This window comes from Marinobacterium sp. MBR-109 (genome assembly GCF_040547565.1).
In the GTDB taxonomy this organism is placed as follows: Bacteria; Pseudomonadota; Gammaproteobacteria; order Pseudomonadales; family Balneatricaceae; genus Marinobacterium.
In genome coordinates this window covers 1-115,343 of the sequence record NZ_JBEPPZ010000004.1, presented here as the reverse complement: position 1 = coordinate 115,343, position 115,343 = coordinate 1, and the positions used below count along the sequence as shown (strand labels likewise).

General features: G+C 54.9%; 103 protein-coding genes, 3 tRNA genes and 1 pseudogene (1 of these 107 running past the window's edge). 71 read left to right on the top strand and 36 right to left on the bottom strand.

The genetic code is table 11. The features are described 5' to 3' along the window. Window positions 1–1,497, bottom strand: the 5' portion of a protein-coding gene (locus ABIE60_RS07125; RefSeq protein WP_354468748.1) for a PHA/PHB synthase family protein. Its footprint begins 249 nt before the window's first position; 1,497 of the gene's 1,746 nt are visible here — the first part of the coding sequence; it begins with the start codon at window positions 1,495–1,497; the stop codon falls past the left edge of the window. A gap of 302 nt (window positions 1,498–1,799) precedes the next feature. On the opposite strand from ABIE60_RS07125, the gene ABIE60_RS07120 reads away from it, so the two are divergent. Further along, entirely contained in the window at window positions 1,800–2,051 is a 252-nt protein-coding gene (locus ABIE60_RS07120; protein WP_354468747.1) for a glutaredoxin family protein, read from the top strand. 7 nt (window positions 2,052–2,058) lie between these two features. Here the strand turns inward: ABIE60_RS07120 and ABIE60_RS07115 are convergent, their stop codons facing one another. Continuing rightward, on the bottom strand, window positions 2,059–3,996 hold the full coding sequence (locus ABIE60_RS07115) for a transglycosylase SLT domain-containing protein (protein ID WP_354468746.1): 1,938 nt from the start codon (window positions 3,994–3,996) through the stop codon (window positions 2,059–2,061). A 152-nt stretch (window positions 3,997–4,148) separates the two neighbouring features. Between ABIE60_RS07115 and ABIE60_RS07110 the strand changes: the two genes are divergently transcribed. Then, entirely contained in the window at window positions 4,149–6,026 is a 1,878-nt protein-coding gene (locus ABIE60_RS07110; protein WP_354468745.1) for an ATP-binding cassette domain-containing protein, read from the top strand. Here the strand turns inward: ABIE60_RS07110 and ABIE60_RS07105 are convergent. The 3 genes from ABIE60_RS07105 to pgi all read right to left on the bottom strand — a co-directional run bounded on the left by ABIE60_RS07105 (window position 6,023) and on the right by pgi (window position 9,421). Then, on the bottom strand, window positions 6,023–6,463 hold the full coding sequence (locus ABIE60_RS07105; protein WP_354468744.1) for a universal stress protein: 441 nt from the start codon (window positions 6,461–6,463) through the stop codon (window positions 6,023–6,025). The genes ABIE60_RS07110 and ABIE60_RS07105 overlap by 4 nt on opposite strands. Window positions 6,464–6,542: 79 nt before the next feature. Further along, the gene (locus ABIE60_RS07100) at window positions 6,543–7,790 is read right to left on the bottom strand and encodes a UDP binding domain-containing protein (protein ID WP_354468743.1); all 1,248 of its coding nucleotides are present in this window, start codon (window positions 7,788–7,790) and stop codon (window positions 6,543–6,545) included. Next, on the bottom strand, window positions 7,784–9,421 hold the full coding sequence (gene pgi / locus ABIE60_RS07095) for a glucose-6-phosphate isomerase (RefSeq protein WP_354468742.1): 1,638 nt from the start codon (window positions 9,419–9,421) through the stop codon (window positions 7,784–7,786). The genes ABIE60_RS07100 and pgi overlap by 7 nt, the downstream gene beginning before the upstream one ends. A gap of 193 nt (window positions 9,422–9,614) precedes the next feature. On the opposite strand from pgi, the gene ABIE60_RS07090 reads away from it, so the two are divergent. Beyond that, complete coding sequence (locus ABIE60_RS07090; RefSeq protein ID WP_354468741.1) at window positions 9,615–10,121, top strand: hypothetical protein; 507 nt, start codon at window positions 9,615–9,617, stop codon at window positions 10,119–10,121. Between the two features lie 42 nt (window positions 10,122–10,163). Here the strand turns inward: ABIE60_RS07090 and ABIE60_RS07085 are convergent, their stop codons facing one another. Continuing rightward, window positions 10,164–10,883 carry a DNA topoisomerase I gene (locus ABIE60_RS07085; protein ID WP_354468740.1) on the bottom strand — a complete coding sequence of 240 codons (720 nt, stop codon included), beginning with the start codon at window positions 10,881–10,883 and terminating at the stop codon, window positions 10,164–10,166. A gap of 176 nt (window positions 10,884–11,059) precedes the next feature. Between ABIE60_RS07085 and topA the strand changes: the two genes are divergently transcribed. Then, window positions 11,060–13,693 (top strand): type I DNA topoisomerase, encoded by a 2,634-nt coding sequence (topA, locus tag ABIE60_RS07080; RefSeq protein ID WP_354468739.1) that lies wholly within the window; start codon window positions 11,060–11,062, stop codon window positions 13,691–13,693. A gap of 43 nt (window positions 13,694–13,736) precedes the next feature. Further along, a complete protein-coding gene (locus ABIE60_RS07075; RefSeq protein ID WP_354468738.1) occupies window positions 13,737–14,264 on the top strand; it encodes a DUF6586 family protein in 528 nt (175 codons plus the stop codon). Here the strand turns inward: ABIE60_RS07075 and ABIE60_RS07070 are convergent, their stop codons facing one another. Together ABIE60_RS07070 and lexA are read right to left on the bottom strand one after the other, a co-directional pair. Continuing rightward, window positions 14,265–14,666 carry a SulA-like leucine-rich domain-containing protein gene (locus tag ABIE60_RS07070; RefSeq protein ID WP_354468737.1) on the bottom strand — a complete coding sequence of 134 codons (402 nt, stop codon included), beginning with the start codon at window positions 14,664–14,666 and terminating at the stop codon, window positions 14,265–14,267. It lies immediately after the preceding gene. Between the two features lie 15 nt (window positions 14,667–14,681). Continuing rightward, entirely contained in the window at window positions 14,682–15,290 is a 609-nt protein-coding gene (lexA, locus tag ABIE60_RS07065) for a transcriptional repressor LexA (protein WP_206834385.1), read from the bottom strand. Window positions 15,291–15,412: 122 nt separating this feature from the next. On the opposite strand from lexA, the gene dinG reads away from it, so the two are divergent. The 7 genes from dinG to ABIE60_RS07030 are packed head-to-tail and all read left to right on the top strand — an operon-like array spanning window position 15,413 to window position 22,521. After that, entirely contained in the window at window positions 15,413–17,524 is a 2,112-nt protein-coding gene (gene dinG / locus ABIE60_RS07060) for an ATP-dependent DNA helicase DinG (RefSeq protein WP_354468736.1), read from the top strand. A 20-nt stretch (window positions 17,525–17,544) separates the two neighbouring features. Beyond that, on the top strand, window positions 17,545–19,011 hold the full coding sequence (gene rhlB, locus ABIE60_RS07055) for an ATP-dependent RNA helicase RhlB (protein WP_354468735.1): 1,467 nt from the start codon (window positions 17,545–17,547) through the stop codon (window positions 19,009–19,011). A 14-nt stretch (window positions 19,012–19,025) separates the two neighbouring features. Next, entirely contained in the window at window positions 19,026–19,238 is a 213-nt protein-coding gene (locus ABIE60_RS07050; RefSeq protein ID WP_354468734.1) for a hypothetical protein, read from the top strand. Between the two features lie 45 nt (window positions 19,239–19,283). After that, window positions 19,284–20,315 (top strand): NAD(P)H-dependent glycerol-3-phosphate dehydrogenase, encoded by a 1,032-nt coding sequence (locus tag ABIE60_RS07045; protein WP_354468733.1) that lies wholly within the window; start codon window positions 19,284–19,286, stop codon window positions 20,313–20,315. After that, on the top strand, window positions 20,312–20,797 hold the full coding sequence (locus ABIE60_RS07040) for a SixA phosphatase family protein (protein ID WP_354468732.1): 486 nt from the start codon (window positions 20,312–20,314) through the stop codon (window positions 20,795–20,797). Before ABIE60_RS07045 ends, ABIE60_RS07040 begins: the two co-directional genes overlap by 4 nt. Continuing rightward, window positions 20,784–21,632 carry an alpha/beta fold hydrolase gene (locus ABIE60_RS07035; protein WP_354468731.1) on the top strand — a complete coding sequence of 283 codons (849 nt, stop codon included), beginning with the start codon at window positions 20,784–20,786 and terminating at the stop codon, window positions 21,630–21,632. Before ABIE60_RS07040 ends, ABIE60_RS07035 begins: the two co-directional genes overlap by 14 nt. Before the next feature lie 31 nt (window positions 21,633–21,663). Continuing rightward, on the top strand, window positions 21,664–22,521 hold the full coding sequence (locus tag ABIE60_RS07030; protein WP_354468730.1) for a DUF4892 domain-containing protein: 858 nt from the start codon (window positions 21,664–21,666) through the stop codon (window positions 22,519–22,521). A gap of 27 nt (window positions 22,522–22,548) precedes the next feature. Here the strand turns inward: ABIE60_RS07030 and folE are convergent, their stop codons facing one another. The 3 genes from folE to ABIE60_RS07015 form a co-directional block, all read right to left on the bottom strand. Next, a complete protein-coding gene (folE, locus tag ABIE60_RS07025; protein WP_354468729.1) occupies window positions 22,549–23,088 on the bottom strand; it encodes a GTP cyclohydrolase I FolE in 540 nt (179 codons plus the stop codon). Between the two features lie 99 nt (window positions 23,089–23,187). Next, complete coding sequence (locus ABIE60_RS07020; protein WP_354468728.1) at window positions 23,188–24,252, bottom strand: PilT/PilU family type 4a pilus ATPase; 1,065 nt, start codon at window positions 24,250–24,252, stop codon at window positions 23,188–23,190. Between the two features lie 122 nt (window positions 24,253–24,374). Then, window positions 24,375–24,950, bottom strand: a complete 576-nt coding sequence (locus ABIE60_RS07015) for a Smr/MutS family protein (protein ID WP_354468727.1) — start codon at window positions 24,948–24,950, stop codon at window positions 24,375–24,377. Between the two features lie 70 nt (window positions 24,951–25,020). Between ABIE60_RS07015 and prmB the strand changes: the two genes are divergently transcribed. The 7 genes from prmB to phaR all read left to right on the top strand — a co-directional run bounded on the left by prmB (window position 25,021) and on the right by phaR (window position 30,797). After that, window positions 25,021–25,938 (top strand): 50S ribosomal protein L3 N(5)-glutamine methyltransferase, encoded by a 918-nt coding sequence (gene prmB / locus ABIE60_RS07010; RefSeq protein ID WP_354468726.1) that lies wholly within the window; start codon window positions 25,021–25,023, stop codon window positions 25,936–25,938. A 49-nt stretch (window positions 25,939–25,987) separates the two neighbouring features. Continuing rightward, entirely contained in the window at window positions 25,988–27,079 is a 1,092-nt protein-coding gene (aroC, locus tag ABIE60_RS07005) for a chorismate synthase (RefSeq protein WP_354468725.1), read from the top strand. A 281-nt stretch (window positions 27,080–27,360) separates the two neighbouring features. Next, window positions 27,361–27,858 (top strand): adenosylmethionine decarboxylase, encoded by a 498-nt coding sequence (speD, locus tag ABIE60_RS07000; protein WP_354468724.1) that lies wholly within the window; start codon window positions 27,361–27,363, stop codon window positions 27,856–27,858. Then, the gene (gene speE, locus ABIE60_RS06995) at window positions 27,836–28,693 is read left to right on the top strand and encodes a polyamine aminopropyltransferase (RefSeq protein ID WP_354468723.1); all 858 of its coding nucleotides are present in this window, start codon (window positions 27,836–27,838) and stop codon (window positions 28,691–28,693) included. Before speD ends, speE begins: the two co-directional genes overlap by 23 nt. Before the next feature lie 63 nt (window positions 28,694–28,756). Next, window positions 28,757–29,911 carry an MFS transporter gene (locus ABIE60_RS06990; RefSeq protein ID WP_354468722.1) on the top strand — a complete coding sequence of 385 codons (1,155 nt, stop codon included), beginning with the start codon at window positions 28,757–28,759 and terminating at the stop codon, window positions 29,909–29,911. 66 nt (window positions 29,912–29,977) lie between these two features. Next, complete coding sequence (locus tag ABIE60_RS06985) at window positions 29,978–30,232, top strand: DUF6489 family protein (protein WP_354468721.1); 255 nt, start codon at window positions 29,978–29,980, stop codon at window positions 30,230–30,232. A gap of 43 nt (window positions 30,233–30,275) precedes the next feature. Continuing rightward, window positions 30,276–30,797 carry a polyhydroxyalkanoate synthesis repressor PhaR gene (gene phaR / locus ABIE60_RS06980; RefSeq protein ID WP_354468720.1) on the top strand — a complete coding sequence of 174 codons (522 nt, stop codon included), beginning with the start codon at window positions 30,276–30,278 and terminating at the stop codon, window positions 30,795–30,797. Here phaR and ABIE60_RS06975 read toward each other — a convergent pair. The 3 genes from ABIE60_RS06975 to ABIE60_RS06965 are packed head-to-tail and all read right to left on the bottom strand — an operon-like array spanning window position 30,794 to window position 33,688. Next, a complete protein-coding gene (locus tag ABIE60_RS06975) occupies window positions 30,794–31,876 on the bottom strand; it encodes an alpha/beta fold hydrolase (protein WP_354468719.1) in 1,083 nt (360 codons plus the stop codon). The two genes, phaR and ABIE60_RS06975, sit on opposite strands and share 4 nt — an antisense overlap. Further along, entirely contained in the window at window positions 31,857–32,759 is a 903-nt protein-coding gene (locus ABIE60_RS06970; protein ID WP_354468718.1) for a poly(R)-hydroxyalkanoic acid synthase subunit PhaE, read from the bottom strand. Before ABIE60_RS06970 ends, ABIE60_RS06975 begins: the two co-directional genes overlap by 20 nt. A 59-nt stretch (window positions 32,760–32,818) precedes the next feature. Continuing rightward, window positions 32,819–33,688, bottom strand: a complete 870-nt coding sequence (locus ABIE60_RS06965) for a LysR family transcriptional regulator (RefSeq protein WP_354468717.1) — start codon at window positions 33,686–33,688, stop codon at window positions 32,819–32,821. 156 nt (window positions 33,689–33,844) lie between these two features. Here ABIE60_RS06965 and leuC point away from each other — a divergent pair, with 156 nt between their 5' ends. The 15 genes from leuC (at window position 33,845) to ABIE60_RS06890 (ending at window position 51,028) form a co-directional block, all read left to right on the top strand. Continuing rightward, complete coding sequence (gene leuC, locus ABIE60_RS06960; protein WP_354468716.1) at window positions 33,845–35,263, top strand: 3-isopropylmalate dehydratase large subunit; 1,419 nt, start codon at window positions 33,845–33,847, stop codon at window positions 35,261–35,263. 14 nt (window positions 35,264–35,277) lie between these two features. Then, window positions 35,278–35,925, top strand: a complete 648-nt coding sequence (gene leuD, locus ABIE60_RS06955) for a 3-isopropylmalate dehydratase small subunit (protein ID WP_354468715.1) — start codon at window positions 35,278–35,280, stop codon at window positions 35,923–35,925. A gap of 30 nt (window positions 35,926–35,955) precedes the next feature. After that, a complete protein-coding gene (gene leuB, locus ABIE60_RS06950) occupies window positions 35,956–37,038 on the top strand; it encodes a 3-isopropylmalate dehydrogenase (protein WP_354468714.1) in 1,083 nt (360 codons plus the stop codon). A gap of 104 nt (window positions 37,039–37,142) precedes the next feature. Then, the gene (gene asd, locus ABIE60_RS06945; RefSeq protein WP_354468713.1) at window positions 37,143–38,258 is read left to right on the top strand and encodes an aspartate-semialdehyde dehydrogenase; all 1,116 of its coding nucleotides are present in this window, start codon (window positions 37,143–37,145) and stop codon (window positions 38,256–38,258) included. Window positions 38,259–38,381: 123 nt separating this feature from the next. Next, a complete protein-coding gene (locus tag ABIE60_RS06940; RefSeq protein ID WP_354468712.1) occupies window positions 38,382–39,386 on the top strand; it encodes an Asd/ArgC dimerization domain-containing protein in 1,005 nt (334 codons plus the stop codon). 133 nt (window positions 39,387–39,519) lie between these two features. Next, window positions 39,520–42,276 carry a FimV/HubP family polar landmark protein gene (locus tag ABIE60_RS06935; protein WP_354468711.1) on the top strand — a complete coding sequence of 919 codons (2,757 nt, stop codon included), beginning with the start codon at window positions 39,520–39,522 and terminating at the stop codon, window positions 42,274–42,276. A 12-nt stretch (window positions 42,277–42,288) separates the two neighbouring features. Further along, window positions 42,289–43,128, top strand: a complete 840-nt coding sequence (gene truA / locus ABIE60_RS06930) for a tRNA pseudouridine(38-40) synthase TruA (RefSeq protein ID WP_354468710.1) — start codon at window positions 42,289–42,291, stop codon at window positions 43,126–43,128. A 54-nt stretch (window positions 43,129–43,182) separates the two neighbouring features. Then, window positions 43,183–43,803, top strand: a complete 621-nt coding sequence (locus ABIE60_RS06925) for a phosphoribosylanthranilate isomerase (RefSeq protein WP_354468709.1) — start codon at window positions 43,183–43,185, stop codon at window positions 43,801–43,803. Window positions 43,804–43,894: 91 nt separating this feature from the next. Further along, a complete protein-coding gene (gene accD, locus ABIE60_RS06920; protein ID WP_354468708.1) occupies window positions 43,895–44,815 on the top strand; it encodes an acetyl-CoA carboxylase, carboxyltransferase subunit beta in 921 nt (306 codons plus the stop codon). Continuing rightward, on the top strand, window positions 44,805–46,067 hold the full coding sequence (folC, locus tag ABIE60_RS06915) for a bifunctional tetrahydrofolate synthase/dihydrofolate synthase (RefSeq protein WP_354468707.1): 1,263 nt from the start codon (window positions 44,805–44,807) through the stop codon (window positions 46,065–46,067). Before accD ends, folC begins: the two co-directional genes overlap by 11 nt. A gap of 5 nt (window positions 46,068–46,072) precedes the next feature. Beyond that, window positions 46,073–46,624: an SPOR domain-containing protein gene (locus tag ABIE60_RS06910; protein WP_354468706.1), complete on the top strand. Its 552-nt coding sequence runs from the start codon at window positions 46,073–46,075 to the stop codon at window positions 46,622–46,624. 67 nt (window positions 46,625–46,691) lie between these two features. After that, window positions 46,692–47,186, top strand: a complete 495-nt coding sequence (locus tag ABIE60_RS06905; protein ID WP_354468705.1) for a CvpA family protein — start codon at window positions 46,692–46,694, stop codon at window positions 47,184–47,186. Between the two features lie 50 nt (window positions 47,187–47,236). After that, window positions 47,237–48,760, top strand: coding sequence for an amidophosphoribosyltransferase (purF, locus tag ABIE60_RS06900; RefSeq protein ID WP_354468704.1), 1,524 nt, complete (start codon window positions 47,237–47,239; stop codon window positions 48,758–48,760). 9 nt (window positions 48,761–48,769) lie between these two features. Continuing rightward, the gene (locus tag ABIE60_RS06895; RefSeq protein ID WP_354468703.1) at window positions 48,770–49,993 is read left to right on the top strand and encodes an O-succinylhomoserine sulfhydrylase; all 1,224 of its coding nucleotides are present in this window, start codon (window positions 48,770–48,772) and stop codon (window positions 49,991–49,993) included. A gap of 54 nt (window positions 49,994–50,047) precedes the next feature. Then, window positions 50,048–51,028, top strand: coding sequence for a tRNA dihydrouridine synthase (locus ABIE60_RS06890; RefSeq protein ID WP_354468702.1), 981 nt, complete (start codon window positions 50,048–50,050; stop codon window positions 51,026–51,028). Here the strand turns inward: ABIE60_RS06890 and amrS are convergent. After that, window positions 50,987–52,075 carry an AmmeMemoRadiSam system radical SAM enzyme gene (amrS, locus tag ABIE60_RS06885; RefSeq protein WP_354468701.1) on the bottom strand — a complete coding sequence of 363 codons (1,089 nt, stop codon included), beginning with the start codon at window positions 52,073–52,075 and terminating at the stop codon, window positions 50,987–50,989. The two genes, ABIE60_RS06890 and amrS, sit on opposite strands and share 42 nt — an antisense overlap. Window positions 52,076–52,139: 64 nt before the next feature. Between amrS and amrB the strand changes: the two genes are divergently transcribed. Next, window positions 52,140–52,940: an AmmeMemoRadiSam system protein B gene (gene amrB / locus ABIE60_RS06880; RefSeq protein ID WP_354468700.1), complete on the top strand. Its 801-nt coding sequence runs from the start codon at window positions 52,140–52,142 to the stop codon at window positions 52,938–52,940. 10 nt (window positions 52,941–52,950) lie between these two features. Next, a complete protein-coding gene (gene amrA / locus ABIE60_RS06875; RefSeq protein WP_354468699.1) occupies window positions 52,951–53,526 on the top strand; it encodes an AmmeMemoRadiSam system protein A in 576 nt (191 codons plus the stop codon). On the opposite strand, the gene ABIE60_RS06870 is transcribed toward amrA, so the two are convergent. From ABIE60_RS06870 to ABIE60_RS06860, 3 genes are all read right to left on the bottom strand, one after another. Further along, a complete protein-coding gene (locus ABIE60_RS06870; RefSeq protein WP_091823064.1) occupies window positions 53,527–53,949 on the bottom strand; it encodes a DUF2185 domain-containing protein in 423 nt (140 codons plus the stop codon). It lies immediately after the preceding gene. Between the two features lie 166 nt (window positions 53,950–54,115). Beyond that, window positions 54,116–56,713, bottom strand: a complete 2,598-nt coding sequence (acnB, locus tag ABIE60_RS06865) for a bifunctional aconitate hydratase 2/2-methylisocitrate dehydratase (protein ID WP_354468900.1) — start codon at window positions 56,711–56,713, stop codon at window positions 54,116–54,118. 260 nt (window positions 56,714–56,973) lie between these two features. After that, window positions 56,974–57,204, bottom strand: coding sequence for a hypothetical protein (locus tag ABIE60_RS06860; RefSeq protein WP_354468698.1), 231 nt, complete (start codon window positions 57,202–57,204; stop codon window positions 56,974–56,976). Window positions 57,205–57,612: 408 nt separating this feature from the next. Here ABIE60_RS06860 and ABIE60_RS06855 point away from each other — a divergent pair, with 408 nt between their 5' ends. The 7 genes from ABIE60_RS06855 (at window position 57,613) to ABIE60_RS06825 (ending at window position 62,482) form a co-directional block, all read left to right on the top strand. Continuing rightward, window positions 57,613–58,083 carry a hypothetical protein gene (locus tag ABIE60_RS06855; protein WP_354468697.1) on the top strand — a complete coding sequence of 157 codons (471 nt, stop codon included), beginning with the start codon at window positions 57,613–57,615 and terminating at the stop codon, window positions 58,081–58,083. Between the two features lie 22 nt (window positions 58,084–58,105). Continuing rightward, window positions 58,106–59,377, top strand: coding sequence for a hypothetical protein (locus ABIE60_RS06850; protein ID WP_354468696.1), 1,272 nt, complete (start codon window positions 58,106–58,108; stop codon window positions 59,375–59,377). Between the two features lie 44 nt (window positions 59,378–59,421). After that, window positions 59,422–60,054, top strand: coding sequence for a hypothetical protein (locus ABIE60_RS06845; protein WP_354468695.1), 633 nt, complete (start codon window positions 59,422–59,424; stop codon window positions 60,052–60,054). A 64-nt stretch (window positions 60,055–60,118) separates the two neighbouring features. Then, window positions 60,119–60,481 carry a roadblock/LC7 domain-containing protein gene (locus ABIE60_RS06840; protein WP_354468694.1) on the top strand — a complete coding sequence of 121 codons (363 nt, stop codon included), beginning with the start codon at window positions 60,119–60,121 and terminating at the stop codon, window positions 60,479–60,481. 76 nt (window positions 60,482–60,557) lie between these two features. After that, complete coding sequence (locus tag ABIE60_RS06835; RefSeq protein ID WP_354468693.1) at window positions 60,558–61,019, top strand: PAS domain-containing protein; 462 nt, start codon at window positions 60,558–60,560, stop codon at window positions 61,017–61,019. 12 nt (window positions 61,020–61,031) lie between these two features. Beyond that, window positions 61,032–61,778, top strand: a complete 747-nt coding sequence (locus ABIE60_RS06830) for a phosphate/phosphite/phosphonate ABC transporter substrate-binding protein (RefSeq protein ID WP_354468692.1) — start codon at window positions 61,032–61,034, stop codon at window positions 61,776–61,778. A gap of 74 nt (window positions 61,779–61,852) precedes the next feature. Beyond that, the gene (locus ABIE60_RS06825; RefSeq protein ID WP_354468691.1) at window positions 61,853–62,482 is read left to right on the top strand and encodes a MiaE family protein; all 630 of its coding nucleotides are present in this window, start codon (window positions 61,853–61,855) and stop codon (window positions 62,480–62,482) included. Here the strand turns inward: ABIE60_RS06825 and ABIE60_RS06820 are convergent. Together ABIE60_RS06820 and ABIE60_RS06815 are read right to left on the bottom strand one after the other, a co-directional pair. Beyond that, window positions 62,466–63,227 (bottom strand): UDP-2,3-diacylglucosamine diphosphatase, encoded by a 762-nt coding sequence (locus tag ABIE60_RS06820; RefSeq protein ID WP_354468690.1) that lies wholly within the window; start codon window positions 63,225–63,227, stop codon window positions 62,466–62,468. The two genes, ABIE60_RS06825 and ABIE60_RS06820, sit on opposite strands and share 17 nt — an antisense overlap. Next, complete coding sequence (locus ABIE60_RS06815; RefSeq protein ID WP_354468689.1) at window positions 63,227–63,730, bottom strand: peptidylprolyl isomerase; 504 nt, start codon at window positions 63,728–63,730, stop codon at window positions 63,227–63,229. The genes ABIE60_RS06820 and ABIE60_RS06815 overlap by 1 nt, the downstream gene beginning before the upstream one ends. A gap of 188 nt (window positions 63,731–63,918) precedes the next feature. Here ABIE60_RS06815 and ABIE60_RS06810 point away from each other — a divergent pair, with 188 nt between their 5' ends. The 3 genes from ABIE60_RS06810 (at window position 63,919) to cysS (ending at window position 67,952) form a co-directional block, all read left to right on the top strand. Next, window positions 63,919–65,598: a glutamine--tRNA ligase/YqeY domain fusion protein gene (locus tag ABIE60_RS06810; RefSeq protein WP_354468688.1), complete on the top strand. Its 1,680-nt coding sequence runs from the start codon at window positions 63,919–63,921 to the stop codon at window positions 65,596–65,598. Between the two features lie 2 nt (window positions 65,599–65,600). Next, window positions 65,601–66,491: a hypothetical protein gene (locus ABIE60_RS06805; protein WP_354468687.1), complete on the top strand. Its 891-nt coding sequence runs from the start codon at window positions 65,601–65,603 to the stop codon at window positions 66,489–66,491. Between the two features lie 69 nt (window positions 66,492–66,560). Then, the gene (cysS, locus tag ABIE60_RS06800; RefSeq protein WP_354468686.1) at window positions 66,561–67,952 is read left to right on the top strand and encodes a cysteine--tRNA ligase; all 1,392 of its coding nucleotides are present in this window, start codon (window positions 66,561–66,563) and stop codon (window positions 67,950–67,952) included. 51 nt (window positions 67,953–68,003) lie between these two features. Here the strand turns inward: cysS and ABIE60_RS06795 are convergent, their stop codons facing one another. Together ABIE60_RS06795 and folD are read right to left on the bottom strand one after the other, a co-directional pair. Continuing rightward, window positions 68,004–69,890, bottom strand: coding sequence for a PAS domain S-box protein (locus tag ABIE60_RS06795; RefSeq protein WP_354468685.1), 1,887 nt, complete (start codon window positions 69,888–69,890; stop codon window positions 68,004–68,006). A gap of 106 nt (window positions 69,891–69,996) precedes the next feature. After that, window positions 69,997–70,851: a bifunctional methylenetetrahydrofolate dehydrogenase/methenyltetrahydrofolate cyclohydrolase FolD gene (folD, locus tag ABIE60_RS06790; protein WP_354468684.1), complete on the bottom strand. Its 855-nt coding sequence runs from the start codon at window positions 70,849–70,851 to the stop codon at window positions 69,997–69,999. Between the two features lie 230 nt (window positions 70,852–71,081). On the opposite strand from folD, the gene ABIE60_RS06785 reads away from it, so the two are divergent. From ABIE60_RS06785 to ABIE60_RS06770, 4 genes are all read left to right on the top strand, one after another. Beyond that, a tRNA-Arg gene (locus tag ABIE60_RS06785) sits at window positions 71,082–71,158 on the top strand. Between the two features lie 45 nt (window positions 71,159–71,203). Continuing rightward, a tRNA-His gene (locus tag ABIE60_RS06780) sits at window positions 71,204–71,279 on the top strand. 36 nt (window positions 71,280–71,315) lie between these two features. Further along, window positions 71,316–71,400 (top strand) — tRNA-Leu (locus ABIE60_RS06775). 161 nt (window positions 71,401–71,561) lie between these two features. After that, the gene (locus ABIE60_RS06770; protein ID WP_354468683.1) at window positions 71,562–72,785 is read left to right on the top strand and encodes a tyrosine-type recombinase/integrase; all 1,224 of its coding nucleotides are present in this window, start codon (window positions 71,562–71,564) and stop codon (window positions 72,783–72,785) included. Between the two features lie 490 nt (window positions 72,786–73,275). On the opposite strand, the gene ABIE60_RS06765 is transcribed toward ABIE60_RS06770, so the two are convergent. From ABIE60_RS06765 to ABIE60_RS06740, 6 genes are all read right to left on the bottom strand, one after another. Then, window positions 73,276–74,253 (bottom strand): LAGLIDADG family homing endonuclease, encoded by a 978-nt coding sequence (locus ABIE60_RS06765; protein ID WP_354468682.1) that lies wholly within the window; start codon window positions 74,251–74,253, stop codon window positions 73,276–73,278. Between the two features lie 241 nt (window positions 74,254–74,494). Next, window positions 74,495–76,366 (bottom strand): ATP-dependent DNA helicase, encoded by a 1,872-nt coding sequence (locus ABIE60_RS06760; protein ID WP_354468681.1) that lies wholly within the window; start codon window positions 76,364–76,366, stop codon window positions 74,495–74,497. Window positions 76,367–76,520: 154 nt separating this feature from the next. Then, complete coding sequence (gene umuC, locus ABIE60_RS06755) at window positions 76,521–77,795, bottom strand: translesion error-prone DNA polymerase V subunit UmuC (RefSeq protein WP_354468680.1); 1,275 nt, start codon at window positions 77,793–77,795, stop codon at window positions 76,521–76,523. 1 nt (window position 77,796) lies between these two features. Continuing rightward, window positions 77,797–78,246, bottom strand: a complete 450-nt coding sequence (locus ABIE60_RS06750) for a LexA family protein (RefSeq protein WP_354468679.1) — start codon at window positions 78,244–78,246, stop codon at window positions 77,797–77,799. Window positions 78,247–78,466: 220 nt separating this feature from the next. After that, window positions 78,467–80,752: an ATP-dependent DNA helicase gene (locus ABIE60_RS06745; protein WP_354468678.1), complete on the bottom strand. Its 2,286-nt coding sequence runs from the start codon at window positions 80,750–80,752 to the stop codon at window positions 78,467–78,469. Next, window positions 80,749–82,506: a VRR-NUC domain-containing protein gene (locus tag ABIE60_RS06740; RefSeq protein ID WP_354468677.1), complete on the bottom strand. Its 1,758-nt coding sequence runs from the start codon at window positions 82,504–82,506 to the stop codon at window positions 80,749–80,751. The genes ABIE60_RS06745 and ABIE60_RS06740 overlap by 4 nt, the downstream gene beginning before the upstream one ends. Before the next feature lie 331 nt (window positions 82,507–82,837). Here ABIE60_RS06740 and ABIE60_RS06735 point away from each other — a divergent pair, with 331 nt between their 5' ends. From ABIE60_RS06735 to ABIE60_RS06715, 5 genes are all read left to right on the top strand, one after another. After that, window positions 82,838–84,169 (top strand): DUF4236 domain-containing protein, encoded by a 1,332-nt coding sequence (locus tag ABIE60_RS06735; protein ID WP_354468676.1) that lies wholly within the window; start codon window positions 82,838–82,840, stop codon window positions 84,167–84,169. A gap of 70 nt (window positions 84,170–84,239) precedes the next feature. Continuing rightward, window positions 84,240–84,533, top strand: a complete 294-nt coding sequence (locus ABIE60_RS06730; RefSeq protein WP_354468675.1) for a hypothetical protein — start codon at window positions 84,240–84,242, stop codon at window positions 84,531–84,533. A 13-nt stretch (window positions 84,534–84,546) separates the two neighbouring features. Continuing rightward, a complete protein-coding gene (locus ABIE60_RS06725) occupies window positions 84,547–84,918 on the top strand; it encodes a hypothetical protein (RefSeq protein ID WP_354468674.1) in 372 nt (123 codons plus the stop codon). A gap of 83 nt (window positions 84,919–85,001) precedes the next feature. Then, window positions 85,002–85,961 carry a hypothetical protein gene (locus ABIE60_RS06720; RefSeq protein WP_354468673.1) on the top strand — a complete coding sequence of 320 codons (960 nt, stop codon included), beginning with the start codon at window positions 85,002–85,004 and terminating at the stop codon, window positions 85,959–85,961. 90 nt (window positions 85,962–86,051) lie between these two features. After that, complete coding sequence (locus tag ABIE60_RS06715) at window positions 86,052–86,882, top strand: hypothetical protein (protein ID WP_354468672.1); 831 nt, start codon at window positions 86,052–86,054, stop codon at window positions 86,880–86,882. A gap of 385 nt (window positions 86,883–87,267) precedes the next feature. Here ABIE60_RS06715 and fahA read toward each other — a convergent pair whose 3' ends face one another. Next, on the bottom strand, window positions 87,268–88,572 hold the full coding sequence (gene fahA, locus ABIE60_RS06710) for a fumarylacetoacetase (protein WP_354468671.1): 1,305 nt from the start codon (window positions 88,570–88,572) through the stop codon (window positions 87,268–87,270). Between the two features lie 3 nt (window positions 88,573–88,575). Beyond that, window positions 88,576–89,874 carry a homogentisate 1,2-dioxygenase gene (gene hmgA / locus ABIE60_RS06705; RefSeq protein ID WP_354468670.1) on the bottom strand — a complete coding sequence of 433 codons (1,299 nt, stop codon included), beginning with the start codon at window positions 89,872–89,874 and terminating at the stop codon, window positions 88,576–88,578. Window positions 89,875–90,033: 159 nt separating this feature from the next. On the opposite strand from hmgA, the gene ABIE60_RS06700 reads away from it, so the two are divergent. Then, window positions 90,034–90,837: an IclR family transcriptional regulator gene (locus ABIE60_RS06700; RefSeq protein WP_354468669.1), complete on the top strand. Its 804-nt coding sequence runs from the start codon at window positions 90,034–90,036 to the stop codon at window positions 90,835–90,837. Window positions 90,838–90,866: 29 nt separating this feature from the next. Here ABIE60_RS06700 and maiA read toward each other — a convergent pair whose 3' ends face one another. Then, on the bottom strand, window positions 90,867–91,505 hold the full coding sequence (gene maiA / locus ABIE60_RS06695) for a maleylacetoacetate isomerase (RefSeq protein ID WP_354468668.1): 639 nt from the start codon (window positions 91,503–91,505) through the stop codon (window positions 90,867–90,869). 252 nt (window positions 91,506–91,757) lie between these two features. On the opposite strand from maiA, the gene ABIE60_RS06690 reads away from it, so the two are divergent. Next, a complete protein-coding gene (locus ABIE60_RS06690) occupies window positions 91,758–94,121 on the top strand; it encodes a cytochrome P450/oxidoreductase (RefSeq protein ID WP_354468667.1) in 2,364 nt (787 codons plus the stop codon). A gap of 144 nt (window positions 94,122–94,265) precedes the next feature. Beyond that, on the top strand, window positions 94,266–95,306 hold the full coding sequence (locus ABIE60_RS06685) for a TRAP transporter substrate-binding protein (RefSeq protein ID WP_354468666.1): 1,041 nt from the start codon (window positions 94,266–94,268) through the stop codon (window positions 95,304–95,306). Window positions 95,307–95,348: 42 nt separating this feature from the next. Here ABIE60_RS06685 and ABIE60_RS06680 read toward each other — a convergent pair whose 3' ends face one another. The 3 genes from ABIE60_RS06680 to ABIE60_RS06670 all read right to left on the bottom strand — a co-directional run bounded on the left by ABIE60_RS06680 (window position 95,349) and on the right by ABIE60_RS06670 (window position 97,947). Then, window positions 95,349–96,026, bottom strand: coding sequence for an IclR family transcriptional regulator (locus ABIE60_RS06680; RefSeq protein WP_354468665.1), 678 nt, complete (start codon window positions 96,024–96,026; stop codon window positions 95,349–95,351). Window positions 96,027–96,283: 257 nt separating this feature from the next. Further along, the gene (locus ABIE60_RS06675) at window positions 96,284–97,045 is read right to left on the bottom strand and encodes an FkbM family methyltransferase (protein WP_354468664.1); all 762 of its coding nucleotides are present in this window, start codon (window positions 97,043–97,045) and stop codon (window positions 96,284–96,286) included. Between the two features lie 290 nt (window positions 97,046–97,335). After that, the gene (locus tag ABIE60_RS06670; protein ID WP_354468663.1) at window positions 97,336–97,947 is read right to left on the bottom strand and encodes a DUF1294 domain-containing protein; all 612 of its coding nucleotides are present in this window, start codon (window positions 97,945–97,947) and stop codon (window positions 97,336–97,338) included. Between the two features lie 239 nt (window positions 97,948–98,186). On the opposite strand from ABIE60_RS06670, the gene ABIE60_RS06665 reads away from it, so the two are divergent. Together ABIE60_RS06665 and ABIE60_RS06660 are read left to right on the top strand one after the other, a co-directional pair. After that, window positions 98,187–98,681, top strand: coding sequence for a hypothetical protein (locus ABIE60_RS06665; RefSeq protein WP_354468662.1), 495 nt, complete (start codon window positions 98,187–98,189; stop codon window positions 98,679–98,681). Then, complete coding sequence (locus ABIE60_RS06660; protein WP_354468661.1) at window positions 98,678–99,247, top strand: hypothetical protein; 570 nt, start codon at window positions 98,678–98,680, stop codon at window positions 99,245–99,247. Before ABIE60_RS06665 ends, ABIE60_RS06660 begins: the two co-directional genes overlap by 4 nt. A gap of 130 nt (window positions 99,248–99,377) precedes the next feature. On the opposite strand, the gene ABIE60_RS06655 is transcribed toward ABIE60_RS06660, so the two are convergent. Next, window positions 99,378–99,629: a TIGR03643 family protein gene (locus ABIE60_RS06655; RefSeq protein WP_354468660.1), complete on the bottom strand. Its 252-nt coding sequence runs from the start codon at window positions 99,627–99,629 to the stop codon at window positions 99,378–99,380. A 1,759-nt stretch (window positions 99,630–101,388) separates the two neighbouring features. On the opposite strand from ABIE60_RS06655, the gene ABIE60_RS06650 reads away from it, so the two are divergent. From ABIE60_RS06650 to ABIE60_RS06610, 9 genes are all read left to right on the top strand, one after another. Next, window positions 101,389–101,778, top strand: coding sequence for a DUF3750 domain-containing protein (locus ABIE60_RS06650; protein ID WP_354468659.1), 390 nt, complete (start codon window positions 101,389–101,391; stop codon window positions 101,776–101,778). Between the two features lie 168 nt (window positions 101,779–101,946). Further along, window positions 101,947–102,669: a UTRA domain-containing protein gene (locus ABIE60_RS06645; RefSeq protein WP_354468658.1), complete on the top strand. Its 723-nt coding sequence runs from the start codon at window positions 101,947–101,949 to the stop codon at window positions 102,667–102,669. Window positions 102,670–102,787: 118 nt separating this feature from the next. Continuing rightward, entirely contained in the window at window positions 102,788–104,020 is a 1,233-nt protein-coding gene (locus tag ABIE60_RS06640) for an NAD(P)/FAD-dependent oxidoreductase (protein ID WP_354468657.1), read from the top strand. Window positions 104,021–104,141: 121 nt separating this feature from the next. Beyond that, window positions 104,142–105,164 carry a putative 2-aminoethylphosphonate ABC transporter substrate-binding protein gene (locus ABIE60_RS06635; RefSeq protein WP_354468899.1) on the top strand — a complete coding sequence of 341 codons (1,023 nt, stop codon included), beginning with the start codon at window positions 104,142–104,144 and terminating at the stop codon, window positions 105,162–105,164. A 60-nt stretch (window positions 105,165–105,224) separates the two neighbouring features. Beyond that, window positions 105,225–106,394, top strand: a complete 1,170-nt coding sequence (locus ABIE60_RS06630; protein WP_354468656.1) for a putative 2-aminoethylphosphonate ABC transporter ATP-binding protein — start codon at window positions 105,225–105,227, stop codon at window positions 106,392–106,394. Then, window positions 106,394–108,088 (top strand): putative 2-aminoethylphosphonate ABC transporter permease subunit, encoded by a 1,695-nt coding sequence (locus ABIE60_RS06625; protein WP_354468655.1) that lies wholly within the window; start codon window positions 106,394–106,396, stop codon window positions 108,086–108,088. Before ABIE60_RS06630 ends, ABIE60_RS06625 begins: the two co-directional genes overlap by 1 nt. A gap of 90 nt (window positions 108,089–108,178) precedes the next feature. After that, a complete protein-coding gene (locus tag ABIE60_RS06620; RefSeq protein WP_354468654.1) occupies window positions 108,179–109,324 on the top strand; it encodes a 2-aminoethylphosphonate--pyruvate transaminase in 1,146 nt (381 codons plus the stop codon). A 28-nt stretch (window positions 109,325–109,352) separates the two neighbouring features. Continuing rightward, window positions 109,353–110,192, top strand: coding sequence for a phosphonoacetaldehyde hydrolase (gene phnX, locus ABIE60_RS06615; RefSeq protein WP_354468653.1), 840 nt, complete (start codon window positions 109,353–109,355; stop codon window positions 110,190–110,192). After that, window positions 110,189–111,073: an EamA family transporter gene (locus tag ABIE60_RS06610; RefSeq protein ID WP_354468652.1), complete on the top strand. Its 885-nt coding sequence runs from the start codon at window positions 110,189–110,191 to the stop codon at window positions 111,071–111,073. The genes phnX and ABIE60_RS06610 overlap by 4 nt, the downstream gene beginning before the upstream one ends. Before the next feature lie 1,583 nt (window positions 111,074–112,656). Here ABIE60_RS06610 and ABIE60_RS06605 read toward each other — a convergent pair. After that, complete coding sequence (locus ABIE60_RS06605; protein ID WP_354468651.1) at window positions 112,657–113,691, bottom strand: IS630 family transposase; 1,035 nt, start codon at window positions 113,689–113,691, stop codon at window positions 112,657–112,659. Window positions 113,692–113,768: 77 nt separating this feature from the next. Between ABIE60_RS06605 and ABIE60_RS06600 the strand changes: the two are divergent. Continuing rightward, window positions 113,769–113,990, top strand: a pseudogene (locus tag ABIE60_RS06600) (transposase); the annotation flags it as partial. 89 nt (window positions 113,991–114,079) lie between these two features. Next, complete coding sequence (locus tag ABIE60_RS06595) at window positions 114,080–115,117, top strand: IS110 family RNA-guided transposase (protein ID WP_354468650.1); 1,038 nt, start codon at window positions 114,080–114,082, stop codon at window positions 115,115–115,117. Window positions 115,118–115,343 lie beyond the last annotated feature (226 nt).

Below are 115,343 nucleotides of genomic sequence, written 5' to 3'. Positions count from 1 at the left end.
GTGCCCACTGGCACCCAGCACAAACTCCACTGTGCCGCCAAACAGATCCAGTGCCTTGAAGGTGCCTTTCCACGGCGCGATGTGATCTTCCATGGTCGACAGGAAATAGCAGGGAGTCTTGACCTTGCGCAGATCAATCGGCTCGCCGCATATGGTCAGACCGTCAGGCTCTACCAGCTTGTTTTCAAGGTACATGTTGTTGATGTAATAGGTGTACATCGCTGCCGGCAGGTTGGTCGGATCGCTGTTCCAATAGAGGATGTCGAACGGCGGTGGTGTCTGTCCCTTGAGGTAGTTGTTGACCACATAGGACCAGATCAGGTCATTGGAGCGCAGCATGTTGAAGGATGTGGCCAGCTCTCGACCGTGCAGAATGCCTTCATTGTTGACCTTGGATTCCAGCTGCTTGACCTGATATTGATCGATGTACACGCACAGATCGCCGGGGTTGCTGAAATCGATCAGCGTGGTGAGAAAGGTACAGCTGCCGACCGAGTTGTCCTTGCGGTTGGCCAGCACGGCGAGGGCAGAGGCCATCAGGGTACCGCCAACGCACCAGGATACGGCATTGACCTTTTCCTGACCGCTGATCGACTTGGTTACCTCAAGTGCTTTCAGGATGCCGTCACCCACGTAGTCGTCCCAGTTCAGGTCGCGCTGCTCTGCAGAAGGGTTGGTCCAGGAGATGAGGTAGACATCCTGTCCCTGCTCCAGGCAATAGCGGACAAACGAGTTGTCCTGCTGCAGATCCAGAATATAGAACTTGTTGATGCTTGGCGGCACGATCAGGGTCGGGCGTTCGTATACCTGTTCGGTCAGCGGCTTATAGTGGATCAGCTGAAAGATGTCATTCTGGAAAACAACAGCACCTTCAGTCGTTGCCAGGTTCTTGCCCAGTTCAAATGACGATTCGTCGGTCATTGAAATGCGGCCTTTTTCGATGTCACCGAGCAGATTTTTCAGGCCGTTAACCAAGCTTTCCCCTTTGGTTTCCAGCGCCTGCTGCAGCACTTCGGGGTTGGTGATGGCAAAATTGGTGGGTGAGAGTGCATCTACGTACTGGCGGGTGTAGAACTCAAGCTTCTGCTGCTCCTGCGGCGACAGTTTGGCGTTGTGGGCCATTTCCGTCAGCATGCGCGAAGTCAGTAGATAAGACTGTTTGATATAGTCGAACACCGGGTTCTTGGACCACTCTTCCGCCTTGAAGCGACGATCACCGGGCGGTGGCTCGGCAACCGGGTTGTCGCTGGTGTTACCCGTCAACAGGTTGCGCCAGAGGTTGAATTGCGCCTGCTGATAGTCCGCGATGGCACGGACCCATACAGTCGGATCTTCGAGAGAGCGGGTGGCCAGTTCGGTCCATGATTGCGTGAACTGACGCAGGATATCGTCACCGCCGGTCGCCGAGAACATTTCCAGCATTTTGCTGGTCTCGTGATTGACGTAGTTGATGAATTCCTGCGGGTCTGTTGCGATATTGCCTTGTTTATCCGTCATAACTGCCTGCTTTCAGTCTCTGTTGTCCGGTATGAACGCAGGCTCTTGGCCCTGAATGCGCTTCTGCCGGAAGCAACCTGTGGTTTTGGCTTGTAGCGGGATACTGCTTCGAGCATAGACCTGTGCCTAGGGCACTGACAAGCCCTTATAAAGTATTAGCTTCGCGGTTTGCTGTTGCAGCTGCATTACTGCGATGCAATATTTCTGATTTTGCCGCCGGGAGGGCGTGGTGGGCGTGAAGGTTGTGAGGCTATGGGTAATAATGCTGCAAGTGCTGAAAAAAAACAGGGTGAGGAATATTCATGTACCAGCTTGACCTGATGACCACCGAGGGTTGTCATCTGTGTGATGATGCCATTGCCATACTGCAGCAGGGGCTGGAGCCGGGTGAGGCTGAAGTGGATCTGGTTGATATTGTTTACGATGAAAACCTGATGGAGCGCTACGCAACCCGGATTCCTGTACTGGTTGACCGGGTCGGCGGAGGTGAGCTTGACTGGCCCTTCGATGGCGGGCGGCTGGCGCAGTTTCTGCAACACTGCGCTCAGCCATAGGGCCGGATCAGCCGTCGTTTTGTTGAAACAGCGCCAGCATGTTGAACTCGTCTGGGCTGAGCAGGGTAACGGGGCGCTCGGCCAGGCGCTCGTAAATGACTCTGAACGCCAGCACATTCTGTACATAGTTGCGGGTTTCGTCGAAGGGGATGGTTTCGATCCAGATGTCCAGCGGCAGCTCCCCCCGTGCATTCAGCCATTGGCTGACACGAGAGGGGCCTGCGTTATAAGCGGCAGAAGCATAGGCGAGGTTGCCGTTAAAGCGTTGAGCCATCTCACTGAGGTAAGCAGTGCCAAGGCGAATATTGGTGTCCGGCTCGGACAACAGGTTCAGGCTTGGCAGAGGGATGGCGTGGCGTTTGGCGGTGGCGCGCGCTGTCGCTGGCATCAGCTGCATCAGGCCCAGGGCGCCGGCATGGGAGCGTGCCTGCATCCAGAATGCACTTTCCTGGCGCGCAATGGCAACTGCCCAAGCCGGATCGATGGCGCGATTCTGGGCATGTTGTTCAAACAGTTCCGGCAGCGGGTTGGGAAAGCGCAGCTGCATGTCGTTCCAGCGCTGGCTGCTGATGGCGCCTCGAATGCCCTGATCATACCAGCCCCATTCTTGGGCCAGGTGGGCGGCCGTGTGTATCTGTTCGGGCTCCATGCGACTGATCGCCAGGTTCCACTCTGAACGGGCATCATAATAGCGCTCAAGCGCGAGCAGCTCACGAATACGAATAAAGGCAGGCTGCTGAGCCAGCTGCTGTTTTGCCTCTGTGTTCTGCATCAGGGGGGTGTGGTTAAGCTGGTAGGGCGTGCCCAGCATCTGAGCTGCCATAAAGCCATAAAAGGAGCGTTCGGTGGCAATATCACGCAGCAGTGCTTCTCGTCCGGGCTTGCCCTGTTGCTCCAGGGCGATCGCCGTCCAGTAACGCCAGCGGTCATTGCTTCTTTCCGATTCATCCAGCTTTTCCATCAGGGACAGAGCTTCGGCCCAGTCCTGTCTCACCAGCGCCAGTCGGATTCGCCAGCCGGACAGGTCGGCCAGTTTGTGTTCTGGGTCCAGCGAGGCCAGCAGTGAGTCGGCATCGGTCGGGAAGCGCTTTGCCATCAGTACGCCCAGGCGTTTGCTGATGGATTCGAACTGCTCGGCTGAAACCTGCAGCCGCTGGCGTTCACGTACCCAAAGCCGTATCGCCTGCTCAAGATCCTGTCGTGCCAGACGGTTGACGGTCAGGACCAGCAGCTGGTCGGCATTTGGCACCTGGGGGCTCAGCAATTGAGGCTCCTGTGTCAGTCTGCCGGGGTTGTCATACAGGCTTCGGGCCAGTTTTGCCTGCTGCTGCAATTCGCTTTCCGTAATGAAGCGAGCGGCATAGGTTGCCAGGCCCGGACGACCTTGCAGCAATGCCGCCAGGTGCCGGTTGAGTGCATCCTGTTGGCTGAAGTGGCTGGATTTTAACCACTTGCTGAAAACGGGGTCGCACTCATCGGGCTGAGAGTGCCCTGCGCTCCAGAGCGAACGCGCCGCTGCCCAGGCTTTCTGCTGCTGTTGAGAGTCCAGCAGGTAGCGTGCATGCAGGCACTGCAGTCGTGTGTCGGGGCGCTGGATCTGTTGCCACGCCTGATTGAAGGCTGACCAGTCTGCCTTTGCACCGCTGTTGCGTGCCCAGGCAAACAGCAGTCGTCCCGCCAAAGGGGTATCGGCATTGGCATCGACAAAGGCCTGCAGCTGGTCAGCTGAGGCCTCGTCGATGCGGCTGTTGAGCTGCTGGTATTCAAGGTAGGGATACAGCGAATATGTTTCCAGCGCGGAAATCTGCTCGTCGCTGAGGGGAGCTGTTTGCAGCAGTGCGGCTTTGAACTGCTCGCGCAGTTCATCATGGTGATTGTGCGCGTTGACCGTGCCGGCTTGCAGCAGCAGTGGTGCAAGCAATAACAAGGGCTTAAGCCTGAACATAATGATCTCCGTACACCCGTAACCAATCTGAATACTGTCGGCCAGTGTATCCTGCCCTTGAAACAAAAATCACCATTGTTGCGCTGTTTTCAACAGAGGCGCTGAATTCAGGTACACTATCGCGCTTGAATGTCTGCAAGGTACGGGTTTGTATGCCGCTGATTAAATTGGAAGGTGTGTCGGTCAGCTTCAGTGCTGCGCCGCTGATGGATGGCGTTGATTTTCAGATCGATCCGGGCGAACGCATTGCGCTGGTCGGCCTTAACGGGGCGGGAAAGTCGACCCTGATGAAGCTGGTATCCGGTGAAATTCATGCTGATCAGGGGGCGGTCTGGCGGGATCCGGCCATCCGCATTGCGCAGCTGTCCCAGATGCTGCCGGCGGCGGACGAGCGGACGGTGCATGATGTGGTGGCGTCAGGCCTTGCCGAGGTGGTTGAGCTGCGCCGTGCCTACGATACCCTTTCACACAACACGGATGCCGCTTCACTGAAGCAGCTTGAAGAGCTGCAGCATCAGCTGGAAGCCCGTGACGGCTGGCATCTTGAGCAGCAGGTACAGTCTGTGCTGGATCGGCTTGGGCTGCAGCCGGATACTCGCATGGCCGAGCTGTCCGGTGGCTGGCGTCGTCGTGCTGCACTGGGAGCGGCGCTGGTGCAGAAACCTGATCTGCTGTTGCTGGACGAGCCAACCAACCATCTGGACATCGAAACCATCGAATGGCTTGAGCAGATGATGCTCGACTTCCGGGGGGCGATTCTGTTTGTCTCGCATGACCGTGCGCTGGTGGAGAAGTTGGCAACACGAATCGTTGAGCTGGACAGGGGGGGTCTGACCAGTTTCCCGGGCAGCTACAGTCGTTATCTGGAGCTGAAGCAGCAGCTGCTGGATGAGGAAGCACGTCACAACGCCGAATTTGACAAGAAGCTGGCGCAGGAAGAGCGCTGGATTCGTCAGGGTATCAAGGCACGCCGTACCCGCAACGAGGGCAGGGTACGGGCACTGGAACAGCTGCGCCGCGAGCGTTCACAGCGACGCGAGCGTCAGGGCAGTGCAAGCTTTGGCCTTGAGGAGGCGCAGAAGTCGGGCAAGCTGGTCGCAGAGCTTGAACATGTCTCGATGAGTTATGCCGGCAAGTCGCTGTTGTGTGATTTTTCGCTCAAGGTTCAGCGTGGCGACCGTATTGGCCTGATCGGGCCTAATGGCAGTGGCAAAAGCACTCTGCTGAAGATCGTGCTCGGTCAGCTTGAACCGGAGTCCGGCGTGGTCAGACTCGGTACCAAGCTCGAGGTGGCCTATTTCGACCAGTTGCGGGGCCAGCTTGATCCTGAGAAGAGTGTGATCGACAACGTGTCAGGTGGGCGCGAGAGTATTGACGTCAACGGTCAGTCGCGCCACATCATCAGTTATCTGCAGGACTTTCTGTTCAGCCCCGAGCGTGCGCGGACCCCGGTCAAGGCGCTTTCCGGTGGTGAGTGCAACCGACTGCTGCTGGCGCGTCTGTTCAGTCAGCCGGCCAATGTGCTGGTACTGGACGAACCAACCAACGACCTTGATGTGGAAACGCTGGAGCTGCTGGAAGAGATTCTGCTCAACTTTGACGGCACCATCCTTCTGGTCAGTCATGATCGTCGCTTTCTCGACAATGTGGTCACCAGCTCGGTGGTTTTTGAAGGGCAGGGAGTGGTGCGTGAATACGTGGGTGGCTATGCCGACTGGCTGCGGCAGCGTCCACAGCCTGTTGCGGCGGCGAGGGCCGCGAAGCCAAAGCCAGCCGCTGTCGCGAAAAAGCCGGCGCCCAAAAAGCTGAGTTATAAGCTGCAGCGTGAACTGGACCTGTTGCCGCAGCAGATGGAAGCGGCAGAGGCTGAGCTGGAGCGGCTGCACGCCATCACTGCCGCGCCCGAGTTTTACGCCGGTGATCAGACCGAGATTGCCAACACGCTGGAGCTGCTGCAGCAGCATGAGCAGCAGCTCGAGGCGTTGATGGAGCGCTGGGTTGAGCTGGAGTCAATGCAGGAGGGGGATTAATCCTCCTCCTTCACTCGAATCGCCAGCACGTCGCACTTGGCGCCATGCAGGACGCCGTTGGCGGTCGAGCCAAGCAACAGAGCCAGTCCGTGACGGCCATGGCTGCCCAGGATCACCAGATCGGTGTTGAGTTCTTCGGCAGCACGGTGAATTTCCGTCTCGGTATGGCCTGTCACGATAATCTTGCGATTGATCGGGTAGCCGATCTTCTCCGCATACAGATCCAGCTTGGTGCGCGCGTGCTCGTCAAGCTGTTCCTGGATCGTGGTCAGGTCCATGGGGACATCACCGCCATAGGCAAAACTGAGAGGTTCTACCACGTGGATCAGGTTAAGCTCGGCTCCGAAAGCCTTGGCCATCTCGGCGGTCTTGATTGCCAGCTGTTCAGATTCATCTGACAGGTCAAGCGCAAGCAGAATGCGGGAATAGATACTCATCGTTACATCCTTCCAGTTGAGTGTACCTCTAGAATAGCACCGCATCTGCCCGGCGCACACTCTGGATACCTGATGTTTTTCAGCGCCCTACGCCGTAATAGGTAAAGCCAAGCTGGCGCAGGTAGTCGGGCTCGAACAGGTTGCGACCATCGACAACCAGCGGGATGTGCATCATCTGCAGCAGGCGTTCGTAGTCCGGTGAGCTGTACTGGGGCCACTCGGTCAGCAACAGCAGCGCATCGGCCTGCTGTGTTGCTGTGTAAGGGTCTTGATGCAGTGTGAGTCCGGCGACCTGGCCCAGCTCATTCTGAAGGGCTTCCAGTGCTTCGGGATCATGCACCTGAATCAGTGCCTCCTGTGCCAGCAGGGCACGAATGACCCGCAGTGATGGCGCATTGTCCACGCTGGCAACCCCAGGCTTGAATGCACAGCCCCAAATCGCGATGCGGCGTCCACGCAGATCGCATCGATAGTGTTGCCAGAGTTTGCGGAAAGGCAGTTCTTTCTGGCGCTCGTTTTCATTCAGCACGGTGTTGAGCAGGGTTGAGTGGCGGGTTTCTGCCAGGATGTCAGCCAGTCCCTCAATATACTGGGTGAAATGGTGGCCACCAAAACCGCAGCCGGGCGACAGGTAATGTTGTCCAATGCGCTTGTCACTGCTCATGCCCTGTCGTACCACTTCGATATCCACGTCAAGGCGGTCCGCCAGGTTAGCCAGTTCATTGATATATCCAAGGCGCAGGGCCAGCATCCCGGAGATGGCAAACTTGCTGAACTCGGCTTCCCGTCGGCTCATCCACTGTATCTGCTGCAGGCGAGAAGAAAACGGGCGCAGCAGCGCCTGGAGCCGCAGACGTGCCCCGTCATCCTCGCAACCGACAAGCAAAGTTTCAGGTGCGGCAAACTGCTGCAGAGCCTGTCCCTGCTGCAGGGTGTCAGGCAGGCAGACCAGTGATTGCTGACGGGTGTGGTCAAGCAGGGCGTGCAGACGGTCGCTGGCGCCAATGCCGAAGTTGCTCTGATTGATCAGCACCAGATTGCCAGGCCCCTGCTGACTAAGGTCGTGACAGACGCTTTCCGCATGGCTGATATCGGAAGGGTGGGAAGCAAGCCAGTGCCAGGGGGCCTGCAGCGCTTCCTGGTGGCTGCACAGTCGGATGTGGCCGGATGCCATGCCTGCTGCAAGGCTTTCCATCAGCCCGGGTTCGGCTCGATGGCTGCTTTCACCCGGGGCCGATTGCTGTAGAAGTACATCGTTCCCGGTGCGAGCAAGTTCGGCCGCTGCTACCCAGGCACCCAGTTCATCCCCCCAGATTGCAATCAACATTCTGTGTTCTTCCTGTCGCTCCATTGACCATGCAGCTGATTCAATACACCTTCAGTAGCGATATCAAATCGGTTAGTCGTTGCCGGAGTGCCGATTATATCCAGCAGGCTGTTGGCTACCTGCTTGCCAAGCTCGACGCCCCACTGGTCGAAGGGGTTGATGTTCCAGATGACAGACTGAACAAACACCTTGTGTTCGTACAGGGCAATCAGTGCACCCAGTGAAGCGGGTGTCAGCTCGTCCAGCAGGATAAGCGTGCTGGGCTGATTGCCCTGGTAACGCTGCCATGGTGTTGCATTGGATTGGTCAACCGCAGCATCGCCCAGTGCCAGCACTCGGGCCTGTGCCAAGCAGTTCGCCAGTGTCAGACGGTGCTGGGACTGCAGGGCGTCGCTCTGGTCGGCGTAGCGCCGCGCCGGAACAATAAAGTCACACATGACCGCTTCGCTGCCCTGATGCAGTAGCTGGTAAAACGCGTGCTGTGCGTTGGGGCCGATTTCACCCCAGAGTACCGGGCAGGTGTGGTGTTCAATTCGATTTCCCTGCCGGTCAACGCTCTTGCCATTGCTTTCCATCTCCAGCTGCTCAAGATAGGCCGGCAGGTGTGCCAGTCGGCCATCGTATGGGAGAATGGCGTGAGCATGGATGCCAAGGAAGTTGATATTCCAGACTTCGGCCAGTGCCAGCAGAACGGGCAGGTTGTGACTGAAAGGGGTGTGCCGAAAGTGCATGTCCATGCGGTGAGCTCCGTCCAGCAGAGCTCGAAAACCGCTCATGCCGATCCTGACAGCGATCGCCAGGCCAATGGTTGACCAAAGCGAGTATCGTCCGCCGACCCAGTCGCGAAAATGAAGCTGGTTCTCAACCGGAATACCCCAGGCCTCTGCACGTGGCGCATTGGCGGTTACCGCGATGAAATGGCGTCGAGCAAGCAGCTCAGTGGTCAGGCCGCTGGCACGGATAAGCCAGTCCAGTGCCGTTGCGGCGTTGGCGAGAGTGTCGGCGGTGGAAAATGATTTGGACGAAACAACAAACAGGGTACGGGCCGGGTCAAGCTGGTCCAGCAGGCCTGAAATCTGGCTGCCATCCATGGACGAGATGAAATGGGTTGTGATCTGGCGCGCTGTCGGTGCTTGAAAACCGTCCAGTGCGCGGCACACCATCATTGGACCCAAGTCGGACCCGCCGACGCCCACATTGACCAATGTGTCGATCGGTTCGCCGCTGAAGCCGCGCCATTGCCCCTGATGCAGTTGTTCCACCAGATGCTGCATGCGCTGCAGATCTGTCTGCACCAGAGCAACAAGGTCTTCACCCTGATGTTCAAGTGTTGCTTCGGCGGGCAGGCGAAGGGCTGTGTGCAGCGCGGCACGGTTTTCCGTATGGTTGATGCGCTCGCCATTGAACAGGGACTCGATCCACTGTGCCAAGTCGCAGCTGTCAGCGAGTTGCAGCAACTGGGTCAGGGTATTCGTGGTTAGCCGTTGTCGGGACAGATCGAGTAGCAGCTCATCCTGACGAAAACTGAACCGGGAAAATCGGTCCTGTACCTGCAGCAGGTCTCGCAGGTGCAGAGAGGATTCAGTGGCACAGAGCTGTTCCAGCTGTTGCCAAACCCTGTGCTTGTCCAAGGCGGCTCCTTGCATCTTGACTAATGAGTTGTTGGCAAGGGCTGCCAACCTGATGCGCATCTTAGTCAGAAACGGCTTTCAGTTAAAGCGCTGGCCCTTGGCCGTTGCGTTCGCCGGTGCGTCATACTGTCGTTTATGTGGCCTTAGCGTTACTATTCGCGCCTGTCCTTGCCCTCTGACTGGAGTCTGTCGAATGAAATGGTTCATTATCACACTGGTAGTTGCCTCGCTGATAGGCTCGGTCATGTGGGTGATGCCGAGCCCCAGACAGCGCTATCAGGCGAACCTCAGACTCAAGGCAAGGCAGTTGGGCATTCAGGTCCATATGGCGCGTGTGTCTCTGCCGCGAGCGCTTGGAGAGATGGAGCCTGATGTGCGCACGATTCCTGCCTATCGTATTGCAAGGACAAATCTGGAACGCAGTGAGCGCGACAGCTGGAGTGGCTGGGAAGTGTTGCGTGTAGACACCCTGGAAAACCTGGGCTTGCCTGAGCACTGGAGCTGGAGCAAGGGGCAGGGGGGGCTGCAGCCTGCGGCACTGGAACAGCTTAACAGCCTGCTGGAGCAGCTGCCGGACGATGTGTTGGGTGTGGAATCTACCCCGCTCAGCCTGACGTTCTATTGGGACGAGCGTGGTGATGAGTCACGGCTGGATTATCTGCACCAGTTGGCCCAACCGTTGCTGGAACAGAAAATCTGATTTCGTTGCAACGGGATAGGCCATCTGCAAGCCCCATCAGGCTCAGGGTTGTTTTTCGTTCAGATAGTCATCCAGCGACTCTGCCAGGGCTCCGGCACCCCAGTTGCGTTTGGGCTGAATCCTGTCAATTTCGGCTTGTATTTCGTCAAGGCGCGGTTGCTTCTGTCGTTGCGGTGCGGTAGCCCGAACCAGAACCGCTTTGGCGTGTTTAAGGTGAGAAAGGGCCGCAAGCTTGTCACCGGACTCAATCAACCTGGACGCTTGATACTGGTGGGCATCCGCCACCAGTGATACGTTGAGCCAGTACAGCTCCGTTTGGTACGTACGGGCAAGCTGGCCGGTCATTTTGCCGGCCTGTGCCATCTGCACGATCAGTTTTTCCGCAAAATTGATGTAAATCTGGGCCCGCTTGACGGCACGGTCACTGTTGAACCGGCTCTTGTCAGGCTTGCTGCGGTCACTGTTTTCTTTCAGTTTGCTGACTTCGGACATCAGTTCGGAGTCCGGTGCCAGCAGGCTGATCTCCTCGATAAGCGCCATCGCATGCTGGTTGAGCTTGTCGATAATATCCTGCCGGCAGCCGCTTTCTTTCAGAATCGCCAGAGCGTGCAGGGTGTGCTCCGCCTGGGTTTGCAGCCAGCTCAGCCTTTCTCGACGCGCTTCGGTCTGCTGTTCGCGCGTGGTGACCACGTAGTTGATCGCCAGCGCCAGAATACCGACTCCGGCGATGAGGATTACAAGATACAGGTTGTCTCCAAGCATGGTGTTTGGCACTCTGAAAAGAGATGTTAATTATAGGATGGTGTGTACATGAATTGTAAGGCATCCGCGTGCGGACTGGTATCGCCGGTCTCAGACACTGCTTGACGCTGGCAGCACCACCCCTTATATATGCTCGCAGTTTCTGAGTTGCCCGTTCTAAAAAGGATCCGTATCTCATGGGAAAAACCCTAGTCATTGTCGAATCACCGGCAAAGGCCAAAACGATCAACAAGTATCTGGGCAGCCAGTATGTTGTCAAATCGAGTGTGGGTCATATTCGCGACCTGCCAACCAGTGGCAGCGCCAGCAAAAGCGATCCCAAGGAGCGTGCGCGTCAGGCAGCCCTGACGCGCAAGATGTCGCCGGACGAGAAGGCGGTCTATAAAAAGCGCAAGTCTCAGGAGCAACTGGTAGCGCGTATGGGTGTTGATCCCGAACATGACTGGGAAGCACACTACGAAATTCTCCCCGGCAAGGAAAAGGTCGTTGAAGAGCTGCGCAAGCTCGCCAAAAACGCTGATGAAATCTACCTCGCAACGGACTTGGACCGTGAAGGGGAGGCGATCGCCTGGCATCTGCGTGAGGCGATCGGTGGCGATGACAGCCGTTTTCGACGGGTCGTATTCAACGAAATCACCAAAAAGGCGATTCAGGAGGCCTTTTCCCAGCCGAGCGATCTGGATCTGAACCGTGTCAACGCCCAGCAGGCACGCCGTTTTCTGGACAGGGTGGTAGGCTACATGCTGTCGCCGCTGCTGTGGGAAAAGATCGCCCGTGGCCTCTCGGCCGGACGTGTGCAGTCCGTTGCCGTGCGCTTGATTGTCGAGCGCGAGCGCGAGATACGTGCGTTCATTCCTGACGAGTACTGGGAAGTTCATGCCGACACTGAAACACAGGCAGAGCAGGCGTTGCGGCTTCAGGTCAGCAAATACGCCGGCAAAACATTCCGCCCAGAGAGCCAGGCCGAGACCGAGACCCATCTGGAGCGCCTTCGCAGTGGTGCGCTGGCTGTTCGCTCCAGGGAAGATCGTCCTACCAGCAGCAAGCCCTCGGCACCGTTCATTACCTCCACGCTGCAGCAGGCCGCCAGCACTCGACTGAGCTTCGGCGTCAAGAAAACCATGATGATGGCTCAGCGACTGTATGAAGCGGGCTACATCACCTACATGCGTACCGACTCGACCAACCTCAGTGCCGAAGCGGTAGAGGCGTGTCGTGAATTCATTGCTCAGCAGTATGGCAAGGAGTATCTGCCGGAAGCGCCGGTCAGCTACTCAAGCAAGGAGGGGGCTCAGGAAGCACACGAAGCGATTCGACCTTCTGATGTGAACCTGACCGTTGAGGCCCTCAAGGGGATGGAGCCGGATGCGCAGCGCCTGTATGACCTGATTCGGCGGCAGTTCCTGGCTTGTCAGATGATGCCGGCGCTTTACACCAGTACTCGCATTACTGTTGAAAGCGGTGATTACGAGCTTACCACCAAGGGCCGTATTCTGCGTTTTGACGGCTATACCCGCGCACTGCCGGCCAAGGGGCGCAGTGACGAAGACGTGATCCTGCCTGACGTGACGAAGGGTGAGGTGCTCGCGCTGAAGCTGCTGGACCCGAAGCAGCACTTTACCAAGCCGGCGCCTCGTTACAGCGAAGCCAGTCTGGTCAAGGAGCTTGAAAAGCGTGGCATTGGCCGTCCTTCCACCTATGCCTCCATCATCTCGACGATTCAGGATCGGGGCTATGTACAGGTACAGGGGCGTCGTTTCTACGCCTGCAAGATGGGCGACATTGTTACCGAGCGGTTGAATGAGAACTTCTCTGATCTGATGGATTACAGCTTCACCGCGCGTATGGAACAGCGACTTGATGACGTGGCGCAGGGCGAGGTGAACTGGAAGGAGCTGCTGAATCAGTTCTACAGCGGTTTTACCGACAAGCTGCAGGAAGCACAAAGTGCGGATAACGGCATGAGACCCAACAGCCCCACGCCAACGGATATCGACTGTCCCGAGTGTGGGCGTCAAATGATGATCAGAACGGCCAGTACGGGGGTGTTTCTGGGCTGCTCTGGCTATAATCTGCCGCCCAAGGAGCGCTGCAAGTGTACCATCAACCTGATACCTGGCGACGAAGTGGTCAGTGTGGATGGGGATGATGAGGAAGAGTCCCGCATTTTGCGTAACAAACATCGTTGCAAGCTATGTGATGCGGCGATGGACTCCTACCTGATCGATGAGAAGCGCAAGCTGCACGTGTGTGGCAACAACCCCGACTGTCCTGGTTTCGAGGTTGAACAGGGCAGCTTCAGGATCAAGGGCTATGATGGGCCCAGTATCGAGTGCGACAAGTGCGGCTCCGAAATGCAGCTTAAGACCGGCCGTTTCGGCAAGTTTTTCGGTTGCACCAACAGTGAGTGCAAGAATACGCGCAAACTGCTGAAAAACGGTGAGCCGGCGCCTCCTAAAATGGACCCGGTGCCGATGCCGGAACTGCAGTGTGAAAAGGTTGAAGATACCTACGTACTGCGTGATGGTGCCAGCGGTCTGTTCCTGGCTGCGAGCCAGTTCCCGAAAAAACGGGAAACGCGTGCGCCGCTGGTGGCCGAGCTGGTTCCGCATCGTGATGAGATCGATCCGAAATATGACTACCTGATGGATGCGCCGCAGAAAGACCCTGATGGCAATCCTGCGGTAATCCGTTACAGCCGGAAAACCAAAGAGCAGTACGTGATGACTGAAGTTGAGGGCAAGGCAACCGGCTGGAAGGCGTTCTACCGTGATGGCCGCTGGCAGGAAGAGCAGGGACGTAAGCGCTGAAAGCCCAGGTATTCGGCGCATTTGATTTGATGGAGTACAGGTAATGAGTGATATCTATGCGGTTCGTACCAATCAGAAGCTGAACTTTGCCCGTCTGCATGTCAAGGCGCTGGAGCAGGCCGAAGAGGCTTCTCAGTGGAGCAAGCATGCCAGAATCGAGTCTTATCATGAGTCGATTCTGTTCTTCATGGCGAGCGGTTATGCAGCACTGCTGCGCGAAATTGCAGAAAACTACAATCTCAATGTTGGCCAGATCAATCGTTTTTCTGATCTGTCAGAGCAACTTGAGGTGACTGGTCAGGAATCGCCCGAAGTAACAGAGCTTGAGCAGCTGGAGCGGGACAGGGGGAGCTGGGTGCATAAAATGCTGTCGGCGTATGAAGCCTGCTGGCAGGCGTCAGACTACCGCCAGGTAAATACCGAGGTGGACAGCAGCATTTCCGAAATTCATGTATTGCAGATCAACCCTGACCATTCGGAAGACAAGGATGTGTTGGCTGAATACAAGGCTTGGTTACAGGCGTTCCGTGAGCTGATAGAACGCCTGCGCGCCGGTATGCAGGAGTGGTAATCAGGTGCGTACCAGTATGCCCAGCGCATTCCCTCGGCTGGCAGCCTGATTGAGTTGGTCCAGCGCAGGTGCAGTGCCGCTGCACCAGGCAATGACTGTGTGGCAGGTACCGGCAGCCAGTGCTCGGGCGCAGAACAGCTCGGTCTGGTCCAGACTGCTGGTGTTCAGGACCAGGATGTGGCGTGTGCAGGCACCAGCAAGCTCCAGCGCCGTGCGGGTGATGTCGTGCGGCGGGTTAATCAGAACCAGCCAGCGATCTTCACGGCTCAGGCCTGCAATCATGGGCAGCAGCAGGGGTTGCAGGCATACTGAGCTGTTATGCAGCAAAATCTCGGTGACCCGGCTCTCGACACTTTTACAGTCAATGTGGGAATGCGGGGCTGTGGCATGAATTGCAGACATGGCGATTGACCTCTGTCAGTTGCCTTGCCGAATAACGCCAACACCCAGTCCTTCGATGATCAGTTCCTGTTCACTCAGGTCCACTTCGATCGGGCTGAAGTCTTCGTTTTCGGCAATAAGAAAGACTTTGCGGCCATCACGCTTGAAGCGCTTGACCGTCACTTCGTCGCCGATCCGTGCGACCACAACCTGCCCGTCCCGGGCCTCTCGGGTTTGATGTACGGCGAGCAGGTCGCCATCCATGATCCCGATATTTTTCATGCTCATCCCCTTGACCCGCAGCAGGTAGTCAGCGCGGGGGCGGAAGAAGTCTGCCGAGATGGTGCAGTGGTCCTCGACATGTTCCTGCGCCAGGATGGGTTCACCCGCTGCAACTTGACCAATAACGGGCAGGCCTTCGGTATCAGGCTGCTCGGCTTCCGGCAGGCGAATGCCCCTCGATGTGCCCTTGGTCAGTTCGATGGCGCCTTTGCGGGCCAGTGCCTTCAAGTGTTCTTCAGCCGCATTGGCTGACTTGAATCCCAGTTCGCGTGCAATATCGGCTCGGGTGGGCGGGTAGCCTGTTGTTTCGATATGTTTGCGTATGCATTCCAGTACTTCGGTCTGGCGATTGGTCAATTTCATGGCATCTGTCCCCTATCCGGTTACTGTGATTCTATACAGTGAATGAGCGGGGTCAAGCATTTTTCTGTTTATATATCCAGTATCTTGCTAGAATCGCCACACAGATCGGATGAGGATTAAGCGTGCTGAGCGAGGCGCAAAAAAAAGAGATCCAGGAGGCCTACAGTCGCTTCCTGAAGAGTCGTGGCTTGACAGCACGGCCGGCACAGAAGCAGATGATCGCAGCCGTGGCGCGAACCCTTGCAGCGGCGGCTGTTCCACGCAGTGAAACGGAAGATCTGCATCCCGCTGTGGGTGTTGTCGAAGCCGGAACCGGTACCGGCAAGACGATCGCCTATCTGCTGGCGGCCATCCCGCTGGCGCGAGCTCAGGAGTGCAAACTGGTTCTGTCTACGGCAACAGTGGCCCTGCAGGAGCAGCTGATCAACAAGGACCTGCCCGAAGTTGAAACGCATACGGGCCTGCCCATGTGCTATAGACTGGCAAAAGGGCGAGGGCGTTACCTCTGTCTGAACAAGGTTGAAGGCCATCTTGAACAGCAGGGCCTGCTGGGCCAGATGGCGTTATATGAAGATGAGGCGGCTGAAAAACTGCCCGATAATGTACTGCAACTGTATCAGCAGTTGATGGACAGCTATGCCGCGGGTCAGTGGGACGGGGATCGAGATGCGCTTGCTGATGAGGTGGATGATGCCATCTGGCGGCCATTGACCAGCGATCACATGCAATGCAGTAACCGCCGTTGCCTGAATTTCAGTGCCTGCCCTTTCTACAGGGCTCGAGATCGGCTGGAAGAGGCAGACGTGATTGTCGCCAACCATGACCTGGTACTGGCTGATCTTGCGCTTGGCGGCGGAGCCATCCTGCCCGAGCCTGAAAAAACCATCTATATCTTCGATGAAGGGCATCATCTGGCTGACAAGGCCAGTGGTCACTTTGCTTTTGGTGCAAGGCTTGAGGGCAGTCGCCGGTTGCTGAAGTCTGCACAAAAGCAGCTGGCGCAGTTGGTGACCGAGACCGGTTCGCCGGTGCAGTTGGCAGATCCGGTAGAGCGCCTGCATCGTCCCTTTGAAGAGATGGGGCGTGCGCTTGAACAGCTGGAATTGCTGCTGCGGCCGCTGTTTGCCGAGAGCGTCAAGGACCGTTATCGCTTTGCACAGGGGCGGGTGCCCGATCCATTGCTGGAACCCTGTTTCAGCCTGGGACAGGCGGCCGACCGAGCGCAGCAGCATCTCGAACAAGTCGTCGATCTGCTCAAGGAGGCGATGGAAGGTGGCATTGCCGATATCCCCCGTGCAGTAGCCGAGCGCTGGTTTCCCCAGATTGGCAGCCTGTGGGGGCGTGTGCAGCAGATAGCGTGGCTGGCACATGCCTATGCACGACCGGACCCTGAAGGTGGCTCACCCACGGCGCGCTGGATCAACCGGATCGAGAGCCCCGCAGGTGAAGATCTCGAACTCAGAAGCGCACCTGTATCGGCGGCTGATACCCTCTCGGAACACCTCTGGAAAGTTTGCCATGCTGCCGTGATAACCTCGGCAACCTTGACTGCGCTGGGTCGCTTCGATCAGCTGTTTGCAGCGTTGGGTCTGTCGCCACAAACATCGGCGCTGCGTCTGAACAGCCCGTTTGATTACGCTAATTGCGGTGTATTGCAGGTGCCGGCCATGCGGACCGATCCGGGTCAGCCTGATGCACATACCGATGAGGTACTGGAATATCTCAATGCTGAATTAAAGTCGGTTACGGCGGCGCTGGTATTGTTCAGTTCGTGGCGCCAGATGCGCTCGGTGCTTGATCAGCTCGACGAATCCATTAAAAATAGTGTGCTGGCACAGGGGCAGTACAGCAAGCAGGAAACGTTGCGCCTGCACCGCGAGCGCGTGGATGAAGACAAGCGCAGTATCATCTTCGGCCTTGCTTCATTTGCGGAGGGGGTTGATCTGCCAGGGCGGTATTTGACCGATGTTTTCATCACCAAGCTGCCGTTCAGTGTCCCGGATGATCCGGTAGATGCTACCATGGCAGAATGGATAGAGCAGCGTGGCGGTAACGCCTTCACCGACTGGACGGTGCCGGCCGCCTCGATGCGGCTGACGCAGGCCGTAGGGCGACTGCTGAGAACAGAACAGGATCGGGGGCGGGTGGTGCTGCTGGACCGGCGAGTCGTGACGCGCCGCTATGGCCGCCAACTGCTGGATTCCCTGCCCCCTTTCCGGCGCGAAATCAACTGACAATCTGAATGGATCCGATTTTGAGTACTGAAGAGAAACAGAGTACAGCCACGGCAACCTCAGAGCCCAAAAATAACAGCAACCGCCCACGCCGGCGCCGTCGTTCACGCAAGCCGCGCGATACAGGTCGCCAGAGCGGCTGGAGCCCGGCAAAGTTCAGCGTGCCTGTTGCTGAAGGCAAGCGCCGTTTCCATGATTTCGGCCTGCCGGATGTATTGATGCGGGCGATTGCCGACCTGGAGTTTCAATACTGCACGCCGATTCAGGCGGCGACCATCCCGCATGCACTTAACGGTCGTGATTTGATCGGAAAGGCGCAAACCGGTACCGGCAAAACAGCGGCGTTCCTGATCGGCATTATGACCGATCTGCTGGACTATCCGCTGGACAGTGGTCGAAAGCTGGGCGAGCCGCGTGTTTTGATCATCGCACCGACTCGAGAGCTGGCGCTGCAGATCGCTTCCGACGCCGAAGCGCTGGGCAAGTACACTGACCTGTCCACTGTATCACTGGTCGGTGGCATGGATTATGAAAAACAGCGCAAGGATCTGGCTGCAAGGCCGGTTGATATTCTGGTGGCAACACCGGGGCGCTTGATCGATTTTGTGCGCTCGCGTGAGGTTGATCTGTTCAATGTTGAAGTGCTGGTGCTCGATGAGGCTGATCGCATGCTCAGCATGGGCTTTATCCCGGATGTCAGAACGATCATTCGGAGCACCCCGCGCAAGGGTGAAGAGCGGCAGACGTTGCTGTACAGCGCGACGTTTACCGACGATGTCATGCGACTGGCAGAGCAGTGGACGCACAATCCGGTCACCATCGAGATCGAAAACGAGCGCAAGACAACCGATAATGTGGCACAGAAGGTATTTCTGGTTTCCAGCCATGAAAAGTACCGGCTGCTGCGCAATTACCTGCGCGTGAATGGCATTGATCGTGCGATTGTTTTTGGCAACCGCCGTCATGAAACCCGTGCGCTGGCGGACCGGCTCAGCAAGGACGGCATCAAGGCAGCCCTGATGTCGGGCGAAATTCCTCAGAACAAGCGTCTACGGACCCTGGAAGATTTTCGCAGCGGCAAGATTGAAGTGCTGGTGGCCACCGATGTGGCGGGCCGGGGTATCCATATCGATGGTGTTACCCACGTGATCAACTATCAGCTGCCGGAAGATGCCGATGACTACGTGCACCGTATTGGTCGCACCGGTCGAGCCGGCTTGAGTGGAACATCCATCTGCTTTGCCTGTGAAGATGACTCCTTTCTGATTCCCGATATCGAGCGTGAAACCGGTGTCAAACTGGAGTGCATACACCCTGATGCCGAGCTGTTGAAGCCTCTGACGGAAGTTGACCAGGGTATTGCCGATAAAGCGGCGGCCACGCAGGTGCAGGAAAATGCTCAGGCAGAGATGCAAGAGCCGCCTGTTGATGAGGCCGTTGAAGCCGAACCGGTAGTGGACAGCGAAGCTGAAGAGCAAAAACACTGAAAACGGATCGGGCCATGAGTGATAAGCACAACCTGAAACGAGTCAGTACGGTACTGGGCATTGTGCTCAGTGCCTTCTTTGCCGCGATCGCGGTGGCCGGCTACCAGCGTACCGGTGATCTGCTGCAGCTGTTTCTGTTTCTGCTGCTGGCAGGGCTCGCATATGCCGTGGTCAAGCTGTTGTTCTTCGGCATTGGCCGGCTGCTGGACAAGCTGGACCCTTCTTGATTGGACCGACCGGGGAGTACAAGCACTCCTCCTCTAGGAGATAGCATGCAGAATCAGTCACCTGTTGCCGTTCTTGGTGGCGGCAGCTTCGGCACAGTGCTGGCAAACCTGATGGCTGAAAAGGGGCTGGATGTCAGGCTCTGGATGCGTAACGAGCAGGCGGTTGATGAAGTCAATGCGCAGCATCGCAACAGCCGTTACCTGCCCGGAGTTGATCTGGCGCCCGGGCTCAGTGCGACCACCGACCTGCAGCAGGCGTTGAGCGGAACCGAAGCGATATTCATCGCCATCCCGAGCAGTGCCTTCAGAACAGTGGTGCGCCAGGCTGTGCCCTTTTTGCGACCGGAACAGCTTCTGGTTAGTACCACCAAGGGTATTGAATCAGTGACCTTCTGTTTGATGAGTCAAATCATTGAGCAGGAGTTCCCGGGTGCTCGGGTGGGGGTGCTCAGTGGTCCCAACCTGGCCAAGGAAATAGCCCGCAAGCAGTTGACCGCAACAGTCATTGCCAGCACGGATGCCGCGCTTCGCGAGCGAGTGCAGGCACTGCTCCATACATCCTTTTTCCGCGTGTATGCCAGCACCGATACCTATGGTGTAGAGCTTGGCGGGACCTTGAAAAACATCTATGCCATTGCAGCCGGTTTGAGTGCGGCGCTGGGCATGGGTGAAAACACCAAAAGCATGTTGATGACGCGCAGTCTGGCCGAGATGAGTCGGTTTGCCGTTAGCCTTGGGGCCAATCCGTTTACCTTTTTGGGTCTGGCGGGGGTTGGTGACCTGATCGTTACCTGCATGTCACCCCTGAGCCGCAACTACCGGGTGGGCTACGCACTGGGCGAAGGTAAAAGCCTCGAACAGGCGGTGCAGTCTCTTGGTGAGGTCGCAGAAGGGGTAAATACCCTGCGAATCGTCAAGGAGAAGGCCGAAGAAATGGAAATCTATATGCCACTGGTCAGTGGCCTCTATGAGGTGGTGTTCAATGCGGCACCGGTGAAAGAGGTGGCCCGGGGCATGATGTTGAATGTGCAGAGCACCGATGTGGAGTTTGTGTTGCCTCGACAGGAGCAGGCGTGAAGCTGCTGTTGCTGCGACATGCACAAGCGGTTGCCGGTGGGGATCTTGATCCTGACCGGGTACTGACGTCCGTGGGTGAGCGGCAGGCGGCTGCCATGGCCTCCCGGGTTGTCAGTATGCTGCCTGGAGCCTCTATCGTTGCCAGTCCATGGCGACGTGCGCAACAAACCGCTGAAATCATGGCTCAAGAGCTGGGCGCTCGGTTGGTCCTGAATGATTCGCTGACAGCCAGAGGCACTGCTCCTGCAGCGGCGGCATCACTAGAGCCGTATTTCTCGGATCAAGGGTCACTCATTGTGGTCACCCATCAGCCGCTTTGTGGTCAGTTGATCAGCTGGCTGACGGACGGAAATCTGTATGGGCAGGTGGTATCACCCTGTAGCGGTGCACTGCTGGAGCTTGAGTGGCCGGCTCGGGGTATGGCCAGGCTGCTGAACGGGTGTGATGGTGCCGTGCAGGGAGATGATCATGCAGGCAGATGAACTTAGATTTGAAGTGAACGGCCATCTGATTGCGGCACGGGCAACCGGCCCTGAAGACGGGCTTCCAGTGTTGGCGCTGCATGGCTGGCTGGATAATGCAGCTACCTTCAAGGCGCTTGAGCCGGCGCTTGAAGGGGTGCGGCTGGTGGCGCTGGATCTGATGGGACACGGTTTTTCCGACCATCGGCCCGCCAGCATGCCTTACTATATCTGGGATAACCTGTCGGATGTGGTGGCGGTTGCCGACGAGCTCAACTGGCAGCGGTTTCACCTGCTGGGGCACTCCATGGGAGCCAGCATCAGCAGTCTTCTCGCCGGTGCCATGCCTGAGAGGGTCGAGAGCCTGATTTTGCTTGAAGGGCTTGGGCCTCTGGTGGATACGCCCGCAGAGCTTCCGGAGCAGATGGCGCAGGCAATTCGCAGGCGCAGCCGTCGCAGTCGTATGCCCCGATTCTATGCCAGTATTGAAGAAGCTGTAGCTGCTCGAATCAACGGTCGCTTTCCGGTTGGGGAACAGGCGGCCCGCTGGCTGGTCGAACGTTCCATAGTCCATACTGCAAGGGGGTTCCGCTGGCGCAGTGATCCAGCCCTTAACCTGCCCTCTGTATTACGGATGAGTGAGGAACAGGTAAGAGCGTTCCTGCTGCGTATCAGTTGCCCGTCACTGCTGGTGCTGGGCACCAGAGGAGTGGCAACCGAGTTGACCCAGACAAGAGCTGACTGCATCAATGGGCTGCAGCGGCTAACCCTTGAGGGAGGGCATCATCTGCACCTGGAGCAGGGTGTAAGCGAGACAATAGCACAGGCCATCAACCGTTTTTACGCAGCGCTCTGAACCCCGCGCGGCGCAGAGGAAGGAGCCAGGCATGAAACAGTATCTGAAGACGCTAGCGCTATTATTGCTGGTTACCCCTGGGCTGCAGGCAGCCGAGTTTGAAATTCCGCTGCAGCTGGACCCTTTTCCGCAGTCCGAGCTGATCAGTTCAGAGCAGCGGCATGAACCGGACTACCGTCTGATGCTCAGTGGTATCATGAAGATCAACGGCAGGATCCGTGCTGATCGTGATCAGCGACTTCAGGCCAATCTTTCGCGTCTGACCTGGCAGTTGCCGGACGGCTATGATCCTGAATCCGGATTCAAGTTCTTGCGAGCCCAGCTTGGTGACAGGGGGGCTCAGGCGATGTTTGAATGTTCCGGTCGCCAGTGTGGGCCGAGCAGCATCTGGGCAAATGATGTCTTCGGTCAGTCGCGACTATACGGGATCGACAATACACAGTTTTATGCGGCTCTGCGACTTGAGCAGGCCCATGTGGCGGTCTATGCCGTGCGCAGAGGTAATGGTCGAGTATTCCTTCATCTGGATGTGCTCGAAAATGAGAGTCAGGCCGGTAGCGATCCTGTCGTGGTGCTGGCACAGCAGGGCTACGTTGAACTGCAAAACTGGCCGGAATCATCGGATCGTGCAGTCGCCGCTGTACTGGATATGATGCAGGGGATGCCCGGGCAGGAGCTTTGGCTGGTTGTGCACTGGCAGGGGCGGGATCTGGAACTGGCCCTGCGTCAGTCGCAGGAGGCTGCTGACCGTCTGCTGAGGCAGGTAGTAGACAAGGGGGGTGATGTCCGACAGCTCAAGGCCAGAGGTGTCGGCAGTCTGGTACCCAGTGTGCTGGGCAGTCGTCGGCAGGTAGCGGTCGTGGTGATGAGGCGGGGGAGCGGCCGCTGAGATTGGACGCTCCGTGACCTTGCAGGCTCAGCGAATCAGGGACAGAAACTCGGTGCGGGTTGCCGGGTTTTCACGGAAGGAGCCCAGCATCATGGACGTTTTCATCATCGCGTTCTGCTTTTCCACGCCACGCATCATCATGCACATATGCTGCGCTTCGATTACAACACCAACGCCCGCTGCATCCGTAACCTGCTGAATGGCTTCGGCAATTTCCTTGGTCATGTTTTCCTGGATCTGCAGGCGACGTGCATACATGTCGACGATTCGGGCGATCTTGGACAGGCCCACCACCTTGCCCTGAGGAATGTAGGCAACATGTGCCTTGCCGATAAACGGCAGCAGGTGGTGTTCACACATGGAATACAGTTCGATGTCCCGTACCAGCACCATTTCGCTGTTGTCTGAGGAAAACAGGGCGCCATTGACGACCTCGTCCAGAGTCTGGGTATAACCGCGGGTCAGAAAACGCATCGCCTTGGCGGCGCGTGCAGGTGTGTCGCGCAAACCGTCGCGGCCAATATCTTCTCCGAGCTGTTCTATGATACTGGCGTATTCTGCTTCCATCTGCTGCATTCCTCAGGAGTTGGGCTGGCTTGGGTGAAAACGGCGTAAAATACCCGAACAGAGCACTCGGGTAAAGGCCGTTGCGCTGTGAGTCGGGGATCAGCCTCCCAGCAGCTTGAGTCTGAGCGACACATTATTGCGTGAATCGGCGTTGTGCAGCGCCTCTTCGAGCGTGATCTTGCCTTCCTGATAAAGATGCAGCAGGTTGGCGTCAAAGGTGTGTGCGGCGCTGTTGCTGCTCTGGTCAATGGCTTCGCGGATGCGAGAATACTCTCCACGGGCAATGAGCTTGGCGATATAGGGGGTGTTGATCATCACTTCAGTGGCGGGTATGTAGCGCTCGTCCACATCCCTAATCAGCCGCTGGGCCACGATCCCTTTCAGATTGAGTGACAGGTCCGTGTTGATCTTGTGCATTTCGGCTTCATGGAAGAAGTTGACGATATGCTCCACAGCCTGGACGCTGTTGTTGGCATGCAGAGTCGAGATGCACAGATGACCGGTCTCGGAGTAGCGAATCGCCTGCTCCATGGTTTCACGGTCACGGATCTCACCGATCAGAATCACATCCGGGGCTTCGCGCAGGGCGTTTTTCAGAGCATTGCCGTATGACAGTGTGTCGACACCGACCTCGCGCTGGTTGATCAGAGACTTGCGGTTGGTGTGCAGAAACTCGATCGGGTCTTCGATGGTCAGAATGTGGCCAGTGGCCCGCTGGTTACGGTATTCAATCATCGAGGCCAGTGAGGTTGACTTGCCTGAGCCGGTGGAGCCGACCAGCAGCACCAGACCGCTGCGCAGCATCACCAGATTTTTCAGAATCGAGGGCAGGTTCAACTCTTCAAGTGATGGAATTTTGTGGCGGATCATGCGAATGACCAGCGCCACATCGCCGCGCTGGCGGTATACGTTCACCCTGAAGCGTCCGATATCGGGTACTTCGTAGGCAAAATTCATTTCAAGCTCACGCCTGAACTGCTCCTGCTGGTGCTCGCTCATCAGATGGTTGGACAGCTCTTCGGTGGAGCCCGGCTGCAGCGGGGTCGTGTCAACCTCGCGCATGCTGCCTTCAACCTTGATCTGGATCGGTGTGTGTGTACTCAGGAACAGGTCTGATGCATTGGTTTCGGCCATCAGATTGAGATATTTGTGAAGATCGATCATCGCAGGTCCCTGCATCAGCTTTGTCGGCCTGTATGCCCTGAGAACAGGTCTGGCCGGAAACAAGAGGTCAGATTCACAACATCTGCATCATAGCAGAGCTTGCCCGGAAGCGGATGAAAAGCTCAGCTTCCCTTCCTGCGCAGCAGAACATAAACCGCACCGGTTCCGCCGTCCCGTGGCTGAGCAGAGCTGAAGGCCAGTACGTCATGCAACTGGCGCAGCCAGTCGTTGACACAGGACTTTAGCAGGGCTGGCTGGCCGGGCTGAGTGTAGGCCTTGCCATGAATAATCAGCACGCAGCGCAGCTGTTGGCGCGATGCGTCTCGAATGAATCCGCTGAGCTCATCCCGGGCCGCCTCGACCGTATAGCCGTGCAGGTCAAGCCCGGCCTCCCAGGGCAGATGTCCAAGTCGAAGGCGCTTGAGCAGTCGCAGCTGTACGCCGGGTGCCGCAAACAGCAACTCATCGGCGGAGTCGACGATCTGGGAGGCCTCGGACGACAGGCCATCAATTACCTGCTCAACCTCCTGTTCGGCGGCCTGCCGGCGAAAGCGGGTGGCGCTGTCATGTTTGCGTCGCAGCTTCAGCTTGCCCGCATCGGGGTCCACATGGCGATCGTGACGCATCCGTGTGACGCCCTGCATGGCAGCGTCGAAGTCGAGATCGTCGTCGTGCTCCTGGTCAGAGGGATAAGACATGGCGTTCAACGGGGGATTTCATTAACATAACCGGCCTGAATCAACATAATTCCGCATTATCGGGCGAGAGATGAATCCGGATCAAGTGGCGATTACTTCCGAACTGCACACTCTGCGTGACTATATCCGCTGGACAGTCTCGGCTTTTCATCAGTATCAGGTCTGGTTTGGCCATGGCAACGCGACGGCCTGGGACGAGGCCAGCCAGCTGGTACTGAATGCGGTGCACCTGCCCTGGGACACCGATCCTGCGGTGCTGGATGCCCGTTTGACGCAGGCGGAAAAAGAGCGGGTACTGGACTATCTGCACCAGCGTGTCGAGCTGCGCCGGCCTTTGCCCTATATCACTGGCGAGGCCTGGTTCATGGGGCTGCCGTTTCATGTGGATGAGCGGGTGCTGATTCCGCGCTCACCCATTGCGCAGTTGATTGAGACCGGGTTTGAGCCCTGGCTGCGCCCCGGGCCGGTCAACCGTGTTCTTGATCTCTGCACCGGCAGTGGCTGTATCGGTATTGCCTGTGCCTATGTCTTTGAGGAGGCTGAGGTTGACCTGGCTGACATCTCCACCGATGCACTTGAAGTGGCGCAGCGCAATATCGAGCGCCATCAGCTGGATGACCGGGTATCGGCCCGCCAGGGCGACCTGTTCGAGAACCTGCAGGGCGAGCGCTACGATCTGATCGTCAGCAATCCTCCCTATGTGGATGCCGCTGATCTGGCGGGCATGCCGGCGGAGTACCAGCATGAGCCGGGGCTGGCATTGGGTTCCGGTGAAGACGGTCTGGATATCACCCGGCGCATTCTGCGCGAGGCGGCCGACCACCTGACCGATGAGGGTTTGCTGGTGGTCGAGGTGGGCAACTCTGAAGTCCATTTGATGCAGGCCTTTCCCGAATTGCCCTTGATCTGGATTGAGCTGGATGCGGGCGGCAACGGCGTATTTACCATTACAGCGGCAGAGCTGCGGGCTCATGCGGCGCTTTTATGAACCTGAGGCGAATGTGGAATCGCGTTCGCTGACTGCACAGAGATAGCGTATGTCGGGTAACAGCTTTGGCAAACTCTTTACCGTCACTACCTTTGGCGAAAGCCACGGGCCGGCACTGGGCTGCATCGTGGATGGCTGTCCTCCCGGAATTGAGCTGAGTGAGGCGGATCTGCAGGCGGATCTGGATCGGCGCAAGCCGGGTACATCGCGCCACACTACCCAGCGCCGTGAGCCGGATCAGGTACGTATTCTGTCCGGTGTGTTCGAGGGCAAGACCACCGGGACTCCGATCGGTCTGCTGATCGAAAATACCGACCAGCGCTCAAAGGATTACTCCAATATTGCCGAAACCTTCCGGCCGGCACATGCAGACTATGTCTACTCCCACAAATACGGCTTTCGTGACTACCGCGGGGGCGGTCGTTCTTCGGCACGGGAAACCGCCATGCGTGTGGCGGCCGGTGCCATCGCCAAGAAAGTGCTGGCCGAAAAGGGGATCGCCATCCGCGGCTATCTGTCACAACTGGGGCCCGTCGCCATTGATATGAGCCGCTTTGACTGGGAGGAGGTCGACAATAATCCCTTCTTCTCTCCCGATGCGGAAGCCGCAGCGCAGATGGAAGTCTACATGGATGAACTGCGCAAGGAGGGCAACTCCATTGGCGCGCGCATCTCCGTTCAGGCGACCGGCGTTCCAGTGGGCCTGGGTGAGCCGATTTTTGATCGCCTGGATGCCGATCTGGCGCACGCCCTGATGAGCATCAATGCGGTCAAGGGTGTTGAGATCGGTGACGGCTTCGCTGTGGTCAATCAGAAAGGCACTGAGCATCGTGACGAGATGACACCTGAAGGCTTTCTCTCCAACCATGCAGGCGGCATTCTGGGTGGCATTTCGACGGGGCAGGCCATTGAAGCGCATATCGCGCTTAAGCCGACCTCCAGTCTGCGTTTGCCGGGTCGCAGCATCAACGCCTCAGGCGAAGCGATTGAGGTGGTTACCAAGGGGCGGCATGATCCCTGTGTCGGCATCCGGGCAACCCCCATTGCCGAGGCGATGATGGCGATTGTGCTGCTGGACCATCTGTTGCGTGATCGTGGTCAGAATGCGGACGTTGAGACGAACCTTCCGGTACTGAGCTGAGCCGGGTTGTAACCCGTTGAGTTTACTGAGGCAATATTAATTTTTTCTGACTGCAAGCCGTTTTTTGCTTGAAATTTGAGCATAACGCGGTATAAATGCGGCAGAAATTCCCTACGTCCCAACCCTTTGGGGTGTGCGAAATCTGTAACGCGCTGCGAAGGTGTCTGATGATGCACCCTTCGACTTTTGCTGGCGCCGCTGCAGGGTTCAGCGCAACCTGAAAGGTTGGGTTTTTGTTTTTTATCTGCGCGAGAGCGCAGGCTTGTCTGGAGTCATCCCCCATGCAAGAAGCGATTGACCTGGCGTCAGAAGTCAACGACCAAGAGGTTGAAGGCAGTGTTGCTGACTGGCCCGCCTACACTCAGGGCGACGATGAAGAGCGTCTGGACTACTTCATCGAGCGCGACGGACACCGTTATGCCGGTACCCATCTGATCATCGATCTGCGCGGTGCTTCCCGCCTGGATGATCTTGAAGTGATGGAAAAGGCTCTGCGTGAATCCGTAAAGGCGGCCAAGGCAACACTGCTGCATATTCATCTGCATCACTTTACCCCGAACGGCGGTATTTCGGGTGTGGCTGTGCTGGCAGAATCCCATATCAGCGTTCACACCTGGCCGGAACGCAATTTTGCGGCCTTTGACGTGTTCATGTGTGGTGAATCCGAGCCAGCCAAGGCTATCCCGGTGCTGGAAGCGGCCTTTACGCCGTCAAAGGTTGAAGTTGAAGAGATCCTGCGTGGCAAGGTGAGTATTGATGACGACGACTACGTACGTTGAGAAGCTGTACGCAGGCTACGGTCAGAGCTTTACGCTGGACCAGGTTCTGTTTGAACATCGTACCGAGCATCAGGAACTGATCATCTTCCGTAACCGGGATTTCGGTACGGTGATGGCGCTGGATGGCATTATCCAGACCACTGAGCGCGATGAATTCATCTACCATGAAATGATGACGCATGTTCCGCTGCTGGCACACGGCAACGCCAGGCGCGTGCTGATTATCGGTGGTGGTGACGGTGGTATCCTGCGTGAAGTGCTTCAGCACAAGAGCGTGGAGCATGTGACTCAGGTTGAAATTGATCAGGCCGTCATCGACATGTGCCGTCAGTATTTGCCGAACCACTCGGCGGGTGCTTTCGACGATCCACGCGCCAATATTGTCATCGCGGACGGGGTGGAATTCGTCAACGAGTGTCAGGAGACATTCGACGTGATCATCTCCGACTGTACCGATCCGGTAGGTCCGGGTGAGGTGCTGTTCTCCAGCCGCTTCTATGAAGGCTGCAAGCGTTGTCTCAATCAGGGTGGAGTATTCGTGGCGCAGAACGGTGTCCCGTTCATGCAGCCGGATGAGATCCTGACCACCCGTCGCCGGCTGGGTCCCTACTTTGCCGACCAGACCTTCTACAATGGCGCTGTTCCGACCTACGTGGGCGGTGTAATGACCTTCGCTTGGGCAACGGATGATGCATCGCTGCGTCAGCTGGATCTGACCAGTGTGCAGGCACGCTACGAAGCCAGCGGCATTCGTACCCGGTACTACAACCCTGCACTGCATGTTGCCAGCTTTGCGCTGCCGCAGTATGTTGTCACTGCACTGGAATCGCTCTGACGGCAACGTCAAAATCGACTCTCCAAGCCGGCCACAGTGCCGGCTTTTTCGTGGTTCATTTCTATGCCCTATGCTCGTTTGTCCGGCTTCTATTTTTTCTATTTTGCTCTGCTGGGCACGCTGGTGCCGTACTGGACGCTGTGGTTGCAGTCGCTGAGTTTTGATGCGGCCACCATCGGCTGGCTGATGGGGATTCTGCATGTTTCGCGGGTACTGGCCCCAAACCTTTGGGGTTGGCTTGCCGATCGCACGGGTCACCGGGTGCATATTGTCCGCTTCGGTGCGTTGGCGACCTGGCTTATTTTCATTCTTATTTTCTGGCAGACCAGTGCAGTGGGCATTGCATTGGTGATGGCCGGATTCAGCTTTTTCTGGAATGCCGTCTTGCCTCAGTTTGAAGTGATTACGCTGAGATATCTGGGCCAGAAAAAAGCCTACTACAGCCGCATACGGCTTTGGGGCTCCGTGGGATTCGTGCTGGCGGTGGTGTTGATCGGTCTGCTGCTGGATCAAACCGGTATCACCGTGCTGCCCTGGGTCGTGCTGGGGCTGATGCTGCTGATCTGGCTCAATGCATTGGCTGTGCCCGTCACTTCAGAGCCAGCGGTCGATGGCAGGGCTGCGGGCTCGCGCATGGGGCCAATTCTGAAGCAGCCACAGGTGATCGCCTTTTTTGCCGTCTGCTTTTTGGTTCAGCTCAGTCACGGGCCTTACTACACCTTCTACAGCGTGATGATGCAGGAGCTGGGCTACACGCGCAGTGAGATAGGGCTGCTCTGGGCGCTGGGTGTTATGGCTGAGATTGTACTGTTCATTTTCATGCCGCGCCTGCTGCAGCGCTTCAGCATCCGGGGCATCATGCTGGCGAGCCTCGTGCTGTGCGTGCTGCGCTGGGGGTTGACCGGCATCTGGCCGGGGCAGCTGCAGGTCATGCTGTTTGCTCAGTTGCTGCATGCGGCAACCTTTGGCAGTCTGCATGCGGTGGGTATTGCGCTGGTGCAGCATTACTTCGGTACGGAAACACAGGGAAGAGGGCAGGCATTGTTCTCAAGCCTGGGGTTCGGTGCAGGAGGAGCGACCGGTGCGGTGTTGGCCGGGCAGCTCTGGAGCAGCTGGGGGCAGGTGAGTTTTCTGCTCGCAGCCGGTGCAGCGGCGGTGGCTATTGTGTTGACATTGATCTGGATATATCCGGAAAAAGCGCAGCAAAATGGCACATGAAGTTGTTTTGCACTGCAGTTGCTATAGTATGAAAGTCAACTGCGGGTCAGATCGGTCGGAGTAAACATGAACTTCAGAATTGATATAGAGATGACACCGGAAGAGCTGCGTCGTGCCCTCGGGTTGCCCGATGTTGCCGGTTTGCAGCAGGAAATGATCACCAGGGTGCGTGAGCAGATGGAAGCGGGTGCTGAAGGTTATGACCCGCTCACGCTGCTGAAACCCTACCTTAATAACGGTATCGGCTCGATGGAAGCTTTCCAGAAACTGTTGTTCAGCATGATGAACCAGTATGGAAGCGGCAAGCGCGATACCGACTAGACGGATGTAACGGATGAGTCAGAGTGGAACAGGAGAATCAGCCGTGCGGATTCTGCGTAAATATACCAATCGACGTCTCTATGACACCTCGCGCAGCTGCTATGTCACGCTGGAGGATGTAAAGCAGCTGGTGCTGAGTGGCGAAAAATTTCAGGTTCAGGATTCCAAGACCGGCAATGACCTGACCCGCAATATCCTGTTGCAGATCATCAGTGAGCAGGAGGCCGAGGGGCATGGCACGCTGTTGACCAATCAGGTGTTGCAGCAGCTGATCCGTTTTTATGGCGACAGTATGCAGGGCATGATGAGTCAGTACCTTGAACAGAGTATTGCCGCCTTCCTCGAGCATCAGGACCGCATCCGTGAGCAGATGCAGACCATGATGGGCGCGGCCAACCCGCTGACCATGATGGGGCGCTTTGCAGATCAGAATATGGCGGTTTGGAACATGTTCGCCCCCCGCAATGGTGAAGAGGGCGGCCCTGATGGCACAGAGGCTGGCCCAACGGATAAAAAAACCGCCTCCACCGCTGAAGCCGATACCGGCGAGCGCAAAAAAGGCTAGCGTTTTTTCGCGGCATCCCGCTGCTGCAGCCATCGGGCTATGGCAGTCGGGACATGACTGAGCGCCTTCTGCCCGGTCAGGGTACCGATATGGCCTGCAGCAATGGCCAGCTCGGTGTAGTCGCGGCTGCCGGTTGCCTGTTTAAGCGCTGTTGATGTTTCGGCAGGCACCAGGTGGTCCTTCAGTCCGAATATGTTAAGCAAAGGCAGCTCAAGTGCCTGCAGTTTGAGTGTTCTGCCTGCAAGTCTGAACCCCTCCGGTTGCATCAACGCATTATCTCGCAAAAACAGCTGGACGAACTCCTGCAGTGCCGCACTGGCAAGGTCCGGGCAGTCGTTGAGCCAGCGCTCCATCAGCAGGTAGTTCAGCGCCCGCTCGGGGTCGCCCCCCAGCTCCTCTCCCGCCTGCAGTCTTTTTTGCAGCCCCAGTCGCATCGGTTTTAGGGCCTGATAAATCTCGTTGAGCAATGGACCCGGCAAGTTGCCGTAGGCGGTGGCGGCCAGTGTCAGGTCGATATGTGCCGTAAGCTGTCCAAGACGAAAGTTTGGTTGAGAGCTGTCGACAGGTGTCACCAGTGTAATCAGGTTCCTGACCTTGTCGGGATGCAGGGCGCTGTAGCACAGACTCAGTACGCCCCCCTGGCAGATGCCCGCCAGATTGAGTTGCTCGCACTGGCCATGCTGCAGGACTTGGTCCACGCATCGATCCAGATAGTCTTCCAGATAGTCTTCCAGCTCCAGAAAACGGTCACTTCGGGTGGGGTAGCCCCAGTCGATGAGGTAGACCGGAACGCCTTCGTCGAGCAAGCGGCGAATCAGCGAGCGTTCAGGGCTGAGATCCAGTACCCAGGGTCGATTGACCAGTGCATAGCAGATCAGTACCGGTGTCTTGATTGTTGCAGTCACAGTGGGGCGATAGTGGTACAGGCGCACCGCATCCGTGCTGAAAATCTCGTCACGGCAGGCACCCTGATGTCGGCTGTCCAGCTGGCTGAGGTTGTTGACGCTGTCGCGCAGCGTTTTTTGCCGGGCGGCCATTTGTTGTCGGGCGCGATCCGGATCAAGACTGATCTTGGGCATTGGGGTCCTTGTCACTGGCCTTGGGTTGCAGGGAGTGGCGCAGCTCGGCAAGCTCACGTTCAAGGCCGCGTACCCGGCGGCGCAGCTGATGATGTCGTTGGGCCAATTCATCATGGCGGGTATCGGTGACCAGCCCCAGGGCGCTGCAGAATCGATCTCGCTGCTGCTGCCAGCCATGGCGTAACGCCATGGCGGCATTGCTGATCTCGCCCAGTGCAACACAGTAGTCGTGGCTGCCGATGTGCTGCTGATAGATGCTCTCGTACGACTCGATCCAGAGTTGATGCAGCTGATCAATATCGGTTACGGCATCACTCTCAAGCTGCCGGGTCATACGTTCCAGGGCAAGCGCATTAATAGTGCTCAGCTGTGCCATATAACCTGTTCTGGCATGCTCAAAGCGCTCCAGCAAACAGAGGCACTCTTTCAGCTGTGTAACCAGATCAGGGCGTGCTACCGGCTGCAGGTTGCTCAGCAGAGTGGCGAGCAGCTGGGCAAACTGGTTAAGGCTGTCCTGCCAGGGGGGCTGCTGAACGCTGAATAGCCCCATCAGAATGCCGAGCTGCTCCGGCAGTTGCCAGCTGTGCAGTACCCAATCGCTGGTGAGCTGGTCCAGGTGCTGCTTGAACTGATCGAGCAGAACGGCACTGTCCACGCTGTCCTGCTGTGCATGCTGCAGCAGTGCGGCCGCGAAGCGGTTGAAGCTGGCACTCTGGCGCGTCAGTTTCAGCAGCAGCTCCGTATGTTCCTGCGGAATCTGTTGTGAAATGCCGGCTGTCAGCAGCTGTTGCATGTGTTCCCAGCCTGCCTGCTCGTCGGTGCTGTTATGCTGTTCCAGCTGTTCGATCCACTGGCGCATGATGTTCAAAAGTTGTTCGGTCACCTTGTCACGACTCCGTGGGGGCTGGAGGGATACTGATCTTAAACCATGCGTCAGGCTTATTAAACGCCGCATTCAAGCAGTTGTACCAATTCGCGGGCGGCGTTGCTGAGCGTGCGGTCGCGATGATGGATGTAACCCAGCGGCCGTACGATCGCCTCGGTACCGGTATTCAGGCAGGTCAGCTGATCATCGATCATGGTTTCCGGCAGCAGGCTCCAGCCAAGGCCAATACTGACCATCATGCGGATAGTGTCGAGGTAATCGGTGCTCATGCCAAGGTTGGGCTCCAGCCCCTGCAGGGCCAGCTGCTGCTTGACGCGCTGATGGGTAAAGGTGTCGGTGCCGGGCAGAATTGCAGGGTAGCGGTTCAATTCGGTCAATGAAGGCCTGTCGATCTGTGCCAGCGGGTGATTGCGTGCCACCACATACTGAAGCCTGTCATGCCAAACGGTGCGGGCGCAGATACGGTCGTCCTGCTGGGGGGCCAGTGTAATCAGAGCCAGCTCCAGATCACCTTTGAGTACTCCTTCATAGGCCACCTCCGAGGCGGCAAACTGCAGGTCCAGCTCAACGTCAGGGAACCGATCGACGAAGGTTTTCAGGATCGGCGGCAGGCGATGCAGGCTGATGTGATGGCTGGTCGCCAGTGCCAGACGTCCACCGATGCGGCCGGACAGGGTACCCAGCATGCGCTCTGCATCCTCGATTGAAAGCAGGATTTCTCGGGCACGGGACAGCAGGGCATGCCCGGCTTCAGTCAGCATCACCTGTCGACCGATGCGGTCGAACAGTCGGCAATTGAGCTGGCTTTCAAGCAGAGCGATACGCTTGCTGACGGCTGACTGGGTCAGAAACAGTTGCTGCGCCGCGAGGGAGAACGAGCCGCAGTCGGCAACGGTAACGAAGGCATGCAATCCGGCAGTATCCATGCGGGCCTCTGGTGATGAGGAAATGAGCATGTGTTTGAGTCTATCTATTCCCTTATGGAATGCAAATCATAAAAAATATGAATTTGTGTGTTGCGCAAGGCTGCACTAGGATGAGCACCTATCGCCATGAGACCGGACAACATGAGAGGAGATAACATGGCCGCAAAGACCTTATACGACAAACTCTGGGACGCCCATCTTGTGCGCCAGAATGAGGATGGCAGCGCGTTGATTTATATCGACCGCCAAATTCTGCACGAAGTGACTTCGCCGCAGGCGTTTGAAGGTCTGCGTCTGGCCGGCCGCAAGCCCTGGCGCATCGACGCCAACCTGGCGACGCCTGACCATAACGTGCCCACGACCCAGCGTGACGGCGGTGTTGATCAGATTGTCGATCCGGTCTCTCGCATCCAGGTGAAAACACTGGATGCCAACTGCGATGAATTCGGCATTACCGAATTCAAGATGAACGATCAGCGCCAGGGCATCGTGCATGTGGTCGGCCCGGAACAGGGCATGACGCTGCCGGGCACCACCGTGGTTTGCGGTGACTCCCATACCTCTACCCACGGCGCTTTTGGTGCTCTGGCACACGGTATTGGTACGTCCGAAGTTGAACATGTGCTGGCGACCCAGTGCCTGATCGCCAAGAAAATGAAAAACATGCTGGTGCGTGTGGATGGCGAATTGGGTGCCGGTGTGACCGCCAAGGATGTGGTACTGCATATTATCGGCGTGATCGGTACTGCCGGTGGTACAGGTTACGCGATTGAATTTGGCGGCAGCGCCATCCGTTCCATCTCCATGGAAGGGCGCATGACCATCTGCAACATGGCGATCGAAGCCGGTGCCCGTGTGGGTCTGGTGGCCGTCGATGACACCACGATTGAATACTTCCGTGGCCGTCCCTATGCGCCCAAGCCGGATCAGTGGGATGCCGCTGTTGCTGCATGGAAGCAGCTGGTGTCCGATGAAGATGCCCAGTTTGATACCGTTGTCGAGATCAAGGCCGAAGAGATTCAGCCGCAGGTGACCTGGGGTACTTCGCCTGAAATGGTGGCGCCGGTGAGTGCACTGGTGCCGAACCCGGAAGCGGAGTCAGACCCGGTCAAGGCTGATGGTATCCGTCGTGCGCTCAAGTACATGGGGTTGCAGGCAGACCAGAAAATTACCGATATCCAGCTCGATCGCGTGTTTATCGGCTCCTGCACCAACTCCCGTATCGAAGACCTGCGTGCCGCGGCTGAGGTGGTTAAAGGTCGCAAGGTGGCGGCCAATATCAAGCAGGCGCTGGTGGTGCCGGGCTCCGGTCTGGTGAAGGCGCAGGCGGAAGCCGAAGGTCTGGACAAGATCTTTATTGAAGCCGGTCTTGAATGGCGCGAGCCGGGCTGCTCCATGTGTCTGGCGATGAACCCGGACAAGCTGGGGCAGGGCGAGCACTGTGCCTCTACCTCCAACCGTAATTTTGAAGGGCGTCAGGGCTTTGGTGGTCGCACTCATCTGGTGAGCCCGGCCATGGCCGCTGCCGCTGCGGTAACCGGCCATTTCATCGATGTACGTGAACTGATGCAGTAAGACGGGAGAGCGAAATGAGACAATTTACCCAACATACCGGTATTGCTGCGCCGCTGGATCGTGCCAACGTCGATACCGACATGATCATTCCCAAGCAGTTCCTGAAGTCGATCAAGCGTGCGGGCTTTGGTCCCAATCTGTTTGATGAGCTGCGCTATCTGGATGAGGGTCAGCCGGATCAGGACTGTGCCGGTCGTCCGTTGAACCCGGAGTTTGTGCTTAATCAGGCGCGCTATCAGGGCACCAGTGTGCTGCTGGCACGGGAAAACTTTGGCTGCGGCTCCAGTCGTGAACATGCACCCTGGGCGCTGGATGATTTCGGTATTCGTGCCATCATAGCGCCGAGTTTTGCCGACATCTTCTACAACAACTGCTTCAAGAACGGCCTGTTGCCGATCGTGCTGCCGGAAGCGCAGGTGGATCAGCTGTTCAAGGAAGTGGAAGCCACCGAAGGCTATCAGCTGACCGTGGATCTTGAGCGCCAGGTTGTTGTGACGCCGTCCGGCGAAGAGTTTGCCTTTGAAGTCGATAATTTCCGCCGACACTGTCTGCTTAATGGCCTGGACGATATTGGTCTGACCTTGCAGAACGCGGACGAAATCAAGGCGTATGAAGCCCGCCGCCGTCAGGAAGCACCCTGGCTGTTTGATGCGATCAAGTAAATCGAACTGAATTTTTGAGGAAAAACCCACATGGGCAAGAAAGTACTGGTACTGCCGGGTGACGGCATTGGTCCCGAGATCGTAACTGAAGCACGCAAGGTGCTCGATGTGGTCAACGATCGTTTCGCGCTGGGTCTGGATGTGAGCGAAGCGCTGGTCGGTGGTGCCGCCATCGACGCCACCGGCGTGCCGCTGCCGGATGAAACGCTGGAAGCCTGCAAACAGGCGGATGCGATTCTGCTGGGTGCTGTTGGTGGTCCGAAATGGGATACCAACCCCGACTTCGCCATCCGTCCGGAAAAAGGCCTGCTGGGCATCCGTTCCCAGTTGCAGCTGTTCGGCAACCTGCGTCCGGCGATCCTCTACCCGCAGCTGGCGCACGCCTCTACTCTGAAGCCGGATATCGTCTCCGGTCTGGATATCCTGATCGTGCGTGAGCTGACCGGTGGCATCTACTTCGGTCAGCCGCGTGGCATCCGTGAAAAGGAAGGCGGCATCCGCGAAGGTTTCAATACCTACGTGTACGACGAAAACGAAATTCGTCGCATCGGTCGTGTCGCGTTTGAAGCGGCCCGTGCGCGCAACAAGCGTCTGTGCTCGGTCGACAAGGCCAACGTACTGGAAGTGACCGTGCTCTGGCGTGAAATCATGGAAGAGCTGAAAAGCGAGTACCCGGATGTGGAACTGAGCCACATGTACGTCGACAATGCCGCCATGCAGCTGGTGCGCGCGCCGAAGCAGTTTGACGTGGTCGTAACCGGCAATATGTTCGGTGACATTCTGTCCGACGCGGCCGCCATGCTGACCGGCTCAATCGGCATGCTGCCGTCCGCGTCACTGGATGAAAACGGCAAGGGTATGTACGAGCCCTGCCACGGTTCTGCACCGGATATTGCCGGTCAGGGCAAGGCGAATCCGTTGGCAACCATCCTCTCAGTCGCTATGATGTTACGTTATTCCCTGAATGCGGGCGAAGCGGCCGATCAGATCGAGGCCGCCGTGAGCAAGGTGCTGGATCAGAATCTGCGTACGCCGGATATCATGTCTGAAGGCATGCGCGCGGTCAGCACCACCGAGATGGGCGATGCGGTAGTGGCCGCGCTGAACGTCTGATTTTGTCCGTATCCGCCGGGTGTCAGAGCTGCCTTAGGTTGTTCTGTTACCCGGCGTTTCGTATTCGGGATTCGTTTTAAAGTTAATTATATTTGGGGGCACGAATGAAGCGTGTAGGTTTTGTAGGCTGGCGTGGTATGGTCGGCTCGGTTCTGATGCAGCGCATGCTGGAAGAGAACGACTTCAATCATATTGCGGAGCCGGTTTTCTTCACCACTTCTCAGGCCGGAGCGGCAGGTCCTGACATCGGCAAGGATATCCCGGCATTGAAAGATGCGCGTGATATCAACGAGCTGAAGCAGATGGACGCCATTGTCTCCTGCCAGGGCGGTGACTACACGACTGAAGTGTTCCAGAAACTGCGCGAATCCGGCTGGGATGGCTACTGGATTGACGCCGCATCCACCCTGCGCATGGTGGATGACAGCCTGATCGTGCTGGACCCGGTCAACCGTGACGTCATCGATCGTGGCATCAATGCCGGCATCAAGAACTTTGTTGGCGGCAACTGCACTGTTTCCCTGATGCTGATGGGGCTTGGTGGTCTGTTCAAGGCCGGTCATATTGAGTGGATCTCTTCCATGACCTATCAGGCAGCCTCCGGTGCCGGTGCCAAGAACATGCGTGAGCTGATCACCCAGATGGGCCAGATTCATGCAGGCTCCGAAGCGCTGCTGGCTGATCCGGCGTCTGCCATTCTGGATATCGACCGTCAGGTCGTCGACACCATGCGCGGCGATGCCTTTGCCACCGATAACTTCGGTGTGCCGCTGGCCGGCTCTCTGATCCCCTGGATCGACAAGGCCGTTGAAGATGGCCAGAGCAAGGAGGAGTGGAAGGGGTTTGTTGAAACCAACAAAATCCTGGGTCTGTCCGACAGCCCGATTCCGATCGATGGCACCTGCGTCCGTATCGGCGCCATGCGCTGCCACAGCCAGGCGTTCACCGTGAAGCTGAAGCAGGATTTGCCGATGGATGAGATCGAGCAGATGATCGCCGAAGCCAACGACTGGGTCAGCGTGGTACCGAACGAACGTGAAATCACCATGCGTGATCTGTCACCGACCAAGGTGACCGGTACGCTGAACATACCTGTTGGCCGTCTGCGCAAGATGAAAATGGGGCCAACCTACCTCAACGCGTTCAGTGTGGGCGACCAGCTGCTCTGGGGCGCTGCCGAGCCGCTGCGCCGTATCCTGCGCATCCTGATCGAGCGTTAATGCAGTTCGATCAGACCTTTTTAACAGCCCGGCGTACGTCCGGGCTGTTTTGCTTATACACTGAAGTGAATTTGCCACGGATACACTGACTGTTCTGCTGGCCTGTGAGAGAAACTGACCAAGATGCCGTTGAAAATTGCACTGCTGGGGCCTGCCACACTGGCCGGTGAAAAACTGCTTGAACTGCTGGATGAGTCGACACTTGAAATCGATACACTCACCCTGTTCGAACCTGAAGAACAGGCCGGGCGCAGCCTGATGTTCAGGGGGCATGCGCATCGAACCCGGTCGCTGGATGCTTTCGACGCATCATCACTGCAGCTTACCTTTGTCTGTGAGGCTGAGATCGGCTCCGAGCTGAAGCAATCACTGCTTGAGGCCCCGGGTTGGATTGTCGATATGTACCCGCAGCGATACGAGGCGGATCAGGTATTTCTGACCATTCCCGAGCTGAATGGGGATGAGCTGGCTTCGCTTGATCCAGGTCGTGTTATCGGCATCCCGAATTCAGCTACCATTGCAGCCGCGCTGGCGCTGGCCCCCTTGCATCAGGCCTGTCAGATACTGAAAGCGAATCTCATGTTATTGAGCCCGGTTTCTTCAGCCGGGCGTCCTGGTGTTGAAGCCCTGGCTTCAGAGACGGCACGGCTGTTGAACGGGCGAGATCCCGAGTCGGGTCATTTCGGCCAACAGATCGCCTTTAACCTGATACCGCAGGTTGGTACGCTGCTTGAAAGTGGTTACACCGATATCGAAGCGGCCGTGCGTATCCAGCTGCCGCAGGTGCTGGGTGATGAAGGGCTGGAGCTGGAAGTCAGTGCCGTTCAGGTGCCGGTGTTTTATGGCGATATGGTGGTGATTCAGGCTGAAACGCGCCAGCCGCTGAATCTGGATGAGGTTCAGCAGCTGATGGACAGGGCGCCCGGGGTGCGGTACGACCAGCATGCCAGGCAGGTTCCAGGCCTGATCAAGGATGCAATCGGTCAGCAGCAGGTGGTTGTGGCACGGCTGCGCCCAGATGCTGAAGGTGAGGCCGGATTTGCATTGCATGCCATGAGCGATGACCTTGGGCGTGGTAGCGCCCTGACAGCTCTGGGAGCCGCAATGCGGCTGGTGGCGCAAGGATAGGAAGTGGTGGTGAGCGGTTATCTTGACCGCCAGCGCCATAATACATAATACTTGCAACGAATATGGAGCCGTAACTCTCTGATTCTTCGGAAAGGGACGAGAGCCGGGCACAAGATATCAAAGGGAGTAACCGATGCTGCGTAAACTAGCCTTAAGTCTTGCGGTCTCTGCAGCTCTGGGGGTGTCACAGGTACATGCCCTCGGCCTGGGAGAGATTCAAGTCAACTCAGCCCTGAATGAGCCGCTCGATGCAGAAATCAAACTGACGCAGGTTCGTGATCTCTCTCCGCTGCAGATTCAGCCTAGAATGGCAGCGGTGGATGAGTACTCTCTGTCAGGTGGTGTCAGTCAGACGCGCTACCTGCGCGATATCCAGTTTCAGGTGCTGCTGACGCCCGATGGAGCCGGCAGTATACGATTGCGCTCCAGTGAGCCGATTCAGGAGCCGTTCCTGAACTTTATGGTTGAGGTGAACTGGCCCAGTGGCCGCATGGTGCGTGAGTACACCCTGCTGCTAGATCCTCCCGTGTTTGATCCGACGCCCGTGCAGCGTACCGTGCAGCCTGCACAGGTACAGCGGCCTGCTGCAGCGCAGCCCGCTGAGCCCCGGCAGCGCCCGGTGACTGGCAGTCGGACAGGCTCGACCTCCAATATTCGTACTCGCATGGACAGCGAAACCCAGGTTTATGTGGGGGTCAATGACACCCTGTGGGAAATAGCCGCGCGCAGCAAGCCCGGCAATATCAGCGAGCATCAGATGATGCTGGCGCTGTTGCGCAAAAACCCAGCCGCCTTCCCCACGGGCAATATCAATACCATGCGCGCTGGCGTGGTGCTTGACCTGCCGACACCGGAAGAGGCCGCCCGCTTGACCCACCGTGAAGCGGTGGCTGAGGTTGCGCGTCAAACTCAGATATGGCGAGAAGGACGCGCTTCGCGCCAGCAGGCAGAAGAGCCCAGAGCGCCGGTGGATGTGAGCCGGCAGGATGAATCCGAAGCATCGACTGACGACAGTGCAGCCACGGCGCCGGTAGATGAGTCGGCCGAGCAGGCGCAGGGCGAAGCAGCTCCCGCTGATGAAGGACAGCTGAAGATCGTAGCCCCTCTGGAAGAGTCTGAGGCGGATGCACAGGAAGAGACCGAGGCAGGCAGCGAAACGGTCACCACCGAAGAGGCGGGTGCGCCGCAGCAGGATCCATCAGCTGTTTCGGCCGCTCAGGAAAATCTCGAAAACGATGTTTTGATCGCGCAGGAGAAGATTGATCGTCTTGAGCGCGAAAATACCGACCTTAACGACAAGCTCAACTCCGTTCTGGAGCAGCTTGAGGCCCAGAGCCGCCTGCTGGAGCTTCAGTCTCAGCAGATGGCTACACTGCAGACCGAACTAAGCCGTGATCCCGCTGCTGCAGCCTCTGAGTCCGAGTCTCAAAACGACAAGGGCCTGCTGCAGAATCCGGCGGTGCTGGGTGGCATTGGCGCCGGTGCTGTGGCCATTCTTGCAGGACTCTGGCTGATGCTGCGTCGTCGAGGCTCATCTGAGCCGGACAAAAAGCGCGAGCTGGTCAATGTGCCGGATAATCTGCGTGATGAGGATGATGTCGATCCGCCTGCCGGTGGGCGTGATGCGGCCACATCAGCCGCTGTTGCCGGTGGCGCGGCAGCGGTTGCGGCCGCTGCGGCCGCCGATGATGAAACAGATCAGCCGGTGCCCCTGGCGCCTCTGTCAGGCGAGAGTGATGAGTTTTCGCGTCCGCCGATGCAGAATCTCGCACCGGACGAGGCTGATACCGGCCACGATGATCTGGAGCAGGATTTGCAAAGCCTTGATCTGGACATGGATCTGGATCTTAACGATCTCGATATTGATGACGAGCCCGATCTCGATCAGCTTGATGACAGTGTCGAACAGCTGGCTGAAGACAGCGACGTACGGATTGATGCCACGGAATTTGATCTCGGAGCGGAAGATGAGCCGGTCGCCGAGCTGGCGCCGCTGGCTGCAGCAGAAGAGCCTGCTGAAGAGGCAGAACCTGAGCCTGAATCCGTGTCTACCGATGATGAACTTGAGTTCAGCGTCAAGCCACAGGAGCCGGAAGATGAACCCTCTGAGCTTGATAGCATGCTGGGGGATGACGATGACTCCGATGATCTCGACTTCCTGCTCAGTGGTGCAGCGGATAAGGACGATGATGGTGCGCAGGCAGTCAGCGATGACGAAGCACTGCTGGAAGATGCTCTGAAGGAAGATAACGGCTTCAGCCTTGCAGATGATGCTGTTGCGATCACAGATGACTCTGACCTTGATGACGATGAGCTGCTCGGTGAACTGGAAACTGACGAGCCGGCAAACGACAACAGTCTGCACGAAACCGTGACCGCAATGGATACTGACGATTATGAAATCGATCATGATCTGGAAGCGATGCTGCAGGGGGCTGCTGTCGAGTCTGAAGAGGATGAGGCTGACATTCCGGCTGGAGACAGCGCGGATGACGATCTGGACAGCCTGCTGGCGTCCTTTGAGCCGGAAGATGACCTGTCTGCCGGGGTCGCGCCGGTTCGCCCAGGTGAGCAGGTTGAAGAGGAACTGACCGCAAACATCTCGCATGACCTGGAGATGGATCTTGATTCCGAAGTTGATGAGCTGCTGAACAGTACCGACGATGAAATCGCTCTGGAAGAGCAACGCAGTGATGAAGCGGTCGATGTTCTCGACAAGATGAATCTGCTCAGCGGTACTGATGAAATTGAAACCAAGCTGGATCTGGCGCGCGCCTACATGGAAATGGATGATAAGGACGGTGCACGCGATATCCTCAATGAGATCACCAGTGAAGGTACAGATGAGCAGCGCCAGGAAGCGCAGAAGCTGCTGGACTCACTGAGCTGACAAAGACATTCAATGAGTAAACAGAACTCTTCCGGGGCGATTTCGATCGCCCCTTTTCGTTATGCTCTAGCTGTTGAGTATGTAGGAGCCGCCTACCGTGGCTGGCAGTTGCAGGCGCATGACAAGGTGCCCACGATCCAGGCTGAGGTAGAGCGGGCCTTGTCGGTGGTTGCCAACCATCCTGTTCAGGTTGTCTGTGCCGGGCGTACCGATGCCGGGGTTAATGCCAGCCATCAGGTGATTCATTTTGACAGCTGGGCAGAACGTGATGAACGCGCCTGGGTGTTGGGCACCAATTGCCATCTGCCTGATGACATCTCGATCAAGTGGGCTACCACCGTGCCCGGGTGCTTTCACGCCCGCTTTTCAGCACGGGAGCGACGCTACCGCTACCTGATTTACACGTCGCCCTCACGTCCTGCCATTCTGGCAGGAGGGGTCACCTGGACGCATCGCACGCTGAATACCGAACGTATGCAGGAGGCGGCCGAACACCTGCTGGGCGAGCATGACTTTACCTCCTACCGAGCGGTTGGATGCCAGGCGCGCAGTCCGGTACGCGAAATTCGCAAGTTGAGCGTGTATCAAAGTGGGCGGCTGGTCGTGATTGATGTCAGTGCGAACGCTTTCCTGCATCATATGGTACGTAATATTGCCGGTGTGCTGATGGCGGTCGGTGCCGGAGATCGTTCACCTGACTGGGCGCTTGAAGTATTACAGGCCAGAGATCGACGCCAGGGTGGAGTTACAGCGCCACCTGATGGTCTGTACTTCGTGGATGTGCGCTACCCGGATATATTCAGGTTGCCGCCGTCGGACCCGGGCCCCTATTTTCTGTCATCAGGAAACTGACGCCTTGCCACGGCTTTGCTAATATTATGCGCCTGCCTCCGAGACGAGAATGCGATGACCACTCGAATCAAGATATGCGGTATTACCTGTCGTGAAGATGCTGTCGCTGCAGTGACGGCAGGGGCGGATGCGCTTGGATTTGTATTCTACGAACCCAGTTCGCGTTATGTTGATCCTGCCGTTGCGGCTGATATCATCAGCACACTACCGCCGTTTATTACCAGTGTAGGGCTGTTTGTCGATGCCCCGCAGGAGCAGGTTCAGCGGGTGATTGACCTGGCGGGCCTGGATCTGCTCCAGTTTCATGGTGATGAAACCGAGCAGCAGTGCAGCCGCTTCAGTCGCCCCTATATCAAGGCATTGCGAGTGCGTCCGGGGCTTGATGTCGAGTCAGCGGCCGCTGTCTACCGCTCTGCGCGAGGGCTGCTGCTTGATGCCTATCGCCCCGGCGTGCCGGGTGGCACGGGTGAGGTGTTTGACTGGGCGCTGATTCCTCGGACGCTTGCGGGTGATATTACGCTGGCGGGTGGCTTGACCCCCGCCAATGTGGCCGCGGCGATCACTCAGGTGCAGCCCTACGCCGTCGATGTGTCGGGAGGGGTTGAAGCGGCTCCCGGGCGCAAGGACAAAACGAAAATGTGCGCCTTTGCTGCTGCAGTCAGAGCCCTGAGCTGAGTCTCGGTCGCACCTTGGGTGCAGGCTTAACGAATTCATATCGCCAGTGGGTGCCGAATGGACCGGCTGGCCGCCGATAGGATAGTGAGAGATGAGTAACTGGCTGGAAAAAATTGTACCTTCGCTGGTACGCAACGAAAAAAAGCGTACCAATATTCCAGAAGGTCTTTGGAAGAAGTGTCCCAAGTGTGACTCCATACTCTATCGCCCGGAGCTTGAGAAAAATCTCAATGTCTGCCCCAAGTGCGATCATCATATGCGTGTGCATGCGCGTCGTCGCCTTGAGCTGTTCCTTGATGAAGGCTCGCGTGAAGAGATCGGTGCTGATGTAACGCCGGTTGATCGTCTCAAGTTCCGCGACTCCAAAAAGTACAAGGACCGCCTGTCTGCTGCGCAGAAGGAAACCGGTGAAAAGGATGCCCTGATCGCCATGCGGGGCACGCTGGAAGGGTTGCCGGTTGTTGCGGTTGCGTTCGAGTTCAGTTTCATGGGGGGCTCCATGGGGGCGGTGGTTGGTGAGCGTTTTGTGCGTGCCGCCAATGTTGCGCTGGAAGAGGGCATCCCCCTGATCTGCTTCTCGGCTTCGGGTGGGGCGCGCATGCAGGAGGCCCTGATCTCCCTGATGCAGATGGCCAAGACCAGCGCTGCGCTTGAAAAGCTCAAGCAGGCGGGGATTCCGTATATTTCGGTACTGACCGATCCTGTCTATGGTGGTGTCTCTGCATCACTGGCGATGCTGGGTGACCTGAACGTGGCTGAGCCCAATGCACTGATCGGTTTTGCGGGCCCGCGAGTCATCGAGCAGACCGTACGCGAGAAACTGCCGGAAGGCTTCCAGCGCAGCGAATTTCTGCTGGAGCATGGTCAGGTCGACATGATCATCAGCCGTAATGAAATGCGTACACGTCTCGCTGCCATCCTCTGCAAACTGACGCTGCGCCCCATGTGTGGTGTTGCTGAAGAGGACGAGGGTGTTGCTGACGACAGTGAAGCGGTCCGTGATGACAGCTGAGCGGCCGCTGGATCTTTCAGGCTGGCTGGCACGTATCGAAGCCTGCCATCCAGCTGAAATTGAGCTTGGGCTTGATCGGTTGCAGCAGGTTGCACAGCGCCTGCCAATCGACCTGGCGTCTGTCTGCAAGATCGTGATTGCAGGCACCAACGGCAAGGGCTCAACGCTCACCATGCTGGACGCCATTCTCGGGCGCGCCGGTTATACAACCGGCAGCTACACTTCGCCGCATTTTCTGCGCTACAACGAGCGTATCTGTATCTCTGGGCAGCCGGTTGACGATGCGACTCTGTGCGAAGCCTTTGCGTTGATTGAGCAGGCGCGAGAGGCAACTCCATTAACCTATTTTGAGTACGGTACACTGGCCGCATTGCTGATTTTCAGTCAGCGTCAGGTTGATGTGGCACTCCTCGAAGTGGGGCTTGGGGGGCGGCTGGATGCGGTCAATATCGTGGATGCCGACATTGCGCTGGTGACCACCATTGCATTGGACCATACCGACTGGCTTGGCCCGGACCGAGAGTCAATCGGACGCGAGAAGGCGGGTATATTCCGTGCCGGCAAGCCCGCTTTGTGCGGTGATCCGCACCCCCCGGCTAGTCTGCTTGATTATGCTCGCACACTGGGAACACCGCTTCAGCTGCAGGGTGTTGATTTCAGTTATGAGCTCAAGACCGATCAGTGGTCCTGGCAGAGCGATGGCAGGCATCTTGATGCGCTGCCAGTACCAGCGCTGCCGTTACCCAATGCAGCGCTGGTACTGGCTGCACTGCAGCACTTCCCTTATCCGATCGCTGAACAATCAATTCGAGAAGGGTTGGCACGGGCTCGCCTGAAAGGCCGCCTGCAGCCCGTGCAACTGGGCCTGGTGAGTGCCACCGTGGATGTGGCGCATAACCCTGAAGCGGCAAGCTACCTTGCTCACTGGCTGTCACAAAGGGCTTGTGACGGACAGGTTCACCTTGTGCTGGGAATGTTGGCAGACAAGGATATAGAGGCGGTCGTGCAGATTTTGGCTCCGGTGATTGATGTTTGGCACCCCGTATCACTGGATGTGCCGCGAGGCGCCGGACGTGAACGACTGGAGGCGGCACTGCTTGGAGCCGGCATAGCCCGAGACCGTATTCGGGGGGCTGACAGTGTTGCCTCGGCCGTCAGCCAACTGCAGTCGATGCCGGCTGCAGATCGACTGCTGCTGGCCGGCTCCTTCTTTACAGTTGCGCAGGCACTGGAACTGGCGGAACAGGAATAACAGCCATGACCGAGCAGCAGAAAAAACAACTGGTGGGTGCGGCTGCACTGCTTGTATCCGCCTTGATACTGTTCCCACTGTTGCTGGATGGTTCAGGCTATCGTGAGCGCCATCTGCAGGAACGTATTCCCCAGGCGCCCGAGCTTCCTGCCAGAGTGGATATTGAGCCGGTTGAGTCGATACCCGAACGTGAGTCCGAACTCCCTGCGCCAGCTGAACCGGCGGTGATCAGTGTGCCGGTACCTGAGCTGGCTGACGCCATTGATGCGCAGAAGCCACAGGTCAGTGCTCAGCAAGACACACCGGTGCTGGATGAGCAGCAGGTTCCGGTGGCCTGGACGCTGCAACTGGCCAGCTTCAAGGATGAGGCCAATGCCCGCTCCCTGCGCAGTGAGCTGGTGGATGCCGGCTACAAGGTCTACATCCGGCATGGGCCTGATCTGGTGCGTGTTTTTGTCGGACCGGATCTGCAGCGCTCGCGTCTGGAGGCATTGCAGGCGCGGCTCAAGTCAGATTATGCGCTGGATGGCATGATCGTGCGCTTTACTACACAGTGAATTGGTCATTGGGTTGGGCTGCTGGCTCTGATAGAATGCGCGCTGTTTTCGGGACTGGCGACTGACGATGAACTGGGCTGACTGGACCATTCTTGCCATCATAGCGATCTCTACTCTGATGAGCCTCAAGCGTGGCTTTGTGCGAGAAGCGATCTCTCTGCTGACCTGGGTGACGGCGTTTGTGATTGCACGTCTTTTTGCCGGTTCACTGAGCTATCTGCTTGAGGCTTACGTTCAGACGCCCTCACTGCGCTTCGCCGCCGCCTTTGCTATTCTGTTTATCGTCACGCTGATTGCCGGTGCATTGCTTGGCGCCCTGTTTACTGCATTGGTGCAGGCAACGGGGCTTACAGCATCGGACCGAGTGCTGGGCATGGGGTTTGGTGCCGTGCGTGGTGGGCTGGTCGTGGTTGTGATCGTTGCATTGCTGGGCATGACACCGGCAGTGCAGGACAGCTGGTGGCAGGGGTCCCAACTGATTCCCCATTTTGTACTGCTTGAGGGCTGGACCAAAGAGGTCGCCAGTGACGTCGGGCAGGTAATCTGGAATATTGGTCGCTGAGTCTTGAAATCAGCGCCATCCTAAAGCTACATCCTTCTGAGGTGGATTGAATGTGCGGTATCGTCGGCGTAGTTGCCAAGTCGTTTGTTAACCAGACTATTTTTGATGCACTGACGGTGCTTCAGCACCGCGGTCAGGACGCGGCCGGCATGGTGACCTGTGAAGGTGATCGCTTTTTTCTGCGCAAGGACAACGGGCTGGTGAACGAGGTGTTCCGCACCCGGCACATGAAAAAGCTCAACGGCAATATGGGGATTGGTCATGTGCGCTATCCGACTGCCGGCAGTAACAGTTCAGCCGAAGCGCAGCCGTTCTATGTCAACTCTCCCTACGGGATTGCGCTGGCGCACAACGGCAATCTGACCAATGCTGACAAGCTGGCTGATGAAATTTTCCGCTCGGATCTGCGTCACATCAACACCACCTCTGACTCTGAAGTTCTGCTGAACATTTTTGCTCATGAGCTGCAGCAGATCGGCAAGCTGCAGCCCACCGCCGATGATATCTTCAATGCGGTGGAGAAAGTGCATGCGCGCTGTCAGGGTGGTTATGCGGTGGTGGCAATGATTACCGGCTACGGCATCGTTGCGTTTCGTGATCCCTGTGGCATTCGACCGCTGGTGTATGGCAAACGCGTAACGAGCCAGGGTGAAGAGTACATGGTCGCTTCCGAAAGCGTAGCGCTGGATACGTCCGGCTACACGCTGGTGCGCGATCTGGCACCGGGTGAAGCGATCTTCATCGACACGCAGGGCCAGGTTTCCACGCGCCAGTGTGCGCAGGTAAGTCGTGTCGCCCCGTGCCTGTTCGAGTTTGTTTACCTGGCGCGCCCGGACTCAATCATTGACGGTGTTTCCGTTCACCATTCCCGCATGGAGATGGGCGTCAAGCTGGCGGAAAAAGTGATGCGCGAACGTCCGGATCATGACATTGATGTTGTCATCCCGATTCCTGACACCAGCCGTACAGCGGCACTGGAAATGGCCAACACTCTCGGCGTCAAGTTCCGTGAAGGCTTTATCAAGAACCGCTATATCGGCCGTACCTTTATCATGCCGGGGCAAACTCTGCGCAAGAAATCCGTGCGCCAGAAGCTGAACCCGATCATGGCCGAATTCCGAGACAAGGTCGTGATGCTGGTGGATGACTCCATCGTACGTGGTACTACCTCAAAGCAGATTGTACAGATGGCGCGTGATGCCGGTGCCCGCAAGGTCTATTTTGCCTCGGCTGCACCTGAAGTTCGCTTCCCGAATGTCTATGGCATCGATATGCCGTCTGCCAGTGAACTGATCGCCCACGGTCGCACCGCCGATGAAGTCGGCGAGTACATTGGCTGTGACTGGATGCTGTATCAGGATCTGGATGACCTGAAGGAATCCGTTACCTGCTTCAATCCTGAGATCACTGAATTCGATACCTGTGTGTTTGATGGGCGTTACGTCACCGGTACGGTGGACGAGGACTACCTCGCGCGCGTGGATGCGAAGCGAAACGATGGTGCCATGTCGGCGTCTGACCCTTCGGTGGAAGACAGTAATGAGTCGGCTGACCTGCACAGCAAGATCGATTGAGGGTCGGGAATGAGCCAGTCTAAATTCGAGCGTGAAGCCCGTATCCAGTTCAGCCCTGAAGGGTACGAACTGGATACGCTGTCCGTGCGTGCAGGTCAGCACCGTACCGCTGAGGGCGAGCATGGTGATCCGATCTTCACTACCTCCAGTTTTGTGTTCTCAAGTGCCCGTGAGGCGGCCGCCCGTTTCGGTGGTGATGAGGATGGCAATATCTACTCCCGTTTTACCAACCCCACGGTGCAGGCGTTCGAAGAGCGTATTGCCGCGCTGGAAGGGGGGGAGCGTGCGGTTGCAACGGCGTCAGGTATGGCTGCGATCCAGAGCCTGGTACTGGCCCTGTTGAAACAGGGCGATCATGTTGTCTGCTCGCGCAGTGTATTCGGCTCGACCGTATCCCTGTTCAACAAATACATCAGCCGCGCCGGCATCAGTACAACGTTTGTTGATCCGACCGATGTATCAGCCTGGGAAGCGGCGATTACTCCGGCAACACGCCTGCTGTTCATGGAAACACCGTCCAATCCGCTGGCAGAGCTGACGGACATTGCCGCTGTGGCCGAGATCGCCCATCGCAATGATGCACTGCTGGCCGTTGACAACTGTTTCCTGACGCCGGCACTGCAGCGACCGCTGCTGCTGGGTGCCGATATCGTCATGCACTCCGCAACCAAGTATCTGGATGGCCAGGGTCGCTGTGTTGGTGGTGTGCTGGTGGGGCGAGACAAGGAGATGGAAGAAGTGTTTGGCCTTATCCGTACCGGTGGCGCCTGCATGAGCCCGTTCAATGCCTGGGTATTCCTTAAGGGGCTTGAGACCCTGCCGCTGCGGATGCGTGCACATTCCGAGAGCGCGCTGGAGATGGCTGCCTGGCTGCAGCAGCAACCGGGGATTCGCAAGGTCTACTATTCGGGACTGCCATCGCACCCGCAGCATGCACTGGCCTGTCAGCAGCAATCGGCTTTCGGCGGTGTGCTTTCGTTCGAGGTTGAAGGCGAGCGTGAAGAGGCCTGGCGCTTTATCGATGCCACACGCATGGTTTCGATTACCGGTAACCTGGGCGACGTCAAAACGACCATCACCCATCCGGCAACCACTACGCATGGGCGCATGAGCGTCGAAGAGCGTGAGGCGGCCGGTGTGCGTGAAGGCCTTATCCGCCTGTCGGTTGGGCTGGAGTCACTGGATGACATCAAGGCCGACATGCAGCTTGGTCTTGCTGCGCTGCGTAATTAAACACATCCGGCTGCGGGTGTTCTGCCCGCAGCCTGTTGCCTGATACCGCTCCTGATGAAAATCCTGCTGGCCCCGATGGAGGGCGTTCTCGATCATACCCTGCGTGACATCCTGACCCGTGTTGGCGGTATTGATCTGTGCGTCACCGAATTCATCCGGGTGACCGACCAGCTGTTGCCGCAATCCGTGTTTCATCGCCTGGCACCTGAGCTTGGTAAGGGGAGTGTAACCCCCTCGGGCACTCCGGTGATTGTTCAGTTGTTGGGTAACGACCCGGCGGCGCTGGGTGAAAATGCCGTGCAGGCGTTTGAGATGGGCGCCCCCGGTATCGATCTTAATTTCGGCTGCCCGGCGAAGACCGTTAATAAAAGTCGTGGCGGCGCCATTCTGCTGAAAGACCCTGAAGAGGTGTATTCAATAACGTCCGGCGTGTGCCGAGCGCTGAATCAGCGTGTGCCGTTAACCGCAAAAATGCGACTTGGCTTTTATGATAAATCGTTGGCGCTGGAGAACGCTCAGGCGCTTGAAGCGGCGGGCGCGCGTCAGATTGTGGTACATGCGCGCACTAAGGTTGAGGGCTATCGCCCCCCGGCGCATTGGGAGTGGATCGCCCGCATTCGCGAGTCAGTATCCATTCCGGTGATCGCCAATGGTGAAGTGTGGACGCTGGAGGATCACCGGCGCTGCCGTGAGGTCAGTGGCTGTGAGGATGTGATGATCGGTCGTGGCCTGATAGCGAATCCTTTCCTGGCGTTGCAGATCAAGGGGCTGACCGGATACGAAGCACATGATCGGTGCTGGCCTGAAGTCCTGTGGCTGGTGCTGCAATACCACCGTCTGGTCATGCAGCGGATACAGCCTCGCCATGTTCACGGCCGCACCAAGCAGTGGCTGCAGATGATGAAGCGACACTACCCCGAAGCCGAGCTTCTGTTTACCCAATTGCGTACCGAGCGTGATGCGCAGGCCATTGAGTGCCTGCTTGTACGTGAATCAGACCGCCTTGGCATCAATCCGGATCGGCAATCGACGTGAGCCCCAGTGGCCATGATCGGCCTCGAATACACCCGGAATGCGGTACTGACATTGAGTGCAGCAGCCGTCCGCCGTCAAATTCCATTCGGTAATACGATAGCCATCACGACAAATCACGGCGCTGGCGCATTGCGGACACCAGGTCGTATTGCCTTCGGGGTCGGGCAGGTTGCCGGTATAGACAAAGTGCAGGCCCTGCTCAAGTGCGATCTGACGAGCGCGCCGCAATGTTTCGATGGGTGTTGCCGGATAATCTCGCATCTTCCAGTCGGGGTGAAAGGCCGTGAAATGCAGCGGTACATCAGCCCCAAGGTGGGTGCGTATCCAGTGGCTTAGCGCCTCCAGCTCCGTATCACTGTCATTCTCGCCCGGAATCAGCAGGGTCGTGATTTCAAGCCAGGTGTTTGTTTCGTGGAAGATGTATTCCAGTGTGTCCAAAACCGGCTGTAGCTGGCCACCACATATTTTTTCATAAAAGCGTTCACTGAACGCCTTCAGATCCAGGTTGGCGGCATCCATCACGGCATAGAACTCCTCCCGTGGCTCTGGGCAAACATAGCCAGCCGTGACGGCGACTGAGCGAATGTCCTGTTCATGGCAGGCCTTGGCTATATCAATTGCATACTCATGAAAAATAACCGGGTCGTTGTAGGTGAAGGCAATGCTGCGACAGCCGTGCTGGGCGGCCGCAGCTGCAAGGTCTGAGGGTGAGGCCTGATCGCACAGTCGGTCGGTTTCCCGTGAGCGTGAGATGTCCCAGTTCTGACAGAATTTGCAGGCCAGATTGCAACCGGCGGTTCCAAATGAAAGCACCGGAGTGCCGGGCAGGAAATGGTTCAGCGGTTTTTTCTCGATGGGGTCGATACAAAATCCGCTGGAACGACCGTAACTGAACAGTCTGATCTGATCATGCTCGCGCCCACGGACAAAACAGAGTCCGCGCTGCCCCTCATTGAGCTGGCAGAAGCGGGGGCAAAGGTCGCATTGCACCTTGCCGTTGTCCAGACGGTGCCAGTAGCGTGTTGGAACACTGGTTTCGGGCTTCATGATCTGCGAATCCACTCTTCATGACTATACTCTGAGCATAGCAAAGCATCTGCGGAGAGAGGTGATGACTGCAGCCATACGCCCGGCAGCGGTTGCCGGAATGTTTTACCCTGCCAGTGCGCAGGCGCTCAGTATGTTGGTGGACGATCTGCTGGAACATGCACAGGAACCCGAGCAGCTGCCGCGGCTGCCACGAGCGCTGGTGGTACCACATGCGGGTCTTGTTTACTCCGGGCCAATAGCGGCATTGGCCTATCGTCTGCTGCAGCGCGAGTTGTCACGGGCGCAATGGCGGCGTGTGGTGCTGCTGGGGCCCAACCATCGATTGCCCTTGCGCGACATGGCGCTGCCGGAAGAGGCGGGCTGGCATACCCCGCTGGGCGACATGCAACTGGATCGTCCTTTCATGCAGCAGTTGCAACAGTCTTTCGAGCTGGCGGTGCGCTCTGATGTTCATCTGCCCGAGCACTCCCTGGAGGTACAGCTGCCGTTCCTGCAGCGGGTAGCCCCTGAGCTGGCGCTGGTGCCCATACTGGTTGGGCAAACAGAGTCTGAACAGACGTCACGGCTCATACGGTACCTTTGGCAGGATCCGCATACGCTGGTACTGATCAGCTCGGATTTGAGTCATTACCACTCCTGGCAGGAAGCGCGGCGGCTGGATGCGATCACGACGGGTATGATTCTGGCCGAGGAGCCGCAACTGGGCTCCGAGCAGGCCTGCGGCTGCCATGCGCTGAACGGTCTGTTGCTGGCGGCACGGCAGGCAAAACTGGAACTGAGTTGTCTTGGTCAATGCACCTCCGGTGATACGGCCGGTGACAAGGCGCAGGTTGTTGGCTATGGGGCTTATGTCTGTTTCTGAATTTACATCCGTGCAGCGTACACAGATGCTGGCGATGGCACGCAGTGCCATAACGGCAATTCTGAATGCGGAGCGGCCTGACGTGCCATCAGTCGATGATTTGCCTGACTGGCTAAAGCCCCTTCGGGCCTGTTTTGTCACGCTGGAAAGCCATAAACGCCTGAGGGGGTGTATCGGTTCGCTGGATGCGCACAGACCTCTTGGGCAGGACATCATACTGAATGCTGTCAGTGCGGTAACGCGGGATCACCGCTTTGCCCCGTTGCAGCCAGGTGATCCTGTGCGGATCAGTCTCTCTGTACTGTCACCTTTGACACCTCTGCCTGTATCCAGTGAGACCGAGCTCTTGGCTGTCCTGCAGCCGGGCAGGGACGGGGTGGTCCTGCAGGCGGGTGAGCACCGTGCGACTTTTTTGCCGGTGGTATGGCAAAGCCTCTCAACGCCCGAGGCATTCATATCGGAGTTGAAACGCAAGGCGGGACTGCCGAGCGACTACTGGTCCGACAATGTGCGTATCTGGCGCTATCATACCGACAGCTTCGGTGAGGAGAGGGAGATGCCGGTTGTGGCAACCGGCACCTGCTGATCAGGACTCGCTGCGTTTGGTCGCGAACTGATCCACATCGTTGGTAATGCTGACATCCACTTTGGGGGCGGGAATGCGGAAGTCGTACACTCGCTCCCAGCCATCAGCGTCCGGGGCGCGCTCCCATACCGTGCCGGCGTTGTATTCGACCAGCTCAGTCAGGGATGGGTCAATTTCACATACCCTTTCAAGCGGAATCGGGATCAGATTGATCTGTTCATTTTCCAGGAACTCTTCAGTTTCATACCCGGTGAACATGCGCCAGCCAGTATCGTTCAGATGTTCTGGCACGGTCTTGTACATGAACCGGATCGGCAGCTTTTCCTCCAGCAGCAGACGCGAGACCAGTGCAAGATAGCCGTTCTTGGTCTGGGCTGTTTCATCGGCCTGGCTCAGTGGCTGATCGGGATTGGGTGATTTCATCGGTATGGGCCTTACGCTGTTTCGGGTAGCTTACGCAGTGCGGAGTATAACAGTTTGCCTGTACGTGCCGGAAATCAGCCGACGGAACAAACGAAAACCCCCGTCACTGGGACGGGGGTTCTGGGGTCGCGTCAGGGGTGACTTTACATCACCCCGGTCGGCGCAATCAGGCTTCTACGGTCGGGATGACGGTAGCGGCCTTGGCTACGTAGTTTTCCATCTGATCGAAGTTCAGGTAGCGGTAGATTTCACCCGCCATGCTGTCGATCTTGTTGGCGTAGGCCATGTACTCGTCAACGGTCGGCAGCTTGCCTTCCAGCGCCGCAACGGCCGCCAGCTCGGCAGATGCCAGGTAGACGTTGGCGCCGTCACCCAGACGGTTCGGGAAGTTACGCGTAGAGGTGGAGACTACGGTAGACTTCGCGGCCACACGTGCCTGGTTGCCCATGCACAGGGAGCAGCCCGGCATTTCCATGCGAGCGCCGGCCTTGCCGAAGATGTTGTAGTAGCCTTCGTCGCTCAGCTGGGCCTGGTCCATCTTGGTCGGCGGGGCGATCCACATGCGAGTCGGGATGGACTTGCCGGAGGACTCCAGCAGTTTACCGGCGGCACGGAAGTGACCGATGTTGGTCATGCAGGAACCGATGAACACTTCATCGATGCTCTGACCAGCCACTTCAGACAGCAGGCGAGCGTCATCCGGATCGTTCGGAGCGCACAGGATCGGCTCCTTGATTTCGGACAGATCGATCTCGATCACTTCAGCGTACTCGGCATCAGCGTCTGCACGCATCAGGCTCGGGTTCGCCAGCCACTCTTCCATGCCCTTGATGCGACGCTCAATAGTGCGTACATCGCCGTAGCCTTCAGCGATCATCCACTTCAGCATGACGATGTTGGAGCGCAGGTACTCGGCAACAGAGTCTTCAGACAGAGTGATGGTGCAACCTGCAGCAGAACGCTCTGCGGACGCATCAGACAGCTCAAACGCCTGCTCAACAGTCAGCTCTTCCAGGCCTTCGATCTCCAGTACGCGACCAGAGAAAGCGTTTTTCTTGCCAGCCTTTTCTACGGTCAGCAGACCCTGCTTGATGGCGTAGTAAGGAATGGCGTGTACCAGGTCACGCAGAGTGATACCGGCGTTACGCTTGCCCTTGAAGCGAACCAGGATGGACTCCGGCATATCCAGCGGCATGACACCGGTGGCAGCGGCGAAGGCGACCAGACCTGAGCCGGCCGGGAAGGAGATGCCCAGCGGGAAGCGGGTGTGGGAGTCACCACCGGTACCCACGGTATCCGGCAGCAGCATGCGGTTCAGCCAGGAGTGGATAACACCGTCACCCGGACGCAGCGATACACCGCCACGGTTCATGATGAAGTCCGGCAGGGTGTGGTGGGTCGTAACGTCAACCGGCTTCGGATAGGCAGCGGTGTGGCAGAATGACTGCATGGTCAGATCGGCTGAGAAGCCCAGGCACGCCAGGTCTTTCAGTTCGTCACGAGTCATCGGACCGGTGGTGTCCTGAGAACCAACGGTGGTCATCTTCGGTTCGCAGTACATGCCCGGACGTACACCGTCCAGACCGCAGGCCTTGCCGACCATCTTCTGAGCCAGGGTGAAGCCCTTGCCAGTATCGGCCGGCTGTTCCGGCTTGCGGAACAGGTCGAAACCTTCCAGACCCAGGGCGGCGCGTGCCTTCTCGGTCAGACCGCGACCGATGATCAGCGGGATACGGCCGCCGGCACGTACTTCGTCCAGCAGAACCTGAGTCTTCAGGCCGAAGGTGCAGATGACTTCATCGGTACCGTGCTTGCATACTTTGCCTTCGTACGGGTACACGTCGATCACGTCACCCATGTTCAGGTTTTCAACCGGCATTTCGATCGGCAGGGCGCCCGCGTCTTCCATAGTGTTGTAGAAGATTGGTGCGATCTTGTTACCGAAGCAGTAGCCACCGGCACGCTTGTTCGGCACGAACGGGATGTCGTCGCCGAAGAACCACAGCACGGAGTTGGTAGCAGATTTACGGGAAGAACCGGTACCCACAACGTCACCCACGTAGGCAACAGGGAAGCCTTTGGCTTTCACTTCTTCGATCTGGGCCAGCGGGCCTTTCACGCCGGGTTCTTCCGGGTTGATGCCGTCGCGTTCCATCTTCAGCATGGCATTGGCATGCAGCGGGATGTCAGGACGTGACCAGGCATCCGGAGCCGGAGACAGGTCGTCAGTGTTGGTTTCGCCCGGTACCTTGAATACGGTTACGGTGATTTTTTCGGCGACTTCCGGCTTGGAGGTGAACCACTCGCCGTCAGCCCAGGACTGCATGACCTGCTTGGCGTGCGCGTTGCCTGCTTCAGCTTTTTCCTGAACATCGTGGAAGGCATCAAACATCAGCAGGGTGTGAGACAGCGCCTTGGCAGCCGTCGGAGCCAGTGTTTCAATATCCAGGCACTCGACCAGCGGGGCAATGTTGTAGCCGCCGAGCATGGTGCCCAGCAGTTCAACCGCTTTCACCTTGTCGATCAGAGGGGAGGTCGCTTCACCCTTGGCAATCGCGGCCAGGAAGCCAGCCTTGACGTATGCGGCCTGGTCAACGCCAGCCGGTACGCGGTTGGTGATCAGGTCCAGCAGGAACTCTTCTTCGCCTGCAGGCGGGTTTTTCAGCAGCTCGACCAGGGCAGAGGTCTGTTCGGGATCAAGCGGCTTCGGCGGTACGCCTTCTGCAGCGCGTTCTTCTACATGTTTACGATAAGCTTCAAGCACGATATGGCCCTCATCTGTTTTCACCGCCGGACGCCGGAGTGGTCCTACTCCACCGACGGCGTATCGACTAGGTATCGAATGGTGATTGGCGAGCGAATTCTAGCGGAAGGGGGTGACAAAGTTAAGATGTGTCGACAATCGTCTTACCAAAGTATAAGAGCATGCAGCCTGAAGGGTTCAGGCCATAAGGCAGGCACAGCAGGGTCTGCCGGTGCCAATGACCGGCAAACTCATCAGATTGGGCAGCGATGGGGAGGAGGTCAGCCCAATCGAAGGATCTCGTTCTCGCCCGACACCTGAAACTCGCCTTTCTTGTCGTCCAGGACTTTGACCTGGCGGCCATCCTGAGTCAGGTATTCCGGAAGCTCCTGCTCCCATTCGGCTTTTTTCTTGAGGCTCCAGGGAGCGCGGTAGTGTTGCCGCATCACCAGCATGACAAATCGACCATCTTCACCGTGGGTGGGAAAGCTGCTGTCGTAATACTTGTGCATCTGAAAATACCAGTTTCTTGTTATTGGAAGATTGCCGAGTGTGAAACTCGGTGCACAGATAGCCTGAGCGCCTTTAAAGCTAGTCCAGATAATCGGTATGGGCAAATTGAAGAAGGCTTTTTCTTTATTCGTATTGGGTATTTTGTTTTCTTTGGTTAAAACAACGACTGAAACAAGAGTATTAATTAAATGTGTCCTAAAAAAGACATCACTTTAAAACATGTGATTGCATCCAGCCCAGTCATGGCGGCGAACAGAGTGTCAGTGGTGATATCAGGCAGCCCTGAATATTGAAAGGTTGATTCAAGGCTGTTGATGCCGGTCAATATTAGTGGAAGCGAGTTTGAAATCATCTTTAAAGCTACGTATAACACTCGGATACATTATCTCAGGCAGGAGGTAGCCTTGATGAACTTGGCAGTCAGTCAGGCTGAAGTCGCACAGGAAGAGCGTCCGGTAAATGCTGATTTGCAGTTAAGCAAACTGCAAATCATGTTCAATTTACAGGTCGACAAGCGACTGATCTACGCCGGTACCCAGCCAACTGTTGCTCTACGTTATCTCACGCGGCTGGTAGCCGCTCGTCCTCGTACCCTGCGTAACCATATTCGACGCATCTATCTTGCCATTCAGTGTGCTGACAGCGACCGCGTTACCGGTGCGCTGATCGATCTGTTGCTGGTTCTGCGCGGCAGAGGACAATTTCTGGTCAATCGCCTGATTCAACAGGCCGGTCCCTTGATTAAGTCGGAATACCGGATCGCAATGAACAAGGCCGTCGACACCCGTGATCTCTCTCGTCTGGCAGAGCTTCCACTGGAATATGCCGTGCTCAGTAATGGGCGCTGCATGCAATTTTCCAGACAGAAACTTCACTGAGTGCTTTTAGAAGGAATGTGCAATGCCGGTCAATGGTAAGCATTCAATAGGCATTATCGGCTTCGCGGCCAACGAAGCTGCAATGCTTGAGATCTTTTTTAACGGCAACAAGGCCAAGGGCTTCAAGCTTGTGCCGGCCGACAAGGCTGAATCGCTGCTGATCGGAATCAGCGATGCCAACAGTCGGCAGCAAGTGGAAGGGTGGGTGCGTCAGAATGGCAGTCGTCCTTTTATTGCTGTCGTAGACTCCGGTGCGGCGGAAAAGGTGAATGGGAAAAGCATACGTCTGACCCGGCCCTTGAGTATGGGGGCGTTGCAGCAGGCGCTGTCTGATCTGCAGTTGCAGCTTGGTTCGGCACCCGTTTCGTCTGCATCACAGATGATGTCGCCCGAGCAGCCGTTGCAGGGACAGCAGGATCAGCGTACAGCCGCTTTTGCGGAGTGGCAGGCACGTAAGGAGCGCAGCAGTCAGGCATTGAATGCCTGGAAAGGCGGCAACAGTCAGCGCCAGAGCGAAGCACTTCGCAGCCGCTTCAGCCTGGAACGGAATGAATTGAACAACCTGATTCTGGATGCGCAAAATCAGCTCAGGCAGCAGCACTCGGAAGTGAGCCCACCCAGGCCTTCGGCTCGGGCAACAGAGGCTGAGGTGCAGGAAACGGAATCACTGTTGTCTGATGAGCTGCGTGCGCCGCGTATTTCCGCTGAAATGATTCAGCAGTGTTGCGGTAACCTGCCTGACGTTAATCTGGACTCCGCAAGTGAACGTCGCCGCGTGTATTTCAATCTTGATGGGCTGTTGCTGCCCTGGATCAAGCGCTGTATCGAAGCGGGAAATGCATCCGGCAAGCCGCAGCAAGTGGTCGGCGTTCCTGGGGCTCTTTTTTACCTGCCAGAGGACAAGGAGTTTCTGGTCACCCTGGACTCTGACCTGCTGCTGCAGTTGACCCGCACCCGGTTTGGTTTTGAAGAGATCTCACTGCTGGAGCGTGAGCCGGATGCCGAACTTCCCAAAGGGCGACGGGTTGCCGCGGATGAACTGCTTTGGCAGCTGGCGCTGTTTACAGCTCGTGGTCGCCTGCCTGACACGCTGTCTGCGGAAGAGCATCGGTTGCTCAACTCAATACCTGACTTCGAGCGTCTGCTGGAGACGCCCCATGCGCGAAGCATTGCGGAGCTTTGGCAGAGTCAGCGATTGTCAGCACAGAATATTGCCTCAATGTTAGGTGTGCCTCAGCGCTTTGTATTTTCGTTCCTTGTGGCAGCGGACGCCATCGGTCTGTACTGTCCATGACCGGAAATGTGTGTATCACACCATGGATCTTTCGGAGTTAAACCGTGAATCAAGAACAGAATGATACCCCGCGGTATTTTCAGGTGACGCCCAGTGGCGCCTATTACGCGACACTGAACACCGAGCCCGAAGCACTGCGTGCCTTGCTGTTGCAGCTGCTGAGTGCTGATACCCATATTCCGTATATCAGCTCGCTGCTGCAGAAACTGACCGGAATGGGTGAGGAAGAAGCGCAGACGTTGCTCGATAAGGCAGTACAGCACGGCTTTGTTGATCTGCCGCAAAACCCCGAACCCATTGCGGCTGGCACTATTGAACAGCTGTTACCCGAATTTCTGCCGCAGCTGGCCGATGGCCGTGTACTGCTGGCAGACGATCAGGGCTTCTGCCTGGGGCAGTCGGGGTTCGGTGCCGAAGAGGCTGAAGCCGTGGCGGGGATGGCAGCTGATCTGGTGTCCATGCATGAGCGCCATCAGGCGCTGCTTGGCAGACACCTCGGGTTTGATGGTTCGTCCTGGGCGCTTGTGGACGCTGTGGGACAAAGTGAGCTGGGTTTCTGGACACTGCATGTAGGTGAGCAGAAATTCCTGCTAATTCTGGAAGGGATGCCTCATTTGAATCGGCAGCCTTTTGTGGACTTGATGTCGGTGTTGATCCGACGCTACCTGGATTACTGATAAAGCGGGCTGGCCGTTTTATACAGGATTAAAACCAGCGCTAATGGCCTAAAAGGAGACTACCATGCGCTCAGAAATGTTGACTTCCATTCTCAACGATCTCAACGGAACCTCTGCAGAAATCGAAGCTTCGGCCGTGATTTCTACAGACGGTCTCGTCATTGATGCACTCCTGCCTGCCGGCATGGATGAAGACCGTGTGGGTGCAATGAGTGCAGCCATGCTGTCGCTCGGCGAGCGTACCTCTCAGGAGCTGGCCCGTGGTGAGCTTGAGCAGGTGCTGGTCAAGGGCAAGGACGGCTACATCCTGATGACTCACGCAAACCCCGAATCAGTGCTGACTGTTGTTGCCAAGACCAATGCACGATTGGGTCTGATCTTCCTCGATGTCAAGCGCGCTGCAGAGGCTATCGGTAAGATTCTCTGAATCTTTCAAAGTGCTGGGCGTGCATGGAAGCATCAGTTAACTGATATGCACGCTTTTCTATCGGCCTGGAGTGTCTATGTCCGAACAAGATACCGGTGCCGCCACTGAGGTGCTGATCAAATATTTTGATGGCACTGAACGGCTGGCGAAGATCGTGGATCGCGAGGTGCCCTATCCGGATGGCAAACTGATCGTGTCCCGTACTGACCCCCAAGGCATCATTACTCACGCCAACCGCGCATTCATTGAAATGTCGGGTTACACCCGTGAAGAGCTGCTGGGAACCAATCACTATATTCTGCGCCACCCTGACATGCCCGCGGTGGCATTCAAGGACCTCTGGGATACCGTTGCCCAGGGCAAGAAGTGGCAGGGTTATGTGAAAAATCTGCGTAAAGATGGCGCGTATTACTGGGTGAAAGCAACGGTCATCCCGAATATCCGTAATGGCGAGCTGGTCGGGTATACCTCGGTTCGGCGCAAGCCATCACGCAGCAAAATCAAAGAAAGCGAAGCCCTCTACGCGACGCTTAGGTAATGGGGTGCTGCGATGACTCTTAATCTATCGGTCAGTCCTGACTTTCCGCCGTCACATCTGTCGGGCTGGTTCATTTTCAACACCTGGCTGCAGCGACAGCTGGGTACGGGCGTTCATCTTGAGCTGTATGACAGTTTCGATGCGCAGCGTGAAGACATTCGTAATGGCAAGATCGATCTGATCTATGCCAACCCCTACGATGCCTCGATGCTGGTTCGCGAGCTGGGTTTCAAGGTGCTGGTGCGACCGCGCAACCGTGCGGATGAAACACTGGTTGCCACGGCTGTATCCGATTCCCGAGAGCAGGTTGAAGACCTGAAACCGGGCATTACCGTTGCCACCACGGCTGATCCTGACGTACATACGATGGGGATGATCATGCTGGAGTCGGCTGATCTGGATGCCGGCAATGTTACCTTCCTTGAGCTGGACAGTTATGTTCTGGTGGCAAAGGCGCTGCTCAACGGCAAGGCTGATGTTGGCTTTTTCCTGCAGGCGGGGTATGACGAGCTTTCCGAGCTGATTCGCAAGAAGATGAAGCCTTTGGTAAGCAGTCAAATCAGTGTGGTACACCATACGCTGGTGGCCGGCCCCCGAATGGAGGAGCATATCCCGTTGCTGCTTGAGCGCTTGACCAACATGGAACATGACCCAAAGGGTCAGGATGTACTCAAGAGCATGGGGCTTGACGGCTGGGATCAGATGCATGAAGAGCAGACCGAGTTCATGATTGATCTCATTGATACGCTGATTGACTGAACCATCGGCTGTCGATAGAGCGGGGTGCTGTTATAATGCGCCCCGTTTTTATTTGCAGAAACAGGTAATGCTGGATGGACGCCCTGAGCGAAATCAAAGATTTTCTTGGCTGTGAAACTCCAAAGGAGTGGCTTGAGCTGGCTGCGAAACCCGAATCCCAGCTGATTCTGCTCACCGATCATGCCCACTGCGAGAAAAAAGCCGCCTCCACTGCAATGACGTTGATGTTTCGTTATGTGGACCGTTCGGATCTGCTGAACAAGATGTCCCGGCTGGCGCGCGAGGAGTTGATCCATTTTGAGCAGGTGCTGGCCCTTATGGAGGCTCGGGGTCACCGTTATGACCACATGAGTCCGGCGCGCTATGCAGGTGGCCTGCGCACAACCGTCAGAACATCTGAACCGGGGCGCTTGATTGATGTGCTGATCATTGGGGCTTTTATCGAGGCGCGCTCCTGTGAGCGCTTCGCGGCGCTGGCGCCTTCACTGGATGATGAGCTGGCAAAGTTCTACCGTTCACTGCTGAAGTCAGAGGGGCGTCACTATCAGGATTATCTGCAATTGGCGCGAGACTATGCAGGTGAGCCGATCGATGACCGCATCGAACATTTTCGTCAGATTGAGCGTGAGTTGATTCTGGCCGAGGATGACGAGTTTCGCTTCCACAGCGGTCGTCCCTCGGCTTCCCTTATAGCTGCTGCCTGAGAACAGGCTGCAGCGCCTCTCCAGCCGGAAGGTCAAAGGCGTACAGGCGGATACCCTGTGCGTCCATCTCCAGATACCACCCCTCTCGGTCCCAGTCTCCCAGCACAATGCGCTCGCCGCGATCACCGTTTTGTCGGTGGTGCAGTGCGGGGCGGTGGGTGTGGCCGTGAATGATCAGCTCCACTTGCTCACGCTGCATCAACTCGCTGACGGCTGTGGCGGATACATCGGTGATGGCCTCGGCCTTGCCGGCCGTTTCGCTGCGGCTGGTTTCGCGCAGCTGTTGGGCTATCGCCATGCGCTCGGCCAGGGGTTTGGCGAGAAATGCCTGTTGCCACTGCGGGTTGCGTACCATGTGGCGAAACTGCTGATAGTCCTGATCGTCAGTGCACAGTTGGTCGCCATGCAGTACCAGAAAAGGACCCTGTTCCGACTCAAGGCGTACCACCTCAGGCAGTAATGTGACCTCAAGGCGTGCAGCTGCCTCCTGGCCGAACAGAAAGTCTCGGTTGCCGTGCTGAAACAGGATGCGTGTGCCCTGAGCGGACAGCTTGCGCAGTGCCTGGTAAACAGGCTCCAGGTATTCCGGTGCGCCATCGTCACCCACCCAGGCTTCAAAAATATCGCCCAGCAGGTAAAGCTCATCAAAGTCAGGTGCTGTCTGCTCCAGCAACATAACAAACGCCCGGATAATGTCCGGGCGTTTGTCGTGCAGGTGCAGATCGGCGATGAACAGCCGTCGCATTACTCGTCCGCTTGTTTGATGCTGGCTGACTCAATGACCACGTCTTCAACCGGAACGTCCTGGTGTCCGGCGCGCATGGTGGTGCTGACCGCCTTGATCTTGTTGACCACATCCATGCCGTCGACAACCTTGCCGAATACGGCGTAACCCCAGCCTTCAGTGGTTTTGGCCGTGTGGTCGAGGAAGGTGTTGTCAGAGATGTTGATGAAGAACTGAGCCGAGGCAGAGTGCGGGTCCATGGTGCGGGCCATGGCAATGGTGCCGGTCTGGTTGGACAGGCCGTTATCGGCTTCGTTCTTGATCGGTTCACGGGTCTCTTTGGAGATCATGCCGGGCTCGAAGCCGCCACCCTGGATCATGAAACCGTCGATTACGCGGTGAAAGATCACCCCGTCATAGAAGCCATCGCGTACATACTGCTCGAAATTAGCTGCGGTTTCCGGCGCCTTTTCGTGGTCCAGTTCCAGTGTAATGTCGCCGAAATTGGTTTGCAGGATGATCATATCGGTTTCCCTGTTTCTCTTATGTGTGGGGCTATTATACTCAAGTCTTACATCGCTGCATCCACCTGATGACGGCGGCTGTGATTTGAGCCGGTGTCCGCGTGCGTGCAGGGCTGATCTGCGGTTATAATGATCGGCTTCAGTTCCGGCAATCGGCCGGCCTTTTTCAGCTTCGACAAGACATGGATATGACCAGAAACGACAGTCCCAAGCCGAACAACTTTATCCACCAGATTATTGAAGATGATCTCAGCAAAGGCCTGAACGATGGGCAAGTGGTGACTCGATTCCCGCCTGAACCCAATGGCTATCTTCACATCGGTCATGCCAAGTCGATCTGCCTGAACTTTGGCACGGCGCTGCGCTTCGATGGCCAGTGCCAGCTGCGCTTTGATGACACCAACCCCGAGAAGGAAAGCCAGGAGTACATCGACTCCATTATCGAAGATGTACGCTGGCTCGGGTTTGAGTGGAGCGGTGAGGTGCGTTACACCTCTGACTATTTCGAGCAGCTGTATGCCTGGGCGGTCCATCTGATCAATGAAGGCAAGGCCTATGTGGACAGCCTGAGCGCCCATGAAATGCGTGAGTTCCGCGGCACACTGACCGAACCCGGCAAAAACAGCCCCTACCGTGATCGCGACGTAGCAGAGAATCTGGCCCTGTTCGAGAAGATGCGCAACGGCGATTTTTCCGAGGGTGAGTGTGCGCTGCGTGCCAAAATCGACATGGCTGCGCCCAACATGAACATGCGTGACCCGGTGATCTATCGCGTTCGCCACGCTCATCATCATCAGTCCGGTGACAAGTGGTGTATCTACCCCTCCTATGATTTCGCTCACGGTCAGTCCGATGCCATCGAGGGCGTTACGCACTCCATCTGTACGCTGGAGTTTGAAGATCATCGCCCTCTGTATGACTGGTTCATCGACAATCTGCCGGTCCCGGTCAAGCCGCGTCAGTATGAGTTCGCCCGCCTCAACCTGAACTACACAATCACCAGCAAGCGCAAGCTCAAGCTGCTGGTTGACGAAGGGCACGTTAATGGCTGGAACGATCCGCGCATGCCGACCATCTCCGGTATGCGTCGTCGTGGCTTTACACCGGCTTCAATCCGCAATTTCTGTGACATGATCGGCGTGACACGCTCCAACGGCACGGTTGATATGGGGATGCTGGAAGCGGCTATCCGTGACGATCTGGATGCCAATGCACCGCGAGCCATGTGTGTCATCGATCCGATCAAGGTTACCATCAGCAACCTTGCCGAGGGTGAGCAGGAGTGGTTTGAACTGCCGGCGCATCCCAAGGATGAGTCCATGGGGCTGCGCAAGGTGCCGTTCACTCGCAATCTGCTGATTGAGCGTGAAGACTTTGCCGAAGAAAAGCCGAAGAAATGGAAGCGTCTGGCGCCGGGCGATGCGGTGCGCCTGCGTGGCGCCTATGTGGTGACCTGTGACGAGGTGATCAAGAACAAGCAGGGCGAAGTGGTAGAGCTGATCTGCAGTTATGACCCGGCTACCAAGGGTGAGAACCCCACCGGTTACAAACCCAACGGCGTGATTCACTGGGTGTCTGCCGATAACTCAGTGCCTTGCGAAGTGCGTCTGTATGACCGCCTGTTCACCGAGGCCAACCCCGATGCGGACAAGAGCCGTGACTTCCATGAGTTTCTGAACCCTGAATCTCTGCGTGTGATGTCTGATGCGCGTGCCGAGATCGGTTTGAAGCATGCCGTTGCGGAAAGCCGTTACCAGTTTGAGCGTAATGGCTATTTCTGCGTTGACCCTGACTCCAGTGAGCAGAAGTTGATCTTCAACCGCACCGTCACGTTGCGGGATTCCTGGGCCAAGATTCAGGCGAAGTAATCATGCGAGCAGGGATGCGCGTTGGGCCGGCAGTATTGCTGAGTGCGATGTTGCTGGCAAGCTGTGCCAGTCACCCGGTTGCTCAGCCAGCCAGCATCCTCTCAGTGCAGCGGTTGGCTGTACTGCCGCTGGAGGTGATTGAGTCTTCAGGGCTGGCTCGGCATGACGGGCGGCTTTGGACCCACAATGACAGCGGCGGTGAGCCGCTGCTTTATCGTCTCGACCAACACTCTGGCAAGGTACTGGAAACCCGTCGTGTGCGTGATGCGCTCAACTTTGACTGGGAAGAGCTGGCTCAGGATGATGCCTGGCTGCACGTGCTTGACTGCGGCAACAACCTTGGGCGGCGTGACTGGATGCAAATCTACTCGGTACGCTGGTCGGCACTGCAGTCAGGGAATGCCGGTGTGCCCGTTGCCTCGCGCTTGAAAGAGTTTCGTTTCGCCGATGCCGGCGAGTCGGCCGGTGCCTATGCCCACAACAATGACTGTGAAGCGGCCGCTGTGGTGAATGGCCGGCTCTGGGTATTCAGCAAGAACTGGCAGGATCGGCATACTCGGCTGTATCGGATTGATCCGACGGATCAGTCGCGGCAGACGGTTGAACCCGTTGGGCGTTACCCGGTCGGTGGCTTGATTACGGCTGCGGACTACGACCCTGGACGGCAGCGTCTGGTGTTGCTGGGCTATACCAAGGGGCGAATCAGCTCGCGAGCCTTTGTCTGGACGGTGCCTGTCAAGGACGACCTGCCGGACTGGGAAGGGGCTCAATATCACAGCCTCACGCCTGCAGGGCAATGGGAAGCCGTTCTCTGGACCCGCGATGGCCTTCTGCTGACGCGCGAGAGCAGTCTGCTTGGGCAGGCCTGGCTGGGCACTGTATCCTTGCCATGATCACAGGTCGCTTTCACGCTATAATCCCGTTTTTGCGCTTTCCACTCATTTCAGGTCTGGCGGATAGTAATGCTTCAAATCTATAACACTCTGACCAACAGCAAGACAGCCTTTACCCCCATTGAGCCCGGCAAGATCCGCATGTATGTCTGCGGTGTGACCGTGTACGACTACTGTCATATTGGCCATGCTCGGGTGATGGTTGCCTTTGACCTGATCACGCGCTACCTGCGTGCCCGTGGCTGGGATGTCACCTATGTGCGCAATATCACCGATGTGGATGACAAGATCATTCGTCGTGCAGCCGAGAACGATGAGCCCGTCGATGCGCTGACCGAGCGCATGATTGCTGCCATGCATGAAGATGAGGCGCGGCTGTTTGTGCTGCGCCCGGATCAGGAGCCGCGCGCCACGGCGCACATTGACGATATCATTGATATGGTCTCGACTCTGATCGAGAAGGGCTATGCCTATGCGGCAGCCAATGGCGATGTTTACTACCGAGTTGAGCGGTTTGAAACCTACGGTCGTCTGACCAACAAGGTGTTGGAAGACCTGCGCTCGGGCGCCCGTGTTGAAGTTGAAGAAGCCAAGGAAAGCCCGCTTGACTTCGTTCTCTGGAAGGCTGCCAAGCCTGGTGAGGTCAGTTGGCCTTCGCCTTGGGGTGAAGGGCGTCCCGGCTGGCATATCGAATGTTCGGCCATGTCCAAGTGCTGCCTGGGCAAAACCTTTGACATTCATGGCGGCGGTCCGGATCTGCCGTTCCCGCATCATGAGAATGAAATTGCCCAGTCCGAGGCGGCCAATGGATGCACCTACGTCAATTACTGGGTACATGCAGGGCCTGTTCGCATGGGGCAGGAGAAGATGTCCAAGTCATTGGGCAATTTCTTTACCATTCGTGAAGTGCTTAAACACTTCAACCCCGAAGTGATCCGCTATTTCCTCTCCAGTGTGCACTACCGCAGCTATATCGATTACTCGGAAGATGGGTTGCGCGAAGCGCACAGTGCGCTGGATCGTTTCTATCAGGCGCTGAAGGCAGTGCCTGAGCTGGCACAGGAAGTGACACTGCAGAACGACTATGAGCAGCGCTTTGTTGCCGCCATGGATGATGATTTCAATACGCCGCGCGCGCTGGCCGTTTTGTTTGAAATTGCCAGTGAATTGAACAAGGCGGTGCGTGAAGGTGATGCTGCAGCACCCCAGTTGGCGGCGCAGCTGAAACATCTGGCCGGGATGATTGGCTTGCTGCAGCAGGAGCCGGATCAATTCCTGCAGGGGGAAGCAGGTGAAGGAGATCTTTCCGCCGAGGAGATCGATGCGTTTATTGAGCAGCGTGCCCAGGCACGCAAAAACAGGGACTTTGCCGAAAGCGACCGAATTCGTGATCTGTTGGCTGACAAGGGCGTGATCCTTAAGGACAGCCGCGAAGGTACCAGCTGGTATCGCGAAAGCTGATCACTGGCAGGTGGCTGCGACTCCTTGCGGCTGCCTGCCATTCCTTTTGATCTAGAGTTGTTTGTCTTCTATGCGGGCCTGGTCGTCCTGCTGGCGCAGGTCGGCTGTCTGTGCCAGCTGTTCCTTGAGTGCCTGCAGCTGGGTGTAATCAAGGCCACGTCTTTGTTCGGTTACATCGCGCATCAGACAAACATAATGCCGGGTCTGCTGTTGTTCATCCTTCACCGCCGTGACATTGGTCTCCTGAATATAAAGTCGACCCTCCCGTGTGCGATTGACAATATCACCGCTCCACTCGCCGGTATCGATCAGCGTCTTCCACATGCGGTAGAAAAACGCGTTGTCATGATGACCCGAGTTGAGCACTGAAACACTGCGTCCTGCCATGGCGGCGGGGGCGTAGCCCGTCAGTTTCTGGAAGGCGGCATTGACCAGCTCGATCCTGCCGCGCTCGTCCGTGACCATGATGGCATCATGGCTGTGATGAAATACCGCATGGGCAATTCTGGACTCGTGGCGCTGTTCTTTTTCCGATGTGATATCACGAAACATCACCTGAATGGCCTGCTCGCCACGATAGTGGATCATGGTGCTTGATACTTCGGCTTCAAAGGTCGATCCATCCAGGCGCATCAGTTTCTGTTCTGCGGGCTTAAGTGTTTCGCCACGGGCCAGTGCGGCCCCGCGGTTACGAACAAAGTCCAGGCTGTCAGGGTGCACCAGAGTATCGATACTGCGCTGTATTAACTCATCTGGTGAATGGCAGCCGAACAGGGCAGCGGCGTGTTCGTTGGCAAGTTCCACAATCCCGTTGACATGCACCACAATCGCTTCAGGTGACTGCGTGAACAGTGTTCGATAGCGTTGATACATCTCTTCGGCGCGGGCAGCCATATGGCTGCTCAGGCGCAGTGCCTGATGCCGTGCCTGAATGAAAAACAGCAGCAGTGAGGCGATCAGCAGGGTCAGTGACAGGCCTGATATCAGCGTGGCACCGTGGTATTGGCTGAATGCATCCCGGTGAAGGTCGGGGTCGAGGGGGCTGACCTGAAGGTGGATTTTCTGTCCCGCCAGTTGCAGGCTGGCGGCGTGCTGCAGTCTGGCTTCGGGCTGATCCAGTGCAGGGTGGGAATCATAGCTGACCGAGGGGTTGCCCTGACGAGCATCGATCAGCTGGATTCGCAGCGGGTTGGTCAGATCGTTCAGGCTTTCCTCTACCAGCTGGCTCATGCTGAAGCCGAGCGTGACCCAGCCCAGAAAGGCTGCATTGGTCTGTACTGGCAACAGCAGCAGGTAATCCAGTGAGTTGATGTCGGTCGGCAGCAGGGACAGCGGCAGCGTAACGCTCATTTCACCGCTGGTCATCGCCTCCATGGCGGCAATGCGCCGTGAATCACCGCTGTAGATATCATATCCGAGCATGCGGTTTTCCACGGCTGCGGGTGTCAGGTGCATGATGACGAAGCTGGGCTGGTCGGCGACAGGTGGCGGGAAAATGGTCAGCTTGCGTTCGCTGTGCTGGTTGAAGCGATCAACAAAAGCCTGGCGTTCTTCAGGTGCAAGGTAGCGGGTGTAGGACAGACCAACGATTCCCAGGTCTGAGTAGCGCATGTCATAGGAATCAAACATCTGGTGCCAGCGTTGATTCAGCTGCAGGGTGGGGGCGTCGGGATGGTTCAGCACCAGGCCGCGGCCCGCTTTCATCAGCAGCGTGAAGCGATCAACCTTTTCCTGCAATACACGGCTGGTTTGCTGTACGGTTGCCTTGAAGCGATTTTCCAGCTCCTGGCGCTGCTGGGTGGCCTCGCGCTTCGCCAGTGTCAGGCTCAGCAGCGTGCCGGCGATGATTATCAGAGCAACCGGGAGGCTGATCTGACGCAGCCAGTAACGCAGGTGGTTTCTGTTGCGCTCGGGGAGGGTGTCCTTGTCCATTTGCATCCTGCAATATTCCTGCAAAACTTGTCCGTAAAAACTAGCAGATTTTCGCCATTAAAACAGGTGTTTTTGGGTGCCGGCTCAATCTGAAGTCGACACCCGCCATTCGCTAGCCTTCCAGCATGGCAGACGCTTCAAGCGTGTTTTCCATCAGGCTGGCAACGGTCATCGGTCCAACGCCGCCCGGCACCGGGGTGATCCAGCCCGCACGCTCGGCCGCAGGCTCAAACTCAACGTCACCGACCAGACGACCGTCATCCAGTCGGTTGATGCCGACATCGATCACAACCGCGCCGGGCTTGATCCACTCGCCCTTCACCAGTCCGGGGATACCAACACCAACCACAACAATGTCGGCACGGCGAACATGGGCTTCAAGGTCGCGGGTAAAGCGGTGCGTGGTTGTGGTAGTGCAGCCTGCCAACAGCAGCTCAAGCGTCATTGGTCGGCCCACGATATTGGAAGCGCCGACGATAACGGCTTCCTGACCATGCAGGTCGATACCGGTGGACTCCAGCAGTGTCATGACGCCTTTGGGAGTACAGGGGCGCAGTACCGGAATGCGCTGGGCCAGGCGGCCAAGGTTGAAGGCATGGAAGCCGTCTACATCCTTGTCCGGGCGGATCTGCTCCAGTACTTCGGTGGCATCAAGATGACGCGGCAGCGGCAACTGGACCAGAATCCCGTCCACATTATTGTCATCATTGAGTGTGCTGATCAGCTCCAGCAGCTCTTCACGACCGGTCTCGGCCGGCAGATCGTAGGCGCGTGAAGTAATGCCTACCTCTTCACAGGCATTTTTCTTGTTGCGAACGTATACCTGAGAGGCCGGGTCGCTGCCGACCAGAATCACGGCGAGGCAGGGCGCACGTTTGCCCTGTTCGAGACGGGCCTGAATTCCGGCGCGTACTTTCTGTCTGACCTCGGCGGCGATTTGCTTGCCATCAATAATGCGGGCGCTCATGGCTGGAGAATGTTCCTTTAAGCTGCATATAAGTGGGAAATGAATAATGCCGCCGATTTTCTCATCTTTGGGCCTGCAGGGCCAATGCACTTTTCTTTTGGCGGCACAGATACAGAGTGTTGTTTCTGCTGAAAAATATTGAATCCGGGTGTTGACCTTACCGAGGCGCTGCCTTAGGATACGCACCTCCTCGAGACGGGGTAGATACCCAAGACGAGGCGGCGTATTATGCGCCCGTAGCTCAATCGGATAGAGCAACGGCCTTCTAAGCCGTAGGTTGCAGGTTCGAGCCCTGCCGGGCGCGCCAGCATGCTGGTAAGGTCGTCTAAAAGGTTGAGTATACAAGGTTATGGTGGGCGTAGCTCAGTTGGTAGAGCCCCGGATTGTGATTCCGGTGGTCGTGGGTTCGAGCCCCATCGTCCACCCCATTACCTTGGAAGCTTCAGCCGCTGGCTGAAAAGTTGGCGGACGTGGTGGAATTGGTAGACACGCTGGATTTAGGTTCCAGTGCCGCAAGGTGTGAGAGTTCGAGTCTCTCCGTCCGCACCAAACACAGTAATTATGAATCCGTAATTACATCTTAAGGCCCCGTTTTTACGGGGTTTTCTGTTTTTAGAGTCACCTGTTAGCACCAGTTTAACCCCACTTATGCTTGTCACCTTTGTACAAAGCCTTGTACTATCCAGTTAGGTTTGTACAAAGAGGTTGAGATGAAGCGGCAAGATATCAAGCGCTTCCCACTTGCGGACTCCGTGATTGCAGCGTTGGAGGCTGAGGCTAAAACTTACAGGGTAAGGGACTCGGATGGCCTCTATCTCAATGTCACCAGTACCGGAACTAAATCGTGGCTGCTGCGTTACAAGTCAGTCAATGGTAAGTGGGCCTGGATGGGGCTGGGTGACTACCCTGATGTCTCTGGAAGGCTTGCCAGGGAAAAAGCTCGTGAGCTGCTGGCCAAAGTCAGAGATGGCAAAGATATTAGATCTGACAGTGCCAAGCGAGAGGCAATGCTGTTTGAAGTTATTGCTGAACGTTGGCTTGACCGTAAGATAGCTGCAGGCCGAGCACCTGGAACTACCCGTCAAATGCGGCTCTATCTTGACTCGGACATCTTGCCTGTCTTGAAGGGAAAACCAGTTGATAGCATCACCAGAAAAGACTGCACTTTGATACAGCAGCGGCTTGAATTACGTAAAGCTCATAACATGGCCAAGAAAGTCAGGAGCTGGCTAAACCAGATTTTCTCGCTTGCGATCGCTGAGGAGCACTGCGAATATAACCCCGCCAGTGAATTGAAACACGTAGCCGAAAAAGGACCTCCAACCAGGCACTACCCTTACCTGTTGGAGAATGAGTTACAGGCATTCCTCCAAGCCTTGCGCGATTCAAATAGCCGTAAACCGACTACAATCCTTATCCGTTTGGTTTTAAATACAGCTTGCCGACCAGGCATGGCCCGTCTGGCCCGTTGGGATGAGATTGATTTTGAAAAAGCGCTTTGGACGATACCGGCGAAACGTATGAAAATGCGACGCGAGCATCTAATACCTCTGTCGAGCCAGGTCTTGTTGATGCTGGATGAGTTGCGTGCAATCACCGGCCGCAGTGTCTATTTATTCCCTGGCAATGGTTCAGAAAACTCGACCCTGAGTGAAAATACTCTGAATAGAGCTCTGAGTTTGATTGGATATAAGGACCGGCTTGTAGGGCATGGTTCGCGTCACACTGCATCCACAATTCTGCGTGAACATGGCTGGCCGCGCGATATTGTAGAACACCACCTGTCCCATTATGAAACAGGGGTTGCGGGTGTCTACAACAAAGCGGAGTATCTGCCACAACGTAGAGTTATGATGCAGTGGTACAGTGACGCGCTGGCTGCCCTGGAAATTGGTGATAGTCCCCCCCTTATACCTGCTGAGATTCGTTCATAATTTTCTCACAGTATGTGTAGATGTCGATTAACCGGAAACGTACAGAGCTATTCCGGCTTGAGCCGTCCTTAAAGCCCTTCGGGCAGTGTGGATCATTTTTGCGGCGACGATCAAACTCACTGATACTCATTGCGAGCAGTGAAGCGGCCTCCCGCCGGGTGATAAGAGCGTAGTTTGGGTCAAAATTGCATTTCATGTTCATTGTTACACCTCTTGTGGTCCAGTGAGGTTAGCCTACTGCAATTCGATCATGTTCAAAGTCGGGAAAATGCCGATTTTTGGTAAAAACTCAAAAAACAAAAGTTTGATTTTTTCCTGGTTTCTATTGATGCTTCATTCAATTTCCGTTGTTTATCAATTAGATGCTTGCATATGGTTAATCACAATAAACAATAAAAAAGTTCGTATTCAAATTGGTCTGCCGATGGCTAGCAAAAGTTATTGAGCCTCGCCATCGGCCCTTTTCTTCCATGGGTATCTGTGATGACTATTAACTGAACCGGTCGAGGTGTTCTTCAGCGACACTCCATTTTCGCATCAACCTATGAACACCAACGGACATCAATAGCTCCGAAAGCTTGCGTGCATTCGCGCCGTAAAAGCCGATGTAATGTGCTTTACCGTGGCTATGAAGTGATCGGGACGGCTTGGCCTCAACTAAACGTTCGAATGTGTTTTCAAGCCAATCAGCAAGCCTAGGACTGGCAGTAACAACCTCAATTTTCAATGTTTTATTCTTGTCGCAAATATGACCATCTCCCTCAATGAGACCCACCAGATATGCAAGTAATTGTTCTTTGTTCAACTGCAACTCTGTAGGGCCCGTAAGTATGTAAGATTTACATGGCACTAAGTTCCAATTCGCTTCGAGATCATGTAACCACTGTGGTACTCCAGAAATTCGCAGCTCAGACTGGAGATGTGCTCCTACGGTAAAATCGCGAATGTTACCGGTATACCCTGTAATATCACGAATATACTCAAGCAGGTGGGCATCCGAATGTTTTAATGCTATTCCCACCTGGTTAATGATTTTTCCAGAACTTGCCGGTTTGACCCAACCATCTGCAGCCAGTAACCCCGCAACGTAGCTGTTTTGAAGATTGGGAGTTTCGAAAAAATCATACTTTTTCTGATACTTGGTATTCTTTTTTTTGTTCTGGAAGATAACGCCCAGTCTTCTGCCGCGTTGGCTCACTGATCCTTCAGTACGCCCAAGAGTTTTTGCAATATCGGCTCTGACCATGGACTGAGCATGCTGACGAATATAATCATCCTCCTCAATGGTATAGTGCTTTTCTGCATGCTTGCGATTGATCAGATTCAGACAGAAAGCTTTGCCACGTACAGAGCGTGAAGAGCGATCAAGCGACACTGCAATTTCTTCAGCAGGTATGCCATTTTCATATGCATCAATAATTTTTTTGATTTCTTCTTCTGTCCAACGTTTCTTAATGTGAATAGTCATTTTTTAACTCCATTGGTAAGTGGGGGATAACCCTTTATCACCCTGAGTTAATTATACAATATTGGCTTGATCTATGATAATTGCACCACTTCTTGTAGGCCTTGGAAGATATTATAAATCCAAGTAGGATTCTGTTATGAAAATCCAAGTTGGATTCTGTTTTTTGAGTCAAAGTTGGATTTTGCTCGGTCTGTTAAAAGCTTTTAATTATTTTATCTGCTGGCTATAAAAGATAATGATTCTATTTCAGTTCCCAGAAATTAGGAAGCAACCCCTGGATATCAGGTCTTAAGTACCTTGAGTCTATCAGTGTGATTGTTCCTGTATCAGTGGGGGAGCGGATAAGTCGTCCTGCTGCCTGACAAATCCTAGACATCGCTGGGTATAAATAGGTGTAATCTGATGCTCTTTCCGCACCAAATAGGCTTGCGTTTCTTAAGTAAAGCGCATTCGTGACTACTGATCTTGGCTGAAGTGATAAGGTGACAATGCTGACGCCAATTAAGTTATCACCTGGTAGGTCTACACCTTCTGAAAAGATACCACCCAGTACAGCAAACCCTATCAATCCTCGTTTATTTTTAAATTCATTAATAAAGTTAAGTCGTTTCTGCTCGCTCATTTTTGACGTTTGGATGATGGTTGGTATATCAGGGTATAGCTTCTTGAATTCGTCATGAATCTGATTCATGTATTTCAGGCTGCTAAGAAATATCATGTAGTTACCAGGTTTGCTTCGATATTGCTGCTCGATACATTTGGCGATTGGCTGAATAGTGGTTGTACGATATCTAAAGCCGGTATTGAGTGGCGAAATTTTAATGTCAACCTGACTTGATTTATAAGGTGCACTTATCTGTTTGAAATTAGTTTGTTTGGGTAGGCCCAGCACATCACGATAGTAGTCGGGTGGATTGAGTGTTGCTGAAAAAAGTATGCTTGTCTGCGCGTAGCTAAATCGTTGAGAAATTGCATCCGCGGGCACCAAGAGGTTCACCGATAGGGAAGACGTGATTGTTGGAGATTCATTTGAACCCGATTGCATAACTTCCAGTACATAGAGTGCTTTATCACCAAGCGACTCACTCAAATTCATGAAAGCTTCCGCCTTCAAGATGAAGTCGTTGACAGGAGGTTTCATGGACCGCAATGGTCCGAGCTCCCTGATTTGATGGCATAGTTTTTCCAAGCATCTACATAAAACAAGTGGGGCGGAGTGTAGCTGGTATTCTTTCCTCCGATCAGTATCATTCATTGCATTCTGCTCAGAATTATAATCGTGTAAGCTTTGCCACGCAGTTAATGTGTCGTTATGGGTTTTTCTTAGTGTAGGTGGAAGATGGTTGATCAGGTCAGTCAGATTGCCTTCTGATAGAGTTTCTGAGTACATCCCTCTCACGCGCTCAATGAGATTGTGACATTCATCAATCAGTAGCCCTATACGCCATTTGTGCTCCTTAACCAAAGTATATAGGCGAGCATGACGGCTGAAGAAAAGGTTTACATCCGCGACTATAATATCTGCCTTATCTATTAGTGATTGTGCCAGGTAGTATGGGCATACTCTGTTCTGATCAGCGACTTGCTTAATGCAGTTCTGATCCATCCAGTTTTCGTCTAGCGCTGATATAGCTGCCGGTTGTAAGTGCTCTTCAACTGCCAGATCACAGATGCTGTGATTACAGAATATTTCGGGCCGCTGGCACATGTTTTTTCGTGCTGACAGCTCCAAGACTCGAAGTGGTATTGGGTGGGGTTGTGCTGTTAGCAACTTTTTCAGGTCATTGATTATTGCAAGGCGCCCAGTCGTGCGCATGTTTAGCACAAATAGCTTATCCAGTTTCTTTTTTGGCATGGCCTTCAGTGCTGGAAACAGCACCCCGAGTGATTTGCCAATTCCGGTTGGGGCCTCTAGCAGCAGTGTGCTACCACTACACATGTGTTGGTACACTGTCTTGCTTAATTCGCGTTGATTAAGACGGAATTTTCCTGGGAATTTCATGTTTAGAAGAGCTTGGTCTCGCTGATCAAAATGAGATTGCTGACTGTGATCGCAAGGTGTGTACTCGTTATATTCGTTATCGTTGCTGTATTCGTTATAAAAATAATCCATGACGACCTCAAGCACTGTAATGCTGCGGTAAAGAAATCAGCTTTTATAAGCTGAAGACTTTTGCAGCTGTTTCTTAAAGTCCACATTATCATATTCGTTAAATACAGGAAGTTTGCTTCCGACTTTTGATTTACCAGCATCCTTGCTAATCGAGCTATTTAACCAGCGGTAGTTCTGCCCACCGAGTGGTATAGGCCGGTGATAGGTGTTCCCGCTTCATGGCCCAGGTCTTTTGGCTGCCCTGGCTGGCTAAAAAAACCTGTCCTTTGCCACTGTGATTAATACGGTCTAGTACGGCCATCAGTGCTTTGGCATTGGGTCGGATGGTGCTCGCATCAAACAGACTCGGTTGATATACACCCGGTTCATAGAAATCCGACAGCATTACACCCGCTTTCATATACCGGTATCCATCACGCCAGCAGGTCTTCAATAGCCGCATCGCAGTGGCAACCAGATCACGGGTATCGTCGGTTGGGGTTGGTAACTCGGCTGTTAATGATGGCATGTACTGGGGCTCATCGGGATTGAACCGGTTTGTGCGCAGGAACAGAGTGATCATTTTGGCACAGCGCTTCTCACCACGGAGCTTTTCCGCAGCACGTGAGGTGTACTGGCAGATCGCTGCGCGCATCGACTGGTAGTCCGTAATGCGTTGGCCGAAGCTGCGGCTGCAGACGATCTGCTTTTTGGTCGGCGCAACGTCTTCCAGCTCCAGGCATGATTCCCCGTTCAGTTCGCGGACGGTGCGCTCTACCACTACTGAATAATGGCGCCTGATCTGCTTGGGATCCGCATTGGCCAGATCCAACACCGATTTAAAGCCCTCCGCTTGCAGTCGTTTTGACAGCCGTCGGCCGATACCCCAGACCTCGTCGATGGGCATGATCGACATCAGCCTGCGCTGGCGCTCGGTTGCAGTCAGGTCCACCACGCCACCGGTAGCCGGATACTGTTTGGCGGCATGGTTGGCAAGTTTTGCGAGGGTTTTGGTGGGTGCGATGCCTACGCATACGGTGATGCCGGTCCATTGCTGTACGGTTGAGCGCACCTGTAACCCAAAGTCCTCCAATGCCATGGCATTGGCGACACCGGTTATATCCAGAAACGCCTCGTCGATCGAGTAGACCTCCACCCGAGGAGCCAACTCTTCCAGAATATTCATCACCCGAGATGACAGATCGGCATAGAGGGCATAGTTGCTGGAGAAGGCGACTATTCCATGGCGTCTGATCAGGTGTTGAATCTGGAACAGCGGAACGCCCATTTTGATTCCCAGTGCTTTGGCCTCTCGGGAGCGGGCCACGACACAGCCATCGTTGTTCGACAGCACGACAACAGGGGTGTCTTTCAGGTCTGGTCGGAACAGCTTCTCGCAGCTGGCGTAGAAATTGTTGCAGTCCACCAGTGCAAAAGTGTTGGCTGCCATCCTAGCTGGCCCTGCGAACGTGCCGAACCACGCTGGTAACAACACCAAAAATTTCCAACTCGGAATCGCTTGCCATCTCGATCGGTTGGAAATGAGGGTTGTGTGGTAACAGCCTTACGCCGTTTGACAGTGAGAGCTCTTTGACGGTCATTTCACCATCAAGGCAGGCAATGACGTAATCGCCATCAGATGCCCGTAGTGACCGGTCAACCACCAGAATGTCGTCAGGGTAGATACCGGCCCCGGTCATGGACTCGCCTTCGACACGCACGAAAAAAGTAGCTGAAGGGTGTTGGATACAGAGGGCATTGAGGTCGAGAGTGTCCTCAACGTAATCCTGCGCCGGTGAGGGAAATCCGGCGGACACCCGTTCGAGGTAGAGTGGAATTTTTAGCTGTGCTGCCGCCAGTGCCTCGGCTGCTTGTGATTGACCCAAAACTGAAACACTCATAATCGCCCCGATGATATACTGGTTATATATACAGTTCTGGCAATTCTACACACAGGGGCCAGGAGATAACAAGCAGGTCTGAACTGGGGCGTTCACTAGGGCGGAGTAGGTAAACTAGCACAGCGGCAATCGCAATCGATTCCGAGAATGCTCGGTCAACTGAACGCATAACCATTGGTAGCATCGGGCAAGGTGTCGAAGATTCGACACTGCTCCAGTATCACCGCCACCATCCCGGCAGCAACTCCTGCACCTCGGCGCTCCCATACCGATCATCCATCAGCTCTACCACACCCGAGTCCTCCGGTGTCCGAATCAGACGCCCAGCGGCCTGAATCACTTTACGGATACCCGGATACAGGTAGGTATAGGCGTACCCTTGTCCAAATCGGATTTGCAGGCGCCGGGCCAGTTGCTCGTGGTAATCATCAAAGGGCGGTAACCCGAGTGTGGCGATGAAGACCCCGACCAGCGCTTCGCCGGGCAGGTCGATTCCTTCTGAAAACACGCCACCCAGTACGGCAAAGCCGACCACACCACGCCGGGTGCGGAATTGCTCGATGAACTCAAGTCGAGCCTGTTCACCCATGCCTGTTGTTTGGGCAATAACGGGTATGTCGGGGCATTGCTGCTCTAAGGCGATTTTTAGCTGCTCCAGGTAAGCAAAGCTTGAGAGATAGACCAGATAGTTGCCGGGGACTGACTGATACAGCTGTTCGATCCGTTTCACCATCGGGCCAATGGAGCGCAGGCGGTCGTTAAACCGCGTGCTGATGTTGACGATGTGCAGATCCAGTTGATCCGCTGAAAAGGGGCTGGGTATCGATTGCCAGAGGGTGCTGTCCGGCAACCCCAGCAGGTCCTGATAATACTCGGCCGGACTCAGGGTGGCGGAGAACAGTATGCAGGCTTGCGCCTGTGCAAAGCGCTCGGCCAAAAAGTCCGCTGGAATCAGATTACGGATCGACAGACGGGCACTGGAGCGTAATCGCTTACCGGCCTGTCCGGTACGCTTCACCTCCAGCGTACACAAGGAGTGCCCACCAAAGCGCTCGGCCAGTTTCATGAAGCTGAGCGTATCGAACAATAGCGATTGCAGCTCCGGAATCACCGGATGCTCGGTCATGTACTCGGTCAGATCGCCTACCAGTCGTTGCAGGGCCGTGTTGAGTTCGGTGGGTACCTCCGTCAGGTGGTACCGCTGATCGCCGGTCTCAGGACTGGTAACCGGCTCGATCTGATTTTTAATCAGTCTTCCCCAGGCGCGTTGAACGGCACGGAAGGCGTTACTCAATGAGTCCGGTGTAGAGCGTGCGACCTGTCGAAACTGTGACTGGCTCAACTGTGCCGAATACATGCTACGGGCACGATCAATCAGGTTGTGCGCTTCATCGATCAGGGGCACAACGCGCCAGTCATTCTGGCGGGTCAGTCCTGACAGCAGCGCCTGTTGATCAAAATAATGGTTCACATCCCCAATGATCACATCCGACCAGCGTGCCATCTCTTGGGCCAGGTAGTAGGGGCAGATCTCATGCTCAGCGGCTAACGTTTGAATCCGGGTTCGATCCAGCCACCGGGCGGCGGCTGCAGCTTGCCTGGCGGCCGGCAGACGATCAAAGAAGCCGTCCGCAAGCGGGCAGGACTCTCCATGGCAGGCACGGTCAGGGTACTCGCACGCCTTGTCGCGTGCGGTCAGCTCCAAAACCCTCAATGGCAGTATTTCGGCATCGCCTTTGGGCATCAGCATATGAAGGCTGTCCAGAACAAGCTGACGACCAGTGGTGCGAGCGGTCAGCACAAACAGTCGATCGAGCTGGCGCCTGGGCATGGCCATCAGTGCCGGATAGGTAACGCCAAGTGTTTTGCCGATGCCGGTTGGCGCTTCCAGCAATAATGCTCGGTCCGTGCAGATGCGTTTATAGACAGTCTCACTGAGTAACCGTTGATGAGGTCGAAAATCAGTAAACGGAAACGCCAGCGTCATCAATGCACGATCACGCTGCTGGCGGTGCTCAGACTCCTGTCGGTGCCAGTCTCGGTAGCGGCTGCATACCTGAGTCAGGAAGGCTTCAAGATCCTCGCGTTGCCAGACTTCATCCAGCGGGGTTTCATGATCGCGGGCGATGTCGTAATAGACCAGTCGAAGTCGGACTTGAGTCAGGCTATCCCGCTGGCAGAGCAGGGCGCCATAGACTTTCAACTGAGCCCAGTGCAACTGGCGTTGTCCGGGTCCGATGCGGGCCAGGTCGCCACGGTGGGTTTTGATCTCCTCCAGCGTGGGCATGGGCGCATCGGGCCAATAGCCATCGGCGCGACCGCGCAGCTGGATACCCTGGCACTCACCTTCGAGCAGGTATTCGGATTGATAATGACTGGGGCGCCGTGCCTGCAGGATTTTATGGCCCTGAATACCTTCATCGGCACTGGGGGAGGGGGTATAGCGGTGCTCCAGGCTGCCTTCGCGGGCGGCGAACTCACATAGCGAGCGAACGGCGACCTTCACGAAACGCTCTCGTGTTCATGCCAGCTCACGTTGAGCACACTGACCGGCATCTCATGTTGCAGCATCGCCTGCAGCCATAGCCGTTGATGATCCTGCAGTCGATCACCCGGGCCCTTCACTTCGATCAGACGATACTGGCCTGTACTTCGCTTCAGCGCGATGAGATCCGGCAGCCCGCGTCGATGGTGGCGCAGATCCAGCAACAGATGGCGGAACACCGCGTCCAGATGCGCAGCCGGAATCACCGCCAAAGCGTTCTCAACCAAGTCAGGTGTCAGACTGGGCCAGTGGATCAATGAGCAGCTGATACCCCGCTTCTGATCCAGCCGTTGCAGAATCGTCTGCTGGTAGGTGCCCGACTGGAGCTTCTCAAAGCCCTCATCGAGCCATTCGGCGCGTGACTCATTGAACCCCGGTCGATAGAGGTCGGCAGGCCCAGACTGAAACGGATTGAAGAAGGCACCGCGCACCGGTGCAAACAAGGCTGGCCAGAACAGCAGGGCAAAGAGCCCGGTAAAAAGTCGATTCTCGACATGAAACAGCGCTGTATCCGAATCCGACAGGGATGCGATCACGGCTTGCTCGACCCGGCCCTGTGCGGGCTTGGGCAGAACTACCGACTCAGTGGGGATCGACAGAGCTTCGGGTACAGCAAACTCCAGTTTGGCCTTACGGGCACAGCGCTGCTGTATGCGCTGCAGTCCGACGCGGATCTCGGGCTGAGGAATGCGGGTGTACGCCTCACAGGCCCACTGAAACACCTGCTCCGGCGGCTCGAGCTTCTCCTGTATCCTCAGCGCACGCAGCTGCGCTCCGCGGTGTTGGCTTTGCCGATACAGGTTCAACGCCAGATCGGTTTGCTGCTGGCGCTCGGCCTCACGGCCCAACTGAAACAGCACCTTCTGGCGGCGGTAATCGATCCAGTCACAGTCGATCTCTGGTGGCAGGAAGTCACACAACACTTCAATCGGCTCGCCCTCAGCGGCCCGTTGCTGGAGTTGGTGCAACTGCAAATAAAGATCCACTTCCGCCCGGTTTTGGAAAGGGCGAGACTCATCTGTTAGCGGGACGGTTTCAAACTGCTGCAGCCCCAGTTCGGTCAGCACAAACTCGGACAAGCTCTGGTACAGATTGCCAAAGAACATCAGCCGCAGGCGGTCGAACAGTTGGCTGCATGACAGCTCAAGGACCTGAAAGGGGGCTTGAGGCCACCAGTTCTCAACCGTTTGGAGCTGGGTATCTGGAAATGCATTCAGCAGGGTGGTGACCAGATCCGTCTTACGGCTTGAGGCTGCAAAGGTTGCATCAGGCAGCAGCTGTTGGGCCAGTGCCCGGCACTCGTCACGTCGGCTCAGATGGCACAGCGCCTCCAGTGATAACCTTGGCTGAGCTTGAACCAACCCCGCATCGGCCAGCGCTGTGATCTCCTTATCGAGATCGGGGACCTCCTCGTACTGCAGTGCATCGGTACGAAACAGCGTCCCCTTGCGCATCACCATCCGAATCAGCAACGCCCGCGCAGGCAGATCCAGCGACAGCAGACGTTCCAGTGCTTGTACCTCGTTTTGCAGCAACAGGTCGTCATACTGACTCAGGCACAGCCGAACCACCTGCTCGGCATTGCGCAGGTAGTAGAGCGGGTCATCCAAAGGCGTAGAGGTGAGGGCATCGATCTTCATGGTGGTATTGTACGGCAGGTTGATCGAAAGCGGTTTTGCATTAGAGCGACACCATATGTCGTTTGGCTCTGTCATATTGCTCACAGGTGACGCCTATAAGGGCATGTAGCTACTCCACCAGAGGTTGATATGATCAAACAGGGGATCCGACTCATGTTGGCAACAATGGTGATGCTGGTCTTGTCCGGGTGCTACGCTTGGCAGGATGAAAGAAACTTCCGTGAGGCCTGCTACCTGAATGGCGGAACACCGGAGTTTGCAAGAACCAGTTGGGGGATTACCTACAGCATGCATTGCCGATATGACCGATAAGGCAGCTTCGGGCCCCATTTGAGCACGATACGCTGGCCTGGCTAACCCCTGATCTGACGACCATCACAACAAGGATGTTCTATACACAACTAATATGGCTTTCCGATTTCGTAATACCATTCGTCTGGCGCCGGGCATTCGGCTGAACCTTGGCAAGCGCGGCATCAGCCTCTCTGCCGGTGTGCGAGGCGCATCCCTTACGCTGGGTAAAAATGGCCTCTGGGGCAATGTTGGCGCTCCCGGTACAGGCATGTCCTATCGCACCCGGCTGTCCGGCTCGCCCAGCCACCAGCGGCGTGCACAGCGTGAACAGCAACGCCAAAACAACCGTGCCGCCTCTTCAGCGCCAGAGCTAACTGCATTCAAAGCAATGTTGAATGAAAAAGGACAGGTGATACTGGTGGATCAGGAAGGTCAGCCACTGAATGCATCCCAGCGCAGGATGGTGTGGTCAGATTATGCAGATCGCATGACCACCTGGCTCCAGTCCGAGATGGACACCATCAACGGCGATATGGAGCTGCTGCTGGAGATCCATCAGGATATCGTGCCCCCGGGAAGTGCCATCCCGGATTACGAGCCCGAAGCCTTTGAACAACCGGCTCCCATCAAGCCCGAGCGCGAGCGTCGTCCCCCGCGACCTGTGAAGCCGGAGCTGGACGTAAGCTTCTGGGATCGGCTGATCCCGGGTCGCCAGCAGCGACTGATTCAAGCGCAAGAACAGGACCTGCAACAGTGGGCGTTCGAGTTGGAGGCTTGGAAAGACCAGTGCCTGCAGATCGACAAGGCCTACGAGCAACGTCTGCAACAGTATGAGCGACAGGTTGCTGAATGGAATCGGGCCTGGGAAGCTCATCAGCAAGAGCAGACACAGCTGGCGCAAGTGTTCACTGAGCGGCTGACAACCGACGAGGGCCTGGTTGTCGAGATCCTTAATGCCGAATTCAGTGATCTGGACTGGCCGCGCGAAACCCTGGTGGATTTTGACATCGACCTGGCCAAGCAGCGTGTGTATCTGGATGTGGACCTGCCCGAGATCGAAGATATACCAGCCCGCAGCGCCGAGTTCGGTGCCCGTAACCGCCGCCTGCTGATCAAGGACAAGCCTGATCGTCAACGCCGGGAGGAATACGCCCACCATATTCACGGTATCGTCCTGAGGCTGGCGGGTGTGGTGTTGGGCCTGTTGCCAGGAGTCGAACAGGTAGTGGTCTCGGGCTACTCTCAGCGGTTGGATCCTGCCACCGGGCATATCAACGACGACTATTTGCTATCGGTGGCGATAGATACACCTCGCTTTTCTGAACTGAATTTTGAGCAACTGGAACAGGTAGATCCGATTGCTGCACTGGAGCGTTTTGATCTGCGGCGCGAGATGACCAAGACCGGTATTTTTCGGCCGGTGGTGCCGATAGATCCAGTGTGATCAAGCACGATTTGACCTGCCGGGTAGTCTGGTAGAACCTCTACAGGAGCGATACAGAGAGGAAGCATCCATGAAAATCATGACGCAGAAGCTTGTCGATGTCGTTGGGGATGTACGCTGTGACGTCTGTGGTGACAGCACCTCGGGCGAAGGTAAGCATGCCCCTCAATTTGGTGTGCTCAACGCTGATTGGGGGTATGGATCCCGCCATGATGGAGAACGATACGAGTTACACCTGTGCGAAGGCTGTTTCTTCTCTGTGCTGGCGACACTGAAGCAAGAGCGCCAAGCCTGCCGTATGTTTGACGAAAACGCGGATGATCAGGCTGCAGAGTTTGGACTGGTGGTTAAATGCGAAGTCTGATGAGGAGGGGGCTTTGAACCCGCTCAAGGGGCTTCTCACCAGTGTACAGGCAAAGGCGTTCGACAGATTACAACTTCTGGTTTGCGCACAGAGCAGACCTTCGCAGGAATCAGCTGATCGATCCCTGCGCCACTTGGCCTGTGGACAAGTTGATCTGAGTTTCTGTGATTTCATACAGTGTATTGAAGGCCACGTGCCGATGTTGCCTGCTTTGTCACTTAGCGGTGCTCATTTGAAACTGGTAACAGGCGGGAAAATCGTTCAGTATCAGGAAACTATGGACTGGCCGTTGCAGGATAACGCGCACGGCAAAGCTGCAAAACGCGCATGCTCGTTTTCACCGGAAGAGAATGGCAGTGATATCTTGATTTGTCTTTCTCTTTAAGTGCTTAGATCACTTATTCCAGTCTTCGGCTGGGAGCAAAAACACGCATGCGCAGTATTAAAAATGTTAGCTCAGGAGAGACAATGAGCATTATTCAAAATGCGATCGATTCAATCCAGATTGGGGTTGAAGATTTTGAAAGTGATGATGATAGGCGCAGTGTTTCTGCTGTAAGAAACATAGCGGCTGGTGTTTTATTGCTTTACAAAGAAAAACTCTGCCAATTGTCTCCAGATGAAAACAAAGAATTGCTAATTAAGCAAAACATTAGGCCTGTAAAAAACAAAGAGGGCGAAATAGCTTTTGAAGGCAAAGGCCACAAGACGGTTGATGTTCAGTCCATAAAGGAAAGGTTCGGCAGCTTGAACGTTACAGTAGACTGGAATAGATTCGACGAAATTAATAAATTAAGAAACGATTTGGAGCACTACTATACATCTGAATCTCCTGATGCTGTGCGTGAAATCGTAGCCAAGTCGTTTCTATTAATTAGGGATTTTCTATCAGAGCACTTAAGTCAAGACCCTCAAGAAGCCTTAGGTCAAGATTGCTGGGCAACCTTGCTTGAAGTAAGTGACGTCTATTCAGCAGAAGAGAAAGCTTGTAAAGCGACAATTGATACAATCGACTGGAAATATCATTCAGTTGAAGTAGCGCTAAAGAATCTTCGATGCAACCAATGTCATTCTTCATTGATACAAGCGCCGTATTCTGATGATACCTATCCGACTATAAATCTACATTGCAAGTCATGTGGAAATGACTTCTGTTTTGATGATGTTCTTGAGCAATGCATAGATGATTCGTTGGCTGGAGAGGCAATTAGAAATACAATGGATGGCGGTGACTCTCCTTATGATACCTGCCATGAGTGCGGGAAAAGCACTTTCATTTATGAAGAGGGTTGTTGTGTGGCATGCGACTATGAAATGGAATACACCAACTGTGAAATGTGCGAAGAACCATTAGGTCTAGAAGATCAATACAATGAAGGAAAATGCAGTTACTGTCAGTATAAATGGGAAAAAATCATGGCAGAATGAGCTACAGAGAGCTGTTGTCGGACTGGTTTTCCGCTGCGCTCCAAACTAGCCGCAAAGCACGGCGTCATGTCCCCGTAGGGAGTCACACAGATGGGCAGTACTCAAGACTACTGGTTTGATCGAATTGAAGCACAAACGAATTATCGATTGGCTACTCTTCTCGGAATTACCGAAGATGAGTTAGAGCAGCTCGCTTACGACATTGAAGGTGATTACAGCAAAGATGGATTGCTTTATGGCTATGTTGTTCGGTTCGACGACGATAACGATCCGTCTATCATGGCAAAAATAGATGGCCTTACTTCAGGCTCGTATGTGAGCTTATCGCAGTGGGATTTGGAAGATCCTGAAGAAGATGAGCTTCAGTGGGAAATGGTTAATTCAGAGCAACTGGAAATGTTTAATAAACAGTTGGCTGAAATCCCTTCAATGCTTCAAATAGAAACAACTCAAAGCGCTCAATTTAGTTTATTGGTAATGCTGCATGCTCATGTTGTTTCTACGCTGGAGCACTTCCTGTCTACTACATTTATTCATTGCGTCACGAACTCCGACAAATTAACGAGAAAACTGATCGAAACTGATCCTGAATTTGGGAATCGAAAGTTTACAGTAAACGAGATTTACGCTCAGCATAGTAACATTAAATCAACTGTTGCCACATATTTAAAAGGTATTATCTTCCATGATATGCGCAAGGTAAAACCAATGTATGCTGAAGTTCTTGGGTGTGATTTTGGAGATATATCATGGCTATTTAGAGCCGTTAGAGTGAGACACGACTGTGTGCATCGCGCTGGGTATGATAAGGAAGGAAAGTCTATTACCGTGTCGGTAGAAAGTATCAAAGATTTAGTAAAAAATTGCCGTGATTTGACTAAAAAAATAGATGCTCATGTACAGGAAATGGAAGGTGAATGAGATAACAAACGCATGTTGTCGGACTGTGTTTTCCGCTACGCTCCAAACCAGCCGCAAATGCGAGCGTTAATTGTTGTCGGTGTACGTTCATTAGAACTCCCTAAAAGTCTGAAAAGGGCCAATTCTTGTAATTCCGGTTACGGGGGCGGCCCAGCGTAAATTGCATTCTCGTAAAGCAAGCAGCCCGAAATCTTGTTTCAGGATTACCTTTTGGCTGAGGGCGTGTGTCGCACTTCGGAGTTGAATTCGCGGGGCTATGAGAACAATGTCGTTTATATTACTCTTTGATGACCGAGCAAAGCCCAAGGAGGCCCTGACCCCTTGGGTTTCGAAGTCGTGAGGGCCTGTAACACTCTCCATTGATTTCGATGAAGGAAGGCTTTGCTCATATCGCCTTGTGCACGATTCCCTTGCAACTGCCAAATCCGATCGAGGGGTAGCCAACTTTGTAACAGCGGGCGGTGAGGATGACCTCGTCACCATCTTCAAGAAATGTTCGGGTTTCCCCTGAAGGTAGTTTAATGGAAGCTTTGCCACCTTGAGTCAGTTCCAGCATGCTGCCGTACTGGTTTTGTTCCGGGCCTGAAATCGTACCGGACCCCAACAGATCCCCCGGCCTGAGATTGCAGCCGCCCACTGTGTGATGGGCTATCATCTGCGCAATGCTCCAGTACATATGCAAGCTGTTGCTTGAGGCTATGCTGACAGGAGGAATATTGTTTTTGCGCATTTGCTCAGAACAAAGCAGAACCTCCATCCGGATATCAAAAGCACCGTGCTGCTGATCCTGTGAGTCCAACAGATAAGGCAGAGGTGCAGGATCACCCTCTGGGCGGGTAGGTTGAGGGCAACTGAAGGGTTCCAATGCCTCTATGGTAATAACCCAAGGCGAAACTGTGCTGGCGAAACTTTTGGACAGGAAGGGACCCAAAGGCTGGTACTCCCAAGCCTGTATATCCCTTGCCGACCAATCATTCAGAAGACAAAGTCCTGCAACATGCTTGCGTGCAGCATTGATCGAAATGGGATGGCCCAGCTCATTACCTTCACCAATCCAGATACCCAGCTCCAGTTCGAAATCCATGCGTTTGCTGGGGCCGAACATGGGGGACTCGGAGCCAGGTGGACATGTCTGTCCATTGGGTCGTCGGACTGCTGTTCCTGATACACATACCGACGATGCGCGCCCATGATAGCCAATGGGTACGTGCTTATAGTTAGGTAGAAGTGGATTGTCTGGCCTGAATAGTTTACCTACGTTGTTCGCATGATGGATACCAACGTAAAAGTCCGTGTAATCGCCAATAGATGCAGGAAGGTGCATAGTGCAGACATCATGGGGATGAAGCAGGACATCGACTGATTGCTCCAGGCGTTCCTTCTGAGTGCTTCTGGCATCAAGAAGGTCGGTCAATGCCGCGCGAAAAGCCTGACGGGTTTGTGGGGCCAGTGAAAAAAAGTGGTTCAGGCTAGTCTCACAGACAGCTTCAGCGGCCACAGCAGCTTCACCTTCGAAAAGGCCAAGAGTCTGCGCGGATCGAATATCAAATACTTGATCACCGATTGCTACTCCACCCCTTGGGGTATCGCCTTCAATGCTGAAAATACCCAAGGGCAGGTTTTGCAGAGGGAAATCGGGGTGTCCATTGGCTGATGTCACCCAGCTTGTCGGCAGTGTTTCGTTGTTCATGGGTCAGACTCCAGTCGGATTGAACGTTTTGGCCATATCTGACCAGCATTCATCATATCCCTGCTGTAATAGTGGGGATTCAAGTGCAAATTCAGTGGGGCGCAAAACCTGGCAGCTTTCAAACATGAAAGCCATAGTGTTTTCATAACGCTGGGGTTTGAGTTCTGCGTTGATAGCCTGCACTGTGCTGGCGTTATCAGGGCCATGCGCGCTCATACAGTTGTGCAATGATGCACCCCCAGGAACAAATCCTCCCGCTTTTGCATCGTACTCGCCCACGATCAGCCCCATGAATTCATTCATCAGGTTGCGATGAAACCATGGCGGACGGAAAGTGTTTTCTGCCACCATCCAACGGGGTGGGAAGATGACAAAATCGATATTGGCCTGACCAGGTACAGAGCTTGGAGATGTGAGTACGGTGAAGATGGATGGGTCGGGGTGATCAAAGCTGACCGTATTCATAGTATTGAAATCACGAAGGTCATAACGATAAGGAACATGATTTCCATGCCACGCGACGACGTCAAAAGGTGAGTGGTCCAGAATAGTAGTCCAGAGTTCACCACAGAACTTCTGTACCAGCTCATACGCCCCTTCCTCATCTTGATACGCCGCAACCGGGGCTTTGAAATCACGAGGATTGGCCAGACCGTTACTGCCAATGGGGCCCAGGTCGGGAATTCGTAGTGCAGAGCCGTGGTTTTCGCACATGTAGCCGCGGGCCGAGGTTTCAAGCAGGTCGACACGGAACTTTATTCCGCGTGGAATCACGGCAATCTCAAGAGGGCCGATCTCTAGAATTCCCAGTTCTGTCGTGATCCTGAGCTTACCAGATTCAGGCACGATCAGGCATTCACCATCAGCATTGAAAAAGGCACGCTGCATCGAGCGGTTTGCTGCATATACATAGATGCTGATACCGGATGCTTGATCCGGCTGAGCAGTAGCGGCCAGACAGCATAAGCCTTGCAGGAAATCCTTATCTTCAGTGGGAGTTTCGGGCGGGTTCCAGCGTAAACGGTTCGGATTAATCTTTCCTGGAGCATTCCCAGGGATTTGGTGATCTAGGCGTGAAAACTGGCCATGAGTGGCGGAAGGCTTGATGCGATACATCCAGGTACGACGCATCTCTGCTCTGGGCATGGTAAAAGCCGTGCCGGATAACTGTTCGGCATAGAGACCATAAGGAGCTTTCTGGGGTGAATTCTGCCCCTGCGGCAGCGCACCAGGTAAGGCTTCGCTACTGAAGTGATTGCCAAAGCCACTTAAATAGTTGAGTTCAGAAGATCTGGATTCCATCATAGCCTCGCTAATTTTTTATTATTGCGTAAACATCTTACAAATAGCGTAAATTGGTGCCTTGGCCGGGTCAAGTACCAACTAATGCTTTAAAATCACTGATTCGTAAGTCTGCTAATTGCAGTTGAGCGATCTAGCAGCAGTTGAGGGAGAGAAGTGTTGACAACGAATGTTGATGAAACAGCAGAGCACGCCCCGCGCAGACAGAAAGTACAGTCTGCACAAATCGGCACTGATATTCTGAAAGGACTAGCCGTGCTCAGCCCTTCCACATCGCTCTCTAAACTTGCAGGCCACGTGGGTATGCCCGCTAGCAAAGTGCACCGTTATCTGCAGGCACTGATCGCAAGTGGATTTGCGGAGCAGGATCCGAGTACAGGTCATTACTGTCTGGGGCGAGAAGCACTGTTTGTCGGCATGGCCGCGGTCAGAAGTCTGGATGTGGCCCGTCAAGCCTTGCCAAAGCTGATCGAGCTGCGTGATATGTTTAATGAGACTTGCTTTCTGGCCGTGTGGGGGAATCAAGGACCATCGGTGGTGCATGTCGAAAAGCCTGCTCGAGCGGTGACTGTGGTGACCCAGGTTGGTTCAGTGTTACCGTTACTGAGTTCATCCACTGGCCTGGTGTTTAGCGCATTTCTCCCCTCAACTGAGACACAGACCTTGATGGAGCAGGAACTCTCTGTGACCAGTAATCTTTCTGCAGAAGAGTTGGAGCAACAGTTAGCCTTGATTCGCATGCGTGGAATTCATGCCATCAAGGGATTGCTCATGATGGGTGTGAACGCACTTTCCGTACCGATATTTGCGCTCGATAATCAACTGGTCGGTGTAATCACAATGGTTGGAGCCGAACCCAGTTTCACGGCAGATCTCTCTGGTCCACAGGCCGAGAAACTGTTTTCAGTGGCTCAAGCTATCTCTGAAAAAATGAATGGATACATGCCTAGAAGCGTTCAGTAACCGTTTGTAGGTCTGTCAGACACGGACTTTCAGTTATCTGATGGCTTGTCGGGCTGAGAATCCGGGTGAGCAGCAACAAACGCTGGGTGCGTGTGTGCCAGTTTTTCAACTCGCAGAATCCTCGGTAAAACACTTAAGTCAACGTTGAACCGCCGCGCAGCATAGATTTGCGGCAGTAGATACACATCGGCAAGCCCAGGCTCCCCGAAGCAAAATCCTTGATCACCAATCATCTGTTCAACAGCTTCTAACCCCTCACCAATCCACTTTGTGAGCCAATGTGAAATTTGCTGTTCCGAAATGTCTAGCGCTCGCAGCTGGTTCAGCACAGCCATGTTGTGCAATGGCTGAATATCACAGCCAATGATGGAAGCAACGGCTCTACGTTTGGCTCTTTCAGAGGGTTCTTCTGGTAACAGCGCTGGGTGCGGATATTGCTCTTCCAGATATTCAATGATGGCTGGTGACTGAATCAGCAGTTCGCCTCTTTCAGTTTTTAGTGCCGGTACTCTGCCTTGTGGGTTAAGCGAGAGATATTCCGGTTTTTGGTGCTCACCACCGTTGCCAATCAGATTGATGGGCAAATGTGTGTATTCAACCTGCTTGAGGGCAAGAGCGATTCTGACACGGTAGGAGGAAGTTGATCTGTAGTAGGTATAGAGATCCATAGAGACTGGGCCTATTGCTTAATGTCATATGTTGTAATTGACTTACGTATAGTGAAATATCTTACTTGCTTGATTGATGTCAACACAACGGCCGGACTCAGCATCCTATTCCACAAGGACTTGTCTTGCTGCGTCTTTGACTGAGTGATCTCTTTGGGGGCGTTGACTCATTGGAACGGCCTAGCTTAGTATCGATTCTGTTCGATAAAAAGAAATAAGTGTCCGATATAAGTAAAATAATAGGGTGCATCCATGCCAAAGAACACCGATTACACCAACGACATAGCAACGCCAGTTGGTGTTTGTCCGTTCGCACATGGCGCCATGTCGTCCATTCCAAAAGACCCTCATGGTTGTCCAGTATCCTCTGAAGCAGACGCCTTTGATCCCTTCAGCCCCACCTATCAAGCGGATCCCGCAGATGTTCTGCGCTGGTCACGCGAGAGAGAACCGGTGTTTTACAGCCCGAAGCTTGGGTACTGGGTTGTCACCCGCTACGAAGATGTGAAGGCGGTTTTTCGAGACAACACCCTGTTTTCTCCTGCCAATGCGCTGGAAAAAATCACGCCATTCTCGAGCGAAGCTGAAGCCGTTCTTAAACGTTACAACTACGGTATGGCCCGCACCCTTGTGAACGAAGACGAGCCGGCGCATCTTGAGCGTCGGCGCGCACTGATGTTTTCTTTCAGTCCAGAGGAATTGATGCACCACGAGCCGATGGTGCGCCGTCTGACTCGCGAATATGTCGATCGATTCGTCAACAAGGGCAAGGCGGATTTGGTTAACGAAATGCTGTGGGAGATTCCACTGACGGTCGCGCTGCACTTCCTGGGTGTTCCCGAGGAGGATATGGGCAAGTTACGTGAATATTCCATCGCCCATACGGTTAACACCTGGGGGCGCCCGACGCCGGAGCAGCAGCTCAAGGTTGCTGATTCAGTAGGCAAATTCTGGAATTATGCCGGCAAAGTGCTGGAGAGAATGCGCGAAGATCCTTCCGGTCATGGCTGGATGAAATATGCAATCAGACGGCAGAAAGAGCTGCCTGACGTCATCACAGACTCCTACCTGCACTCCATGATGATGGCGGGTATTGTCGCTGCCCATGAGACCACCGCGCATGCGACGGCCAATGCCCTGCGTCTGCTGCTTGAAGACATCAATACCTGGAACCGTATCTGTCAGGACCCATCTCTGATTCCCCAAGCGGTTGAAGAGTGCCTTAGGCATTCGGGTTCCATCGTTGCTTGGCGGCGTGTGGCACTTGAAGAGACGGAAATAGGTGGTGTCAAGATTCCAAAAGGTGGCAAGCTGCTGATTGTCAATTCATCGGCAAATCATGATCAGAGCTACTTTGAGGATGCCGATAGCATCGATATTTTCCGTGACAATGCATCGGAGCACCTCAGTTTCGGCTACGGCAGCCACCAATGTTTGGGTAAAAATCTCGCCCGAATGGAAATGTGTATCTTCCTGGAAGAGCTGACCAGGCGCTTGCCTCACATGCGATTGTCTCCAAACCAGGAGTTCAAGTACCTGCCCAATATCGCGTTCCGCGGTCCTGAAAACCTGTTTGTTGAGTGGGATGTAAATCTCAACCCCGAGCGCACAAAACCGGAGATTCTTGATACCCGACAAGCTGTCAAAATAGGTGCACCTGCCAAAGATGCCATCTTCCGTGAGGTGGTGATCGATCAGATTCGCCATGAGGCAAAGGGTGTTGTTGGTCTCACTCTCAAAAACAAGGATGGTGGAGATTTCCCCAGATGGTCACCCGGGGCTCATATCGACCTGCTGCTTGGTGATTTTAGCCGCAAGTATTCATTGTGTGGAGATAACCGTCGCCGAGACACTCTGGAGATCGCCGTTCTCAAAGAGGAGGAGGGGCGTGGTGGGTCTAAATACATTCATGACAACTTGAAACCGGGTGACCAGTTGAGAATCAAAGGTCCCAAAAATAATTTCAGACTGGATGAAAGTGCAAATCGGTATATTCTGATTGCCGGTGGTATCGGTATTACACCGATTTTAACCATGGCGGATCGACTGGCGGAAGTCGGCAAGGATTACTGTCTGCATTATGCCGGAAGTGATCGATCATCAATGGCTCTCTTGGGCAGGGTCCAACAGGATCATGCCGGCCACTTTGAATGCTATCCCAAGTCGGAAGGTAAGAGAGCCAACCTTCAGGCAATAGTGTCAGAGGCCGATGCCGATACACGCATTTATGTATGCGGGCCTGACCGGATGATAGAAATGCTGGAAGAACTGTGTGAATCGTTGCCGGAAAATGTACTGCACTTTGAGCATTTTGCCGCCAAACATGAAGCATATGACACCAGCAAGGATACAGCCTTTGACCTTGTGCTCGCCAATTCAGGCATGGTGGTGAGTGTTCAGCCCGGTCAGACAGCGTTGAATGCACTCAGGGCTGCAGGTGTTGAAGTCGAAAGTGATTGTGAGGAAGGGCTTTGCGGCAACTGCGAGGTTGAGGTGCTGGAAGGAGAAATAGATCATCGGGATAACGTACTTGCCCGTTCCGAAAAAGCAGAAAACAAACGCATGGTGACATGTTGTTCAAGGGCTAAGACGCAGGCAATCAAAATAGCGTTGTAAGAATACCTTATAAGATTAAGGAGGGGGCCTAAACGGAAATTGTGTGTCAAAAAATCTCGAAATTTTTGCTACTGATGATATTCGGTAGCCTTTCGTCATGAAGACTATGCTGTAGATATTTTGTATACAACAGGAGCAATAATAATGATAAAAACAAAACTGGCTAAAAGTATCGCTGCGTTGGGTGTGGGTCTTGCCATGTCCGCTGCCGTTTCTGCACAGACGGTCATGAATGTCTCAACCTGGTTGCCACCAACCCACGCGCAAAATGCGGTTGTCTGGCCTACTTGGGCCAAATGGGTTGAAGAGGCCACTGATGGGCGAGTAAAAGTTAATATCGAACGCAGCTCGAATAACCCCGGACAGCTGTTCCAACTGGTCGAAGATGGGGTGGCGGATGCTGCCTTCACTTTCCATGGATTTGTCCCAGGGCGTTTCCCGCTGCAGCAAATCGTCGAATTGCCGGGCCTCGGGGTTAATGCTGAAGCAGCCTCGGTTGCTCATTGGCGCGTCTATGAAAAATATCTGAAACAGGCTGGGGAGCACGAGGGCCTGGAGCTCATTGCCCTTTTTTCCCATGGCCCTGGCGTAATTCAGACCAACTTCCCTGTTAAATCTTTGTCCGACCTCGAGGGCAAAAAGATACGTATAGGTGGTGGTGTTCAGTCCCAGATTGGAGAGCGCTTGGGTATTACACCTGTCGCGGCACCTGGCAACAAAGTATATGAGCTGTTGCAGCAGGGCGTTACAGATGGCGTATTTATGCCGCTGAGTGAACAAAAGGCGCAACGATTGTCCGAAGTGGCACCAAATGTGACAGTTCTCCCAGGCGGTCTTTATATGGGAAGCTTCGTAATGTTCATGAACCCCGATTTTCTCAATGAGCTAAGTGCTGAAGATCGTGAAGCCATCATGAGTGTGTCCGGCGAGAAGCTTTCAGCCATGGCTGGCAGAGCCTGGGATGCGGCCGATACCGATGCCCTTGAATACGCCAAGTCACAGGGTGGCAACATTGTCATGCTGACCGAGGCCGACGCGATTACCGAGGACTTTGCGGAGAAGGTGAAGGGTCTGGATGAGGAATGGATCCAGTCGGTCGCTGATACAGGTGTGGATGCCCGTGCCGCTTTGAATGAGCTGCGTGCGATCGCAAAAGAATACTTTGCCGAACAACAAAACCAGTAAGGACGCGAAAGGCAGGGGAATTGGCGCCCCTGCCAAACCGAATTAAATTCCCAGCTGTTCGGAAATCTGTGTCGCTGTGTACATGACGGCTTCAATGGCTGTTTGTGTATCCAAATCATCCATGGCAACTACCCCAATACAGCTTTCGAAGACAGCCTGACCGCTGAAAGTCTTAATCGGACTGGCCACGCCAATAGCGCCGGCCTGCAGATGGCCTTTAGTCAGTGAATAGCCATCGGTGCGCGCTTGAGTGACAGCCGCTGGTTCGTCTTCATGCCTTGGCCGGTTTGAGAGGATGGCAATTCCAGCAGCGCCTTTCTTCAGGGGATGCTTACTGCCAACCCTGTATCCCACCCGTAAAATCCCTGTGGTGCATTCTTCCACCATGATGACGTGACATTCATCACCCTGGGCGACGGACACAAATGCCGTTGCACCGGTCTTATGTGCCAACTTTTCCAGAAGGGGTTTGGCAACAGACCTCAGTTGCGGCTGAAAGCGATGTGAATACATTATTGCCGTTGCACCGAGGCGGATCAGGCCAGACTCGGCTCTGACTACAAGTCCGTGGTTTTCGAGTGTAGCAACTAGCCGATAAGCAATGGCTCTTTTGATATCCAGTTTTTCGGCTATTTTGGCTACAGTCACACCATTCTCAGACTTGGATATCAGATCCAGAGTGTTGATGCCTCTGTCCAGAGTCTGAAGCGTATTCTTCATAAGTCGGTGTCTGCTGAATGATGTCAGCAATAATAATATCAGTTTCGATGAGTGAACCATACTAGGCTAGGTTCTCGACCCTGCTAACTTTCGCTCTGGGCCAGTAGCGCACCTGCCAAGGCTATCAGGGCCGAAAATATCAGGCCTCTGCGGCTCAAAGTGCTGTTGTGCATAGTGTGACGACCACCGGCTTCCGTTGAAAAGCGACATAATGCCCGTCCCAGATTGAAAAGGGTGTGAAAGCGGCATCATGCTGTTCAGCGGGTTGCAAGCACATCGCAACGTGACTTTGATGACGTGTAAACGAAATCAGTGAAGCCGTATTCACGCAGAATGGCTGCGAGAGCCTGTTCCTGACTCCAGCGGCGGTTTACTTCGTAAAACACAGCCTTGGCATTGCTCAGCACACCGGATCTTGCCAACGCATCAAACACCACACCTTCATGTCCCTCCACATCCACTTTGATGATTAGGTCAGATGCAGCAGGTATGGATGCTTGCAGCATATCGGGCCCGATGGTGGCAATGGTTTCGGTGACACGAAACCATCGTGGCAGTTTGCGCAGTGACGCTGCTCCACTGTGTCCAGGCTTTTTTATGATAAGGCTGCTGCCCGTTTCGAGAGAAACCGCAGCCTTTATCGGCTGAACAATGTCTTCAACCTGATTGATTGCGATGTTTGTTTTCAACAGTGAAAAGGTGCTGGCGACCGGTTCGAAGGCAACGACCTGTTGGCAGTGCGCATTCTGACCGGCAAGGATAGAGTAAAGCCCCTGATTTGCCCCAATATCAACAAAGGTAAAAGGCCGGTACTGGTGATAGAGATAGTCGACCAGCAAGGTATCGTAGGCACCTCTTTTGCAGAAATGAAAGGTCGCATCCAGCCAGTTCTTGCGCAGCAGGACACCATATTCGGAACGGACAAAACCGGTTGGCGTCTGCACCGGTGAGTTACGTACCACGGTTTTTTGTAAAGAATGGCTTGGGGCAGCATCGTATAAGCTCATTGCTTCAGACATAAAATCTCCTCATGCTTAGCCCGGCTAAACTATCCTGAGAAGATGACAAACTTAATCGGCCACCGATGAACTGCGATTCTTGATGGTGCCTGGCTCCTCCCATTTTCAGCAGCTACCTTCCCAGCATCGGAGATCACCGGCCTGGTCGGCATATTGTATCGCGCTGACATTGTTGTTCGGTTTTTGGGAATGTTATCGGCCTTGCTCTAAAGCACCGAAAGCTTCGGTGCGCTTACTCACGGTTTCTCCAATGGGCTATCGTGCTAAGGTCAGTTTCGGGCCAATATTGATCAATTAAACAGCGGCTGCCACAGCTGACGCCCTGACTCACTGACCAGAAACCCCATCAGCCCCAGATTAAGAGTCACCGTCCACCAGAAGGTAGTTCGGAAAGCCGTTTTCACCGATTTGTGACGGAGTAAATTCTGCGCACATAACGCTCCCGGCCAGCCACCCAGCAGCGCCAGCATATGCAGAGTCGATTCAGGGGTACGGCGCCGATCAGCCTTGGCGGCCGCCTTATCCATGGCGTATACAATAAACGTCCAAATACTCAGCGCTCCCATCAGTAGTGGCAGTTGCCAAGGCAGTAGGCCGATCATTGCAGCCACTCCCAGGGCAGCAAAAAACGCAAGCACAGATATGACCACATGACTACTGGAGTGTTGACTGTTTCGCTGCCGCCGTACACTGGTGCCGGCTAAAACAACAGAGTCGGCACGGGGACGGTTGTCCTTATCGGTACCAGGCTCATAGGTAACCAGCTGGTTAACCTGAGGCAGCAGACTGCGGTCGCGCATGGCGCTGACATGGAAAAACAGATCATCACCGCCGTCCTGTGGCTGAATAAAACCAAAGCCCTTGTCGGCATTCCATTTTTTGATGCGGCCTTTCATCGCCATGGGTTCGTTCCCTGATATTGTTGGCAAAAATAACGTGCCAGTCAGAACTCGATCTGCTGACCGCAGGCATCAGCACATCTTTCTTGCAGAAGGCGGCTGTTAAGGCACCATACTATCAAAAAAAGGCTAATCTGGTTGCATCCAGAGGTGGCTGAACGCGACCAACCCATACCAGGCTGATGTGAAACTCCTATGGGGTGTAGATCCAGTCAGGTAGACCAACGAGAAAAGGAGATTCCATGACGGCTCAAATCAGTGAAAGCCTGCGGCTGGACGGTGAGCAAGTGCCAATGATGGCCACGCCCCTGAGTCAGTATTTCGAACTGGGCGGTGAAAGGCCCGAATTCCATGCGACATGCTCGGCACTGTGGCGGGGCTATCGGGGGAGTTGGGAGATCATCGATGACCGGCTGTATCTTGTAGGTTTGCAGGGAACAGGACCTGGCGGCCGGACCATCACTCAGAAAGACCTTTTTCCCGATTACGCTGAGCGTGCCTTTGCGCATTGGTACAGTGGTACGATCAGAATTCCAAGAGGGAAACTGCTGGAGTACGTCCATGCAGGCTTCGGTAGTCAGTATGAGCAAGATCTGATGTTAACGCTTGATCGGGGTGTCGTTGTCAGTAGGCAGTTTATCCATAATGGCACTGCGCCCGAGGGGGCAAGTGAAGGCTACTCACCGTCGGCCATGACTGTGTTTCAACAAGGTGATACCGGAGGTAAACAGGAATGAATTACCTCTACGGCTATCTGGTTGTCGGTGTGGTCTATGGGCTATCTGTCTGGATTCTGCACAAACTGAGGCCACGAAAGAACGACCTGAATGACACCATCACCGCCGCAATGGACAAAGCGAGAGAAGGGCAGCCGTTCTCTTTTCTCGAAGACATTCTGGCACCATTCTTGGCCATACTCTTTGTTATCACGGCATGGCCGTTACTGATCATCATAAACATCCGTGACAAAAGACGATTTGAACGTCGGCTTGATGATGACGGTGAAGAGCAATTCACCGTGACAGCCGAAGACGTGCTCGAACAGCTAACGATCCAGGAAATAGAGCAAAGGGAAATGGTGGCAGACCCTCTGCATGCAGCACCCGAGCTGCCTTTTGGCCATCTACACCCCGTCTGGGTCAAGTTCAAACAGTCCCTTGATGAGCAGGATACTGTCCATTCGTTCACGAAAGAATGGCGGCCACCTTTATCGTTTTGCCTCCAGGAAGTGAGCGGCTATGTGTGCGTCCGGGGCGGGCAGCCTGAGCATTTCATGCTGACCAAGGTGGTTGATTTAGGCTGAACCAATCAAGCGGCGGATTAGAAGCCTATGAAGTACATGCTGCCTTGAAGGGGAGGGTTGGGCAGCTTCATGGTTGCATGCTCGATACAAGCTAGCCAGGTGGGCTACTGAACAGCAACCACCAGATCGTTCATCGATGTTTATATTGCCCGGGGGCGAATCCGCGACGGACCTCAGCTGATCGAAGCTGAAGATGTTTGGTCCTTCGCCCAGCTACCCGTTTACGCCACAGCTTAAAACTGCTCGGCTTGAGGCTGCGCTGCATGATGCGGATTACATCAGACTCCGTCAGTCTGTAGCAGTGCTCAATGGCTTCGAATGGGGTTCGATCCTCCCATGCCATCTCGATGATACGGGAGTGATCTTCGGGTGACAGCAACATGCGGGCGTATCCCTCTGGTTGATTTGGCTCTGTGATACGGCTGGTGTGAAGAGTCAGATCGCATGTTGCTTTAGCCCGCTGTGGTTGCGACGAATTATAACAGCCTGATGGTGTAGGCAATGCTGATTCGGAGTTGAATTCGCGTATTGTTTTTTAAATATACTCCGTTAATTCGGTGAGTGGATGCATAAAGATATGCAACTCAATCGCGGTATTTTATTTTGGTTTTCTTTCTAACCTATAAAATTAGGTCAATAGAGTTAGACTAATGCTTATATAACTGAAGCCTCTTCAAGGGTGGTTTTAATTGAGAAAGATTGGTTTATTTAGATGTTTGACATTTTTTGACTAGCTTGGATCAGCTTAAATTGCATCTCCAGTGTGTCTGAATATTATTAAATTTCGCAAAAACTCACCTGTATAGAGCTGTATGCCGCAAATCTATAAACATCGATAAACGTTTGTTTGACATGTGGGGGTGCCTCTCATTGTCCCGAGCACACACCATGAAACAGTTGTTTCATGGTGTGTGCACATCCAGGATTCAGGATCATGGCTTCTGTTTGAGTGACCAGCATACGTAAAGAACTCCTGTTGCAATGTATACGAATTTACCCCCCCTTTCCGTAATAGAATATAACGGGAAAGGGGTGCCAGGTTTGAGTCATAATGCCAAATGACCGGCAAATGTTGACAGCTCTACGCTATATTCTATTACGGAAAGGGGTGGGGGGTATGTGATAAAAAAGGTCAATGTTTTGAAACTGAAAAAAGAGCCGAAAATGTTGACAGCTTTACGCTATATTCTATTACGGAAAGGGGGTGGGGGTATTCGATCAAAAGGCCAAATGTGTTGCAGATGTGCGAATATTGTTGCTAACATATTGATATTAAAGAAATCTTTCTATTATCAGCGACTGCGCGTGCACGAAAAAAAATCGCATAACCCCCACCCCTTTCCGGATAGATAAGTAGGGTCGAAAAGGGTGTGCTAGTCGAATTGCCGAGCCGGTCATAGGTTTTGAGGTCGGCGCCTGACCGGTTTGGTGTTCCCACCCATTCCTGCCGCATCAGATCAGGTCAATCATCAACGGTTGAGCTGTCCTTGGTGCACCATAGCGAAAAACCGCATTTTTGAGGCTCACATAGCATCGAATTGCTCTGATAGGTACTGCGCCTCATAAACAGAAAACTATTGAAATTTGAGCCTCCTACCCCCTGCTTTGAATCGCGGGCTAATCGGTAGGGGATCTAGTCGGTAGCGCGGGCTATGCAAAGCATTGCAGGCACTGTGTTGTATATTTCTATACACACATAATATTTTTACAGGAAATGGGATCTGCACATCTAACCGCAGGTGAACTCCTTAGACAGGCCAATGTATATATACACACATAAAGTTCAAAGCAGCAGAAAAATTAAGTGTTCGGAATCAGAATTAATTTTTTGGCTTGATGGAACTGTAATTTTAACAGTATCGAGCAGTTTGATAGGTTATCAGTGGTGAGTACACCAAGTTTGCTCGGTCATTTATTGCTGAGCTGACCAGAAATATGACAGACTGCACAATCCACATGCCTGCATTATGCGTATATTGATCAGGAGGACTCATCCATGCTGAAACTGAAACACCTGGTGATATTGATACTGCTGCCGATGCTGGTTGCCTGTGCAAATAATGATTGGCGCACAGCGAACCGAGCAAGTGCCGGCCTGGCTCCAGATCCGCACATCACTCCAGAGCCGGTGATACAGGTGTATGCTGCTGATGCCTGGGGGTGGCGAGGGATTTTTGCGGGTACATACCTGGATCGCAGTCAAACCACGCAATGCTGACCAGTATACCGTGTACGAAGTGATTGGCTGGCGGGAGCGGCGTGGTCTGCCCGTGTTGCGTATCGAGCAGGATACACCCGATCGTCACTGGTTCGGTGCTGAGCCAGAACTCATTCTGGACCGTCGTGGTGAGGGGGTGGATGAGCTGATCACCCGGATCAGTGCAGCAGCCGAGGATTACCCTTGGAAGCATGAGTATCGTGTTTTCCCTGGCCCAAACAGCAATACCTTCCCGGTCTGGATCGCCTATAAAGTTCCGGATCTGCAACTGGAGTTGCCGTTCCGAGCAATCGGTTCGGGCTGGGCCGACTGATCGTAAGGCCATGTGGAAGTCATCAAGAGCTCAACTATTCGCAACCCCAAACGGTATATGTACCATCGGCACGTTGCCGGCTGCAGACTCAAGCTTCGTGCCGCAACTGATGGTAATCTAATTGTCATACTTGCTTGCTGGAATACTGGCTTTTATTGAGAAGAAGTAATGTCGCGATTTGATTACCCAGTGTATCTTCAGCTTCGTGATCAGTTATGGTCCTGGATTGAAGCTGAAAAACTCAGTAGCCAACAACGGCTCCCCTCCGAACGGGAACTCTCTGAGCGCTTCCATACAACTCGCGTCACCATTCGTCAGGCGCTGTCACAGCTTGAAGCAGAAGGCTTGATCTTCAGGTCCAACCGTCGTGGCTGGTACATCACCCCCGAACGCCTTCGCTATGACCCCAGCAGAGATGTGGGGTTTAATCGATATGTGACAGAACAGGGGTTCAAACCGCGTACTGAAACCCTTTTCAAACAGCTGACCGAGGTATCTCCCTGGCTGAGCGAAGCCTGTGGTCTTGAAGTCGGAGCGCCGGTGTATCACATATTCCGCCGCCGTTATGTAGATGAACGCGGGTTGCTGGTTGAGCACAACTATATCAATCCTGCCCATTGCTCGGGCTTGTTGGGTGAAAGTACCGATCTGTCGATATGGCAGTTGCTGCGTGACAAATATGACCTGAGGCCTGAGCACCGCGACATTGAAATATACCCACTTGCCTTGAAGGGGCTTGAAGCGGATTCCTTGAGCGTCAATCCAGGTGCTGCAGGGTTGTATATTCAACGTTTAAGTTTTGATCAACGCGGCGAGTTTCTGGAACTGGATCGGGAATACTGGCTGCATGATGCGTTGAAAATCTCAGTACGCATCGGCGATCGTCACTGAGAGCAGTGAAAGCAGCGTAAGGCTGTGGTGCTGAGCAATTCCGATGAAATATTTTTGTCACCGACATGTCATGATGTAGCTCGATAATCTGGTCTATACCAGATTGAGGTTGAGCAATATGCATCATTCTTCTACAGACTTTCTCATTATCGGCGGTGGCATCCTTGGTGCTGCGACTGCCTGGGCACTTGCACAGAGGGTTCCTGCAGGCGCTCGCATTCGTCTGGTTGAAGCCGGGATGGTTTCAACTGCCACGACGAGTCAGGCGGCTGCACTGCTTACCAGAGTTCGTCCTGATTCAGCCATGGCGGCTATGGTTGCTCAAACCTTTGCAGCCATTGATGAATTAAATTCTGTACTCGATGAGCCCCTGCCACTGCGTCAGGTGGGTAGCCTGCATCTGGCGACTGATGAAGCGGGGCGTGATTATCTTCAGCAAACAGCCAACACAGCACATCAGTTAGGTCTGGCATCCGACCGGCTTTCTGCTGACCAGATCCGCTCTTTGTCACCATGGCTGGAGCCAGGGAAGGACGGAATCGCACTGTTTGTTGCCGAGGACGGTTACATGGACCCCGTGCAACTGGCGCAAGGCTATCTCACAGCTGCTCGACGGCTTGGCGTTGAAGTCATACAAAACTGCCGTGTTGAACGGTTGCTGGTTGAACAAGGCCGCGCCGTTGGTGTAGAGACCTCAAAAGGCCAAATGCATGCTGAAACAATCATCTGCTGTGCCGGTCCCTGGTCAGTTGCACTGCTGGCACAGTACGGCATTTCAATGGCAATGGCGCCCGTTCGCAGCCACTACTGGATCAGCGAAGCGAATCCGAAACTTTTCCCCGTCGATAGCCCTATGGTGATCCTGCCGGATATTAATGCTTATGCACGTCCGGAGGTCGGTGGGTTGTTGTTCGGCTTGCGTGATAAGCAGGCTGTCTACGGTGACGCATCAAACTTGCCGGAAGACATTCATGGCTATCTGTTCAACTGTGATCCTGACGGTTGGGACTGCCTTGAAGCTGGCTACAGTTCGCTTGCTGGAATTTTTCCCGCATTGGAACAGGTGGGCATCGCGCACTATATCAGTGGCATTTCCAGCTACACCCCGGATGGCAAACCCTTGCTTGGCACTACAGAGTTGCCGGGACTCCTAGTGGCAAGTGGCTGCTCTGGAGGTGGCATTGCTTTGTCTGGTGGTATTGGCCGCATGCTGGCAGAAATTGCCCTTGGAAGAGATCCTTTTACTGATATGAAGCCCTTCAGGGTTGATCGGTTTGGCCAGGTTGATCCATTCAGTGAAGCTTTTCGCATTCAATGTGCCCTGGCACGTAGCCAAAAAATATCCGGTTAAACAACGTGCAATCTTATCTTCATTTTTTTGCAACAGAATACTGTGAAACTTCATCTGGTCTATACCAGATGAAGTGCAATCTGGATCTCAACGCTTGTTTAACGGATATAAGGATCTCGCTATGACGCTTAACCTGAAAAAGACCCTGTTGGCGGCGGCTGTCGCCTTGGCGGCCACCTCGGTCAACGCGGCCACTGAGTTGACCGTGTATACCGCCTTGGAAGCAGACCAGCTCAAGTCCTATGCCAAAGGATTTGAAACGGCCAACCCCGATGTCAAGATCCGTTGGGTGCGTGACTCAACCGGCATCATCACCGCGCGGTTGCTTGCGGAAAAAGAAAATCCCCAAGCTGATGCCATTCTGGGTGTTGCCGCCACAAGCCTGTTGGTATTGAAAGATCAGCAGATGCTTCAGCCCTACAAACCAGAGGGTGTTGAAGCATTGAGTGAGCAGTTCGTAGACAAAGATGCAACCCCTTCTTGGGTGGGCATGAACGCCTGGGTTGCTTCAATCTGCTACAACCGAATCGAAGCTGAGAAACATGGCCTGCCATTACCGACAAGCTGGAAAGACCTGACAAAGCCGGTGTATCAGGGCCATGTAGTCATGCCGAATCCCAACTCTTCCGGAACAGGCTATCTGGATGTCACCAGCTGGCTGCAGACCTTTGGTGAAGAGCAAGGGTGGGCATTCATGGACGACCTGCACCAGAACATCGACCGCTATACACACTCTGGCTCAAAGCCCTGCAAGATGGCGGCTTCCGGTGAAACGCCTATCGGTATTTCCTTTGCCTACCGTGGTGCCAAGCTGATCAGCCAAGGGGCTCCTGTTGATCTTGCATTCCCGTCCGAGGGGCTGGGTTGGGACATGGAGGCAGCCGCCATCGTTAAAGGCACTAAAAAGCTGGACGCAGCCCAGAAATTGATGGATTGGGCTGTTACACGTGATGCCAACATGCTCTACAACGACAACTTTGCAGTTGTTGCCATGCCGGGCGTCGCTAAACCAGTAGAAAATTACCCTGCGAATATCGCCGATCGCATGATCGATAACGACTTTGAATGGGCTGCGCTAAACCGTGAGCGCATTCTCAAAGAGTGGCAGCGTCGTTACGACGGCAAGAGCGAAGCTAAAAACTGATCAGCTGCGCCACCTCGGAGGGCTGAGATTCAGCCCTCACAGTTTTGATGGAGATAGAGCATGAAGACCACACCCGCTTACCTGCAGATTCAGCACCTGCGCAAGTCCTTTGGCAGCTTCACCGCGTTGGATGATATTTCCCTGGAAATCAACGAGGGTGAGTTCATCTGCTTCCTGGGGCCCTCCGGCTGTGGCAAAACCACACTGTTGAGAGCGATTGCCGGTCTGGAGCAGCAGGAAGAGGGCCGGATTGTGCAGGCTGGGTGCGATGTTTCAACTTTGCCTCCGCAACAGCGTGATTTCGGTATTGTGTTTCAGTCCTATGCTCTTTTTCCGAACCTGACCGTGAACGAGAACATTGCTTACGGCCTGGCCAACATGAAGATACCCCGCCGTGAGCGGGAACAGAGAGTCCAGTTGTTGCTGGATCAAATTCACCTGCCGGATATTGGCGACAAGTTTCCGGGTCAGCTTTCGGGTGGTCAGCAGCAACGGGTGGCACTGGCACGTGCGCTGGCGACCGAACCCGGTTTGCTTTTGTTGGATGAACCACTGTCTGCGCTGGATGCTCGCGTGCGCCTGCATCTGCGAAATGAGATCTGCAGCCTGCAGCGCAAGCTGGGCATTACCACGATCATGGTGACCCATGACCAGGATGAAGCGCTGACCATGGCCGATCGCATCGTGGTGATGGATCACGGTCGCATCGCACAGGTCGGCACCCCGGAAGAAATTTACCTCCAGCCAGCCACTGAATTCGTGGCTCGTTTTGTCGGTAGCATGAACCTGCTGCCGGCTCGTGTGTTCGGCCACAACCAGCTGATGCTGGGACACAAGGATGTACAGGTGCCTCTAATACTACCGCCCTGTGACGAAGGCACGCTGGGCTTCCGTCCCGAGAGCGTGCAGCTGCATGCCGCCCCTTGGGGGCTGGACCGCAATGAGCAGTTCGTGTTCCAGGCTCGGCTGGACCACATTCACTTCATGGGCGCCTTCGTACGACTTGAGATGAGCTTTGATATTGAACTGCCGCAGATCCATGTAGACCTGCCGGTGGAACAGCTGCATAGCCTGAACCCGGCGGTAGGTGCATCGTACTGGCTGAGTGTGCTGGCGGCGGCGCTCAAGTTCTACCCGCAGGAAGGCCAAGGCCAGAACCCCGTCACAAAAGTGGGGTGCAGCGATAGCATGGACCTGGGTGTCGCGGCCATGCAGGTGGCTGGAGCCTGATGATGTCCGCGATCCCGAGTCTGGCCACCAAGCGCGGCTTTGATACCGAAATCTGGGTGCAACGCACTATCGTTGTAGGCGGTGTGGTGTTTTTGTTGCTGGCGCTTTTGTTCCCGTTGCTGACTATGCTGGTCAAAAGCTTGCAAAACAGGGCCGGCGAGTTCATCGGCCTAAGCAATTTCACTGCGTATTTCAGTAATCCGGCGCTGACCGAATCCATTCTGAATTCGCTCAATATCGCTGTCTGGACCACGTTGATCGTGGTTTCTACCGCCTTTGTCTTTGCCTACGCCCTTACCCGCAGCGGAATGGTGGGCAAAAAGGGTTTCCGTCTGTTGACGATGCTGCCTCTGTTTGCGCCATCGCTTCTGCCGGCATTGAGCATGATCTACCTGTTCGGCAATCAGGGCATTCTCAGGAACTGGCTGCCGGTGGACAGTATCTACGGCCCAGTAGGTATCATCATGGGGCTGAGCTTCTGGGCGTTTCCGCATGCTCTGATGATCCTTATCACCGCCTTCAGCAACAGCGATGCACGTCTATACGAAGCAGCCAAGTCGATGAAAACACCGCCCTGGCGCGTGTTCCTGACCGTGACCCTGCCGTCGGTGCGCTACGGCCTGATCAATACCATCTTCGTGATCTTCACCCTGACCATCACCGATTTCGGCGTTGCCAAGGTGATTGGCGGGCAATACAACGTGCTGGCTACCGATATCTACAAGCAGGTGGTGGGGCAGCAGAACTTCCAGATGGGCGCGGTGGTCAGCGTCATCCTGCTGCTGCCGGCGCTGGTGTCCTTTATCGTCGAGCGTCGGGTGCAGCGCCATCAGTCATCCCAGCTGTCGGCCCGCGCCGTGCCGCTGCAACCCAACAGATCGATGTTGCGTGACCTTCTACTGACGTTGTTTTGTTTTATCGTGTGCGGCTTTCTTCTGTTGGTGGTGGGTATGGCAGTGTATGCCTCCTTCATCACCTTTTGGCCGTACAACATGGGGTTGTCGCTCAAGAATTACAATTTTGACATGATGGACGGAGTCGGCTGGGCGTCCTACTTCAACTCGGTACAGATGTCTGTCTGGACGGCATTAATTGGTACTGCGGTAGTCTTCCTCGTGGCGTACATGAGCGAGAAGATCAAGCCGATGCCAACTGCGCGTAAATTTTTACAACTACTGGCCATGCTGCCGATGGCAGTGCCAGGCATTGTACTGGGGTTGTCGTATATCTTCTTCTTCAACCAACCAAACAATCCGCTGAACCTGATGTACGGCACCATGGCGATTCTGGTCCTGAATACATTGGTACATTTCTACACAGTATGTCATCTGACCGCTGTAACCAGCCTGAAGCAGATCGACAATGAATTCGAGGCGGTTTCAGCTTCGTTGAAAGTTCCCTTTTATACCACTCTGCGCCGGGTAACCCTGCCTTTGGCACTGCCTGCGGTGCTTGATATCTCCGTTTACCTGTTCGTCAACGCCATGACCACGGTTTCGGCCGTCATCTTCCTCTACTCCGCAGAAACCACACTGGCCTCTGTAGCGGTAATGCATATGGATGAGGCAGGGGACACGGCACCGGCTGCAGCCATGGCTGTCTTGCTGATGTTGACATCGCTGGTGGCAAAAGGGCTTCACTGGCTGATCAGCCATAGCATTCTGCAACGCACTCAGCGCTGGCGACAGCGCTGATGCAGGCGGGTACCTGAGGGGTGCCCTGGATAGAAAAGGAGCAATTTTTTTTGCTCAAAAACACTGGTATAGACCAGAAAGAGAGAGATCATGAAAACAGAACAGCCTTATCTGCTGACTCCCGGTCCCATCAATACAACCCTCAGCGTTAAACAGGCAATGCTGCAAGATTGGGGCTCATGGGATGGTGACTTCCGTGCCATGACTGCCCGGCTGTGCCAGCAGTTGGTTGCCCTGATCGACGGTGAAGACAGCCACGTTTGCGTACCGATGCAGGGCTCCGGCACCTTTGCCGTTGAAGCAACGCTTGCGACATTGGTACCAAAAGATGGCAAGTTATTGATCCTCATGAACGGTGCCTACGGTCAGCGTATGGGCAAGATCATGAATTACTTGGGTCGTGACTATGTCGCTCTGGATAAGGGTGACTATGAGCCACCCCGTGGTGAAGAAGTGGAAGCGATACTGGCCGCTGATCCTGCAATCACTCACGTTGCCCTGGTTCATTGCGAAACCAGCTCCGGCATTCTCAACCCGGTGGAAGAGATCGCCGAAGCAGTAGCACGTCAGGGACGACGCCTGATCATCGATTCAATGAGCGCCTTTGGTGCTGTAGCAATCAGTGCCAAAACCGTTCAATTCGATGCACTGATCTCTTCTGCCAACAAATGTTTTGAAGGTGTGCCCGGTTTCGGTTTTAGCCTGGTCCGCCAGAGTGCGCTGGACGCTTCCAAAGGTAACGCACACTCTTTGAGTCTGGACTTGCTGGATCAGTGGCAGTACTTGGCCAAAACCGGCCAGTGGCGCTACACCCCGCCCACCCACGTGGTAGCAGCATTCCTGCAGGCGCTGAAGGAACACGCAACGGAAGGGGGGATCGTCGGTCGTCATGCGCGCTATCAGCGCAACCAGCAGCGCCTGGTCGCCGGCATGCGCCGCATGGGATTTGAAACCCTGCTCAGCGATGAGTGGCTGTCCCCGATCATCATCACCTTCTTCTCGCCGGGCCACCCGAACTTCGATTTCCAGGCCTTCTACGATCGTATGAAAGCCCGCGGTTTCATCATTTATCCGGGAAAGTTAACCGAAGAGGACAGCTTCCGCTTGGGCTGTATCGGCCAGCTGCATGATGTGCAGATCGATGCTGTCCTCGCTGCCGTTGCCGCCGTGCTGGACGAGCTGCAGATACCGAACGGCGCGCCCATCCATGCTCTTAACGCGGCGGCAACCGCTTGACCCAACTGAATTCAACGGAGAAATTGTCATGACTGCACCGATTTACCAGTTTGAACGCCGTTACACAGGCCCAATTGAAGCCGTGATCATGGACTGGGCGGGCACCACCGTGGATTTTGGTTCCATGGCGCCGATCCGCGCTTTTCAACGTTTATTTGCCGATGAAGGCGTGCCGATCAGCGAAGCTGAAGCGCGCGGCCCCATGGGCACCGAAAAGCGTGAACATATCCGCCAGCTGTGTACTCATCCCCGTATTCGTGATGCATGGAAAGACGTGAAAGGAGAGTACCCGGGTGAAGCCGATATTGACCGCTTGTATGACGACTTCGTACCTCTGCAGATTGATGCCATTGCACAGACTGCCGAGCTTATCCCAGGCCTGACCGAGGCGCTGGATTGGATGCGTGCCAATGAAATCCGCATCGGTGCCAACACCGGGTATGCGGGCAGCATGATTGAAGGCCTGGTGGCCCGAGCTGCCGAGCAGGGCTACACCCCGGACAGCAATGTTTGCGCCACGGAAGTGCCCAAGGGGCGTCCCTATCCGCATATGAGCCTGAAAAATGCCATGGATCTGGGCGTACAGCACCTCTGTGCCTGCGTAAAAATCGATGACACTCTCACCGGTATCGAGGAAGGCTTGAACGCGGGTATGTGGACCATCGGCGTCGCCGTTAGCGGCAACGAAGTGGGCATGAGCCTGGACGCCTGGCAGGCATTGGGAGAAGTGGAGCAGGACACCTATCGCGCGGTTGCCTACAAGCGCATGATCGGCAGTGGCGCTCATTATGTCATCGACAGCATTGCCGATGTCATTCCCTGCCTGGAAGAGATCGCGGCACGACTGGCGATGGGCGAGAAACCGTGACACCTGCCGCTATCGGATTGATCCTGGTTTCGGCCCTGCTGCATGCGGGTTGGAACCTGATCGGCAAGCGCACTGCTCAGACGGTGCGTTTTTATGCTTGGGCCATGGGGCTGGGCATGTTGATTTTCAGTCCACTACTGCTGCGCGTCTGGCCGGAAGTAACTGCGTTGCCGTCTGCTTTCTGGTGGCTGCTGCTGGCCTCAGGTCTTTGCCAGACCCTCTACCTGACTGGTCTGGCCAAAGCCTACAGACACGGCAACCTGAATATCGTCTACCCACTGGCGCGGGCGCTGCCGGTATTGATCGTGCCGGCAGTGGTGCTGATTACATATGGCCAAAGTCAACTCCAGGCGACGGATCTGATCGGCATGTGCCTGATCATACTGGGTTCGTTGGCACTGCCATTGGTGTGTTGGCGTGAGTGGCACTGGCGCGACTACAGGACCCCGGCTATCGCTTGGGTACTTTTGGCGGCGTGCGCCACGGCTGGATACTCGGTGCTCGACAGTGCCGCCATTCAGCTTATGAAGCAGCAGGGGATGGATGCTTTTGCCGCTGGCAGCAGTTTTGTCGTATTACAGGCAGCAGCCTGTCTGATATGGATGTTGCCACTGGTGCGATGGGGCTTTGGCGAGTCACTGAGGGTCGTGCCGGACTTCGGCTGGACGCTATTGGCGGGCAGCTTCATTATCGGCACCTATCTGCTGATATTGGTCAGCATGTCGATGGTGAGTGAAGTCAGCTATGTGGTTGCGTTACGTCAGGTGAGTATTCCCCTGGGTGTGCTGATCGGCGTGATCTGGCTACGTGAACCCGTTAGCCTGCCGAGGTTGCAGGGACTGGTGGTGATGGTGGCGGGCCTGCTCCTCGTTTCACTGTGAGCAACATAGCACCAAGAGGCCTTATATAAACGTGGGGCCATGCCTGATTCAGTTTTTTGAAATCAGGCTTAACTAACTTCCGCTATATGGACCATGTGGCAATATACCGGACGTTAAGTGCACCGCAGTACCTGCTGATTAATTTTATTATAAAAACCACGTATTATTTCCTAAATATGCTCTCTTGTTTCGGTGGGTGTATGATAGGAGTTTTTAGTTCAAGCGCGTCTTTTTTGGTATTTTGCTAATCTATGTAGGTAGGGCTGTATGGGTGAAATAATACCTATTTAACTGACATTTCGTCTAGCCTGGACTTGATTGAAAAAGATTGGTTTCTGTAGATTTTTGACTAGCTTGGATCAGCTTAAATTGCATCTCCAGTGTGTCTGAATATTATTAAATTTCGTAAAAAATCACCTGTAGAGAGCTGTATGCCGCAAATCTATAAACATCGATAAACGTTTGTTTGACATGTGGAGGCGGCCTCTCATTGTCCCGATCAAACACCATGAAACAGTTGTTTCATGGTGTGTGCACATCCAGGATTCAGGATCATGTCCTCTGTTTGACTGACCAGCATACGTACAGAACTCCTGTTGCAATGTATACGAATTTACCCCCCCCCTTTTGCGTAATAGAATATAACGGGAAAGGGGTGCCAGTTTTGAGTCATAATGCCAAATGACCCGCAAATGTTGACAGCTCTACGCTATATTCTATTACGGAAAGGGGGTGGGGGTATTCGATCAAAAGGCCAAATGTGTTGCAGATGTGCGAATATTGTTGCTAACATATTGATATTAAAGAAATCTTTCTAGTGTCAGCGACTGCGCGTGCACGAAAAAAAATCGCATAACCCCCACCCCTTTCCGGATAGATAAGTAGGGTCGAAAAGGGTGTGCTGGTCGAATTGCCGAACCGGTCACAGATTTTGAGGTCGGCGCCTGACCGGTTTGGTGTTCTCACCCATTCCTGCCGCATCAGATCAGGTCAATCATCAACGGTTGAGCTGTCCTTGGTGCACCATAGCGAAAAACCGCATTTTTGAGGCTCACAGAGCATCGAATTGCTCTGATGGGTACTGCGCCTCATAAACAGAAAACTATTGAAATTTGAGCCTCCTACGCCCCTGCTTTGAATCGCGGGCTAACCGGTAGGGGATCTAGTCGGTAGCGCGGGCTATGCAAACCATTGCAGGCACTGTGTTGTATATTTCTATACACACATAATATTTTTACAGGAAATGGGATCTGCACATCTAACCGCAGGTGAACTCCTTAGACAGGCCAATGTATATATACACATAAAGTTCAAAGCAGCAGAAAAATTAAGTGTTCGGGATCAGAATTAATTTTTTGGATTACAGAATTAATTAAACGGGCTGGCGGTTTCGGCATGATGGAACTGTAATTCTAACAGCATTGCGTAGTCTAATAAGGCTTCAGTAGAGAGTTAAACAATTTTTCTTGTTATTAATTGCAAACTGATTCGGGTGCCTTACTACCTGCTGATGGGCACCTCGAAAAACCTCCCTCACAGCACCGCTAGCCCTGTGATATTAACCCGGCGGAAATTTATGTCGACTATGCAGCATAGGCGATATGCTCTGCATCAAAGTATTTTTTCACTCGTTCAGGACGGCGTTGAAGCGTCAGCATGCATGATCGCGTGCGCTTCTTCAGATCGTCGACAGAGCGAGCAGCAGGCCCACTATGCACCATGCCTTTCAGGTCACAGTTGAGGTATTCATCCGGATTCAACTCCGGGGAGTAGGCTGGCAGGAAGAATACTTCCAGATAGCGTTTGACTGTCTTGCGCTCCAACCAGCGTTTGACGACCTTGGCATGGTGTACCCGCAAGTTATCCAGGATCAGAAAGACCTTGCCGGGCGTCGATTCGATCAGCGCGCGCAGAAATTTCTTCAGGACCTTGGCGGTCATGGTCGACTCATAGAGCATGAATCGTACAGTGCCCTGGTTGGTGATCGCCGAGATCATGTTGAGCGATACACGCTTGGCCGGCAGAGGTTGCACTGGTGTTTGTCCCTTTGGTGCATAGCTCCGACCGTGCTGGGTATTGTTTTTGATACCCGTCTCGTCACCCCAGAAAATCTGGGCATTCTCTGCTTTGGCACGGGCCTGAATCTGCGGGTATTCCTCCTTCAGCCAAGCGTCAACGCGGGACGGGTTCTGCTCCCACGCTTTCTTCAATGGCTTCTGAGGCGTGAAGCCCCAGCGCTTGAGGTAATCGCCCATCGTGCGCACCGGGATATCAATGCCCCAGAACTGCTTGATCAACTGAGTAATCGCGCGCCGTGTCCAAAGCGCAAAGCCAAGCTTGTGCTGGTCGGGCATCTGGTCACGAATCGCCTCGATGACACGTTGTTCCTGCTGTTCGGTCAACCGTCGAGGCTTGTTTTTGGGGCCACGCTTTTGAACAGCGATAGCCTCGGCACCACCCGCTTGATAGCGCTTATACCAGCGGCCAACAGTGTCGGGATGAACGTCGAGCAGCAGCCCGATCTGCCGGAAGGTTTTACCCTTCTCGCGGAGTCGAATTGCCTTCTGCCTGAGAAGTTCCTGTTGCTCTGGGCTGAGCTTGCGTGCGTCTGTATTCATGCAGGCATTATATCAGATATAAACTACCGCCGGGTTAATAGTATCGAGCATCCATTAACACCCGACCAATCCGTACCATGAAGAAGCGTAGCGCAATCAAAAACGACCTCTTTGCCAGCGAACATCACCGTGAAAAGATCGACCGGATCGGCGATCCTCTGGCTGAGATTGAGCAGCACATCAACTTCTCCGCACTGGCCGCTGAAGTTGACTGCATCGCGCCTCGAGTCGAAAGCACTCAGGGTGGGCGACCACCGTACCCGACTGAAACCATGGTGCGCATCCTGGTACTCAAGCAATGGGATGGACTCCTCCTCACCTAACCGGCATCTACGTGCCAAAATGGTGAGTGAAACGTCAACCATCGTAAAGATGAGGAGAAGTCCAAATGAATATTATCCGCGTTGGTGTTGATATTGCTAAGTCAGTGTTCCATGTCCATGGCGTTGACCGCCACAGTCAAATCCAATGGCAAGGACAATATTCTCGGAGCAAGTGGCTTGATGCCATGTGCCGTAAAGTGCCAGCAGGTGCTGAGATCGGTATGGAGGCGTGTGCCTCATCTCACCACTGGGCACGGGAGCTTCAGAAGCGAGGCTATCACGTCCTGCTGATCGCAGCCCAGTTTGTCAAACCCTACGTCAAGAGCAACAAGAATGACCGGGTGGACGCGGAAGCGATCTGCGAAGCCATGAGCCGCCCAAACATGCGGTTTGTCACTCCCAAGACGGTTGTTCAACAGGATATTCAGGCCGCACACCGCATTCGGGAAGAACTTGTTGGACAACGAACAGCCAAAGCCAACCAGATTCGCGGCCTGGTGGGTGAGTATGGAATCGTCGCCCCGGTAGGCATTCAGCAGCTGCGCCGTGCTGTGCCTGATTGGCTTGAGGATGCTGAGAATGGGCTAACGGATAGCTTCCGTGTTTTGCTGAGCGGTCTGGCGGAAGACCTCAGGTACCTGGATACCCGCATCAAGGCGCTTGATGAGCGGATCACTGAGAGTGTCAATGAGGACCCTGTGGCCAAACGCTTGATGACATTGCGTGGTGTCGGGCCGCTCACCGCGAGTGCTCTGTCAGGCGCTCTTGGCGACGGAAAGGCCTTCCGCAGAGGGCGGGACTTCGCAGCCTCGCTGGGGCTGACCCCTAAGCAGCATAGCACCGGCGGTCGCGATCGATTGCTTGGCATCAGCAAGCGCGGTGACAGTTATTTACGTAAACTACTCGTTCATGGTGCCCGGGCCGTATTGCGCCATGTTGAGGGCAAAGACGACGGACTGAGTCATTGGTTGAGAGGCCTTGCCGCTCGGAAGCATGTCAATGTTGCCGTGGTCGCATTGGCAAATAAAACTGCTCGTATCGCCTGGGCGCTGACGCATAATAAAGCTGCATATGACGAAAGAATTGCAGCAGCCGGAGCTTGAGTCAGCGACATGAAAACTGAGCGCTCCGACACATAACCAGGAAATCAGTAAGACACATTTACACCATGATTGTATGGCATTTTGATTGATGGCGAACAGGTCGAACCGGCACTGGGAAACCCCTGTAAAGGCTAGCAGTCTGTCGGGTTTTCGATAGCCCTGTGAGATAATCCCCCTATTATCGAGATCGAGCTATGACCGGAACGTCATCATGAGCCGCTTTATT

Bases quoted from the DNA above. Each gene is read 5' to 3' on its own strand.
- ABIE60_RS07120 (WP_354468747.1), top strand. From the start codon at position 1,800: ATGTACCAGCTTGACCTGATGACCACCGAGGGTTGTCATCTGTGTGAT.
- ABIE60_RS07115 (WP_354468746.1), bottom strand. From the start codon at position 3,996: ATGTTCAGGCTTAAGCCCTTGTTATTGCTTGCACCACTGCTGCTGCAA.
- ABIE60_RS07110 (WP_354468745.1), top strand. From the start codon at position 4,149: ATGCCGCTGATTAAATTGGAAGGTGTGTCGGTCAGCTTCAGTGCTGCG.
- ABIE60_RS07105 (WP_354468744.1), bottom strand. From the start codon at position 6,463: ATGAGTATCTATTCCCGCATTCTGCTTGCGCTTGACCTGTCAGATGAA.
- ABIE60_RS07100 (WP_354468743.1), bottom strand. From the start codon at position 7,790: ATGTTGATTGCAATCTGGGGGGATGAACTGGGTGCCTGGGTAGCAGCG.
- ABIE60_RS07090 (WP_354468741.1), top strand. From the start codon at position 9,615: ATGAAATGGTTCATTATCACACTGGTAGTTGCCTCGCTGATAGGCTCG.
- ABIE60_RS07085 (WP_354468740.1), bottom strand. From the start codon at position 10,883: ATGCTTGGAGACAACCTGTATCTTGTAATCCTCATCGCCGGAGTCGGT.
- topA (WP_354468739.1), top strand. From the start codon at position 11,060: ATGGGAAAAACCCTAGTCATTGTCGAATCACCGGCAAAGGCCAAAACG.
- ABIE60_RS07075 (WP_354468738.1), top strand. From the start codon at position 13,737: ATGAGTGATATCTATGCGGTTCGTACCAATCAGAAGCTGAACTTTGCC.
- ABIE60_RS07070 (WP_354468737.1), bottom strand. From the start codon at position 14,666: ATGTCTGCAATTCATGCCACAGCCCCGCATTCCCACATTGACTGTAAA.
- lexA (WP_206834385.1), bottom strand. From the start codon at position 15,290: ATGAAATTGACCAATCGCCAGACCGAAGTACTGGAATGCATACGCAAA.
- ABIE60_RS07050 (WP_354468734.1), top strand. From the start codon at position 19,026: ATGAGTGATAAGCACAACCTGAAACGAGTCAGTACGGTACTGGGCATT.
- ABIE60_RS07045 (WP_354468733.1), top strand. From the start codon at position 19,284: ATGCAGAATCAGTCACCTGTTGCCGTTCTTGGTGGCGGCAGCTTCGGC.
- ABIE60_RS07035 (WP_354468731.1), top strand. From the start codon at position 20,784: ATGCAGGCAGATGAACTTAGATTTGAAGTGAACGGCCATCTGATTGCG.
- ABIE60_RS07030 (WP_354468730.1), top strand. From the start codon at position 21,664: ATGAAACAGTATCTGAAGACGCTAGCGCTATTATTGCTGGTTACCCCT.
- folE (WP_354468729.1), bottom strand. From the start codon at position 23,088: ATGGAAGCAGAATACGCCAGTATCATAGAACAGCTCGGAGAAGATATT.
- ABIE60_RS07020 (WP_354468728.1), bottom strand. From the start codon at position 24,252: ATGATCGATCTTCACAAATATCTCAATCTGATGGCCGAAACCAATGCA.
- ABIE60_RS07015 (WP_354468727.1), bottom strand. From the start codon at position 24,950: ATGTCTTATCCCTCTGACCAGGAGCACGACGACGATCTCGACTTCGAC.
- prmB (WP_354468726.1), top strand. From the start codon at position 25,021: ATGAATCCGGATCAAGTGGCGATTACTTCCGAACTGCACACTCTGCGT.
- aroC (WP_354468725.1), top strand. From the start codon at position 25,988: ATGTCGGGTAACAGCTTTGGCAAACTCTTTACCGTCACTACCTTTGGC.
- speD (WP_354468724.1), top strand. From the start codon at position 27,361: ATGCAAGAAGCGATTGACCTGGCGTCAGAAGTCAACGACCAAGAGGTT.
- speE (WP_354468723.1), top strand. From the start codon at position 27,836: ATGACGACGACTACGTACGTTGAGAAGCTGTACGCAGGCTACGGTCAG.
- ABIE60_RS06990 (WP_354468722.1), top strand. From the start codon at position 28,757: ATGCCCTATGCTCGTTTGTCCGGCTTCTATTTTTTCTATTTTGCTCTG.
- ABIE60_RS06985 (WP_354468721.1), top strand. From the start codon at position 29,978: ATGAACTTCAGAATTGATATAGAGATGACACCGGAAGAGCTGCGTCGT.
- ABIE60_RS06975 (WP_354468719.1), bottom strand. From the start codon at position 31,876: ATGCCCAAGATCAGTCTTGATCCGGATCGCGCCCGACAACAAATGGCC.
- ABIE60_RS06965 (WP_354468717.1), bottom strand. From the start codon at position 33,688: ATGGATACTGCCGGATTGCATGCCTTCGTTACCGTTGCCGACTGCGGC.
- leuC (WP_354468716.1), top strand. From the start codon at position 33,845: ATGGCCGCAAAGACCTTATACGACAAACTCTGGGACGCCCATCTTGTG.
- leuD (WP_354468715.1), top strand. From the start codon at position 35,278: ATGAGACAATTTACCCAACATACCGGTATTGCTGCGCCGCTGGATCGT.
- leuB (WP_354468714.1), top strand. From the start codon at position 35,956: ATGGGCAAGAAAGTACTGGTACTGCCGGGTGACGGCATTGGTCCCGAG.
- asd (WP_354468713.1), top strand. From the start codon at position 37,143: ATGAAGCGTGTAGGTTTTGTAGGCTGGCGTGGTATGGTCGGCTCGGTT.
- ABIE60_RS06940 (WP_354468712.1), top strand. From the start codon at position 38,382: ATGCCGTTGAAAATTGCACTGCTGGGGCCTGCCACACTGGCCGGTGAA.
- ABIE60_RS06935 (WP_354468711.1), top strand. From the start codon at position 39,520: ATGCTGCGTAAACTAGCCTTAAGTCTTGCGGTCTCTGCAGCTCTGGGG.
- truA (WP_354468710.1), top strand. From the start codon at position 42,289: ATGAGTAAACAGAACTCTTCCGGGGCGATTTCGATCGCCCCTTTTCGT.
- ABIE60_RS06925 (WP_354468709.1), top strand. From the start codon at position 43,183: ATGACCACTCGAATCAAGATATGCGGTATTACCTGTCGTGAAGATGCT.
- accD (WP_354468708.1), top strand. From the start codon at position 43,895: ATGAGTAACTGGCTGGAAAAAATTGTACCTTCGCTGGTACGCAACGAA.
- folC (WP_354468707.1), top strand. From the start codon at position 44,805: ATGACAGCTGAGCGGCCGCTGGATCTTTCAGGCTGGCTGGCACGTATC.
- ABIE60_RS06910 (WP_354468706.1), top strand. From the start codon at position 46,073: ATGACCGAGCAGCAGAAAAAACAACTGGTGGGTGCGGCTGCACTGCTT.
- ABIE60_RS06905 (WP_354468705.1), top strand. From the start codon at position 46,692: ATGAACTGGGCTGACTGGACCATTCTTGCCATCATAGCGATCTCTACT.
- purF (WP_354468704.1), top strand. From the start codon at position 47,237: ATGTGCGGTATCGTCGGCGTAGTTGCCAAGTCGTTTGTTAACCAGACT.
- ABIE60_RS06895 (WP_354468703.1), top strand. From the start codon at position 48,770: ATGAGCCAGTCTAAATTCGAGCGTGAAGCCCGTATCCAGTTCAGCCCT.
- ABIE60_RS06890 (WP_354468702.1), top strand. From the start codon at position 50,048: ATGAAAATCCTGCTGGCCCCGATGGAGGGCGTTCTCGATCATACCCTG.
- amrS (WP_354468701.1), bottom strand. From the start codon at position 52,075: ATGAAGCCCGAAACCAGTGTTCCAACACGCTACTGGCACCGTCTGGAC.
- amrB (WP_354468700.1), top strand. From the start codon at position 52,140: ATGACTGCAGCCATACGCCCGGCAGCGGTTGCCGGAATGTTTTACCCT.
- ABIE60_RS06870 (WP_091823064.1), bottom strand. From the start codon at position 53,949: ATGAAATCACCCAATCCCGATCAGCCACTGAGCCAGGCCGATGAAACA.
- ABIE60_RS06860 (WP_354468698.1), bottom strand. From the start codon at position 57,204: ATGCACAAGTATTACGACAGCAGCTTTCCCACCCACGGTGAAGATGGT.
- ABIE60_RS06855 (WP_354468697.1), top strand. From the start codon at position 57,613: ATGAACTTGGCAGTCAGTCAGGCTGAAGTCGCACAGGAAGAGCGTCCG.
- ABIE60_RS06850 (WP_354468696.1), top strand. From the start codon at position 58,106: ATGCCGGTCAATGGTAAGCATTCAATAGGCATTATCGGCTTCGCGGCC.
- ABIE60_RS06840 (WP_354468694.1), top strand. From the start codon at position 60,119: ATGCGCTCAGAAATGTTGACTTCCATTCTCAACGATCTCAACGGAACC.
- ABIE60_RS06835 (WP_354468693.1), top strand. From the start codon at position 60,558: ATGTCCGAACAAGATACCGGTGCCGCCACTGAGGTGCTGATCAAATAT.
- ABIE60_RS06830 (WP_354468692.1), top strand. From the start codon at position 61,032: ATGACTCTTAATCTATCGGTCAGTCCTGACTTTCCGCCGTCACATCTG.
- ABIE60_RS06825 (WP_354468691.1), top strand. From the start codon at position 61,853: ATGGACGCCCTGAGCGAAATCAAAGATTTTCTTGGCTGTGAAACTCCA.
- ABIE60_RS06820 (WP_354468690.1), bottom strand. From the start codon at position 63,227: ATGCGACGGCTGTTCATCGCCGATCTGCACCTGCACGACAAACGCCCG.
- ABIE60_RS06815 (WP_354468689.1), bottom strand. From the start codon at position 63,730: ATGATCATCCTGCAAACCAATTTCGGCGACATTACACTGGAACTGGAC.
- ABIE60_RS06810 (WP_354468688.1), top strand. From the start codon at position 63,919: ATGACCAGAAACGACAGTCCCAAGCCGAACAACTTTATCCACCAGATT.
- ABIE60_RS06805 (WP_354468687.1), top strand. From the start codon at position 65,601: ATGCGAGCAGGGATGCGCGTTGGGCCGGCAGTATTGCTGAGTGCGATG.
- cysS (WP_354468686.1), top strand. From the start codon at position 66,561: ATGCTTCAAATCTATAACACTCTGACCAACAGCAAGACAGCCTTTACC.
- ABIE60_RS06795 (WP_354468685.1), bottom strand. From the start codon at position 69,890: ATGCAAATGGACAAGGACACCCTCCCCGAGCGCAACAGAAACCACCTG.
- folD (WP_354468684.1), bottom strand. From the start codon at position 70,851: ATGAGCGCCCGCATTATTGATGGCAAGCAAATCGCCGCCGAGGTCAGA.
- ABIE60_RS06770 (WP_354468683.1), top strand. From the start codon at position 71,562: ATGAAGCGGCAAGATATCAAGCGCTTCCCACTTGCGGACTCCGTGATT.
- ABIE60_RS06765 (WP_354468682.1), bottom strand. From the start codon at position 74,253: ATGACTATTCACATTAAGAAACGTTGGACAGAAGAAGAAATCAAAAAA.
- ABIE60_RS06760 (WP_354468681.1), bottom strand. From the start codon at position 76,366: ATGGATTATTTTTATAACGAATACAGCAACGATAACGAATATAACGAG.
- umuC (WP_354468680.1), bottom strand. From the start codon at position 77,795: ATGGCAGCCAACACTTTTGCACTGGTGGACTGCAACAATTTCTACGCC.
- ABIE60_RS06750 (WP_354468679.1), bottom strand. From the start codon at position 78,246: ATGAGTGTTTCAGTTTTGGGTCAATCACAAGCAGCCGAGGCACTGGCG.
- ABIE60_RS06740 (WP_354468677.1), bottom strand. From the start codon at position 82,506: ATGACAGAGCCAAACGACATATGGTGTCGCTCTAATGCAAAACCGCTT.
- ABIE60_RS06735 (WP_354468676.1), top strand. From the start codon at position 82,838: ATGGCTTTCCGATTTCGTAATACCATTCGTCTGGCGCCGGGCATTCGG.
- ABIE60_RS06730 (WP_354468675.1), top strand. From the start codon at position 84,240: ATGAAAATCATGACGCAGAAGCTTGTCGATGTCGTTGGGGATGTACGC.
- ABIE60_RS06720 (WP_354468673.1), top strand. From the start codon at position 85,002: ATGAGCATTATTCAAAATGCGATCGATTCAATCCAGATTGGGGTTGAA.
- ABIE60_RS06715 (WP_354468672.1), top strand. From the start codon at position 86,052: ATGGGCAGTACTCAAGACTACTGGTTTGATCGAATTGAAGCACAAACG.
- fahA (WP_354468671.1), bottom strand. From the start codon at position 88,572: ATGAACAACGAAACACTGCCGACAAGCTGGGTGACATCAGCCAATGGA.
- hmgA (WP_354468670.1), bottom strand. From the start codon at position 89,874: ATGGAATCCAGATCTTCTGAACTCAACTATTTAAGTGGCTTTGGCAAT.
- maiA (WP_354468668.1), bottom strand. From the start codon at position 91,505: ATGGATCTCTATACCTACTACAGATCAACTTCCTCCTACCGTGTCAGA.
- ABIE60_RS06690 (WP_354468667.1), top strand. From the start codon at position 91,758: ATGCCAAAGAACACCGATTACACCAACGACATAGCAACGCCAGTTGGT.
- ABIE60_RS06685 (WP_354468666.1), top strand. From the start codon at position 94,266: ATGATAAAAACAAAACTGGCTAAAAGTATCGCTGCGTTGGGTGTGGGT.
- ABIE60_RS06680 (WP_354468665.1), bottom strand. From the start codon at position 96,026: ATGAAGAATACGCTTCAGACTCTGGACAGAGGCATCAACACTCTGGAT.
- ABIE60_RS06675 (WP_354468664.1), bottom strand. From the start codon at position 97,045: ATGTCTGAAGCAATGAGCTTATACGATGCTGCCCCAAGCCATTCTTTA.
- ABIE60_RS06670 (WP_354468663.1), bottom strand. From the start codon at position 97,947: ATGGCGATGAAAGGCCGCATCAAAAAATGGAATGCCGACAAGGGCTTT.
- ABIE60_RS06665 (WP_354468662.1), top strand. From the start codon at position 98,187: ATGACGGCTCAAATCAGTGAAAGCCTGCGGCTGGACGGTGAGCAAGTG.
- ABIE60_RS06660 (WP_354468661.1), top strand. From the start codon at position 98,678: ATGAATTACCTCTACGGCTATCTGGTTGTCGGTGTGGTCTATGGGCTA.
- ABIE60_RS06655 (WP_354468660.1), bottom strand. From the start codon at position 99,629: ATGTTGCTGTCACCCGAAGATCACTCCCGTATCATCGAGATGGCATGG.
- ABIE60_RS06650 (WP_354468659.1), top strand. From the start codon at position 101,389: ATGCTGCTGATGCCTGGGGGTGGCGAGGGATTTTTGCGGGTACATACC.
- ABIE60_RS06645 (WP_354468658.1), top strand. From the start codon at position 101,947: ATGTCGCGATTTGATTACCCAGTGTATCTTCAGCTTCGTGATCAGTTA.
- ABIE60_RS06640 (WP_354468657.1), top strand. From the start codon at position 102,788: ATGCATCATTCTTCTACAGACTTTCTCATTATCGGCGGTGGCATCCTT.
- ABIE60_RS06635 (WP_354468899.1), top strand. From the start codon at position 104,142: ATGACGCTTAACCTGAAAAAGACCCTGTTGGCGGCGGCTGTCGCCTTG.
- ABIE60_RS06630 (WP_354468656.1), top strand. From the start codon at position 105,225: ATGAAGACCACACCCGCTTACCTGCAGATTCAGCACCTGCGCAAGTCC.
- ABIE60_RS06625 (WP_354468655.1), top strand. From the start codon at position 106,394: ATGATGTCCGCGATCCCGAGTCTGGCCACCAAGCGCGGCTTTGATACC.
- ABIE60_RS06620 (WP_354468654.1), top strand. From the start codon at position 108,179: ATGAAAACAGAACAGCCTTATCTGCTGACTCCCGGTCCCATCAATACA.
- phnX (WP_354468653.1), top strand. From the start codon at position 109,353: ATGACTGCACCGATTTACCAGTTTGAACGCCGTTACACAGGCCCAATT.
- ABIE60_RS06605 (WP_354468651.1), bottom strand. From the start codon at position 113,691: ATGAATACAGACGCACGCAAGCTCAGCCCAGAGCAACAGGAACTTCTC.
- ABIE60_RS06595 (WP_354468650.1), top strand. From the start codon at position 114,080: ATGAATATTATCCGCGTTGGTGTTGATATTGCTAAGTCAGTGTTCCAT.